This window comes from Mycobacterium sp. NGS54, assembly GCF_059812465.1.
This window is the reverse complement of sequence record NZ_JCALCS010000004.1, coordinates 283,127-393,146: the sequence shown is the minus strand read 5'-3', so window position 1 is coordinate 393,146 and position 110,020 is coordinate 283,127. Positions and strand designations below refer to the sequence as shown.

115 protein-coding genes and 3 pseudogenes (1 of these 118 only partly in view) are annotated in these 110,020 nt (G+C 67.1%); 65 read left to right on the top strand and 53 right to left on the bottom strand.

Features of this window, described 5'->3' with window-relative positions:
- Nucleotides 1–29 precede the first annotated feature (29 nt).
- A complete protein-coding gene (locus AC5Y5E_RS14345; RefSeq protein ID WP_499903636.1) occupies nucleotides 30–842 on the top strand; it encodes a class I SAM-dependent methyltransferase in 813 nt (270 codons plus the stop codon).
- Between the two features lie 3 nt (nucleotides 843–845).
- Here the strand turns inward: AC5Y5E_RS14345 and AC5Y5E_RS14340 are convergent, their stop codons facing one another.
- On the bottom strand, nucleotides 846–2,384 hold the full coding sequence (locus tag AC5Y5E_RS14340; protein ID WP_499903635.1) for an amidase: 1,539 nt from the start codon (nucleotides 2,382–2,384) through the stop codon (nucleotides 846–848).
- A gap of 147 nt (nucleotides 2,385–2,531) precedes the next feature.
- On the opposite strand from AC5Y5E_RS14340, the gene AC5Y5E_RS14335 reads away from it, so the two are divergent.
- The 4 genes from AC5Y5E_RS14335 to AC5Y5E_RS14320 are packed head-to-tail and all read left to right on the top strand — an operon-like array spanning nucleotide 2,532 to nucleotide 6,506.
- Nucleotides 2,532–4,109, top strand: coding sequence for a methylmalonyl-CoA mutase family protein (locus tag AC5Y5E_RS14335; protein ID WP_499903634.1), 1,578 nt, complete (start codon nucleotides 2,532–2,534; stop codon nucleotides 4,107–4,109).
- Complete coding sequence (locus AC5Y5E_RS14330; protein WP_499903633.1) at nucleotides 4,109–4,534, top strand: cobalamin-dependent protein; 426 nt, start codon at nucleotides 4,109–4,111, stop codon at nucleotides 4,532–4,534. The genes AC5Y5E_RS14335 and AC5Y5E_RS14330 overlap by 1 nt, the downstream gene beginning before the upstream one ends.
- Nucleotides 4,519–5,475, top strand: coding sequence for an LLM class F420-dependent oxidoreductase (locus tag AC5Y5E_RS14325; protein ID WP_499903632.1), 957 nt, complete (start codon nucleotides 4,519–4,521; stop codon nucleotides 5,473–5,475). The genes AC5Y5E_RS14330 and AC5Y5E_RS14325 overlap by 16 nt, the downstream gene beginning before the upstream one ends.
- Before the next feature lie 50 nt (nucleotides 5,476–5,525).
- A complete protein-coding gene (locus tag AC5Y5E_RS14320) occupies nucleotides 5,526–6,506 on the top strand; it encodes a CaiB/BaiF CoA transferase family protein (RefSeq protein ID WP_499903935.1) in 981 nt (326 codons plus the stop codon).
- A 64-nt stretch (nucleotides 6,507–6,570) separates the two neighbouring features.
- Here the strand turns inward: AC5Y5E_RS14320 and AC5Y5E_RS14315 are convergent, their stop codons facing one another.
- A complete protein-coding gene (locus AC5Y5E_RS14315; RefSeq protein ID WP_499903631.1) occupies nucleotides 6,571–6,885 on the bottom strand; it encodes a hypothetical protein in 315 nt (104 codons plus the stop codon).
- A 20-nt stretch (nucleotides 6,886–6,905) separates the two neighbouring features.
- Nucleotides 6,906–7,247 carry a 2Fe-2S iron-sulfur cluster-binding protein gene (locus AC5Y5E_RS14310; protein WP_499903934.1) on the bottom strand — a complete coding sequence of 114 codons (342 nt, stop codon included), beginning with the start codon at nucleotides 7,245–7,247 and terminating at the stop codon, nucleotides 6,906–6,908.
- 105 nt (nucleotides 7,248–7,352) lie between these two features.
- Here AC5Y5E_RS14310 and AC5Y5E_RS14305 point away from each other — a divergent pair, with 105 nt between their 5' ends.
- The 4 genes from AC5Y5E_RS14305 to AC5Y5E_RS14290 are packed head-to-tail and all read left to right on the top strand — an operon-like array spanning nucleotide 7,353 to nucleotide 11,482.
- Nucleotides 7,353–8,756, top strand: a complete 1,404-nt coding sequence (locus tag AC5Y5E_RS14305; protein WP_499903630.1) for a class I adenylate-forming enzyme family protein — start codon at nucleotides 7,353–7,355, stop codon at nucleotides 8,754–8,756.
- Entirely contained in the window at nucleotides 8,734–9,639 is a 906-nt protein-coding gene (locus AC5Y5E_RS14300; RefSeq protein WP_499903629.1) for an acyl-CoA dehydrogenase family protein, read from the top strand. The genes AC5Y5E_RS14305 and AC5Y5E_RS14300 overlap by 23 nt, the downstream gene beginning before the upstream one ends.
- Nucleotides 9,626–10,714, top strand: coding sequence for an acyl-CoA dehydrogenase family protein (locus tag AC5Y5E_RS14295; protein ID WP_499903628.1), 1,089 nt, complete (start codon nucleotides 9,626–9,628; stop codon nucleotides 10,712–10,714). Before AC5Y5E_RS14300 ends, AC5Y5E_RS14295 begins: the two co-directional genes overlap by 14 nt.
- Nucleotides 10,715–11,482 (top strand): enoyl-CoA hydratase/isomerase family protein, encoded by a 768-nt coding sequence (locus AC5Y5E_RS14290; protein ID WP_499903627.1) that lies wholly within the window; start codon nucleotides 10,715–10,717, stop codon nucleotides 11,480–11,482.
- A 6-nt stretch (nucleotides 11,483–11,488) separates the two neighbouring features.
- Here the strand turns inward: AC5Y5E_RS14290 and AC5Y5E_RS14285 are convergent, their stop codons facing one another.
- Together AC5Y5E_RS14285 and AC5Y5E_RS14280 are read right to left on the bottom strand one after the other, a co-directional pair.
- Nucleotides 11,489–12,367 (bottom strand): proline iminopeptidase-family hydrolase, encoded by an 879-nt coding sequence (locus AC5Y5E_RS14285; protein WP_499903626.1) that lies wholly within the window; start codon nucleotides 12,365–12,367, stop codon nucleotides 11,489–11,491.
- A 28-nt stretch (nucleotides 12,368–12,395) separates the two neighbouring features.
- Nucleotides 12,396–12,632 (bottom strand): hypothetical protein, encoded by a 237-nt coding sequence (locus AC5Y5E_RS14280; protein ID WP_499903625.1) that lies wholly within the window; start codon nucleotides 12,630–12,632, stop codon nucleotides 12,396–12,398.
- A 224-nt stretch (nucleotides 12,633–12,856) separates the two neighbouring features.
- Here AC5Y5E_RS14280 and AC5Y5E_RS14275 point away from each other — a divergent pair, with 224 nt between their 5' ends.
- Genes AC5Y5E_RS14275 through AC5Y5E_RS14265 form a run of 3 tightly spaced genes read left to right on the top strand, consistent with a single transcriptional unit; the run spans nucleotide 12,857 to nucleotide 15,312 of the window.
- Nucleotides 12,857–13,996 (top strand): thiolase family protein, encoded by a 1,140-nt coding sequence (locus AC5Y5E_RS14275; RefSeq protein WP_499903624.1) that lies wholly within the window; start codon nucleotides 12,857–12,859, stop codon nucleotides 13,994–13,996.
- A 7-nt stretch (nucleotides 13,997–14,003) separates the two neighbouring features.
- Nucleotides 14,004–14,891, top strand: a complete 888-nt coding sequence (meaB, locus tag AC5Y5E_RS14270) for a methylmalonyl Co-A mutase-associated GTPase MeaB (protein ID WP_499903623.1) — start codon at nucleotides 14,004–14,006, stop codon at nucleotides 14,889–14,891.
- A gap of 46 nt (nucleotides 14,892–14,937) precedes the next feature.
- Complete coding sequence (locus AC5Y5E_RS14265) at nucleotides 14,938–15,312, top strand: nuclear transport factor 2 family protein (RefSeq protein WP_499903622.1); 375 nt, start codon at nucleotides 14,938–14,940, stop codon at nucleotides 15,310–15,312.
- On the opposite strand, the gene AC5Y5E_RS14260 is transcribed toward AC5Y5E_RS14265, so the two are convergent.
- The 6 genes and pseudogenes from AC5Y5E_RS14260 to AC5Y5E_RS14235 all read right to left on the bottom strand — a co-directional run bounded on the left by AC5Y5E_RS14260 (nucleotide 15,309) and on the right by AC5Y5E_RS14235 (nucleotide 20,685).
- Entirely contained in the window at nucleotides 15,309–16,058 is a 750-nt protein-coding gene (locus tag AC5Y5E_RS14260; RefSeq protein ID WP_499903621.1) for a class I SAM-dependent methyltransferase, read from the bottom strand. The two genes, AC5Y5E_RS14265 and AC5Y5E_RS14260, sit on opposite strands and share 4 nt — an antisense overlap.
- 51 nt (nucleotides 16,059–16,109) lie before the next feature.
- Nucleotides 16,110–17,090, bottom strand: coding sequence for a threonine ammonia-lyase (locus AC5Y5E_RS14255; protein WP_499903620.1), 981 nt, complete (start codon nucleotides 17,088–17,090; stop codon nucleotides 16,110–16,112).
- Between the two features lie 95 nt (nucleotides 17,091–17,185).
- Nucleotides 17,186–17,345 (bottom strand): annotated as a pseudogene (locus AC5Y5E_RS14250) (IS256 family transposase); the annotation flags it as partial.
- A 55-nt stretch (nucleotides 17,346–17,400) separates the two neighbouring features.
- Nucleotides 17,401–18,357 carry a dipeptidase gene (locus AC5Y5E_RS14245; protein WP_499903619.1) on the bottom strand — a complete coding sequence of 319 codons (957 nt, stop codon included), beginning with the start codon at nucleotides 18,355–18,357 and terminating at the stop codon, nucleotides 17,401–17,403.
- 4 nt (nucleotides 18,358–18,361) lie between these two features.
- Nucleotides 18,362–19,993: an FAD-dependent oxidoreductase gene (locus AC5Y5E_RS14240; RefSeq protein ID WP_499903618.1), complete on the bottom strand. Its 1,632-nt coding sequence runs from the start codon at nucleotides 19,991–19,993 to the stop codon at nucleotides 18,362–18,364.
- 26 nt (nucleotides 19,994–20,019) lie between these two features.
- On the bottom strand, nucleotides 20,020–20,685 hold the full coding sequence (locus AC5Y5E_RS14235) for an IclR family transcriptional regulator (protein ID WP_499903617.1): 666 nt from the start codon (nucleotides 20,683–20,685) through the stop codon (nucleotides 20,020–20,022).
- A gap of 126 nt (nucleotides 20,686–20,811) precedes the next feature.
- On the opposite strand from AC5Y5E_RS14235, the gene AC5Y5E_RS14230 reads away from it, so the two are divergent.
- The 8 genes from AC5Y5E_RS14230 to AC5Y5E_RS14195 are packed head-to-tail and all read left to right on the top strand — an operon-like array spanning nucleotide 20,812 to nucleotide 29,979.
- A complete protein-coding gene (locus tag AC5Y5E_RS14230; protein ID WP_499903616.1) occupies nucleotides 20,812–21,675 on the top strand; it encodes an alpha/beta fold hydrolase in 864 nt (287 codons plus the stop codon).
- A complete protein-coding gene (locus tag AC5Y5E_RS14225) occupies nucleotides 21,675–23,381 on the top strand; it encodes a bifunctional 3-(3-hydroxy-phenyl)propionate/3-hydroxycinnamic acid hydroxylase (RefSeq protein WP_499903615.1) in 1,707 nt (568 codons plus the stop codon). The genes AC5Y5E_RS14230 and AC5Y5E_RS14225 overlap by 1 nt, the downstream gene beginning before the upstream one ends.
- Complete coding sequence (locus AC5Y5E_RS14220) at nucleotides 23,329–24,246, top strand: 3-carboxyethylcatechol 2,3-dioxygenase (RefSeq protein WP_499903614.1); 918 nt, start codon at nucleotides 23,329–23,331, stop codon at nucleotides 24,244–24,246. The genes AC5Y5E_RS14225 and AC5Y5E_RS14220 overlap by 53 nt, the downstream gene beginning before the upstream one ends.
- On the top strand, nucleotides 24,243–25,979 hold the full coding sequence (locus tag AC5Y5E_RS14215; protein WP_499903613.1) for an FAD-binding protein: 1,737 nt from the start codon (nucleotides 24,243–24,245) through the stop codon (nucleotides 25,977–25,979). Before AC5Y5E_RS14220 ends, AC5Y5E_RS14215 begins: the two co-directional genes overlap by 4 nt.
- Before the next feature lie 20 nt (nucleotides 25,980–25,999).
- On the top strand, nucleotides 26,000–27,304 hold the full coding sequence (locus AC5Y5E_RS14210; protein WP_499903612.1) for an LLM class flavin-dependent oxidoreductase: 1,305 nt from the start codon (nucleotides 26,000–26,002) through the stop codon (nucleotides 27,302–27,304).
- Between the two features lie 20 nt (nucleotides 27,305–27,324).
- Nucleotides 27,325–28,152: a coniferyl-alcohol dehydrogenase gene (locus AC5Y5E_RS14205; protein WP_499903611.1), complete on the top strand. Its 828-nt coding sequence runs from the start codon at nucleotides 27,325–27,327 to the stop codon at nucleotides 28,150–28,152.
- A complete protein-coding gene (locus AC5Y5E_RS14200; RefSeq protein WP_499903610.1) occupies nucleotides 28,140–29,129 on the top strand; it encodes a cyclase family protein in 990 nt (329 codons plus the stop codon). The genes AC5Y5E_RS14205 and AC5Y5E_RS14200 overlap by 13 nt, the downstream gene beginning before the upstream one ends.
- A gap of 13 nt (nucleotides 29,130–29,142) precedes the next feature.
- Nucleotides 29,143–29,979, top strand: coding sequence for an alpha/beta fold hydrolase (locus AC5Y5E_RS14195; RefSeq protein ID WP_499903609.1), 837 nt, complete (start codon nucleotides 29,143–29,145; stop codon nucleotides 29,977–29,979).
- On the opposite strand, the gene AC5Y5E_RS14190 is transcribed toward AC5Y5E_RS14195, so the two are convergent.
- The 4 genes from AC5Y5E_RS14190 to AC5Y5E_RS14175 all read right to left on the bottom strand — a co-directional run bounded on the left by AC5Y5E_RS14190 (nucleotide 29,967) and on the right by AC5Y5E_RS14175 (nucleotide 34,078).
- Complete coding sequence (locus tag AC5Y5E_RS14190) at nucleotides 29,967–31,571, bottom strand: multicopper oxidase family protein (protein WP_499903608.1); 1,605 nt, start codon at nucleotides 31,569–31,571, stop codon at nucleotides 29,967–29,969. The genes AC5Y5E_RS14195 and AC5Y5E_RS14190 overlap by 13 nt on opposite strands.
- Before the next feature lie 89 nt (nucleotides 31,572–31,660).
- Nucleotides 31,661–32,524: an ABC transporter substrate-binding protein gene (locus tag AC5Y5E_RS14185; protein ID WP_499903607.1), complete on the bottom strand. Its 864-nt coding sequence runs from the start codon at nucleotides 32,522–32,524 to the stop codon at nucleotides 31,661–31,663.
- A gap of 6 nt (nucleotides 32,525–32,530) precedes the next feature.
- Nucleotides 32,531–33,274: an SDR family NAD(P)-dependent oxidoreductase gene (locus tag AC5Y5E_RS14180; RefSeq protein WP_499903606.1), complete on the bottom strand. Its 744-nt coding sequence runs from the start codon at nucleotides 33,272–33,274 to the stop codon at nucleotides 32,531–32,533.
- Nucleotides 33,275–33,313: 39 nt separating this feature from the next.
- Nucleotides 33,314–34,078 carry an SDR family oxidoreductase gene (locus AC5Y5E_RS14175; protein ID WP_499903605.1) on the bottom strand — a complete coding sequence of 255 codons (765 nt, stop codon included), beginning with the start codon at nucleotides 34,076–34,078 and terminating at the stop codon, nucleotides 33,314–33,316.
- Nucleotides 34,079–34,215: 137 nt separating this feature from the next.
- On the opposite strand from AC5Y5E_RS14175, the gene AC5Y5E_RS14170 reads away from it, so the two are divergent.
- The 9 genes from AC5Y5E_RS14170 to AC5Y5E_RS14130 all read left to right on the top strand — a co-directional run bounded on the left by AC5Y5E_RS14170 (nucleotide 34,216) and on the right by AC5Y5E_RS14130 (nucleotide 43,732).
- Complete coding sequence (locus tag AC5Y5E_RS14170) at nucleotides 34,216–35,025, top strand: SDR family NAD(P)-dependent oxidoreductase (RefSeq protein ID WP_499903604.1); 810 nt, start codon at nucleotides 34,216–34,218, stop codon at nucleotides 35,023–35,025.
- Between the two features lie 62 nt (nucleotides 35,026–35,087).
- A complete protein-coding gene (locus tag AC5Y5E_RS14165; RefSeq protein WP_499903603.1) occupies nucleotides 35,088–35,753 on the top strand; it encodes a TetR/AcrR family transcriptional regulator in 666 nt (221 codons plus the stop codon).
- 10 nt (nucleotides 35,754–35,763) lie between these two features.
- Nucleotides 35,764–35,958, top strand: coding sequence for a ferredoxin (locus tag AC5Y5E_RS14160; protein WP_499903602.1), 195 nt, complete (start codon nucleotides 35,764–35,766; stop codon nucleotides 35,956–35,958).
- A 1-nt stretch (nucleotide 35,959) separates the two neighbouring features.
- Nucleotides 35,960–37,213 carry a cytochrome P450 gene (locus tag AC5Y5E_RS14155; RefSeq protein WP_499903601.1) on the top strand — a complete coding sequence of 418 codons (1,254 nt, stop codon included), beginning with the start codon at nucleotides 35,960–35,962 and terminating at the stop codon, nucleotides 37,211–37,213.
- Nucleotides 37,214–37,373: 160 nt separating this feature from the next.
- The gene (locus AC5Y5E_RS14150) at nucleotides 37,374–38,435 is read left to right on the top strand and encodes an amidohydrolase family protein (protein WP_499903933.1); all 1,062 of its coding nucleotides are present in this window, start codon (nucleotides 37,374–37,376) and stop codon (nucleotides 38,433–38,435) included.
- Nucleotides 38,435–39,676, top strand: coding sequence for a M24 family metallopeptidase (locus AC5Y5E_RS14145; RefSeq protein ID WP_499903600.1), 1,242 nt, complete (start codon nucleotides 38,435–38,437; stop codon nucleotides 39,674–39,676). The genes AC5Y5E_RS14150 and AC5Y5E_RS14145 overlap by 1 nt, the downstream gene beginning before the upstream one ends.
- Entirely contained in the window at nucleotides 39,666–40,784 is a 1,119-nt protein-coding gene (locus tag AC5Y5E_RS14140) for a M24 family metallopeptidase (protein WP_499903599.1), read from the top strand. The genes AC5Y5E_RS14145 and AC5Y5E_RS14140 overlap by 11 nt, the downstream gene beginning before the upstream one ends.
- Nucleotides 40,781–43,210, top strand: coding sequence for a CaiB/BaiF CoA transferase family protein (locus AC5Y5E_RS14135; protein WP_499903598.1), 2,430 nt, complete (start codon nucleotides 40,781–40,783; stop codon nucleotides 43,208–43,210). Before AC5Y5E_RS14140 ends, AC5Y5E_RS14135 begins: the two co-directional genes overlap by 4 nt.
- Nucleotides 43,211–43,261: 51 nt before the next feature.
- The gene (locus AC5Y5E_RS14130) at nucleotides 43,262–43,732 is read left to right on the top strand and encodes a hypothetical protein (protein WP_499903597.1); all 471 of its coding nucleotides are present in this window, start codon (nucleotides 43,262–43,264) and stop codon (nucleotides 43,730–43,732) included.
- On the opposite strand, the gene AC5Y5E_RS14125 is transcribed toward AC5Y5E_RS14130, so the two are convergent.
- From AC5Y5E_RS14125 to AC5Y5E_RS14115, 3 genes are all read right to left on the bottom strand, one after another.
- Nucleotides 43,665–44,501: an SDR family NAD(P)-dependent oxidoreductase gene (locus AC5Y5E_RS14125; RefSeq protein ID WP_499903596.1), complete on the bottom strand. Its 837-nt coding sequence runs from the start codon at nucleotides 44,499–44,501 to the stop codon at nucleotides 43,665–43,667. The two genes, AC5Y5E_RS14130 and AC5Y5E_RS14125, sit on opposite strands and share 68 nt — an antisense overlap.
- A gap of 11 nt (nucleotides 44,502–44,512) precedes the next feature.
- The gene (locus AC5Y5E_RS14120; protein WP_499903595.1) at nucleotides 44,513–45,364 is read right to left on the bottom strand and encodes a mycofactocin-coupled SDR family oxidoreductase; all 852 of its coding nucleotides are present in this window, start codon (nucleotides 45,362–45,364) and stop codon (nucleotides 44,513–44,515) included.
- Between the two features lie 169 nt (nucleotides 45,365–45,533).
- Nucleotides 45,534–46,184, bottom strand: a complete 651-nt coding sequence (locus AC5Y5E_RS14115) for a TetR/AcrR family transcriptional regulator (RefSeq protein WP_499903594.1) — start codon at nucleotides 46,182–46,184, stop codon at nucleotides 45,534–45,536.
- Nucleotides 46,185–46,402: 218 nt separating this feature from the next.
- Here AC5Y5E_RS14115 and AC5Y5E_RS14110 point away from each other — a divergent pair.
- Together AC5Y5E_RS14110 and AC5Y5E_RS14105 are read left to right on the top strand one after the other, a co-directional pair.
- Nucleotides 46,403–47,056: pseudogene (locus AC5Y5E_RS14110) on the top strand (acyl-CoA dehydrogenase family protein); the annotation flags it as partial.
- Nucleotides 47,054–47,578 (top strand): acyl-CoA dehydrogenase family protein, encoded by a 525-nt coding sequence (locus AC5Y5E_RS14105; RefSeq protein ID WP_499903932.1) that lies wholly within the window; start codon nucleotides 47,054–47,056, stop codon nucleotides 47,576–47,578. The pseudogene AC5Y5E_RS14110 and the gene AC5Y5E_RS14105, both read left to right, overlap by 3 nt.
- Here the strand turns inward: AC5Y5E_RS14105 and AC5Y5E_RS14100 are convergent.
- Genes AC5Y5E_RS14100 through AC5Y5E_RS14065 form a run of 8 tightly spaced genes read right to left on the bottom strand, consistent with a single transcriptional unit; the run spans nucleotide 47,575 to nucleotide 53,524 of the window.
- Nucleotides 47,575–47,838 carry a DUF4190 domain-containing protein gene (locus AC5Y5E_RS14100; RefSeq protein ID WP_499903593.1) on the bottom strand — a complete coding sequence of 88 codons (264 nt, stop codon included), beginning with the start codon at nucleotides 47,836–47,838 and terminating at the stop codon, nucleotides 47,575–47,577. The two genes, AC5Y5E_RS14105 and AC5Y5E_RS14100, sit on opposite strands and share 4 nt — an antisense overlap.
- A gap of 56 nt (nucleotides 47,839–47,894) precedes the next feature.
- The gene (locus tag AC5Y5E_RS14095; protein ID WP_499903931.1) at nucleotides 47,895–48,641 is read right to left on the bottom strand and encodes an acyl-CoA dehydrogenase family protein; all 747 of its coding nucleotides are present in this window, start codon (nucleotides 48,639–48,641) and stop codon (nucleotides 47,895–47,897) included.
- 51 nt (nucleotides 48,642–48,692) lie between these two features.
- A complete protein-coding gene (locus AC5Y5E_RS14090) occupies nucleotides 48,693–49,781 on the bottom strand; it encodes an acyl-CoA dehydrogenase family protein (protein ID WP_499903592.1) in 1,089 nt (362 codons plus the stop codon).
- On the bottom strand, nucleotides 49,778–50,200 hold the full coding sequence (locus AC5Y5E_RS14085) for a nuclear transport factor 2 family protein (RefSeq protein ID WP_499903591.1): 423 nt from the start codon (nucleotides 50,198–50,200) through the stop codon (nucleotides 49,778–49,780). Before AC5Y5E_RS14085 ends, AC5Y5E_RS14090 begins: the two co-directional genes overlap by 4 nt.
- Nucleotides 50,184–51,398, bottom strand: coding sequence for a metal-dependent hydrolase family protein (locus AC5Y5E_RS14080; protein ID WP_499903590.1), 1,215 nt, complete (start codon nucleotides 51,396–51,398; stop codon nucleotides 50,184–50,186). The genes AC5Y5E_RS14085 and AC5Y5E_RS14080 overlap by 17 nt, the downstream gene beginning before the upstream one ends.
- A gap of 3 nt (nucleotides 51,399–51,401) precedes the next feature.
- Complete coding sequence (locus AC5Y5E_RS14075; RefSeq protein WP_499903589.1) at nucleotides 51,402–51,725, bottom strand: hypothetical protein; 324 nt, start codon at nucleotides 51,723–51,725, stop codon at nucleotides 51,402–51,404.
- On the bottom strand, nucleotides 51,709–52,986 hold the full coding sequence (locus AC5Y5E_RS14070; RefSeq protein WP_499903588.1) for an aromatic ring-hydroxylating oxygenase subunit alpha: 1,278 nt from the start codon (nucleotides 52,984–52,986) through the stop codon (nucleotides 51,709–51,711). The genes AC5Y5E_RS14075 and AC5Y5E_RS14070 overlap by 17 nt, the downstream gene beginning before the upstream one ends.
- Before the next feature lie 4 nt (nucleotides 52,987–52,990).
- On the bottom strand, nucleotides 52,991–53,524 hold the full coding sequence (locus tag AC5Y5E_RS14065; protein ID WP_499903587.1) for a carboxymuconolactone decarboxylase family protein: 534 nt from the start codon (nucleotides 53,522–53,524) through the stop codon (nucleotides 52,991–52,993).
- Nucleotides 53,525–53,805: 281 nt separating this feature from the next.
- On the opposite strand from AC5Y5E_RS14065, the gene AC5Y5E_RS14060 reads away from it, so the two are divergent.
- From AC5Y5E_RS14060 to AC5Y5E_RS14025, 8 genes are all read left to right on the top strand, one after another.
- Nucleotides 53,806–55,104, top strand: a complete 1,299-nt coding sequence (locus AC5Y5E_RS14060) for an amidohydrolase family protein (protein ID WP_499903586.1) — start codon at nucleotides 53,806–53,808, stop codon at nucleotides 55,102–55,104.
- A 129-nt stretch (nucleotides 55,105–55,233) separates the two neighbouring features.
- Nucleotides 55,234–56,400, top strand: a complete 1,167-nt coding sequence (locus AC5Y5E_RS14055) for an acyl-CoA dehydrogenase family protein (RefSeq protein ID WP_499903930.1) — start codon at nucleotides 55,234–55,236, stop codon at nucleotides 56,398–56,400.
- 50 nt (nucleotides 56,401–56,450) lie between these two features.
- Complete coding sequence (locus AC5Y5E_RS14050) at nucleotides 56,451–57,596, top strand: thiolase family protein (protein WP_499903585.1); 1,146 nt, start codon at nucleotides 56,451–56,453, stop codon at nucleotides 57,594–57,596.
- Between the two features lie 102 nt (nucleotides 57,597–57,698).
- A complete protein-coding gene (locus AC5Y5E_RS14045) occupies nucleotides 57,699–58,313 on the top strand; it encodes a TetR/AcrR family transcriptional regulator (protein WP_499903584.1) in 615 nt (204 codons plus the stop codon).
- Nucleotides 58,310–58,837, top strand: coding sequence for a hypothetical protein (locus AC5Y5E_RS14040; protein ID WP_499903583.1), 528 nt, complete (start codon nucleotides 58,310–58,312; stop codon nucleotides 58,835–58,837). The genes AC5Y5E_RS14045 and AC5Y5E_RS14040 overlap by 4 nt, the downstream gene beginning before the upstream one ends.
- 122 nt (nucleotides 58,838–58,959) lie before the next feature.
- Entirely contained in the window at nucleotides 58,960–60,222 is a 1,263-nt protein-coding gene (locus AC5Y5E_RS14035) for a cytochrome P450 (protein ID WP_499903929.1), read from the top strand.
- Entirely contained in the window at nucleotides 60,219–60,425 is a 207-nt protein-coding gene (locus AC5Y5E_RS14030) for a ferredoxin (protein WP_499903582.1), read from the top strand. Before AC5Y5E_RS14035 ends, AC5Y5E_RS14030 begins: the two co-directional genes overlap by 4 nt.
- A 43-nt stretch (nucleotides 60,426–60,468) precedes the next feature.
- Complete coding sequence (locus AC5Y5E_RS14025) at nucleotides 60,469–60,705, top strand: DUF1330 domain-containing protein (protein WP_499903928.1); 237 nt, start codon at nucleotides 60,469–60,471, stop codon at nucleotides 60,703–60,705.
- On the opposite strand, the gene AC5Y5E_RS14020 is transcribed toward AC5Y5E_RS14025, so the two are convergent.
- The 8 genes from AC5Y5E_RS14020 to AC5Y5E_RS13985 all read right to left on the bottom strand — a co-directional run bounded on the left by AC5Y5E_RS14020 (nucleotide 60,702) and on the right by AC5Y5E_RS13985 (nucleotide 67,956).
- Entirely contained in the window at nucleotides 60,702–60,902 is a 201-nt protein-coding gene (locus AC5Y5E_RS14020; RefSeq protein ID WP_324673871.1) for a ferredoxin, read from the bottom strand. The genes AC5Y5E_RS14025 and AC5Y5E_RS14020 overlap by 4 nt on opposite strands.
- 11 nt (nucleotides 60,903–60,913) lie before the next feature.
- Nucleotides 60,914–62,119, bottom strand: a complete 1,206-nt coding sequence (locus AC5Y5E_RS14015; protein ID WP_499903581.1) for a cytochrome P450 — start codon at nucleotides 62,117–62,119, stop codon at nucleotides 60,914–60,916.
- 104 nt (nucleotides 62,120–62,223) lie between these two features.
- Nucleotides 62,224–63,024 carry an NAD(P)-dependent oxidoreductase gene (locus tag AC5Y5E_RS14010; protein ID WP_499903580.1) on the bottom strand — a complete coding sequence of 267 codons (801 nt, stop codon included), beginning with the start codon at nucleotides 63,022–63,024 and terminating at the stop codon, nucleotides 62,224–62,226.
- Nucleotides 63,021–63,836, bottom strand: a complete 816-nt coding sequence (locus AC5Y5E_RS14005; RefSeq protein WP_499903579.1) for an NAD(P)-dependent oxidoreductase — start codon at nucleotides 63,834–63,836, stop codon at nucleotides 63,021–63,023. Before AC5Y5E_RS14005 ends, AC5Y5E_RS14010 begins: the two co-directional genes overlap by 4 nt.
- Nucleotides 63,833–64,720: an alpha/beta hydrolase gene (locus tag AC5Y5E_RS14000; protein WP_499903578.1), complete on the bottom strand. Its 888-nt coding sequence runs from the start codon at nucleotides 64,718–64,720 to the stop codon at nucleotides 63,833–63,835. Before AC5Y5E_RS14000 ends, AC5Y5E_RS14005 begins: the two co-directional genes overlap by 4 nt.
- 7 nt (nucleotides 64,721–64,727) lie before the next feature.
- Nucleotides 64,728–66,359 carry a thiolase C-terminal domain-containing protein gene (locus tag AC5Y5E_RS13995; RefSeq protein ID WP_499903927.1) on the bottom strand — a complete coding sequence of 544 codons (1,632 nt, stop codon included), beginning with the start codon at nucleotides 66,357–66,359 and terminating at the stop codon, nucleotides 64,728–64,730.
- 11 nt (nucleotides 66,360–66,370) lie between these two features.
- Nucleotides 66,371–66,667: a ferredoxin gene (locus tag AC5Y5E_RS13990; RefSeq protein ID WP_499882861.1), complete on the bottom strand. Its 297-nt coding sequence runs from the start codon at nucleotides 66,665–66,667 to the stop codon at nucleotides 66,371–66,373.
- Between the two features lie 8 nt (nucleotides 66,668–66,675).
- Complete coding sequence (locus tag AC5Y5E_RS13985) at nucleotides 66,676–67,956, bottom strand: NADH-ubiquinone oxidoreductase-F iron-sulfur binding region domain-containing protein (RefSeq protein ID WP_499903577.1); 1,281 nt, start codon at nucleotides 67,954–67,956, stop codon at nucleotides 66,676–66,678.
- Nucleotides 67,957–67,987: 31 nt separating this feature from the next.
- On the opposite strand from AC5Y5E_RS13985, the gene AC5Y5E_RS13980 reads away from it, so the two are divergent.
- Complete coding sequence (locus AC5Y5E_RS13980) at nucleotides 67,988–68,461, top strand: hypothetical protein (protein WP_499903576.1); 474 nt, start codon at nucleotides 67,988–67,990, stop codon at nucleotides 68,459–68,461.
- A gap of 5 nt (nucleotides 68,462–68,466) precedes the next feature.
- Here the strand turns inward: AC5Y5E_RS13980 and AC5Y5E_RS13975 are convergent, their stop codons facing one another.
- Genes AC5Y5E_RS13975 through AC5Y5E_RS13960 form a run of 4 tightly spaced genes read right to left on the bottom strand, consistent with a single transcriptional unit; the run spans nucleotide 68,467 to nucleotide 72,039 of the window.
- Nucleotides 68,467–69,333 (bottom strand): alpha/beta fold hydrolase, encoded by an 867-nt coding sequence (locus tag AC5Y5E_RS13975; RefSeq protein ID WP_499903575.1) that lies wholly within the window; start codon nucleotides 69,331–69,333, stop codon nucleotides 68,467–68,469.
- Nucleotides 69,334–69,349: 16 nt separating this feature from the next.
- Entirely contained in the window at nucleotides 69,350–69,763 is a 414-nt protein-coding gene (locus AC5Y5E_RS13970) for a Rieske (2Fe-2S) protein (RefSeq protein WP_499903574.1), read from the bottom strand.
- A 1-nt stretch (nucleotide 69,764) separates the two neighbouring features.
- On the bottom strand, nucleotides 69,765–70,910 hold the full coding sequence (locus AC5Y5E_RS13965) for an amidohydrolase family protein (protein WP_499903573.1): 1,146 nt from the start codon (nucleotides 70,908–70,910) through the stop codon (nucleotides 69,765–69,767).
- A 37-nt stretch (nucleotides 70,911–70,947) separates the two neighbouring features.
- Nucleotides 70,948–72,039 (bottom strand): amidohydrolase family protein, encoded by a 1,092-nt coding sequence (locus AC5Y5E_RS13960; protein ID WP_499903572.1) that lies wholly within the window; start codon nucleotides 72,037–72,039, stop codon nucleotides 70,948–70,950.
- 266 nt (nucleotides 72,040–72,305) lie between these two features.
- Between AC5Y5E_RS13960 and AC5Y5E_RS13955 the strand changes: the two genes are divergently transcribed.
- Complete coding sequence (locus tag AC5Y5E_RS13955) at nucleotides 72,306–72,965, top strand: hypothetical protein (protein ID WP_499903571.1); 660 nt, start codon at nucleotides 72,306–72,308, stop codon at nucleotides 72,963–72,965.
- On the opposite strand, the gene AC5Y5E_RS13950 is transcribed toward AC5Y5E_RS13955, so the two are convergent.
- Complete coding sequence (locus AC5Y5E_RS13950) at nucleotides 72,962–73,864, bottom strand: NAD(P)-dependent oxidoreductase (RefSeq protein ID WP_499903570.1); 903 nt, start codon at nucleotides 73,862–73,864, stop codon at nucleotides 72,962–72,964. The genes AC5Y5E_RS13955 and AC5Y5E_RS13950 overlap by 4 nt on opposite strands.
- Nucleotides 73,865–73,873: 9 nt before the next feature.
- Nucleotides 73,874–74,254, bottom strand: coding sequence for a carboxymuconolactone decarboxylase family protein (locus AC5Y5E_RS13945; RefSeq protein WP_499903569.1), 381 nt, complete (start codon nucleotides 74,252–74,254; stop codon nucleotides 73,874–73,876).
- 68 nt (nucleotides 74,255–74,322) lie between these two features.
- Here AC5Y5E_RS13945 and AC5Y5E_RS13940 point away from each other — a divergent pair, with 68 nt between their 5' ends.
- The 3 genes from AC5Y5E_RS13940 to AC5Y5E_RS13930 all read left to right on the top strand — a co-directional run bounded on the left by AC5Y5E_RS13940 (nucleotide 74,323) and on the right by AC5Y5E_RS13930 (nucleotide 77,227).
- Nucleotides 74,323–74,973: a nitroreductase family protein gene (locus AC5Y5E_RS13940; RefSeq protein ID WP_499903568.1), complete on the top strand. Its 651-nt coding sequence runs from the start codon at nucleotides 74,323–74,325 to the stop codon at nucleotides 74,971–74,973.
- A 96-nt stretch (nucleotides 74,974–75,069) separates the two neighbouring features.
- Nucleotides 75,070–76,068 carry an acyl-CoA dehydrogenase family protein gene (locus tag AC5Y5E_RS13935; RefSeq protein WP_499903567.1) on the top strand — a complete coding sequence of 333 codons (999 nt, stop codon included), beginning with the start codon at nucleotides 75,070–75,072 and terminating at the stop codon, nucleotides 76,066–76,068.
- Entirely contained in the window at nucleotides 76,052–77,227 is a 1,176-nt protein-coding gene (locus AC5Y5E_RS13930; RefSeq protein WP_499903566.1) for an acyl-CoA dehydrogenase family protein, read from the top strand. Before AC5Y5E_RS13935 ends, AC5Y5E_RS13930 begins: the two co-directional genes overlap by 17 nt.
- Nucleotides 77,228–77,278: 51 nt before the next feature.
- Here AC5Y5E_RS13930 and AC5Y5E_RS13925 read toward each other — a convergent pair.
- The 5 genes and pseudogenes from AC5Y5E_RS13925 to AC5Y5E_RS13905 form a co-directional block, all read right to left on the bottom strand.
- Nucleotides 77,279–78,655, bottom strand: a pseudogene (locus AC5Y5E_RS13925) (alpha/beta hydrolase); the annotation flags it as partial.
- 143 nt (nucleotides 78,656–78,798) lie between these two features.
- Nucleotides 78,799–80,055, bottom strand: coding sequence for a cytochrome P450 (locus tag AC5Y5E_RS13920; RefSeq protein ID WP_499903926.1), 1,257 nt, complete (start codon nucleotides 80,053–80,055; stop codon nucleotides 78,799–78,801).
- Between the two features lie 134 nt (nucleotides 80,056–80,189).
- A complete protein-coding gene (locus AC5Y5E_RS13915) occupies nucleotides 80,190–80,390 on the bottom strand; it encodes a ferredoxin (protein WP_499903565.1) in 201 nt (66 codons plus the stop codon).
- Nucleotides 80,391–80,405: 15 nt separating this feature from the next.
- On the bottom strand, nucleotides 80,406–81,281 hold the full coding sequence (locus tag AC5Y5E_RS13910; protein WP_499903564.1) for a mycofactocin-coupled SDR family oxidoreductase: 876 nt from the start codon (nucleotides 81,279–81,281) through the stop codon (nucleotides 80,406–80,408).
- A gap of 23 nt (nucleotides 81,282–81,304) precedes the next feature.
- Entirely contained in the window at nucleotides 81,305–82,006 is a 702-nt protein-coding gene (locus AC5Y5E_RS13905) for an SDR family NAD(P)-dependent oxidoreductase (protein WP_499903563.1), read from the bottom strand.
- A gap of 281 nt (nucleotides 82,007–82,287) precedes the next feature.
- Here AC5Y5E_RS13905 and AC5Y5E_RS13900 point away from each other — a divergent pair, with 281 nt between their 5' ends.
- From AC5Y5E_RS13900 to AC5Y5E_RS13855, 10 genes are all read left to right on the top strand, one after another.
- Nucleotides 82,288–83,805 carry an aldehyde dehydrogenase family protein gene (locus AC5Y5E_RS13900; protein ID WP_499903562.1) on the top strand — a complete coding sequence of 506 codons (1,518 nt, stop codon included), beginning with the start codon at nucleotides 82,288–82,290 and terminating at the stop codon, nucleotides 83,803–83,805.
- A complete protein-coding gene (locus AC5Y5E_RS13895) occupies nucleotides 83,802–85,007 on the top strand; it encodes a CaiB/BaiF CoA transferase family protein (RefSeq protein ID WP_499903561.1) in 1,206 nt (401 codons plus the stop codon). Before AC5Y5E_RS13900 ends, AC5Y5E_RS13895 begins: the two co-directional genes overlap by 4 nt.
- Nucleotides 85,008–85,368: 361 nt before the next feature.
- Nucleotides 85,369–86,187: an MlaE family ABC transporter permease gene (locus tag AC5Y5E_RS13890; protein ID WP_067011023.1), complete on the top strand. Its 819-nt coding sequence runs from the start codon at nucleotides 85,369–85,371 to the stop codon at nucleotides 86,185–86,187.
- Between the two features lie 22 nt (nucleotides 86,188–86,209).
- Nucleotides 86,210–87,055 carry an MlaE family ABC transporter permease gene (locus tag AC5Y5E_RS13885; RefSeq protein ID WP_067011277.1) on the top strand — a complete coding sequence of 282 codons (846 nt, stop codon included), beginning with the start codon at nucleotides 86,210–86,212 and terminating at the stop codon, nucleotides 87,053–87,055.
- Nucleotides 87,056–87,074: 19 nt separating this feature from the next.
- Nucleotides 87,075–88,352, top strand: a complete 1,278-nt coding sequence (locus tag AC5Y5E_RS13880; protein ID WP_499903560.1) for an MCE family protein — start codon at nucleotides 87,075–87,077, stop codon at nucleotides 88,350–88,352.
- Nucleotides 88,349–89,389 carry an MCE family protein gene (locus tag AC5Y5E_RS13875; RefSeq protein ID WP_499903559.1) on the top strand — a complete coding sequence of 347 codons (1,041 nt, stop codon included), beginning with the start codon at nucleotides 88,349–88,351 and terminating at the stop codon, nucleotides 89,387–89,389. The genes AC5Y5E_RS13880 and AC5Y5E_RS13875 overlap by 4 nt, the downstream gene beginning before the upstream one ends.
- A complete protein-coding gene (locus AC5Y5E_RS13870) occupies nucleotides 89,382–90,464 on the top strand; it encodes an MCE family protein (RefSeq protein ID WP_499903558.1) in 1,083 nt (360 codons plus the stop codon). The genes AC5Y5E_RS13875 and AC5Y5E_RS13870 overlap by 8 nt, the downstream gene beginning before the upstream one ends.
- Nucleotides 90,461–91,903 carry an MCE family protein gene (locus tag AC5Y5E_RS13865; RefSeq protein WP_499903557.1) on the top strand — a complete coding sequence of 481 codons (1,443 nt, stop codon included), beginning with the start codon at nucleotides 90,461–90,463 and terminating at the stop codon, nucleotides 91,901–91,903. Before AC5Y5E_RS13870 ends, AC5Y5E_RS13865 begins: the two co-directional genes overlap by 4 nt.
- Complete coding sequence (locus tag AC5Y5E_RS13860) at nucleotides 91,900–93,333, top strand: MCE family protein (protein ID WP_499903556.1); 1,434 nt, start codon at nucleotides 91,900–91,902, stop codon at nucleotides 93,331–93,333. The genes AC5Y5E_RS13865 and AC5Y5E_RS13860 overlap by 4 nt, the downstream gene beginning before the upstream one ends.
- Nucleotides 93,334–95,004, top strand: coding sequence for an MCE family protein (locus AC5Y5E_RS13855; protein WP_499903555.1), 1,671 nt, complete (start codon nucleotides 93,334–93,336; stop codon nucleotides 95,002–95,004).
- Between the two features lie 33 nt (nucleotides 95,005–95,037).
- On the opposite strand, the gene AC5Y5E_RS13850 is transcribed toward AC5Y5E_RS13855, so the two are convergent.
- From AC5Y5E_RS13850 to AC5Y5E_RS13840, 3 genes are all read right to left on the bottom strand, one after another.
- Complete coding sequence (locus tag AC5Y5E_RS13850) at nucleotides 95,038–95,544, bottom strand: Rv2253/PknI dimerization domain-containing protein (protein WP_499903554.1); 507 nt, start codon at nucleotides 95,542–95,544, stop codon at nucleotides 95,038–95,040.
- Between the two features lie 117 nt (nucleotides 95,545–95,661).
- A complete protein-coding gene (locus AC5Y5E_RS13845; protein ID WP_499903553.1) occupies nucleotides 95,662–96,237 on the bottom strand; it encodes a twin-arginine translocation pathway signal in 576 nt (191 codons plus the stop codon).
- A complete protein-coding gene (locus AC5Y5E_RS13840; RefSeq protein WP_499903552.1) occupies nucleotides 96,234–96,932 on the bottom strand; it encodes an Rv1363c family protein in 699 nt (232 codons plus the stop codon). Before AC5Y5E_RS13840 ends, AC5Y5E_RS13845 begins: the two co-directional genes overlap by 4 nt.
- Before the next feature lie 216 nt (nucleotides 96,933–97,148).
- On the opposite strand from AC5Y5E_RS13840, the gene AC5Y5E_RS13835 reads away from it, so the two are divergent.
- Nucleotides 97,149–97,541 carry a hypothetical protein gene (locus AC5Y5E_RS13835; RefSeq protein WP_499882937.1) on the top strand — a complete coding sequence of 131 codons (393 nt, stop codon included), beginning with the start codon at nucleotides 97,149–97,151 and terminating at the stop codon, nucleotides 97,539–97,541.
- Nucleotides 97,542–97,557: 16 nt separating this feature from the next.
- On the opposite strand, the gene AC5Y5E_RS13830 is transcribed toward AC5Y5E_RS13835, so the two are convergent.
- Nucleotides 97,558–97,833, bottom strand: a complete 276-nt coding sequence (locus AC5Y5E_RS13830; RefSeq protein ID WP_499903551.1) for an Mtp family mycobacterial-type pilin — start codon at nucleotides 97,831–97,833, stop codon at nucleotides 97,558–97,560.
- Nucleotides 97,834–97,894: 61 nt separating this feature from the next.
- Nucleotides 97,895–98,476 carry a TetR/AcrR family transcriptional regulator gene (locus tag AC5Y5E_RS13825; protein WP_499903550.1) on the bottom strand — a complete coding sequence of 194 codons (582 nt, stop codon included), beginning with the start codon at nucleotides 98,474–98,476 and terminating at the stop codon, nucleotides 97,895–97,897.
- A gap of 106 nt (nucleotides 98,477–98,582) precedes the next feature.
- Here AC5Y5E_RS13825 and AC5Y5E_RS13820 point away from each other — a divergent pair, with 106 nt between their 5' ends.
- The 5 genes from AC5Y5E_RS13820 (at nucleotide 98,583) to AC5Y5E_RS13800 (ending at nucleotide 102,950) form a co-directional block, all read left to right on the top strand.
- Nucleotides 98,583–99,368 carry a hypothetical protein gene (locus tag AC5Y5E_RS13820; RefSeq protein WP_499903549.1) on the top strand — a complete coding sequence of 262 codons (786 nt, stop codon included), beginning with the start codon at nucleotides 98,583–98,585 and terminating at the stop codon, nucleotides 99,366–99,368.
- Entirely contained in the window at nucleotides 99,365–100,183 is an 819-nt protein-coding gene (locus AC5Y5E_RS13815) for a hypothetical protein (RefSeq protein WP_499903548.1), read from the top strand. The genes AC5Y5E_RS13820 and AC5Y5E_RS13815 overlap by 4 nt, the downstream gene beginning before the upstream one ends.
- Nucleotides 100,180–100,752: a cytochrome c oxidase subunit 3 family protein gene (locus AC5Y5E_RS13810; protein WP_499903547.1), complete on the top strand. Its 573-nt coding sequence runs from the start codon at nucleotides 100,180–100,182 to the stop codon at nucleotides 100,750–100,752. The genes AC5Y5E_RS13815 and AC5Y5E_RS13810 overlap by 4 nt, the downstream gene beginning before the upstream one ends.
- Nucleotides 100,752–101,039, top strand: a complete 288-nt coding sequence (locus tag AC5Y5E_RS13805) for a cytochrome C oxidase subunit IV family protein (RefSeq protein ID WP_499903925.1) — start codon at nucleotides 100,752–100,754, stop codon at nucleotides 101,037–101,039. Before AC5Y5E_RS13810 ends, AC5Y5E_RS13805 begins: the two co-directional genes overlap by 1 nt.
- A 171-nt stretch (nucleotides 101,040–101,210) precedes the next feature.
- Nucleotides 101,211–102,950 (top strand): PE domain-containing protein, encoded by a 1,740-nt coding sequence (locus AC5Y5E_RS13800; protein WP_499903546.1) that lies wholly within the window; start codon nucleotides 101,211–101,213, stop codon nucleotides 102,948–102,950.
- Here the strand turns inward: AC5Y5E_RS13800 and AC5Y5E_RS13795 are convergent.
- Nucleotides 102,947–104,224 (bottom strand): cytochrome P450, encoded by a 1,278-nt coding sequence (locus tag AC5Y5E_RS13795; RefSeq protein ID WP_499903545.1) that lies wholly within the window; start codon nucleotides 104,222–104,224, stop codon nucleotides 102,947–102,949. The genes AC5Y5E_RS13800 and AC5Y5E_RS13795 overlap by 4 nt on opposite strands.
- 190 nt (nucleotides 104,225–104,414) lie before the next feature.
- On the opposite strand from AC5Y5E_RS13795, the gene AC5Y5E_RS13790 reads away from it, so the two are divergent.
- Complete coding sequence (locus AC5Y5E_RS13790) at nucleotides 104,415–105,128, top strand: TetR/AcrR family transcriptional regulator (protein WP_499903544.1); 714 nt, start codon at nucleotides 104,415–104,417, stop codon at nucleotides 105,126–105,128.
- Here AC5Y5E_RS13790 and AC5Y5E_RS13785 read toward each other — a convergent pair.
- Nucleotides 105,044–105,472 carry an Rv2576c family protein gene (locus AC5Y5E_RS13785; protein ID WP_499903543.1) on the bottom strand — a complete coding sequence of 143 codons (429 nt, stop codon included), beginning with the start codon at nucleotides 105,470–105,472 and terminating at the stop codon, nucleotides 105,044–105,046. The two genes, AC5Y5E_RS13790 and AC5Y5E_RS13785, sit on opposite strands and share 85 nt — an antisense overlap.
- On the bottom strand, nucleotides 105,469–106,227 hold the full coding sequence (locus AC5Y5E_RS13780) for an enoyl-CoA hydratase/isomerase family protein (RefSeq protein WP_499903542.1): 759 nt from the start codon (nucleotides 106,225–106,227) through the stop codon (nucleotides 105,469–105,471). The genes AC5Y5E_RS13785 and AC5Y5E_RS13780 overlap by 4 nt, the downstream gene beginning before the upstream one ends.
- Before the next feature lie 118 nt (nucleotides 106,228–106,345).
- Here AC5Y5E_RS13780 and AC5Y5E_RS13775 point away from each other — a divergent pair, with 118 nt between their 5' ends.
- The 4 genes from AC5Y5E_RS13775 to AC5Y5E_RS13760 all read left to right on the top strand — a co-directional run.
- A complete protein-coding gene (locus AC5Y5E_RS13775) occupies nucleotides 106,346–106,768 on the top strand; it encodes a lipoprotein LpqH (protein WP_499903541.1) in 423 nt (140 codons plus the stop codon).
- A gap of 89 nt (nucleotides 106,769–106,857) precedes the next feature.
- A complete protein-coding gene (locus AC5Y5E_RS13770) occupies nucleotides 106,858–108,048 on the top strand; it encodes an amidohydrolase family protein (protein WP_499903540.1) in 1,191 nt (396 codons plus the stop codon).
- A gap of 31 nt (nucleotides 108,049–108,079) precedes the next feature.
- Nucleotides 108,080–109,582 carry a FadD3 family acyl-CoA ligase gene (locus tag AC5Y5E_RS13765; protein ID WP_499903539.1) on the top strand — a complete coding sequence of 501 codons (1,503 nt, stop codon included), beginning with the start codon at nucleotides 108,080–108,082 and terminating at the stop codon, nucleotides 109,580–109,582.
- Nucleotides 109,583–109,934: 352 nt separating this feature from the next.
- Nucleotides 109,935–110,020, top strand: partial view of an Rv1363c family protein gene (locus tag AC5Y5E_RS13760; protein WP_499903538.1) — the start only. It continues 787 nt past the right edge of the window; 86 of the gene's 873 nt are visible here — the first part of the coding sequence; it begins with the start codon at nucleotides 109,935–109,937; its stop codon lies off the right edge, out of view.

Genomic DNA, 110,020 nt, shown 5'->3' with positions numbered 1-110,020 from the left:
ATGTGGTCCGGACCGGTTAGGCTTTGCGCATGGACGACGAACCCCGGGCCCGCTACACGCACGGGCATCACGAGTCGGTGCTGCGGAGCCATCGGCGACGCACCGCGGAAGACTCGGCCGCGTACCTGCTGCCTCACCTGAGGCCGGCGTTGACCGTGCTGGACATCGGATGCGGCCCCGGCACGATCACCGCCGACCTCGCCGAGCGGGTTGCCCCCGCAGCGGTGGTGGCCGTCGATCAGGTCGTCGACGTCCTGGACGTGGCCCGCGCCGAAATCGAGGGGCGCGGCCTGTCGAACGTCACGTTCGCGACGGCGGACGTGCACAACCTCGACTTTCCCGACGACGCGTTCGACGTCGTGCACGCCCATCAGGTGTTGCAGCACGTCGCCGATCCGGTGCGGGCGCTGCGGGAGATGCGGCGAGTGTGCCGGCCGGGTGGAATCGTCGCGGCGCGGGACGCCGACTACGCCGGCTTCATCTGGTTCCCGCAGCTTCCCGAGCTGGATTTGTGGCTCGATCTCTATCGAAAGGCGCACCGCGCCAACGGCAGCGAACCCGACGCCGGCCGGCGCCTGCTGTCGTGGGCGCTTCAGGCCGGCTTCGACGACGTCACGCCGTCGGGCAGCGTCTGGTGCTACGCGACCGCCGACACCCGCGACTGGTGGGGCGGGATGTGGGCCGACCGGATCATGCACTCGGACGTGGGTCGGGAATTGCTGGCGTCGGGTCTGGCCACCGCAGCGCAGCTCGAGGAGATCTCCGCTGCGTGGCGGGCCTGGGCCGCGGCCCCGGATGGCTGGCTGTCGATGCCGCACGGCGAAATCCTCTGCCGCGCATAACCTTTACGCTGTCGGGTTCGGGGCCGCGGGGAAACCCCCGTAAAGAGATTCGAAGGCATCGGCGACCTTCAGGACCGTGGCGTCGTCAAATGGCTTGCCCACGATCATCATCCCAACGGGCAGGCCATCGAGCAGGCCGGCGGGTACCGAGATCGCCGGATGGCCGGTGATGTCGATGGGTGCGGTGTTTGTTGCCTTACCGACCATGCGTTCGAGCAGTGCGAGTTCTTGCGGGCTGCCGGCCGGGAGGCGGTTGGCGGTGGCGGGCACGGTCGGCATGAGCAGTACGTCGTATTGCGTGAGCGCCGCGTCGTAGGCGGCGCGCAGCTGCGGCACCAGGTTGCGTGCTTTGGCGTAGCTGGCGCCGCCGAGCACTTTCAAGCCAAAGTGGCCGCATAGTGCCGTCGCCTTGATGATGCTGGAGAGCTCGTCGGCCTTGACGACTCGCTGTCTTGCGAAGTGCGCGATGAGTTCTGGGTCGTACAGGCCGCCGGCGCCGAGCCCATAGCCATTGCCATCCAACATCTGATAGCTAGCGCCGTCGGTAAAGAGGACGGCGAACAGATGTAGGGCGTGGCGGTGCCACGGCACACTGATTTCGGCTACGGTGCAACCGATCTCGGTGAACCGCTCGGCCGCCGACCGGATCAGGTCGTCCGCTTCGGGTAGCGAGCCGGGTTGCCCGAAGCCTTCGGTGACAACGCCCACTCGCATGCCGGCCACGTCGCCGGTGAGGGCTGCCCGATAGTCGACCGCGGCGATCTCGGACGGCTGGCGCGGGTCTTGGCCGTCGGGTCCGGCGAGCACGGTGAGCAGCAGCGCGGCGTCAGCGACGGTCCGCGTCATCGGGCCGAGGTGATCCATCGTCCGCTCGATCGGGAAAGCTCCCGTGTAGGGGATCAGCCCGTGCGTTGGCTTGTGTCCGACAATGCCGCACAGCGACGCCGGGATCCGGATCGATCCGCCCTGGTCGCCGCCGAGCGCCAGCTCGACCTCACCGGCGGCGACCAATGCGCCGCTGCCGCTGGATGACCCTCCGGTTTCGCGCGTGGTGTCCCATGGGTTGCGTACCGGGCCGGAGGCCGAGGTAAAGCTGGACCCGGACGCGCATAGATCCTCACAGACGCTCTTGCCGACGATCGTCGCTCCGGCGGCAAGCAGCCGCTCGACGACGGTCGCATCGCGGCTGGGGACAAAGCCCTCCACCGCGCGTGATCCATTCATCATCGGAATGCCGGCCACCGCGATGTTGTCTTTGATCGCCACGGCCCGGCTGCTCAGCGGCCCTTCGGCGCCAGTGGCAATTTCGGTGGTGACATACCAGGCGCCGAGGGGGTTGTCGCCGGGTTCCGGGAACCGATAGGCCCGGTCCGGAACTGTCGGGCGTGCGAGCTCGTCGTACAGCTCGTCGATCACGTCATAAGACCTCAACGTGTGGCGCACAACCTCCAGGTAGCTACGTTGGGCGTCGGCGTCGAGATGGAAGCCGAAGTGATTGGCCGCGGCTTCGATGTCCGCTGCCGATGGTCTGGAAACGGTCATGTCGACCTCCGTCGTCTCGGCCCTTGCGACCAGGAGCTTAGGGCGCGGCCGTCAACCACGGCCGCAACCCGCCCGAATTGAAGTTATTTGCCCAGGTCAGCCGTGTGGTATTGGCATTCTCTTTTTTTGCAAGTACGTTATTCATCGATGGATAATACGGCCCACACTCCGTCTGGCATCCCGCTGCAGCCCGTCTACGGGCCGGCGGACGTGACCGCGGAGCCTCCGCAGCCGGGGGAGTTCCCCTTCACCCGGGGCAACTTCGCGTCCGGCTATCGCGGCAAGCTCTGGACCTTCCGGCAATACTCGGGATTCGGCACCGCCGAGGAATCCAATCGCCGTTACCGCTACCTGCTCGAGCAGGGCGGGACCGGGCTGTCCGTGGCGCTCGACCTGCCCACCCAGTGCGGCTACGACTCCGACGACCCCGAGTTCGGCGAGGAGGTCGGCCGGGTCGGCGTCGCCGTGGACACCCTGGCCGACTTCGAGATCCTGTTCGACGGCATCCCGCTGGACAAGCTCAGCACGAGCATGACCATCAACGGAACGGCGGCGATCCTGTTGGCGTTCTACGTCGCCGCCGCCGAGAAGAAGGGGATACCGCGGGCGAAGCTCACCGGGACCATCCAGAACGACATCCTCAAGGAGTACGCGTCGCGCGGAACCTGGATCTGGCCGCCGGAGCCGTCGCTGCGGCTGATCGCCGACACCATCGAGTTCTGCGCGGCCGAGGTCCCCAGGTTCAACGCGATCTCGGTGGCCGGCGCGCATTTCCGCGACGCCGGGGCAAACGCCGTGCAGGAGATGGCGTTCACCCTGGCCGACGGCGTGACCTACTGCGACACGGTGGTGCAGCGCGGTCGCATGACGATCGACCAGTTCGCGCCGCAGATCTCGTTCTTCTTCTACACCCACGGCGACTTCTTCGAGGAGATCGCCAAATACCGTGCGGGACGGCGTCGTTGGGCGACGATCGTGCGGGAGCGCTACGGGGCGACGACGGACAAGGCGGCGATGTTCCGCTTCGGCTGCGTCTGCGGTGGCGCGTCGCTGTACGCGCCGCAGGCCCACAACAACATCGTCCGGGTGGCCTACGAGGCGATGGCCGCGGTGCTGGGCGGTGTCCAGTCGATGTTCACCGCGGCCTGGGATGAGCCCTTCGCCCTGCCCACCGAGGAAACCACCACGCTGGCGTTGCGCACCCAGCAGATCCTGGCCCACGAAACGGGAGTCGCCAGCGTCGCGGATCCGCTGGGCGGTTCATACTTCGTCGAGGCGCTCACCGACGCCACCGAGGCGCGCATCGTCGAGATCATGTCCGACCTCGAGCGGCACGGCGGAATGGTCCAGGCGATCGAGGACGGTTACCTGCAGGGCCTGATCGCCGACGAGGCCTTCAAGATGCATCAGGACGTCGAATCCGGCACCCGCCCGGTCGTGGGGGTGAACCGGTTCGTGACCGAGGAGCCGGAACACGACGTCGTCACCTACGAGCTCGACGCCGAAGGACGTGATCTGCAGCTCAAACGGCTGTCCAAGGTGAAGGCCGAAAGGGATTCGGCCGCAGTAACATCCAGCCTGACGGCCCTGTCGCAGGCCGCCGCGGGGACCGACAACCTCATGCACAAGCTGATCGACTGCGCCAACGCCTACTGCACCGTCGGGGAGATGGTCTCCGCGCTCAAAGCGGTGTGGGGCGAATTCCAGCAACCGGTGGTGTTCTGATGGCCGCGCGGATTCTGGTTGCCAAGCCCGGCCTCGATGGGCACGACCGCGGCGCGAAGATCGTCGCCCGCACGCTGCGCGACGCCGGATTCGAGGTCATCTACACCGGCATTCGTCAGCGCATCGAGGACATCGCGTCGATCGCCGTCCAGGAAGACGTCGCCGTGGTTGGCCTGAGCATCCTGTCCGGTGCGCATCTGGCGCTCACCGCGCGCACTGTCGAGGCGCTGCGCGCCGCGGACGCCGCCGACATCGCCGTCGTCGTCGGGGGAACCATCCCGCACGCCGACGTGCCCAAACTGCTATCTGCCGGAGCCGCAGCGGTATTCCCGACCGGGACGGCGCTCGACGTGCTGGTGCGCGAGATCCGCGCGCTGACCGGAACCCCCGAACCCGTTGTGGAGGAACAGTGCGCGTCGGAGTGATGATCGGGGCCGAGCGTGGCGATATGGCCCGCAAGGTGGAAAAACTGGTCTCGGATATCGAATGGGCCGAATCCGCCGGGCTGGACACCGCGTGGATGCCGCAGGTGCCCAACGACTTCGACTGCCTGACCATGGTGTCGCTGATGGCCGCGCACAGTTCCCGCATCGAGCTCGGCACCGCGGTGGTGCCGTTGCAGGCCCAGCATCCGATTGCCCTTGCCCGCCAGGCGCTCTCGACGCATGCGGTGGCCGGGGGACGGTTGGCGTTGGGTGTCGGGCCGTCGCACCACTGGATCATTCGGGACATGCTCGGGTTGCCGTACGAGAAGCCGGCCGCGTACACCCGCGACTACCTGCAGGTGCTCAACGCCGCCGTCGCCGGCCCCGGACCGGTCGATGTCGAGAACGATTCGTTCACGGTGCACAACCCGACGGCGATCGGTGCCGACACCCCGATGCCGGTGCTGGTCGCCGCGCTGGGGCCGGTGATGCTGCAGATTGCCGGCGAACTCGCCGACGGCACCGTGCTGTGGATGGCCGACGAGCGCGCCATCGGCGAGCACATCGCGCCGAAGATCACCAAGGCCGCCGCGGATGCCGGTCGGCCGGCGCCGCGTATCGTCGCGGGCATCCCCGTATGCCTTTGTGCGCCTGGACAAGTCGACGAGGCCAAGCAGCGGGCCAACCGCATCCTCGGCGAGGCCGAGGTGTCGCCCAACTACCAGCGCCTGCTCGATCGTGGCGACGCCCGCGACGTCGGCGATCTGTGCGCGGCGGGCGATTCGGAGGCGATCCTGGCCCGGATGCGCCGCTTCGCCGACGCCGGGGTGACCGACCTGTCGGTGCGCCTGCTGCCCATCGGCGACAACCGGGACGAACTCGTCGCCTCCAAGCGGCGCACACGGGAGATGCTGGCCTCGCTCGCGGCGGAGTTGCGTTGACGGACAGCGCCGGGCCCCTGGCGGGGATACGCATCCTCGAGGTCGGCACCATGCTGGCCGGTCCGTACGCGACCATGCTGCTGGCCGACCTCGGCGCCGAAGTCATCAAGATCGAGCCGCGCGGCGGGGAGATCTCCCGCGGTGTCGGGGCCAGCTACTTCGCCAGCATCAATCGCAACAAGTCCAGCGTCTGCCTCGACCTGAATTCCGATGCGGGACAGCAACGGCTTGGCGAGCTGGTCGCCGAGTCGCACGCCCTGCTGGTGAACCTCAAGCCGTCGGCCATCCGGCGCCTCGGGCTCACCTACGACGCGCTACGTCGGCACAACGAGCGGATCGTCTGTGTCGCGATCACCGGGTTCGGCCTCAACGGCGGCGACGATCCGGCCTTCGACTACGTGGTGCAGGCGGGCGTCGGCATCGCCGCGCTGACCGGCGACCCGGATGGCCCTCCGACGCTGCCCGGCTACTCGTCGGCCGACAACTCCACCGGAATGTGTGCCGCGTTAGGACTTTTGGCCAAGATCATCTCCGGCACCGGGGGGCAGGTGGACGTGTCGCTGCGCGACGTGATGCTGTCGCAGCTCAACTACCACGCCTCCGCCTACCTCAACAACGGCGTCGAGCCCCAGCGCCGGCCCCACGGGGCGCATTCGTATTACGTTCCGGCGCAGCTATTTCCGACCGCCGACGGATATCTCGCACTGTTCATCACACACGACGGCTTCTGGAAATCCTTCGCCACGGAAGCGGGCATCGGTGGATTCGAGACCATGGCCGAGCGGGTGGCCCGGCGGGATGAAGTACTCGGCGTCGTCACGTCGATGCTTGCCACCGACACCGCCGCCGGCTGGGAGCGGCGGCTTCGTCCGCTGGGGGTTCCGGCCGCCGCCGTCAGGACGCTGTCCGAGGCACTCAAAGCGACGCCGGAAGTGGTTGTGACGGCAGGCGATTTCCGGCTGGTCGGCAGCCCGATCCATGTTTCGGGCTACGAACCCGACTACCGGCCACCCCCGGAGCTGGCTGACTAAGCCGCCGAACGTCGAGTCGTTGCGCCAAATCGCTAGATTTCACCCAACAAGTCGACGTTCACCGTCAGGGCCCGCACTCGACGGTCGTTTCCAGCAGCCGCGGGACCGGTGCCGGGTCCAACTGCAGGGCATCGGACATGTGCAGCTGACCCGCGTTGGCAATCATGTTGTCCAAGATGGCCTGCAGGTCGTCGCCCTCGAGTTCGTAGATGGCGACATACGGGCCCTGCCCGTCAACCGGCCGCAGCCGGCGTGCCCCGACGATTCCGTCGAGCGCCAAAAGCTCAGGCAGATGAACCTTGTCGTACCAGGTGTTGTACTCCTGCTCGCGATCGGGCGAGCTCGGCCGGCTCTCGACATACATGATGCCCTTGGCCATCGCGACCGCCTCTCTGGTGACTACTCGTAGCGCACCGTGACCGAATCCGTGTCGGGTACGCCCTGGCACGTCAGAATGTAGCCCTCGGCGATTTCGTCCTCTTCCAGAGCGTCGTTGGCCCGCATGGTCGCGTGGCCCTCGATGAGCCGTGCCATGCACGTGCCGCAGTTGCCCGCCTCGCAACTGAACGGGGGTTCCAGGCCCGCCCGCCGTGCGCTTTCCAACAAGGTTTCGCCGGGGACCAGCGGGACCGACACCTTCTTGCGGTCGAGGTGAATCGTCACCGTGCCGGGCTCGGCGCCGTTGTTCGGTGCGGGATCTGTCACCCGTGGAGTCTCCTCGATGATCGTGGTGACCGTCACCATGACCGCCCCCTCCCACATTTGCATTCTTCAGTATAGAGAATACTATTCTCACAGAGCGATAGGGTCTTCTCAAGCCATTGGACAGCTGGAAGGAACGGGGACGTGACCGAACCGCCAGCGCTCGTGTTCGAGGAACGGCGATTGAGCCTGCCTCAGCTCGACGCGATGGCCGCCGGGCTGGCCGCGACGCTGACGAAAAGGGGTCTAATCGCAGGTCAGCGCGTCGCGGTCATGGCGTCCAACCGTCCGGAATTCGTAGCCGTCGTGCTGGCAATCTGGCGGCTGGGTGCCAGCGCGGTCCTCATCAGCCCCGCGTGGCGGCGCGACGAAGTGGACCACGCGCTGGGGATCACCGGCCCGGCGCACGCCGTCGGCGACCACCCGGTGCTGGCCGGCCTGATGCCGATGCTGCACCTGGACGAGCCGGCCCCGACGGGGGAGCCGCCGGCCGGGTCGCCGCCGCCGCACGCCGACGCGGTGCTGGTGTTCAGTTCCGGGACCACCGGTCTGCCGAAGGCCGTGCGCCACACCCACGCGGGTTTGGGGGAGGCCGTGGGGCACTGGCGCGCGGCGCTGCAGCTGACGCGACGCGACCGGATTCAGGTCGCCACACCGCCGTCACACATCCTCGGCCTGCTCAACATCCTCACCGCGCTGCGGACCGGCGCCCGGATGCGGCTGCATCCGCGATTCGACGTCGACCGGATGCTGCAGACGATCGAAGAGGACCGCATCACAGTCGAGATGGCCGTCGCTCCCATCGCGCTGGCCATCGCGTCGCACCGCCGGCTGGAAACCTACGACCTGTCGTCGCTTCGCTTCATCATGTGGGGAGCGACGCCGGTCAGCCCCAGCGTCGCGGAGACCGTGACCCGGAGGACCGGCGTCGGTTGGGTCCCCGCCTACGGCACCACGGAATTGCCCGTGATCGCGTGTAATCCGTTGCAGGGGGCGCGACTTGACTCGGTCGGGCGTCCGGTTCCGGGGGTAAAGCTGCGGATCGTCTCGTTGGAGACCGGCCAGCCCGTCGGCCCGGGCGAGGTCGGCGAGATCCAGGCGCGGTCGACATCGTTGATGGCCGGCTACCTGCCCGCCGTGGCGACCGCCGAGGCGATCCGCGACGGCTGGTATCGCACGGGGGACGTCGGCTGGCTCGACGGCGCCGGTTGGCTGCGGATCACAGACCGCCTCAAAGAGATGATCAAGGTGCGCGGCTTTCAGGTCGCGCCAGCCGAGATCGAGACGGTGTTACACGGCCATCCGGCCGTCAGAGACTGCGCGGTGTTCGGCGTTCCCGACGGCATCAACGGCGAGGCGATCGTCGCAGCCGTCGCCGCGTGCGCGCCCGTCGACCCATCCGACCTCACCGCCCGGGTGGACGAGAAGCTAGCGTCCTACAAACACCTGAGCCGCATCGTGTTCGTGGACGATATTCCGCGCCTGCCCTCGGGCAAGGTGCTGCGCCGAGTGCTGAAGGAGTCTTATGGATGTACGTCTGACAGCTGAACAGCAGCAGCTCCGCGACGCCGCCGCCAAACTGGCCGACGATCTCGGGCCCGGAGCGGTCCAGGATCTCGACGACCCGAGCCGAATCGCGCGGCTGGACAAGCAGATTGAGACGACCGGGTGGCGGTCCCTGCGCTCCGACGGCGCCTCCGGCGTCGAAGTGGCCATCGTCGCCGAGGAATTCGGGCGCCGATTGGTCGACGCACCGTTCCTCGGTCCCGTGCTGGCCGACGACCTGGCGCGCCACGTCGGTGCCGAAAGCTTGGGCTCGACCGTCGCGGTGGACGACCGGGTGATCGACGCCCGGGGTGCGCGGCGCGCCCTGTCCCTGTCCGGCACCGCGGTCCTGGCCGCCGACGTGGCGGCCACCCGCGCCGGCACCGACCTGACCCGTGCCGAGGCAGACGCCGCGGGATCACCGACGACGCTGGGTGAGGTGTCGTCCGACGTGGCCGGGCGATGGCTGGCGCTCGCGCTGGTCACCACCTCCGCGGACCTGGTCGGCATCGCGCGGGGCGCGCACGCGGTGGCGTGTGATTACGCCAAAATTCGCGAACAGTACGGCAAAACGATCGGGTCCTACCAGGCGATCGCACACCTGCTGGCCGAAAGCCTGGCGTTGATCGAAGGTTCGGTGAGCGTGTTGCGCCACGCCGCGTGGGCGGTGGACGAACTCACGCCGGTCGAGGCCATCCGGGCCGCGCAGGTGGCCAAGGTCTACTGCGCGCGCGCCACCCGCACCGTCTGCGAGACCGCGGTGCAGGTGCACGGCGGCATCGGCAACACTTGGGAATGCATCGCCCATGTCTACCTGCGCCGCGCGCTGGCATCGATCGAACTGTGGCCCGTCACGTGTAAGGAGATCGATTTTGGACTTTCGTGATTCGCCCGACGAGGCCGCCTTCCGCGAGCGCCTGCGGTCGTGGCTTGCGTTGCACGCCAAGGAATATTCCGGCTCCGGCGACGAGTACTGGGAGCGCATGGCCGACTGGCACCGGGCCCTCTACGACAACGGCTTCTTCGGCTTGTCCTGGCCCCGCGACTACGGCGGCCAGGAATTGGCACCCGTCTACGACGTCATCGTCGACGAGGAGCTGGTGCGCGCGGGCGCGCCGCCCCGCCCCAGCGTCGGCTACCTGGTTTTCGGCATCGGTCGCCACGGAAGCGACGAGCTGCGGAAGCGCTTTCTGCCCGGCATCATCAACGGCACCGAGCGCTGGTGTCAGGGTTTCTCCGAGCCCGGCGCCGGCTCAGATCTGGCATCGCTGACCACCACCGCCACCCTCGACGGCGACGCCTATGTGGTGCATGGGCACAAGATTTGGACCAGCTACTCCGATGTGGCGGACTGGTGTCTGCTGTTGGCCCGCACCGACCCCGACGCCAAACGCCACCGCGGCCTGTCGGCGTTCGTGCTCAACATGAAACAGCCTGGCGTGCAACAGCGCCCGTTGCGGATGATGAACGGCGTCACCAACGAATTCGGGCAGGTGTTCTTCGACGGTGCCACGGTGCCCGCGGATCGGATGGTGGGTGCCCCCGGTGAGGGCTGGGCCGTCGCCATGACCGTCGTCGGGCACGAGCGCGAACCCTCCACGCTCGGCTACGCGGCCCGGTACGGCAAGCTGGTCCGAAACATGCTCGCGCGGAACGCAGGCCCGGTTCCCGAAGAGCTCGCGTGGGCGGCGGTCGAGTCGGAGATGCTGACGCACCACGTCCGGCGGCGGCTATCCGAGCAGCTGGATGGGGTCTCGCACGGCCCGGAAGGATCGCTGGACAAGCTGCTGATGACCTGGGTCGAGCAATCGGTGGGGCACGCCGCGCTGGCGGTCGCCGGCACCCGCGATGCGGACCTGCTCAGCGCCTATCTCTACAGTCGCGCCCAGAGCGTGATGGGCGGAACGTCACAGATACAGAAGAACATCATCGCCTCGCGAATCCTGGGATTGGGAGTCTGAATGTACGACATGCCGAGCGAAATCGACGTCCGCGCCGACGGGGCGTTGCGGATCGTCACCCTGAACCGTCCGGACGAACTCAACGCGGTCAACGACAACCTGCACGTCGGACTCGCGCGGCTGTGGCAGCGAATGACCGACGATCCGGGGGCCCGCGCGGCGGTGCTGACCGGCAGCGGCAAGGCGTTTTCGGCCGGCGGGGATTTCGCGTATCTGCAGGAACTGTCCCAAGACGCCGACCTGCGCGCCAAGACCATCCGGGACGGACGCGAGATCGTGCTGGGGATGGCGCGTTGCCGAATTCCCGTGGTGGCGGCCGTCAACGGGCCGGCCGTCGGGCTCGGCTGCAGCCTGGTCGCGCTGAGCGACATCGTCTACATCGCCGAACACGCCTTCCTCGCCGACCCGCACGTCCAGGTGGGCCTGGTGGCCGCCGACGGCGGACCGCTGACGTGGCCGCTGCACATCAGCCTGCTGCTGGCCAAGGAGTACGCGCTGACCGGCACCCGCATCAGCGCGCAGCGCGCCGTCGAACTGGGCCTGGCCAACCACGTGGCGGCCGACCCCGTCGCCGAGGCAATCGCCTGCGCCAAAAAGATTTTGGAGCTGCCACAGCAGGCGGTCGAGAGCACCAAGCGGGTCCTCAACATTCACTTGGAGCGCGCGGTTCTGGCCAGCCTGGATTATGCGCTTTCGGCCGAGCACCAGTCGTTCACCACCGAGGATTTCCGGTCGATCGTCGCCAAGCTGAACGCCGGCAAGAACTGACCGCGATCAGTCGTGTAGCCGCAGGAAGTCGCGCATGACTTGGTCGAACCGGTCGGGCTCCTCGATGAACGGCATGTGCGCGCTCGACTCGAACAGCTCGAACCGCGAACCCGGTATGCGCCGGTGCATTTCCCATGCGTGTTCCGGCACGCACTCGTCGTACCTGCCCGCGACGACCAGCGTCGGCAACGAGATCTCGGGCAAACGGTCGAACACGTCCCAGTTCCGGATGGTCCCGACGATGTGAAAGTCGCTGGGGCCGAACATCGTCTCGAAGATCTCGGTTCCCATGGTCCGGAACGCGTCCTCGAGTTCGCCGGGCCAGGGACGCACGCGGCACAGGTAGGTTTCGTTCCAGGTGCGGATGGCGGCCTGGTATTCGGCGGCGTAGGTGGTGCCGGCCGCTTCGTGACGGTCGATGGCGGATTGAGTTGACGGGTCCAGCTCGGATTTCAAGCGCGCAACCATCTTCGAGAACTCGGGTATCGACGCGATGCTGTTGGAGATGGTCAGGCTGGCCGCCCCGGATGTCACATCGAGCGCGTACTGCTGCGCCAGCATTCCGCCCCAGGAGTTGCCGAAGATGTGAAAGTGGGTTAGCCCCAGTCCCCTTACCACGGCATCCATCTCGGCGACCGAACGCTCCATCGTCCAAAGACCGGGGTCGGATGGACGTTCGGAATTCCCGCAACCCAGCTGATCCCAGAAGACGACTTCCCGCTCGTCGGCCAACCGCTCCAGCGAGCGTAGGTAGCTGTGCGGCAAGCCGGGTCCACCGTGAACGACGAGCAGCGGGCGGCCCGCGCCGCCACCGACCCGCTTGAACCACACGCTGCCGCCTGGGACCGTGATCGTTCCATCGCGCAAAGTCGTGTCACCGGCCATGCCCGCAGTGTAGGAAGCTTTCGCGCAGCTACATCAGCCGCCGCCAGAATTCGCCGTTGTCCGCGTCTTCCCGGGAGATGCGCGCGGTCACCGCGTCTTTGGGCCGAACCGAACCGGTGGCCGCCGAGTCATTGCGCTGACCGATGGCGAAGCCAACGGCGACGGCGATGCCGGTGAGGACGACGGCCCACAATATCGCCATCGACGGAAAGTGGGCGAGCGTATTGCACCAACCCCAGCCGCTGCCGCCATTCCACATCGTCATTGCGTCGCCTCCCTAAGATTTTCACCAGCTGCCCGCAATATACCCATACGGGGTATGTGGATCAAGGCGCCGCGACGCTCTGGCGGGATCTCGGCTGGTCCGACCGCACCAACTAGCCGCCACCCGGTTTGTTGCAACTCCGACTCTCAGAATGAGAGAATAAGGTTCTCGCTAATGTGCGGGGCCTCCCGTCCGCACTGCACTTGCCGAATTGGAGAAGACCTGTGCCCGAAGCCGTCATCGTCTCCGCACTGCGGACCCCCATCGGCACCGCCCGCAAGGGGACGCTGCGCGACACCAGCGCGTTCGACCTCGCGCACCACGTGGTCAGCGAAGCCGCGAAAGAGCTGGACCCGGCCCACGTCGACGACGTGATCCTCGGCGAAGGCCTCTACGGTGGCGGCGTGGTCGCGCGCCACGCGGCCATCACGGCGGGCCTGCCCCAGGTGCCGGGCCTGGCCAACAACCGGCACTGCGCGGCGGGTCAGGCGGCGGTGCAGAGCGCGGCGGCGAGTGTGCGAGCCGGGATGGACCAGCTCGTCATCGCCGGCGGCGTGAACTCGGCGTCGACCTCCCCGCGGTCGCGAATGCAGGTCGACGGGGAATGGGTCGACTGGTTCCCGCCGACCCACCCGGACCGGCCCGACGCACCGAACATGGACATGTCGATCACCGTCGGCTGGAACGCCGCGGTCAGGGCGGGCGTGGGCCGCGAGGAGATGGACGCGTGGGCGCTGCGGTCGCACCGCAACGCCATCGCGGCGATCGACGAGGGGCGCTTCAAGGAGGAGATCGTCCCGATCGAGACGCCGCACGGGCTGTTCTCGGTCGACGAGCACCCGCGCCGCGACACCACCATGGAGAAACTGGCGGCGCTCAAGCCGCTGCATCCGGAGATCGAGGGCTTCTCGATCACCGCCGGGAACGCCTGCGGCGCCAACGACGGTGCGGCCGTGCTGACCATCGCGAGCGACACCCTCGGTTTGCCCGCGCTGGCCACCGTGCGGTCCTGGGCGTCCGTCGGCGTCGATCCGGCCATCACCGGTTTGGCGCCCGTCGATGCCATACCGAAAGCGCTTGCCCGCACGGGGCTTTCGATCTCGGATGTGGATCTGTTCGAAATCAACGAGGCCTTCGCGGCGATGTGCGTGGCCACCATCAAGCTGCTCGACGTGGACCCCGACAAGGTCAACGTCAGCGGCAGCGGCTGCTCGCTCGGACACCCGGTTGCCGCAACAGGGGCCCGGATGCTGGTCACGCTGGTGCACGAATTGCGCCGCCGCGGTGGCGGAATAGCGGTGGCGGCCATGTGTGCGGGCGGCGGAATGGGTTCCGCGACGGTCATCGAGGTCGCTGCGCCATAATGCGCACATGACGATCGCCGACCTGATCGCGGGAGCGCGCAACGGATCTCCGCGCGCGGCGGGTCGGCTGCTCAGCCTCGTCGAAGGCGACCGCCGGGACGAGGTGCTGGCGAGCATCGGGCCCGCGACCGCGCTCAAGGTCCGCGTCATCGGCATCACCGGACCACCGGGTGCCGGCAAGTCGACGACCGTCGGCGCCCTGGTCGGGGCCTACCGCGAACGGGGGAGCCGGGTGGCCGTGCTCGCCGTGGACCCGTCGTCGCCGTTCAGCGGCGGCGCGCTGCTGGGCGACCGGATCCGAATGACCGCGCATATCAACGACTCCGACGTCCTGATTCGCTCGGTGGCGACCCGCGGTCACGTCGGCGGGCTGGCCGCCGCGGTTCCGGCGGCCATCCGGCTGCTGGGCGCCATCGGGTACGACGTGGTGTTGCTGGAGACTGTGGGTGTGGGGCAGTCGGAGATCGAAATCGCCGCCGTCGCCGACCCGACCATCGTCATCCTCAATCCGGGGGCGGGGGATGCGGTGCAGGCGGCCAAGGCCGGCGTGCTCGAAGTCGCCGACATCGTGGCGGTCAACAAGGCCGACCGCGAGGGCGCCCAACAGACCGTGCGGGACCTGCGCGCCGAGACGAACGCCCCGATCGTCAGCCTCGTCGCCGCCCGGGGCGAGGGCGTCGCCGATCTGGTGGTCGCCATCGAAGATCACCACCGCAGCGATAGCCGGGAGCGCCGGTTGGCGCGGGCCCGGGCGCAGATCCTGTCGATGGCGCAAACGCGGCTGCGGTCCGAGCCGGGTCTCGACCGGCTGGCCGAGGCGGTGGTCGACGGCCACGACGATCCGTACACGGCGGCCGAAAAGCTACTTTCTTCCCCGACCGAACCGGGCGACTGACGACCACCCTCTTGCTTTGCTCGGTGTCGCTGTGTTGCATGAATGCATGACACGTTCCGCCGATGAGCTGGTAACCGAATTCTGCAAACGCTGGGCGTCCCCGCAGCCGGACGAGCTGGCCGCGTACTTCACCGAAGACGCCGTCTACCACAACATCCCGATGGATCCGGTGCGCGGCCGCGAGGCGATCAAGGAATTCATAGCGGGGTTTCTCGCGGCGTTCGATGGCATCGACTTCAACGTGCACCGGCAGGTCAGCGACGGCACTTGGGTGATGAACGAGCGCACGGACGTGATGCGGCGCAAGGACGGCGGGACGTTTCCCTTGCCGGTGATGGGCGTCTTCGAGGTGCAGGACGACCGGATCGTCGCGTGGCGCGATTACTTCGACATGGCCGCCATCGCCAGTGCGTTCGGCTAGGCGTACGAATGATCGCTGATGAGTAGGCGGTAGCCGGCGTCAAGCTGCTGTTGTTCGAGCAGGGCAGAATGCCGGCGATACCAATGTCCTGAGCGCAGGTCGCCTGCGAGCCGGGTTAATCCATCTGCGAGGTCGGCGTCATCTGCATAGGCCAGCATCGACATACCCGCGCGTACGGAGGGGTCAAGGTAGGCCTCGGGGCGTCGCCAGTAGGCGGCGCCAAACCCGTCCGTACAGTCGTGTGGCACCGGGACCGTCTGTACGTGCGCCCCTCCCAACAGTTCGACAAGTTGGTCGACAGGCACACATAGTTCCTCGCTGATTCGAGCGGCCGCGGGCAAGTATTCGCCAAATAACCAGAAGCCGCGGGTTACCGTTTGGTCCCACGTGAAAATCACTGTCCGGTGTCGGGTGACCCGACGCAACTCGTTGATCCCGGCGGCGACGTCGCTCCAGTGATGCACGGTCAAGATTGCCATCGTCGCGTCAACACACTTGTCGCGCAACGGCAAAGCCTCTGCGGCGGCCTGTACACACGGGGCCGATCCCGGTCGGCGTTGGGCGATCATCACCCTGCTGGGTTCGACAGCGGCGACGGTCTGAGCCGGTTCGTAAGAGCCGGCGCCGGCCCCGACGTCCACTACGGTGCCCATCGTGGAGAGCGCGGCGTGAATCTGGGAAGCGATGCGCGGGTCGGGTCGGCGCGTCGTGGTGTATCCAACGCCGATCCGATCGTAGGCATCCATCGATTCAGGATGACCGACGCTGGATCGACTTCGCCAGCGACCGAGCAATTGTCACGACCTGTGGACGGTGGTCCCGCCGACCCAGCGCCGGTAGTTGTCTGGGTTGACGTTGCTGCCGCACACGATTGTGACGATGTGTTGGCCGGCAAAGCGGCCACGGTCTTCGAGGACCGCGGCGACACCGAGCGCGGCCGACGGTTCCACAACAAGGCCAGCGCCCTCGAGAAGCACCCGCATACCGGCCATGATCGATGCCTCCTGCACCAAGACGGCGTCGTCGGCGACTAGCAGGAGGTCGTTCAGAACGGCCGGAATTGGACACCGCCCGACGACAGCGTCGGCGATGGTGTCAGTCGATTCGGTGTTAACGACACTCCCCTGGCGCCACGAAAGTGTCATTGCCCCTGCACCGGCAGGCTGAATGCAGATCACCTCCACCTCGGGCGCGAATGCCTTCAGCACATGCCCGACACCGGTGGCCAGCGCTCCACCGCCCAGAGCGATCAGTACGGCGTCGAACGACGATGCAGCATCCACCAGTTCCAGGCCAATGGTCGCCGCGCCCTCACAGGTTTCGATATCCAAGCTGTCTTCGAGCAGCCGGATGCCCTCATGCCGCGCGATGGCTGCCGCTCGGGCACGCGCCATCTCGTGATCGCCGTCCACTAACTCCAACCTGGCGCCCAGCGCGCGCATGCGATCGAGCTTGACCGCGGGGGAAAACCGAGATGCAACGACCGTGACGTCGAGACCCCTTGCGCCACCAGACCAAGCCAGGGCCTGGCCGAGGTTGCCCCCGCTGGCACACACCACGGCGGTCGAACCATTGTCGGCGAGCAGACTCGCGACGACCTCTGCGCCGCGGGCCTTGAAGCTACGCACCGGGTTCGCCGTTTCAAGCTTGATGCTCACCGCGCACCCAAGGTCGGGCTCCAGCGCCTCGCAGCGATACAGCGGGGTGTCCAGGAAAACCGGGTCAATTACCCGGCGGGCGGCAAGAATCCGAGCTGTGTCGAGGCGCGTCCCTTCCACGACACAGCAGCGTAGCGCTGCCTGCGCAGCTCATCTGTAGGTCGGGTGTTTTCACGCGACCTCCTCGGTTCCTGCTGATTGCCCTGCCCTCGCGGCGGGGGTTCGACGAGCCTGCCTTTATATGGGAAGGCGGCACCGGCCCGGACGAGAGCAACCAAGTTGGGGGCGTAGACTTTGCGCCGCGAGCTTGAGCAGCGTCATGAGCTTGTAGGCCATAGCAATCCCAGCAGCTCGTGATCCCGGACCCTTGGTCAGCAATCCACCGCAGACTCGCCGGGAGCAGTGTCAAAACTGTCGTGGGATCGGCTGGCTAGGCGCGCCAGACCTGCTGGGCAACTCGATAGAAGTTCCCGCCGAGGACGGCGTCGATGTCGCGAATGCCCCATCCCTGCCGGCGAAGGTGGTCGCCGAGCTCAAGGAAGGTCTCGGGCGGCATCCACTGGATCGCTCCCCAGCGGGTGTAGCTGTCGTCGAACAGATGCGGGTTGCGCACCACCTCATCGATGAAATCGGCAAAATCGAACGAGAAGTCGGTGCTGACGCCGACATGGTCGATGCCGACGAGCTCGACCGCATACTCGAGGTGTCGTGTCATCGCCTCGAGGGTGGGGGTGTTGGGCCCGAGAAAAATGCCAACGCCGGTGATCCCGATGACGCCGCCGGTGGCAGCGCATGCCCGGGCCTGATCGTCGGTGACGTTGCGCGGATGATCCCAGACCGCGCGCATGCAGGAGTGGCTGTAAATGACTGGGCCCGTTGATACTTCGCACATATCCAGGCCCGTGCGGGCGCTGCAATGCGATCCGTCCGGAACGACGCCGACTTCGTTCATCACGGAGAGAAGGGAACGGCCCCACGCGCTGAGCCCGCCGTCCGCAGCGTCCAGGCAGCCGCTGCCGGCGCGATTGGCATGGTTGTAGGTGGGCAACAGCGTGCGCACACCGAGATTCATCAACGCCGCCAGGTTGTCGAGGTCACCATCGAGGGGAGCGGAATCTTCCAGGTCGAAGGCGACCGCGATCCGACCGGCACCGGTAATCGCCTCGACCTCGGCGACATTGGCCGCCAAATCCATGCCCGGGTGGGCATCGACCGCGGCGCGATAGTGCCGCAGCAGCGCCACCGAGTCTTGGAAGGTGTGCGGCGCATAGCCTGCGTTGACCGACAGGAACGCGCCGCCGCTGCGCCGGTACCGCGTCAGCGGCTCCACTTCGGTGTCGGCCTGCAACGGCAGGCAGGTGTGCTGGTCCCACAGGAGCGACGTCATCGAGCTACTCAAGGTCGACGGATTTCCCGGTGGCGGCCGCGTGGCCCGCACGGTAACCGAAAACCATTGCCGGGCCGATTGTTCCGCCCGCCCCGCCATAGGCACGTCCGGTAACGCCGCCCATGGCGTTGCCGGCGGCGAACAGGCCCGGTATCGGGTCACCGCCGACGTGCAGGACGCGCGCGTCGGCGTCGGTGCGCGGGCCGCCCTTGGTCCCCATCGCTCCGATGGACACCGGCACGGCGTAGTACGGCGCGGTGTCGATCGGGCCGAGGGTCTTGCCGGCGAGCGTGGTGGCGCTGTCGTCGCCCCAATAGCCGTCGTACGCGCTGGAACCGCGTCCGAAGTCCGGATCCGCGCCCGCGGCGACATGGCGGTTCCAGTCCTCGATGGTGCGGCTGAGGCCGTCGGCGTCGATGCCGGTCTTCGCGGCCAGTTCGGCGAGGTCTGCCGATTCGCAGAACCAGTCCGGGACCGCTTGCCCCGGCGCGATACCCAGGAACCCATACCGCTGCAGGTGGACCGAGTCGAACACCATCCACCCGCGATCGTTGACGTATCCCGCTCGGGGGTCGAGGTACTGGAACGCGCCGGCCATCGAGTTGTAGTCGGATGCTTCGTTGACGAACCGGCGCCCGGCCGAGTTGACGATGATGCTCCTCGGGCGGGTGCGTTCCAGCCGGACGCTGCGGCTTCGCGGCTTTCCCTCGATGGTGTCGCCCGGGATCTGCACGACGGGCACCCACCAGGCTTCGCCCATGTTGGCCAGATCCGCCCCCTGCGACATCGCCATGCGCAGCCCGTCGCCGGTGTTGTACGGCGGCGAGACGGCGCCGTGCATGGGGCCGCGCAGAAACGCTTGTGTCAGCACCGGATCCCATTCGAAGCCGCCCGTCCCCAGGATGACTCCGCGGCGGGCGCGCACGCGGATGGTCCGCCCCGGCAGGGCGACTCGGACTCCGATGATCTCCCCGGCATCGGCGATGAGCTGCTCGGCGCGGGCGTCGACGTGGATCGTCGCGCCGGCCTCCAGCACGCCGCCCAGAAGGCCGGCGATCAGTGCGGCACCGGCGACGCACAGGTTGCCGGGTTGTTCGTCGGCCGCCGCATCCAGGCGCGCCGCGTGCAAGCGGGCCAGGGTCTCGGCGTCAAAACCCACATTGGAGAAATCGATCGGGAACGCCGTGATCCGAGTGCCCCACTCGCCCAATCGGTTCAGGTCGAACGGAGCAGGGATGTGCGATCGGCCACCGCCGGGCTGCCCTCCGGGCAGCTCGGGCCGGTAGTCGGGAAAGCCGGTGGCAATCTCGAAGCGCAGCTTGCTGTTCGCCTCGACAAAGTCGAGCATCCCCGGGCCGGTCCGCACGAACGTCTCGACCAGGGCGTCATCCATCGCGCCAAGGGACTGCGCGCGCAGGTAGCGCAACGCGTCCGCCACGGTCAATTCCCCATCAGGAGAACGGTTATGGGCGGGAATCCACACGACGCCGCCGGACACGGCGGTGGTGCCGCCAACCGTGGAGGCCTTCTCGAACACCTCCACGGACGCGCCGGCCACCGCCGCCGTCAGCGCCGCGGTGAGTCCGGCGCCTCCGCTGCCGAGCACGGCGACATCGACTTCACGGTCCCATGACATGGATGGTTGTCCCTTCAGCTCCGTGGCTAGCTCAACAGCTCCGCCAACTGCTTTGCGGCGGTGATGACCGCGTCTTTGCCGCGCATCACCACATCCTCACGGTGCGAGATGAGGTTGATGCAGGTCGGCGGCGACGGCGGCGGGCGGTTGACCGGGACGGCCAAACCGTATGTGTTCGGTTCGATTTCGCCGTAAGTGATCACCCAGCCGCACTCCCGAGTCTTGGTCACCAGCTCTCGCTCGCCCGGGCGCGGTGGCATGTTCGCGAGCAAGGCGATTCCCGCGGCACCGCGGTCCAGCGGATATCGACTGCCCTCGTGGAAGGACAGTTGGTAAGCGACATGACTGGGGACGATCACCGCGATCGCCACCTGCTGGTCGCCCTCGGCGATGAGCAGCGATACCGTGGTGCTCAGGTCGTCGGCGAGCGCGCGCAGGATCGGCAGGCTGACCTGACGCACGTTGCGGTCGAACGACGCACCGAGCACCGCCAGGCCGGCCGCCGGGCGGTAGCGCCCGTCCTCGCCTTTGGCCACCAACCGAAACTCGGTGAGCGTGGAAAGCAGTCGATAGGCGATCGTGCGGTGCACCCCGAGTTGGTCGGCCAGTTGCTGCACGGTCAGCCCGTTCGGCGAATCGGCCACCATGTGCAGCGCCGTGAGCCCCCTGGCCAGCGTCTGGGAGCCCGTCATGACCTTGACATACCCCCATCCGAGAGCGAAGCTCTATAGATAACGCACATCAGTGTGCGATATTAGCACACGACGTAGGCCAAAGACGAGAACAATATTTCCGACCCAGCTGGCGTGAGAGGGACCGTGGCGGAATTCGAGAGCATATGGAGCGATCTCCAGGGTGTCGCGTTTTCGCAGGGCTACCTCCATGCCGGCGGAGTGCGCACCCGCTACCTGCGCGCCGGCGATTCCGGCAAGCCGGTGCTGATGTTCCTGCACGGATCCGGTGGCCACGCGGAGGCCTACGTCCGCAACCTGGCGGCGCACGCCGAGCACTTCTGGACCTGGTCCATCGACATGCTGGGCCACGGTTATACCGACAAACCGGGCTACCCGCTGGAGGTCGTCCACTACGTCGACCACCTGCTGGAGGTGCTGCGCGCCATCGGGGTCGACCGCGCCAGCGTGAGCGGTGAATCGCTGGGGGGCTGGGTCGCCGCGCGAGCCGCCATCGACCACCCCGACGCGGTGGACCGACTGGTCCTCAACACCGCCGGCGGCTCCCAGGCCGATCCGGAGGTGATGCAGCGGATCATCACGCTGTCCATGGCCGCCGCTGAGAACCCGACCTGGGAAACGGTCCAAGCGCGGATCAAATGGCTGATGGCCGACAAGTCCAAGGATTACGACGACCTGGTCGCCAGCCGCCAACGGGTATACCGCCAACCGGGATTCGTCGACGCCATGCGCGACATCATGGCCCTGCAGGATCCCGAGATCCGCGCCCGCAACATCATCGGACCGGACGAATACGGTTCGATCACCGCGCCCACGCTGGTGCTGTGGACCAGTGACGATCCGACCGCCGACGTGACCGAGGGCCGCCGCATCGCGTCGATGATTCCCAACGCGCGCTTCGAGCTGATGCCCGGCTGCGGTCACTGGCCGCAGTATGAGGACGCCAAGACCTTCAACCGCCTACATCTCGACTTCCTGCTGGGCCGCTGATGGCGGCTGTCGAGCGGGACGCACCGGGGGTCGATGTCGAGGTTCTCGTCGTCGGCGCCGGCCCGGTGGGGCTGACACTCGCCAATATCCTTGGCCTGCAAGGCGTCCGCACGCTGGTGGTCGACGAACGGGACACGCTCATCGACTATCCGCGCGGGGTCGGGCTGGACGACGAGGGGCTGCGCACGTTCCAGTCGATCGGGCTGGTCGACCGCATCCTGCCGCACACCGTCCCCAACCAGATCCTTCGCTTCGTCGACGCCAAGCGCCGCGTCCTCGCCGAAATGGCCCCTCCCGACGCCCGTTTCGGCTGGCCGAAGCGCAACGGCTTCGTGCAGCCGCTCGTCGACGCGGAATTGTTACGCGGACTGGACCGGTTCGACCACGTCGAGGTGCGGTGGGAGCGGCCGATGACGGCTTGTCGGCAAGACGGCGACGCGGTCACCGTCGAGCTGGGTGGCGACGCATCCCCGGTGCGGGCCCGCTACGTCGTCGGCTGCGACGGCGGCCGCAGCATGACCCGGCGCATGATGGGCGTGTCATTCGACGGGACGACCTCCTCGACACGATGGCTGGTGGTCGACGTCGCCAACGATCCGCTCGGCCACCCGAACAGCGAGGTGGGCGCCGACCCGGAACGCCCGTACGCCTCGATCTCGATCGCGCACGGAATTCGCCGCTTCGAGTTCATGATTCACGGCGACGAATCCGATGACCAGGCCGAGGATCCGGCCTTCCTGCGCCGGATGCTGTCGCGGATGGTGCCGTACCCCGACCAAGTCGACGTGATCCGGCGCCGCGTCTACACCCATCACTCGCGGATCGCGGGCGCGTTCCGTTCGGGCCGGCTGCTGCTGGCCGGGGACGCCGCGCACCTGATGCCGGTGTGGCAGGGGCAGGGCTACAACAGCGGGATCCGGGACGCGTTCAATCTGGGCTGGAAGCTTGCCGCGGTGGTGCGCGGGCTGGCGGACGACAGGTTGCTGGACACCTACGACATCGAGCGCCGCAAGCACGCGCGGGCGATGATCGACCTGTCCACCATGGTCGGCCGCGCCATCTCCCCGACCAATCGCCGGGTGGCCGGTGTGCGCGATGTCCTGGTGCGGTCGGCGTCAATCGTGCCTTCGCTCAAGCGGTATGTGCTCGAAATGCGGTTCAAGCCGATGCCGCGTTACGACCAGGGGGCCGTCGTGCACACGGACCCCGGCCGCGCCGACTCGCCGGTCGGCACCCTGTTCATCCAGCCCCGGGTCGACACCCGTACCAAGCAGGATGTCTTGCTGGACGACGTGCTGGGCGACTGGCTGGCCGTGGTGTGCTGGAACAACAACCCGCGCAAGATCCTCGGCGACGTGGCGTTCGAAAGCTGGAAAGCCCTGGGCGCCAGATTCTTTGCGCTGCGCCCGGCGACCCAGCTGCACTGGGAAGGCCACGACGATCCCGATGTCGTGATCGTCGGGGACCGCAACGGCGGACTGAAGGCGTGGTTCGACACCCACCAGGAATCGGTGCTGTTTCTGCGGCCCGATCGGTGCATCGCCGGTGCGTGCATCGCTCAGCGCGCACCGGAACTGAGCGCCCGCCTTTTCGAGGCGCTCGCCCTCAAGCCGGAGGGGGGTGATTTGCCAAGTGGCACTGGCTCTGTGCTGTATGTCGCACAGCCCGCTGCTGAATCTTCCGGGGCCGTCGCGGGACCTGCTTGACGACATCGAAACCGCGATCGCCCAGGCGCGCGAGTTTGTGCGGGCCTACCGGCCCGACCTCGTGGTGACATTTTCCCCGGACCATTTCAACGGGTTCTTCTACAAGGTGATGCCGCCGTTCTGCATCGGCACGAGTGCCAACGGCGTGGGGGACTACGGTACCCACGCCGGGCCGCTGGACGTCCCGGAAGACCTTGCCAACGAATGCGCCGAAGCGGTTCTGGGCGCCGGGGTCGACGTGGCAGTGTCGGTCAGCATGGACGTCGATCACGGCACCGTCCAGCCGCTGGAGAAGCTCTTCGGCCACGCCACCGCGCGACCCGTGATACCGATCTTCCTCAACGCGGTCGCCGCGCCGCTCGGGCCGTTGCACCGGTGCCGGGCGCTGGGTACCGCGGTGGGCAACTACCTGGCCACCCTGGACAAGCGGGTCCTGCTGCTGGGATCCGGGGGACTTTCCCACAGCCCCCCGGTGCCGACGCTGGCCACCGCGCCCGCGCCGGTGCGCGAGCGGATCGTGCATGGCCGGCCGATGACGCCGGAGCAGCGACAGGCCCGGCAGCTCGCCGTGATCGACGCGGCCAAATGCTTCGCGGCCGGTGCGGGTGGGCTGCAACCACTCAACCCGGCGTGGGACCACCGATTCCTCGAGATCCTGGACAGCGGAAGGCTTTCCGATCTCGATCAGTGGTCCAACTCGTTCGTGGCCCACGAGGGGGGCAGCTCCGCGCAAGAGATCAGAACGTGGGTCGCGGCGTTTGCGGCCCTGGAGGCCGCCGGGCCGTACCGGACGACGCTGCAGTACTACAAACCGGCTCCCGAGCTGATCGCCGGTTTCGCCATCCGGACGGCGGTGCCGAAATGACGTCCTCGTTCTCGGGCACCGCCGGCGTCTTCGACCACATCGTCGACGTGCTCGTCGTCGGCTCCGGGGGCGGCGGCATGACGGCGGCGCTGACCGCGCACGCGTCCGGGCTGGACGCCCTGGTGGTGGAGAAGTCCTCGCACTTCGGAGGTTCGACCGCCCTTTCGGGCGGGGGTATCTGGGTTCCCGGTGCGCCGGCGCAGCGCAGGGAGGGCTACGCGCCGTCGCCCGAAGGGGTCGTCGAGTACCTGCGGCAGATCACCGACGGGCTGGTCGACGAAGCGCGAATACGCCAGTACGTCGATTCGGCGCCGCGGATGCTCGAGTTCCTCGAGAACCTCTCGAGCTGGTTCGAATTCGTCTGGAAGCCTGGCTATGCCGATTACTACCCGGAGCTGCCCGGCGGCTCCGAGTTGGGCAGCACCATCAATGTGCCCCCCATCGACCTGCGCAAGCTGGGGCCCGACGAGCAGACGCTGCTGCAGCCGTTGGCGCTCGCCCCCAAGGGAATCTGGCTGGGTCCCAAGGAGCTACGGACCTTCTACCGGATCCGGCAGTCATGGGCCGGCAAGGGCGTGGTGTTGAAGCTGATCGCGCGGATGGTCAGGGCCAGGGTTTTCGGCGAGCGGATGGCGGCGATCGGACAGTCACTGGCCGCCCGGCTCAGGCTGGCCATGCGGGAACGCGGGATCCCACTGTGGCTGGACTCGCCGCTGGTGGAATTGCTCACCGACGCGCGCGGCGCGGTGACCGGGGCGGTGGTGGAGCGCAACGGCGCCGCCCAGCGGGTCGGTGCGCGACGGGGGGTCATCCTGGCCTCCGGCGGCTTCGACCACGACCTCGCCTGGCGCAAAGAACAACTGCCGGTCATCGAGCAGGATTGGAGCTTCGGCAACCCCGCCGCGATGGGCGACGGCATCCGAGCGGGCGAGAAGGTCGGCGCCGCAACCGAACTGCTGGACGAGGCATGGTGGTTCCCGGCGATCCAGTGGCCCGACGGGCGGATGCAGTTCATGCTCAACGAACGCATGATGCCCGCGCAATTCATCGTCAACGGCGACGGGAAGCGATTCATCAACGAGGCGGCGCCCTACATGGACTTCGGCCACGCCATGATCGACGGCCAGAAGTCCGGGGTGACCCACATCCCGTGCTGGCTCATCACCGATCACCGGTCGTTCAATCGCTATGTCGTCGGTGGCCATCTCCCGATACCGAAAATTCCCGGCGCGCCGGTACCCACCGGCCGCAAGGTTCCCGCCGCCTGGCTGGAATCGGGCGTAGTCAAAGCGGCTACGACGTGGGACGAAATGGCCGCCAAGATAGGAGTGCCGGCACATCAACTTTCCGAAACCGCAAGCCGCTTCAACGAACTCGCGCGCCAGGGGCACGACGACGATTTCAACCGCGGCGACAGCGTCTACGACAACTACTACGGCGATCCGACCTTGCCCAACCCGAACCTGTATCCGCTGGGCAAGCCGCCGTACTACGCATTCCGGATCGTCCTGGGTGACCTGGGCACTTCTGGTGGCCTGCGCGTCGACGAACACGCCCGCGTGCTGCGGCCCGACGGCACCGTGGTGCCGGGGCTCTACGCGGTCGGCAACACGTCGGCGCCGGTGATGGGCCGCAGCTATGCCGGCGCCGGGGCGACCATCGGCCCGGCGATGACGTTCGGCTACGTGGCCGCCAAACACCTTGCGGCCCAACCTGGCAAACAGACCCCTTAAACCCATATGGGAGGTAATCGATGAAAATTTCGCTGTTCTACGAGTTCGCCCTGCCGCGACCGTGGGCCCCGGACGACGAACACGTCCTGTTGCAGGACTGCCTCGACGAGGTGGAGGCCGCCGACAAGGCCGGGTTCTCGACCGTCTGGCTAACCGAGCATCACTTCCTCGAGGAGTACTGCCATTCCACCGCGCCGGAGATCTTCCTGGCCGCGGCCAGCCAGCGGACCAAGAACATCCGGCTCGGGTTCGGGATCATGCACCTGCTGCCCGCGGTCAATCACCCTGCGCGAGTCGCCGAACGCATCGCCACCATCGACCTCCTCTCCAACGGGCGCGTGGAGTTCGGCACCGGGGAAGGTTCCTCCGTCGGCGAACTCGGCGGATTCGACGTCGATCCCGCCGACAAGCGCGCACAGTGGGAGGAGGCCCTCGAGGTCTCGATCCGATGCATGATCGAGGAGCCGTTCACCGGTTTCAAGGGCGATCAAATCCAAATGCCGCCGCGCAACGTCATTCCCAAGCCGCTGCAAAAGCCGCACCCGCCGGTCTGGGTGGCCTGCACGCGGCCGGCGAGCGTGCAGATGGCCGCCCAAAAATGCATCGGGGCACTGAGCTTCGCGTACACCGGTCCCGGGCCGCTGACCGACCGGGTCAACGGCTACTACAAGGAGTTCGAGGAGAACGGCGTGCCCATCACGCCGCAGATCAACCCGAACATCCTGGCCATCGGTGGGGACCTTTCCATGATGGTCGCCAAGACCGAAGAGGAGGCCCTGCAGCGGCTGGGGCAGGGCGGCGGATTCTTTTCGTTCGGGATCATGCACTACTACCTGACCGGGATGCACGTCCCCGGCCGCACCGGAGTGTGGAAGCGGTATCTCGAGGAGGTCGAGAAGGACCCGACGCTGGCCTACGGCCCGGGACGGGGCGCCATCGGATCCCCGGCCACCGTGCGCGAATTCCTGCGCGGCTACGAGGAGAGCGGCGTCGACGAGATCATCCTGCTGCTCAACCCGCGCAGCCACGAGGGCACGATGGAATCGATTGAGCTGATGGGCAAAGAGGTGTTGCCGGAGTTCATCGAGCGTGACCAGAAGGCCGTGGCTGACAAGGCCAAGCGGCTTGCACCGGTCATCGAGAAGGTCGAGGCGCGCCGGCCGAAGTCGACCGCACCGCTGTTCGACGAAACCTACGCCTTCGGTGGCCTGCCCACCGGCCGCGACAAGTTCACCGCCAGCGAGATCCCCGAGGCCATGGCGGAGATCAACGAGGGCCGCGTGCAGGCGGCGCGGCGCGCCAAGGAGCAAGAGAACGGCAAGTGACGCCGGAAGCTGATTGAGCCGTGGGACGCATCGACGATCTGTGGCGCTACGACGGCCGCCGCGCCGTGGTGACCGGTTGCGCTTCGGGCATCGGCGAACACGTGGTGCGCCAGCTCAGCGAACTCGGGGCCGACGTCGTCGGGCTGGACCAGCGCCGTCCGGCCCTCGCGCTCAACGAGTTTCACGACCTGGACCTCGCCGATCCGGCCTCCATCGAGAGGGCGGCGGCCGCCGTCGAGGGGCCGGTCGACGCGCTGTTCAACGTGGCCGGCGTCTCGTCCGGGATCGGCAACCCCAAGCTGGTCGTCACCATCAACTTCCTCGGGCTGCGGCAGCTCACCGAGGCGCTGATCGACCAGATGCCCGCGGGGTCGTCGATTGTCAGCGTCTCGTCACTGGCCGCGGCGGCGTACCGCGACCACGTGCACGCGGTGGCGCCGCTGCTGAACACGGCGACGATGTCCGAAGGCATCGACTGGTGTGACGCGCACCCCGACGCGCTCGCCGGCGGGGGCTACCAACTGTCCAAAGAGGCGATCATCCTTTACACGATGCGAAACGCCGCACCCCTTGGCGCGCGCGGCATCCGCATCAACTGCACCGGGCCCGGCGTCACCGAAACCCCGATCCTCGACCAGCTGCGCACGGCGTACGGGCAGGGCTTCTTGGACGACATTCCCAAGCCATTGGGGCGCGTTTCGGAGCCGGCCGAACAAGCCGCGGTCCTATTGTTTTTGAATACCCGCGCGGCCAGCTACGTTACCGGCCAGGTGTTGTGGGTCGACGGCGGGAACGTGGGCGCGGCGATCGCCCGTGAGCTCGAGGAAGGAGCGCCGTGGCCAACCTAACCGACTTCCGGCGAGTCGCGCGCGACGTCTCCAACTGGGGACGGTGGGGAGCCGACGACGAGCTGGGCACGTTGAACTTCATCACCGCGGAGAAGGTCGCGCAGGCCGCGAGACTGGTCCGGCACGGCAAGGTGTTCCCACTTGGCGTCGACTTCGGTGCGTCAGGCCCGCAGGGTGCCTTCGGATTCCGGCACAATCCCATGCTTGTGATGACGGTGGACGGTGGGGATGTCAACACGCTGGCTCAGTACGGCCCCGGGTGGGCGCAAAACCCGACGGCGAAGCAGATCGGTGGCTATTTCGTCGACAGTCTGTTCCGCTTTAACGAAGACATGATCATCATGCCGTTGCAGGCGGCCACCCAGTGGGATGCGCTGTCGCACGTCTACTACGAGGACAAGCTCTACAACGGCTTCGCGGCCAGCTCGGTGACCAGCCTCGGGGCCTACCACTGCAGCATCGACAAGGTTGATGTCAAGGGCATCACCTCGCGTGGCGTGCTGCTCGACCTTGTTCGCCACCGAAAGGCGGAAGTCTTTCTTGAGCAAGGGAATCCGATAACTCCCGAGGAATTGGACGACGTCGTCCGCGCGCAGGGCGTCACGATCGAGTGCGGCGATATAGTGCTGATCCGGACCGGCTGGTGGACGAGGTTCGCGCAGACCGGCAACAAGACGGAACCCTTCTCCGGGCTGGACTGGCGCTGCGCGTCGTGGCTGCACGACCACGAGGTCGCCGCGGTCGCCTCCGACAACCTCCAGGTCGAAGATTTGGTATCGGGTGTCGAGGGGGTATTTCTGCCGTTGCATCTGCTTTGCCTGCGCGACATGGGCATGATGTTCGGCGAGTACTGGGACCTCACCGCGCTGGCGGACGACTGCGCGGCTGACGGTGTGTACGAGTTCCAGCTCGTCGCGCCGCCTCTGAGAGTCGTTGGCGCCGTGGGCTCCCCGGTGAACCCGATCGCGATCAAGTAGAGAAGGCGAGCGATTGGAGATGCACCGCAAGACCCTGCTCGTCGACGGCCTGCTCACCAGCTATCTGGTGGCGGGCGAAGGCGACCCGGTGGTGCTGCTGCACGGCGGTGAGTTCGGCGCCAGCGCAGAACTCGGCTGGGAACGCAACATCGCCGCCCTGGCCACGCAATACCGCGTGCTGGCCCCGGACCAGCTCGGGTTCGGGCAATCGGCGAAGGTCATCGACTTCGTCGAGGGGCGCCGGATGCGGATTCGGCACGTGGCGCGATTCTGCGAGGAACTCGGCGTCGGCTCCGCGCACTTCGTCGGCAACTCGATGGGCGCCATCAACCTGCTCACCGACGCCACCTCGGACGCGCCGCTGCTGCCGGTCCGCAGCCTGGTCATCATCTGCGGGGGAGGCGAGATCCAGCAGAACCGGCATTTCGATGCGCTGCAACAGTACGACGCGACGCTGCCGGCGATGCGGCGCATCGTTGAGGCGCTGTTCCACGACCCCGGCTACCCGGCGGACGAGGACTACGTCCGGCGGCGTTACGAATCGAGCACCATCCCCGGCGCATGGGAGGCGGTGGCGGCGGCCCGATTTCGTCGCCCCGACGCCGCGCCCTCCTCGACCCCGACGAGCACGCGCGCCTACGAGCGCATCAACGTGCCGACGCTCGTCATCGAGGGGGGCGACGACAAACTCCTCCCGTCCGGCTGGGCCGACCAGATCACCAAGCAGATCGACGGTGGCCGCGCGGTGGTGGTGGCCAAGGCCGGTCACTGCCCGCAGATCGAGCAGCCGTCGGCGGTCAACGAGTTGCTGCTGGAGTTTCTTGCCGCCATCGGCAGTCAGACGACATAGTTCATGAGGGTCTGCATCCCGGCCACCTGGTGATAGTTGTTGTGGCAGTGCATGACCCATGTGCCGGGGTTGTCGGCGATCAGCACGGCGTCCAGCTTCTGCCCGGGCAGCACGATCACGGTGTCCTTCCGTGCACCGGCGCTGCCGTCGGAATTAACCATCTGAAAAGTGTGACCGTGCAGGTGAATTGGGTGATACATCATCGTGGTGTTGTTGAATGAGAGGGTCGGTCGTTGACCCTGCCGAACCTGCAGCGGACGGGTCTTGCCGTACGGCTCGCCGTTGATCGTCCAGTTGTACTGCATCATGTTGCCGCCCAAGACCACCGGCAGGTTAAGCCCCGGTTCGGCCCGACCCAGGTTGGCGGGCGACGTTGCGGTGAACATCCCGACGGTGCCCACCAGCTTGTCGAGTTCGGCCGGTTGGAATCGCGGGTCGGGAGGGCTGCCGGTGCCGGTGGTGAGCAGGGCCCGTGCCAGGGCGTTCTTCCCTTCCGCGAGTGCGACCAGCGGGAAGACGCCGTCGCCGGCCGTCACGACCACGTCGTACCGTTCGGCCATGCCGATGAGCAGAGCATCGACCTGCTTGGGCACCACGGGATAGCCATCGGTATGCGTGACCGTCATCGAATGGCCGGACAGCGCGACACGGAACGCGGTGTCTGCGCCGGAGTTGATGAGACGGATCCTGATGCGCTGCCCCGGCTTCGCGCTGAACGACGTGGGCGCCGCCGGGATTCGGCCGTTGATCAGGTAGTAAGGGTAACCGATGTCTCCGGCGTCGCCGCCGAGTAGATCGCTCTTACTGCCGCCGTTGTCGGACATGCCAGGCATCTCTGGCATGCCGGACGTCTGCGTCATCGACGTTGTTGACGTGGTGGGAAACGTCGCGGTCGTCAACGTCGTCGGGGTCGTCGGCGTGTTCGAGCGGCTCGGCTTGTCAGGACTGGTGAGCTCGCTGTAGAGCTGCTGCGGGCTCTTCCCGACGCCATCCGTCCAATCATCAAGGACAACAACCCATTCGGCGTCGTAGGCACCCTCCGTCGGATCGTCGATGATGAGCGGCAAATAAAGACCCAGGTCGTCTTCGAGGCCCACATGCGGATGGGCCCAGTAGGTGCCCGGATCCGGGACGGAGAACCGGTAGGTAAAGTCCTGGCCGGCATTGATGTTCGGAGTGGCGGGCTCGGCGCCGTCCATGTCGTTGCGCAGCCTGATGCCGTGCCAATGCACCGACGTCGGATGGTCTAGCTTGTTCGAGACTTTGATGACCAGTTCGTCCCCGACGTTGGCCCGGATCAGCGGGCCCGGGATGTTGTTGCCGTAGGCGAAGGTACGGGCGATCGGCCCGCCGAGATCGATCTCGGCCTGCTGGGGAGTCAGGCTCGCGGTGACGGTGTGACCGCTGTGCGGCCGCGCCTTCTCGGCGGCGGCGATGGCGGCGGCCAGTTGCGCTGCGGCGCCCGATGCCTGGGAGTTGGAATGGCTGCAGCCCGCCAGCGCGAGGCCGCCCGCAATGCCGGCCGCCACGAAACCGCGCCTACTGAGGCGCGCAGTGTCGAAGGGGAACCCGCTTGTGGGCGGCACGGGCATTGAGCGCTCCTCGTCTCGGGTCGAATCGCCCCTGACGACTTATACCGTGCTCGGCCGTTGGCCGGAACGCAAGTCCGGCTCGTGCGCCCTCAGACGGTCCGGTAGATCCGCTCCGCCGATATCGAGGCGACACCGAGTTCGGCCGCGACGGCGTCGACCGCGCGCCGGGCGATGTCGAGGTCCGCCCGGCCGTCGGCGGTGAAGTGCGGACCGATGTAGCGCTCGTAGTGGCGTTGCGCCTCATCGCGCGTCAGCCGGTTCAGGAACGAGGCTAGGTAATCGATGGCTAGCTCGGGTCGGTCGGCCATGGTCCGCAGCGCGCGTTGATTGGCCCGCACCACCGCCTGCACCGCCGGGCTGTCGGGCTGGAGGCGGCTTGCGTCCACCGCCACTCCGACGGTGGGGATCTCGAAAAAGTCACCGACCCACGCCAGCGTGTGGAAGCCCTCCTCCTCGGCGACCTGCTCCGGCGCAAGCGTGCTGCCGACGTAGGCGGCGTCGATGGACCTGTCGCGCAGCCGCCGCAGATCCATCTGGTAGTCACCCGGGGATCGCACCACACACTCAAGATCGCGATCGGGGTCGAGACCGTGCTGGCGCAACACGATTCGCGCGAAACACCCCGGTGCGGTGTGCGGGGCGTGTACGGCGAGCCGGCGCCCGCGAAGGTCCGCCATGGCGGAGACGCCGGGGCCGCCGAGAAACCAGAACAACGGGCGGTGGGTGTTCACGCTCAGCACCGCCCATTCGATGCCATGGGTCAACCGCGACAGGACGGCACGGCCGAGGCCGATCGTCGCGCAGGAGCGCAGACGCTCTGTATCCCAGTTGATTCCGTCCCGCACGGCGACGTGGACGCCTTCGTCGTGGAAGTAACCCTCCTGGTCGGCGATGTAGGCGACCAGTTCTTCGTGGAGGCCGCGCCCGACGTAGGCCAGGTCGATCGTGTCCATGGCCGGTCAGTCCATCGCAAGGCCGCCGTTGACCGGCAGATAGTGCCCGGTGGTGAAACCGGAATCCTCACTCGCCAAGAACGCGATCGTGTGGGCCACCTCGTCGGGGGTGACGAGCCGTCCCATCGGTGCGGCCTCACCGAGCTGATCCATCCGCTCCGACGAAAGTTGCCCGGTCACCCTCGTTCCGCTGACGGTGGCCGGCGCCACCAGGTTCGCGGTGATCCCGTGCGGCGCCAGCTCGAGCGCGACGTAGCGGACGAACTGGTCCAGGGCGGCCTTGGCCGTGCCCAGCGCGATCATCCCGTCGCGCGGACGCCGCGAGAGCCCGGTACTGAGAAAGATCAGCCTGCCGTACCCGCGGGAAATCATGCCCGGCACAACGGCTTTCGTCAGCGAATAAGCGGCGTGCAGCTCGTTGTCCAGCTTGCCGCCGAGCTGCTCCCAAGTGAGGTCGGCGAACGAGGTGACGACGAACGGGATCAACGCGTTGTGCACCAGCACGTCCACCCCGCCCCAGCGCCTCGCGATCTCGTCGGCCATGCCCGAGACGTCACCGGGTGCGGTGACATCGGCCCGGATCGCCACGGCCTCGCCGCCCGCCGACGCGATGCCGGCGACCACCTCCTCGGCCTCCGAGGCGCTGGAGTGGTAGTTGACTCCCACCCGAAAACCGCGTGCGGCAAGGACCCGTGCCGTCGCCGCACCGATGCCGCGGCTGGCACCGGTGATCAATGCGACCCGTGGCATCGGCGTCGATCTCCCCTCCCGCTCCCCCGCGTTGGCCTGCTAGGCGCCCGCGGAGGTGTGCGAGGCCTTCCAGTCGCTGAAGCGGGTGGGGTAGATCGTCGGGTCTTCGCCGTCGATGGGAACGATGCTCTGGTCGTCGAGCACCGCACCGTAGTAGGGCGCCGTGGGGTCGGTGACGACCTGACGGGCGTCGCCGTCCGCGGCCAGGCTGGCGCGGGCGAAGTCGTCCATGCCGAGCTTTTCGGGGCCGGCGATATTGGTGATGCCGTTGGTCGGTTCGCCGATCGCAGCCTGGGTGACGGCCGTGGCGACGTCCTTGGCGGCGATGGGCTGGAACGCCGCATGCGGCAGGCGAATGGTGTCGCCGTCGGCCGCCGAATCGGCGATCCCGCTGACGAATTCGAAGAACTGCGTCGCCCGCACGATCGAATACGGGGCTCCCGATTCCTCGATCACCTTCTCCTGGGCGACCTTGGCGCGCATGTAGCCGCTGTCCTGGGTGCGGTCGGCGCCCACGATCGAGAGCGCGACGTGGTGCCGCACACCGGCGTCGCGCTCCGCGGCCAGGAGGTTACGGCTCGAGGTGGTGAAGAAGTGCAACACCGCGTCGTCTTCCCAGGATGGCGAGTTGGCCACGTCCACCACCGTGTCCACGCCCGCCACGGCTTCGGCGACGCCCTCGCCGGTGACGGAGTCGACGCCCGAGCTCGGCGAGGCCGCAATCGCCTCGTGTCCCAGCTCGGTGAGGTTGGCGATCACCTGCGAGCCGATGAGTCCCGTGCCGCCGATAACCAAGACCTTCATATCCGATCCCTCCCGAGGTAGCCGATGAAGTGGCCAACTCAGCATTCCACTTCCGCTCGGACCCGGATAGGCGCCGTTGTCCCTGCCCTTAAATCAACTGCTTGACTTAACGCGGCTCACGCCGATTAACTCGTCGTGTGGTCAACGATCTGGCGGGCAAGGTAGCCGTCGTCACCGGTGGGGCATCGGGCATCGGCCGCGGCACGGTGGAGAAGTTTGTCGCCGAGGGCGCGCGGGTGGTCATCGCCGACGTCGACGCCGACCGGGGCGCGGCGCTGGCGACGGCGCTGGGACCCGACGCGTTCTTCCAGCGCACGGACGTCTCGGACCCCGAAGAGGTCGGGGCGCTGGTGGCGGCGGCCGTCGATAGGTTCGGCGGCCTGCACGTCATGGTGAACAACGCCGGCGTCTCGGGCACCATGCACCGCCGGTTTCTCGAGGACGACCTGGCCGACTTCCACCGGATCATGGCGGTCAACGTGCTGGGTGTGATGGCGGGCACCCGAGATGCCGCCCGGCACATGGCCGCCCACGGTGGGGGATCGATCATCAACATGACGTCGATCGGTGGAATCCAGGCCGGCGGCGGCGTGATGACCTACCGGGCCTCCAAGGCGGCGGTCATCCAGTTCACCAAGTCCGCGGCAATCGAGTTGGCCTACTACGAGGTTCGGGTCAACGCCATCGCGCCGGGCAACATCCCCACGCCGCTGTTGAAGACGTCGAGGGTGGACATGGAGCCCGCGGAACTCGAGCGCTTCGAGGCCGGGATCCGTGAGACGATGCGGGCCGACCGGCCGCTGAAGCGCGAGGGGACGCCCGACGACATCGCGGAGGCGGCGCTGTACTTCGCCAGCGACCGGTCGCGCTACGTCACCGGAACCGTGCTGCCGGTCGACGGCGGGACGGTCGCGGGCAAGGTCATCCGGTCCAAGCGCAGAGAATGACCCGGGTCGTGACTTTAAATCAAGCGCTTGACTTAAAGTAAGGAGCGGGGTTGACTAGCGGAATGACGACCGCAGGCAGGACCGTTCGCACCGAGCGGGCCAGCTCGACACAGGAGGCGATCCTGGCGGCGGCCGAGCGGCTATACGCCGAGCACGGCATGTTCGCCGTGTCGAACCGCCAGGTCAGCGAGGCTGCCGGCCAGGGCAACAACGCCGCGGTGGGCTACCACTTCGGTACCAAGGCCGACCTGGTGCGCGCCATCGAGCGGAAGCATCGCGGGCCCGTCGAGGAGCTGCGCGAACGGATGGTGGCCGAGCTGCTGGAGTCGCGCAGTTCCATCGAAATGCGGGACTGGGTCGCCTGCCTGGTGCGCCCACTCACCGACCACCTCGCGGAGCTCGGGAACCCCACCTGGTATGCGCGCTTCGCGGCGCAGGCGATGACGGACCCGGCCTACTACAACATCATCGTCAAGGGGGCGCTCAGCTCGCCGTCGCTGGTCCAGGTCGTCGACGGGATCAACGGTTGCCTGCCCGACCTGCCGGCCGAGGTTCGGTTCGAGCGCAACATCATGGCCCGCAATTTGTTGATGCACACCTGCGCCGATCGCGAGCGGGCGCTGGCGGCGGGTTCCACGATGCACCAATCGTCTTGGCGCGCTGCTGCATCCGGCCTCATCGACGCGATCGTGGGCCTGTGGCTGGCGCCCGTGACGCCGGACGAATAGGGGTCGGCGGATGAAAGTGACAGTCGACCAGAACGCCTGCGCGTCGTCGGGCAACTGCGTCATGAACGCGCCCGGGGTGTTCGACCAGCGCGACGACGACGGGGTCGTCGTGTTGCTCAATCCGAATCCGTCGGCCGAGCAGGCCGAGGGCGCACGCCGTGCGGCCGCGGCGTGCCCCGCACTGGCCATCCACATCGAGGAATGAAATGTCGGACACCTTGACGAGCGTGAAAACCGAGACGGATCAACAGATCCCGGAATACCCGATGGCCCGCGACGCCGGCTGCCCCTTCGCGCCGCCTCCGGACGTGATGGCGCTCGCCGAGGCCAAGCCGCTGTCCAGGGTCCGGATTTGGGACGGCAGCACGCCGTGGCTCATCACGGGATACGACCAGGTGCGGGAACTGTTTTCCGACTCCCGGGTCAGCGTCGACGACCGCACGCCCGGGTTTCCGCACTGGAACGCGGGCATGTTGTCCACCGTGCACAAGCGCCCGCGGTCGGTCTTCACCTCCGACGGCGAGGAACACACCCGCTTCCGGCGGATGCTGTCGAAGCCGTTCACGTTCAAGCGGGTTGAGGGGTTGCGGCCGAGCATCCAGCAGATCACCGACGACCACATCGACGCGATGCTCGCCGGACCGCAGCCCGCGGACCTGGTTACCGCGTTGGCGCTGCCGGTCCCGTCGCTGGTGATCAGCGAGCTGCTCGGCGTGCCCTACGAAGACGCCGAGATGTTCCAGCACCACGCCAACGTCGGGCTTGCGCGCTACGCGACGGGGGAGGACACCGTCAAGGGCGCGATGAACCTCAACAAATACCTTGCGCAGCTCGTCGAGGCCCGGATGGCGAAGCCTCCAAAAGAATCAGAAGACGCGGTGTCCGACCTGGCCGAGCGCGTCAACGCCGGGGAACTCAGCGTCAAAGAGGCCGCCCAGCTGGCCACCGGACTGCTGATCGCGGGCCACGAGACCACGGCGAATATGGTCGGGCTGGGCGTGCTTGCCCTGCTGCAGAATCCAGACCAGTTGGCCGTCATCCGCGATGCCGAGGACCCCAAGATCGTCGCGAACGCGGTCGAGGAACTGTTGCGTTACCTGAGCATCATCCAGAACGGACAGCGCCGCGTGGCCCTCGAAGACATCAACATCGCCGGTGAGGTCATCCGGGCCGGCGAGGGCATCATCATCGACCTTGCCCCGGCCAACTGGGATGCACGGGCGTTCACCGAGCCGGATCGGCTGTACCTGCACCGGTCGGGGGCGGATCGCAATGTCGCGTTCGGCTACGGCAGGCACCAGTGCGTCGGGCAACAGCTCGCCCGCGCGGAGCTGCAGATCATCTACCGCACGTTGTTCCGCCGCGCCCCGACGCTGGAATTGGGCATCCCGTTCGAGGAGGTGCCGTTCAAACACGACCGGCTCGCCTACGGCGTCTACGAATTGCCGGTGACCTGGTGAACCGGCCCGATTACTCCCAAAAATGCCTATCCCGAATGGAGGGTCAACGATGACGACTCAAACAAGCGCACCTTCGCTCTACCCGCCGGGAGGCTTTGGCGCACCGAAGGATCGCCGCGGGCACGCCAGCGGCAGCAATGTGGGGCTGCCCGAGGGGACGGTGGTTTTTTCCGCCGACAACCACATCTCGCTGGCCGCCGACATCTTCTACGAGCGCTTCCCGGAGGAGTTCAAGGACAAGGCGCCGCGGATCTGGTACGAGGACGGCGCTTATCAGGTCGGGCGCAAGGGGCAGTCGTTTCTGCCGGGTGACTTCAGCGCGGTGCTGATGCAGTACGACGACCTGCCCGGGGCCGCGAGCAACAACATCGAGGCCCGCATCCAGGAGCTGCACGACGACGGCGTCGACAAGGAACTGGCCTTCCCCAACGCGGTGCTCGCACTCTTCCACTACCCCGACAAGAAGCTTCGCGAACTCACGTTCCGCATCTACAACGAGCACATCGCGGAGCTCCAGGAGCGCTCGAACGGCCACTTTTACGGCGCCGGGCTGATCAACTGGTGGGATCCGCAAGGCGCCCGGCGCACACTGGATGAGCTGAAATCGCTGGGGCTCAAGACGTTTCTGATGCCGCTCAACCCCGGTAAGGACGACGACGGCAACCCCATCGACTACTCGAGCACGTCGATGGATGCCGTCTGGGACGAGATCGAGGCCGCCGGCCTGCCGATCACCCACCACATCGGGGAGACGCCGCCGAAGAGCCCGACCGAGTTCAACAGCGTCGTCGTCGGGATGATGATCAATATCGACGGATTCCGGGAAACGTTCGCCAAGTACATCTTCGGCGGCATTCTCGACCGGCACCCGGCGCTGCGCCTCGGCTGGTTCGAGGGCGGGATCTCCTGGGTGCCATGGGCGCTGCAAGATGCCGAGCACCTGGTGGCGTCCTATCAGCACATGTTCAACCGGCCACTGGAACACGACGTGCGCTACTACTGGGACAACCACATGAGCGCGTCGTTCATGGTCGACCCGCTGGGTCTGCAGCTGATCGACAAGATCGGCGTGGACAAGGTGATGTGGTCCAGCGATTACCCGCACAACGAAAGCACCTACGGTTACTCGGAGAAATCACTGGCCGCCGTCGTCGACGCGGTCGGACCGGAGAGCGCGGCGCGAATCGTCAGCGGCAACGTGACCGAGTTCCTGGGTTTGTAATGACGACGTTGGCACAATCGGGCGCCAGCCTGGTGATTCCCGAAACACCCGACCTGACCCGGATGCGCCGCGAGACGGGAACGCGTCTGCGCTCGGCGATGGCCGACCGCGGTGTCGACACGATGATCCTGCTGGGCAACAGCGCGGTGGTGTACGCCACCGGGACCAGTTGGCCACTGGGTGACGCGGGGTTGTCCTACGTCGAGCGGCCGGTGGCCGTGGTGCTCGCGGACGACGAATGGCCGCACCTGTTCCTGCCGTTCCGTGCGGGCGCCGCGCACGAGTCGGAGCTGCCGGTCGATCATCTGCACGGGCCGGTCTACCTCGAATTCGACGAAGGCGTGAGCGATTTCGCCCGCCGACTGGCCGACCTGATCCCGGCCGGGGCGGTGATCGCGGTGGACGAGTGCACGGGTGCGATGTCGCGAGCCGCGAAGTCGTTGTTCCCCAACGGCGGTCCCGCCGATGCGGCCGCCGTCGTCAGCGCGGCCAAGGTCGTCAAGACCCCCGACGAACTGGCCTGCATCCGCACCGCCGTGCGGATCACCGATGATGCGATGGTCGACGTGGTCAAGGCCCTCGCCCCCGGCGTCCGCCAGATCGACCTGTCGGCAAGCTTTTTGCGGCGGGCCTTCGAATTGGGCGCCATGGCCAGCATGCTGGAGCCGATCTGGCAGGTGATGCCGCCCAGCAAGGCCGAAGGGGTCTGGACGACGCATGGCGACTTGGCGCTGCCGCTGCTGAGCACCGAGCGCGAACTCGCCGAGGGCGACGTCCTGTGGACCGACGTCAGCATCACCTACCACGGTTACTGCTCGGACTTCGGCCGCACCTGGATCGTGGGCCGGGAACCGACACCGCGCCAGCAGGCGCAGTTCGACAGGTGGCAGAACATCATGACCGCCGTCGAGGCCGTGGCCCGCGCCGGCGCCACCGCCGGTGATCTGGGCAGGGCTGCCATCGCGGCCAACGACGGCACCCGGCCCTGGCTGCCGCACTTCTACCTCGGGCACGGGATCGGCGTCAACGCGGCCGAAATGCCGATGATCGGAACGGATCTCGGCCAGGAGTTCGACGACAACTTCGTCCTGCGGTCGGGAATGGTGCTGGTGCTCGAGCCGGTGGTCTGGGAGGACGGCACCGGCGGCTACCGCAGCGAAGAAGTCGTGGTGATAACCGAGCAAGGCTCGACTCGATTGACCGACTACCCCTACGCCCCGTATGGCTCCCATGTCCGTTGAAGTCTGCCCCGACGCACGGGCGCTGCGAGCTGGCCGCCGTCAGCGCGCGCTGGACCAGATGGCGGCCCACGACCTCGACGTGCTGGTCCTGGGGCGTCAGGCCAACACCCGCTACGTCACCGGCACCCCGCAGCTGTGGGTCGCCGGTACCCGGCCGTTCGGCCCGTCCTGCGTGCTGGTGCGGGCGACCGGCGCCATTCACCTGCTCAGCACTTGGGATGAAGGCGTCCCGGAGGACATTCCCCACGAGAACCTGTACGGCATCTCGTGGAACCCGGCCACGACCATGTCGGTGCTGCGACGCATCGACGGTGCGGCCACGGCGCGCCGCGTCGGAACCGACGCGCTCTCACCGGCTTTCGCGCAGCTGCTGCCCACCGCCTTTCCCAACGCGGAGCTGGTCGACGGCGAGCGCGCGATGCGCGCCGCCCGGCGCGTCAAGACCGCCGAAGAGGTCGTCGCGCTGCGGGAGGCGTGCGCGGTGGCCGAGTCGGGCCTAGCCGCCGCGGTGGCCGAACTGCACCCCGGCGTGCGCGAACAAACCCTGGCCGGCGTCATGCTGGAGGCCATGGCGGCCGGCGGCGTGAGCACGCCGTCCAACCAGGAATTCGCGTGGATCACGTCGCCCGACCACCCGTGGCGGCGGGTCACCGGTGACGGCCGCGTCAATGACGGTGATCTGGTGGCGTTTTCGGCCGGCGTGCTCGCCGGTGGCTACATTGGCGAGGTCGGGCGCACCTGGCCGGCGGGCGAGGTCCGTGGCGCCCCCGCCTTGTATCGGCGCTGGGACGATCTGTGGGACAGGCTGCTCGCCGCGTGCCGGCCCGGCGCCGCGGCCGGTGACCTGCTGGCGGCGTACGAGGCCGCCGGGGAACCCGCGCCGCCGATGCCGGTGGCCCGCGGCCTGGGCATGGGCTTCGACCCGCCGGTGGTGTCGAAGCACCTGCCGCGCACCGCGGCCGACGAGCGGCTCGAGCCGGGGATGGTTTTGGCGGTGACGGGCTACGTGTGGGAGCAGGGCGTCGGGGCGGTGTTCGGGCGGGAGGCGGTGTTGATCACCGCCGACGGCCCCGAGGTGCTGACCTCGAGCCCGTCATGGCGGGCATGAGTGAGCGACCGCGGGTCGATGCGCCCTTGGCCGGCTGCACCGTGGTCGACCTTTCCACCGGAATAGCGGGCGCCTACTGCACCAAGCTGCTCGCCGACGGCGGCGCCGATGTCATCAAAGTCGAACCGCCAGAAGGTGATCCGCTGCGCCGGTGGTCGGCCTCGGGCGCTCCCCTCCCTGCCGATGCCGACGGCGCGCTATTCGGCTTCCTGTCCGGTGCCAAGCACAGCGTGGTCGCCGATCCCGCGGTTGACGACGACATCGACCTGGTCACGCGGTTACTGGCCACGGCGGACGCGGTGGTGTGGTCCCGGGGCTCGCGGGTGGCCGAACATCCGCGCTTCGCGCCGGACGCGACCCATCAGGCACACCCGCACTTGACCGTCACCTCGATCACGCCGTTCGGCCTGCGGGGCGCCTGGAAAGACCGGGCGGCAACCGAATTCACCCTGCAGGCATGGTCGGGCGGGATCGTCGGGCTGGGCCGCGGGTTGCCCGAACGGGCACCCGCCTTCGTCGGCGGGCAGGTCGGTGAGTATATGGCCGGCGCCTACGCGAGCGCTGCCACCCTGGCGTCGCGGTTGCGCCGCGACGGCTCGGCGGGGCCCGGTGAAATCATCGACCTGTCGATGCTGGAGACCCAGATCCTGTGCCTGACTTACTATCCGGTGACCTACTTCGAGATGCTCGGCCGGCCCTGGCGAGACGCCAGACGCCTCACGGTGCCGGGTGTGGCCCGGGCGAAGGACGGTCTGGTCGACCTCGGCTGTGGGACCGCGCAACAGTGGTTTGACCTGTGCGCGATGGTCGGTCACCCGGAGTGGATCGATGAACAGTCGCCGCTGACCATCACGGAGCAGGCCAACATCCATGCCCAAGACATCTACGCCTGGGTCGAGGCCAACCTGGTCGACGAGATCCGCGAACTCGCGACGGCCTTCCGGATCCCCAACGCGCCGGTCGCCAACGGCGCCAACATCGAGTCATTGGAACACTTCGTCGAACGAGGCTCCTTCGTGCGCAACCCGCGCGGCGACTTTCACCAGCCGAACCACCCCTACCGGATGCGGCCCGCGAGGCTACGGCCGCCCGCGGCGGCGCCGCGGCTGGGCGAGCACACGGCGCGCCACCGGGCCGCGACGCTGACCCCGCGGCCCGCCCCGGCACCCTCCGGATCGCCGAAACCCTTGCCGTTCAAGGGGCTTCGGGTATTGGACCTCACAACCTTCTGGGCTGGGCCCTGCTGCACCCACTTCCTGGCCATGCTCGGCGCCGAAGTCATCCACGTCGAGTCCGCCCGCCGGCCGGACGGCACCCGGCTCATCGCCGGAATACCCAGCACCGAGAGGCAGTGGTGGGACAAGTCGCCGATCTTCGCGGCCCTGAACACCAATAAGAAGGGCCTGGCGTTGGACCTGCAGCGTCCACGCGGGCGGGAGGTCCTGCTGCGGCTCATCGCGACGTGCAACGTGATCGTCGAAAATTTCACCCCCCGGGTGCTCGACCAGATCGGCCTGGATTTCGCGGCGGTTCAAGCGGTCCGGGCCGGCGCGGTGATGCTGCGCATGCCCGGGTTCGGGCTCGACGGGCCGTGGCGCGACAACCCGGCGTTCGCCTACGCCATCGAATCGGCTTCCGGGCTGAGTTGGCTGACCGGCTACCCGGACCGCCCGCCGTACGAGCCGTATTCGATCGGCGACCCCAACGCCGGCGTCCATGCCCTCAACGCCCTGCTGCTGGCGCTGGAGCACAGACGCCGCACCGGGAACGGGGTGCTGGTCGAGGCGTCGATGGTCGACGCGGCGCTGAACATCGCGGCCGAGCAGGTCATCGAGTACACCGCGTACGGGGCGCTGCTGCAGCGCGCCGGCAACCGCGGACCGGGCGCGGCGCCCCAGAACCTCTACCGCAGCGCCGACATCGACGAATTCGGCCGGCCCGACTGCTGGGTCGCTATCGCGGTGCAAACCGACGATCAGTGGCAAAAGCTGTGCGACGCGCTCGGATCACCCTCCTGGGCAACCGATCCCAGGCTGTCGACCGAGGCCGGGCGGCGCGCCGAGGAGGATCTGATCGACGAGCGGCTGGCCGCGTGGTGTGAGAACCGCCGCCGCGACGACATCGTCGCCACGCTTTGGGACGCCGGCGTGCCGGTGGCCAAGGTGATGCAACCCCACCGCCAGACGGAGTTGCAGCAACTGGCCTCTCGCGGCTTCTTCGAAGAGGTCGACGACCCGCTGAACGGCCGGGCCAAGCTCAGCACCGTGCCCATGAAATTCTCCGGCGGGCCCGGGCGCTTCCACACGACTCCCGCGCCGACCCTGGGGCAACACAACCATGAGGTGCTCACCGCGCTGGGCCTGAGCCCAGCGGAGATCGCCGACCTGGAGGCCGAGGGAACCATCGCCAGCGCACCGGCGATGTAGGCCAGGCCCCGCCGTCGTCACACTTTCGGCAGCTGCGGAGTCTGAAGTGGTATGAACGCACTACTTCACCGAAGCGTATTGGTTCTCTTGGGCGCCGGCGGCGCGGTAACGGGCGGGTGGGCCTACGCGGCGCCGCGCCACTGGTACGACAACTTTCCCGGTTTCGGCATGACCTGGCTGCCGCAACTCGGCCCGTTCAACGAGCACTTCGTCAAGGACGTCGGGGCGATGTTTCTGGCACTGGCGGCGCTGAGCGCCGTGACGTTCGTCCTGGTCGCCAACCAGACCCTCGTCAGGGTCACGGCGGTCACCTGGCTCGTCTTCAACACGCTGCACTGCGCCTATCACCTGTCGATGCTGCAGATGTACAACACCCGGGACGCGACGCTGAACGGAATTCTGTTGCCGCTGCTCGTGTTGGCGGCCGCGGCGCTGTTCGGCCCGGTGCGAACCCCTAGTGGGCCCAGCCCTCGGCGGCCTGCTCGTCAAAAGTGCGATCAATGCGGTCGAATCGACGCTTGACCGAGGCGCGCGCCGCCTCGTGCGGCAGGACGTACAGGCGGTTCGCCAGGATCGCGTCGGCGGTCAGCCGCGCCACGTCGTCGACGCCAAGGGTTTGGTCCTGCGCCGGCAGCGGCCCGAGGGAACCCGTCACGTCGGGCGTCGACGCCAGCCCGTAATCCGCGCCGCGGATCCGTTCCGAGTTGGAGACCAGCTTGGTTTCGACCACCATCGGGCACAGCACCGAAACGCCGATGCCGTTGTCCCTGACCTCGCGGGCCAGCGTCTCCGCCAGGGCCACGACGCCGTACTTGGCCACGCCGTACGCCCCGAGGCCCGCGTTGGGAACTAGCCCGGCGAACGACGCGGTGAACGCGATGTGGCCACCGGTGCCCTGCTCGAGCAGTCTCGGCAGGAACGCCTCGACGGCGTGGATCGACCCCCACAGGTCGATATCGATCACCCACCGCCAGTCTTCGTGCGTCATTTGCGCGATCGGGCCCGCGACCACGATGCCGGCGTTGCTGAACAGCATGTCCACCTGGCCGAGCAGGCGAAACGCTTCGTCCGCGAGGTGAACCATCTCCTCGAGATGCCGCACGTCGCACGTCACGCCGTGGGCGTCGAACCCCTCGCCACGCAAGTGCACGACGGCCTGTTCCAGTGTGGGCTGGTCGACGTCGGCGAGTACGAGCCGGGCCCCGCGGCGGGCAAACTCGGCTGCGGTGGCCAGCCCGATGCCACTCGCCCCGCCGGTGACAACGGCGCCGCGTCCCTCGAATCCGTCCATGGGACGGAACGCTACTTAAGGCAGCTACCCGCGTCGATGGGCAGGGTCACGCCGGTGACGTAGCGGGACTCGTCGGAGGCGAAGAACAGCACCGCATTGCTGATGTCGATGGGGTCGACCCACGGGATCGGCAGCGTGTGGAACATCTGGCAGATCGGCGCCATGTCGTCGGGACCCGGGTTTTCCAGGTCCGGCCGGAACATCCGCCACGTCCCCTCGTTCATGATCATCGCTGTGCTCACGTGGGTCGGGTGCACCGAATTGACCCGAATCATGTGCTGCCCCAACTCGACTCCGAAGGCGCGCATCAGCCCCACCACGCCGTGTTTGGCGGCGACATAGTGCCCGGTGTGCGGGTACGCCTTGAGCCCCCCGACCGAGCTGGTCAGGACGATCGATCCGCCGCGTCCGCCGGCCAGGATGTGCGGGACGCCGGCCTTCACCGTTTTCCACACCCCGGACAGGTTGACGTCGATCATTTCCGTCCAGTCCTCTTCGCTGGTTTTGTCCAGCGTTTCACCGCCATTGCCGATGCCCGCGTTGGCGACGATGATGTCCAGCCGGCCCAGCTGCTCCACACCGCTGTCGACGGCGGCCTTCAGCGCGGCGTAGTCGCGCACGTCGACCTCGGCCGTGACGATCCGGCGGTTGTGCCCCTTGACGAGGTCGGCCGTCTCCGCCAGGTCCTCTGGCGTCGACGCCGGGATCGCCGAGCCCTCGACCAGGCCCTCGCGGATCGGCTTGCAGATGTCGACCGCGATGATGTCGGCGCCCTCCTGCGCCAACCGCACCGCGTGGCTGCGGCCCTGACCGCGCGCCGCCCCGGTGATGAAGGCGACTTTGCCCTCGACACGTCCTGTCATGGCTATTACCTCATTTCCTCAATGGCTCAGCGGACAGCCGACTCGTCATCACCCCGGCGGCGCATGTCAACGCCGGATCCATTTCGGCTACTTCTCGTTCTAGATATTAGAGAACATCATTCTCCACTGGCAATGCCGTGCGCTATTTGCTCGCTTCGCTACAGGTTTGCTAGCCGACGAATCCGCGTGAGCAGAAGTCCCAGACCTCGTCGGCCGTGATGGGGTGGATCGTCGCGTCGTCGGAGCCGCCACTGGATTGTGCGATGAACATCACGGTCTGCATGGTCATCGCGGCCACCCGCTTCGGGTTGATGTCGGCGCGCAGCTTGCCGGCGTCGGCGGCGGCCTCCATGAGCTCGGTGAGCAACGCCAGCAGCGGGGCGTGCGCGACCTTGACCTCGGCAGGGTGCGTGACCAGCAAACGGGGCGCGAAGTCGGTGAACAATGGCCGTTGGGCCGTTGGATCGGGACGTGACGACTCGTACAGCAGCTCGACGGCGACCTTGAGGCGCTCCAGCGCGTCGGTGTGGCTCTCCGTGGCCGCGCGGATCTGATCGGCGGATCGGCTCAGTGCGTCTTCGAAGAGGGCGAGCAAGAGCTCGTGCTTGCCGTCGAACTGCAGGTAGAAGCTCCGCAACGACTGGCGGGAGCGATCCACGACCTCCTGGACGGTAAAGTCGGTGCTGCCCTTTTCGATAATGATCGCCTGTGCCGCGTCGAGGAACCGCTGAACGCGCTGTGCCGCGCGCAATTTCGCGGTCTTGATCGACCGCTCGACCGCGCGCTGCTTCCAGGCCGGCTCTTCGCTCGGGCTTGTCACGGTCGGCTCAGCCGATTGCCGCGTGGGGAGAACATGATTGGACTCTACCGGAGAACGCCGTGCCATCGGTGCGCTCGACCCCCTATGGACGCCGTGTCGGAGATTGTAACTTTCTCACGACGAGAATACTATTCTCTTACACGTGTGTATGGAAGCTTAATCGCTAGAGCGAATCGCGCCGTCGCCGAGAATCCGCAAACCGTCTTCGCAGGAGTGCTGTGCAACTGACCTTCGATGCCGACGTCGAGGCGTTCCGCGCCGAGTTCGTGGCTTTCCTTGACGACCATCTTCCTGCCGAGGCGGAGACTCTTGAGCGACCGCAATCGAGTTCGCACATCCCGGAGTGGGCGCGGCGCTGGCAACGGCTGCTCTTCGACAGCGGGTGGCTGGTGCCCGGCAATCCGCCGGAATTCGGTGGCCGCAACGCGACTCTCTTGCAGCAATACGTGTACATGGAGGAACTGGGACGCCGGCGCATCTATCGAAGCTTCAATCCGCAGGGCGTCGGCATCATCGCCGCGTCCCTGCTGACGTTTGGCACACCGGAGCAGAAGCGGCGATGGGCGGTGCCGATCCTGCGGGCGGAGATCACCGCGTCGTTGGGAATGAGCGAACCGGGCGCGGGTTCGGACCTCGCCTCGCTGAAAACGCGGGCGGGGCGCGACGGCGACCACTTCGTGGTCAACGGCCAGAAGGTGTGGACGTCGGGGGCCCACGACGCCGACGTGCTGCTGACGTTCGTGCGCACCGACCCGGACAAGCCGAAACACAAGGGCATCAGCGCGTTGATGATCCCGACCGATACCCCGGGTGTGGTGCGACGCCCGTTCGCGTCGATGTGCGACGGCGATGAAATCGACTTCAACGAAGTGTTTTTCACCGACGCGCGGGTACCGGCCGAAAATCTGATCGGTCCGCTCGACGAGGGCTGGAGGGTGGCAACCGGTTCGCTGGGCCACGAACGGATCATGTTGTGGACGGGCTACGTCGACCTGTTGCACGGCCTGACCGCCGATTTCAGCCCGTCCGGACCGCTCGAGCGGGACCGCTACGCCACCCTGGTGATGGATTCCTACGCGCTTCGGCTGCTGGGGTCGGCGGCCCTGGCGTGCGCCGCCCGCGGGGAAGAGGACGTGCCCGCCCAGTCGGTGCTCAAGCTGCTCGGTTCGGAGGCCCTGCAACGCGCCTCCGAGGACGTGCTGAACGCCGCGGGCGCCGGGGGCCTCGCGTACCATGCGGCGACCGCCCCGTTCGCCCCGCTGAACCTGGACAGCCACTACCGCAGCCGGTTCGACCGCTACGCGCGCAGCTTCGCCGCGACCATCGCCGGCGGCACGTCCGAAATCCAGCGGAACATCATCGCCGAACGGGTGCTCGGCCTGCCGCGCAACTAGCGGGCGTCCAACCAGGCGTAGTAGCCGATCGCCACGAGCCCGGCCGCGATCGAAACGGCCCCTAACACCATGCCCGCCATCGCAATTCGGGGGTTGTTCGCCTCGCCGCGCTGCACTCGTCTGCGGGCGACGTCGCCGGTTATCACCGCCGCGATGCCGAAGGGCACCCCGATCAGCAGCCAGCAGGTGAGGAGCGAGACGATGCCCACGAGCAGCGAGGCGACGCCCACCTCGTTTCGGGGTCCGTCGGGCTGGTTCATCGCGTCCCATCCTCGTGGTTGCGAGACGAGTGTACGCGCAGAAATTCGCTGGCCCGTTACAGCTGCGCCAGCCGTGGCGCGAAGCCCTTGGTTCGCAACGTCGTTCCGGCTTCACGGGTCAATTCCCGTGCGCTGCCCAGCAGCCCGTCCAAGACCAGCGACCGCTTGACGTGACGGTGCAGCTGGTGCTCGGCGGTGAAGCCGATGCCGCCCAGCACCTGCTGGCAATGGCGCGCGGCGGTGAGCGCCGCCTGGCCCGCCGCGGCCTTGGCCAGCAGGGAAGCCAGGCCGTCGGCGTCGTCCGCCTGCGCGGCGGCGTTCAGGGTCGCCTCGGCGCCCTCGATCGCGACGAGCGTTTCGGCCAGCCGGTGCCGGACCGCCTGGAACGAGCTGATGCGCCGCCCGAACTGAACACGGTCGAGGGCGTGCTGGCGCGCCAGCGACAGCATCGCCCGGCCGCTGCCGACCAGCCACCAGCCCACCGCCCGCCGCCCCTCGGCCAGCGGCACCGGATCCCCCTCTGACACAAGGTGTATCGGCAGCCCGCCCATCGTCGGGGTAGTGCGGTCGTCACGCTCCCACACCACCCATGAACCCCCGGCGAACGGCAGGGGTACGGTTTCGCCGTCTTCGCGTCCGGCCGCGCGCAACACCACATCGTTGAGCACCGGGGCGTGCGCGCCGGTCTCGCCGAGCAGCCGGAACACCAAAGCCATTGCCACGCCAGGTATTTCATCGAGCATGTCGCGCCAGCCGAGATCGGACAGCGCGACGTCCAGCTTGGCCCCGCTCGCGGCGGTCATGGTGGTGCGCAGCGAGTCGGCCAGCAGCTGCAGCGCCTCGGAGTCCACGATTCACTCCTTCCCGAGGTCGAGCAGCCGGCGGGCGATGATGTTGCGCTGGATCTCGGCGGTGCCGCCGTAGATGGTGGCCGCGCGCGAGTACAGGTACTCCGAGCGCCACGGCGTGTCATCGAGTTCCAGCGTCCCGGGCAACAGATCACGGACGGTGTCGTAGAGCCGTTGCTCGGCGGTGGCCAGCAGCACCTTGTCGATGGAGGTGTCCGGTCCCAATCGTGCGCCGTCGCGCAACCGGTGCTGGGTGTCTCGGGATCGGCAGCGCAGCGTGTGCAGCGCCAGATAGGCCGAGCCCAGGGCGGATTCGTCGGGTTCCCGCGCTTCGGCGAGGAGTTCGTCGAAGCGCGAGTAGAGGTAGGCGATTCGCTGCCAGAAGCAGGCGGAGCGCTCGTAGGGCAGCAGGTCCATCGCGAGTTGCCAGCCGTCCCCGGGTTGGCCGAGCATGCGGCTCGCCGGGATCACCACGTCGTCGTAGTAGACCTCGCAGAATTCGTCGACCCCGTGCATCGTGCGTAGCGGCCGGATGGTGATGCCCGGTGTGTCGAGGTCGACGAAGAAGGCGGTGATTCCGTCGTGACCCGGCGCGGTGCGGGTGAGCACGATGCAGCGCGTCGAGAACTGCGCGAAGCTGGTCCAGACCTTTTGGCCGTTGACGATCCAGTCGTCGCCCTGGGGCGTTGCGCGGGTGGTCAGCGACGCGAGGTCGCTGCCGGATCCCGGCTCCGAAAAGCCCTGGCACCAGTGCTCGCGGCCGCTGAGCAGCCGCGGCACCATTTCCGCCGCGAGTTCGGCGGGCGCGTAATCGATCATCGTGGGCGCCAGCACCTCGAGCATCGAGTAGGGACCGGGCTCGGCCAGCCGGCGGCCCACCACCTCCTCGCCGACGATCGCGCGCAGGACGGCGGGGCCACCCAGGCCGCCGACTTCGACCGGCCAGCCGTAGCGCATCCAATCGGCGTCATACAACGCGCGGCTGACGCGCGCGAATTGCTCCATATGGCCCTGCAGCGAGTGATCGGGCCCCGGGGTCAGATCGTTGTCTTCGAGCCACGCACACAGGCCCGCCCGGAACTCCTCTACATTCACGGCTGCGGACGGCCGACTGCGTGCGGGCGCCCCGAGTCGTGCACGCCGCTGCGACGGATGAACGTCATCGCCCGTGTCTTCAGCCGCCATCCGTCGGCCGTGCGGGCGTAGGTGTCGCGGTAGTAGCCGATCCGCATGTCATGGGTGGCGTGGTCGATGAAGCACAGCGGCTGGGTGCCGCTGGCGGAATCGCCGTCGATGTCTTCTATCAAGGCAGTTCCGGTGAGGAACAGCCCCTTTGGGGCCGCCGCGACCAGCTCGGGAAACCTGTCCAACTGGTACGTGGAGCCGAAGGCGCTGTAGGTTCCGTCGGGCGTGAAGACGCCGATGAGCCCGTCGATATCCTCCTGCGTGATGGTGACCGCGTAGCGGGCGAGCAGCTGCTGAATCTCGACCAGGTCGTCAGTTCTGGTTGGCATAGACCTTGCCGCCTTTCATGACGAAGCTGACGTGCTGGGTAACGGTGATGTCTTCCAACGGGTTTCCCGGCACCGCGATGATGTCGGCGAGCTGGCCCTCCGCCAGCCGGCCCCGGTCGGTCGAGTTGATCAGCTCGGCCGCGGTCACCGTGGCCGCGCGCAGCACCGCCAGCGGCGGCAGGCCCCATTCCACCAGGGTGACGAGCTCGTCGGCGTTTTTCCCGTGCGGTATCGCGGGGGCGTCGGTGCCGACGGCGATCTTCACACCGGCCTTGTGGGCGGCCAGGATCGAGGTGCGCGATTTCGGGAACATCTCCGCGGCCTTGGCCTGCAGCTCGGGCGGGGCGTGCGAGACGTCCATTCCCTCGGCCAGACGCCGGGTGGACACCAGGAACGTGCCATGCTCGACCATGGTCGCGATCGCCTCGTCGTCGATCAGGAAGCCGTGCTCGATGCAGTCGATGCCGGCCGCGACGGCATGCTTGACCGCATCCGCCCCGTGCGTGTGCGCGGCGACCCGCAGCCCGCGCCGGTGCGCCTCGTCGACGATCGCGCAAAGTTCCTCGTCCGAATAATGTTGCGCCCCAGGCGGTCCCGTCAGCGACATCACCCCGCCCGAGCAGCAGACCTTGATCAGCTCGGCGCCGTGTTTGATCTGGTAGCGCACCGCCTTACGGATTTCGTCGATCCCATTGGCGATGCCCTCTTCGACCGTCAGATCCAGCACGTGGGGCGCGAACGCGGCGAACATCGTCGGATCCAGATGGCCGCCGGTCGGGGTGATGGCGTGGCCGGCCGGCACCACTCTGGGCCCCTCGATCCAGCCCGCGTCGATGGCCTTGCCCAGGGCGACGTCGAGCAGGTAACCGCCGGTCTTGACGAACAACCCGAGGTTTCGCACGGTGGTGAAGCCGGCGCGCAATGTGCGGCGGGCATTGCCGACCGCGCGCAGCACCCGCGTCGGCGGGTCGTCCTGAACCTGGGACAGCCCGGGTTTTTCCCCGCGCCCGCCCATCAGGAGGTTGACCTCCATGTCCATCAGGCCGGGCAACAGGATCCGGTCGCCGAGGTCGATGAGCTCACCCTCGGGCTCACCGCCCACACCCGCGATCCGGTCGCCCTCGATCCGAACGACGCCGGGGGACACGATCTCACCGGCGTCGACGTCAAGCAGCCCGGCGGCCTTGAGCGTCAACACCGGTTAGATCACCGGTTCCCGGATGCACTCCACCCACGCCGCGCCGCTGTCGGGCACCCGCGGTTGTTTCCACGCCTCGATCGGGAACGACACCATGACGAGTGACTGCATGATGTGCATCAGCGTACGGGCGTCCTCGGGCAGATCGTCCAGCGGGAACTTGTCGCAGTAGGCGATGGCGTCGTTCAGGCGGGGGAACGCCGCGTCGTAGAAGGCCTGCATCTCGGCCATGGTCGAGGCCAGCCGCTTGGCGTAGCGCTCGGGTTCGGTCGCCAGGTCCCAATCCAAATATGGCTCCAGGTCGGCGAAGTCAGTGGGCAGCGCCATTGTGGGCGTACTCCTTTACGTAATCGCCGGTGGTCTTGTGCAAGTGGCGGATCAGGACCTCCTGATCGCACAGCAGGAATTCTTTGACGGCCCGGGTGCCGATCATGGTCTGAGTCGCTTCCAGCGTGTTGGCGTCCTGCAGCGCGTATTCCTTGAACGTCACCGCGGCCAACTCCTGGGCCAATCGCTCCCGCGCGTTGCGCGGCGGAACGAAATACAGCGTGCATTCGAAGATGTGCTTGTCCACCGCGGTCGGCCAGTAGTGGTAGGTCAGGAACCAGCCCGGCTCCCAGATCAGCAGCATGAAGTTCGGATAGAACAGCCACGAGTCGATGCCCCACTGCGGCACCCGCTTCACATTGACGCCCGGCGGCAGCTCGAGGTTCTCGATGATCTCCGGCTTGTCCCATGGGCCGAACAAACCGCTGCGCAACACCTGGTCCATCGGTTTGACCATGGACATGTCGGAGGGGGGCGCCTGACCACCCCAGGTCGACTGCAGGCTGTGCGGCCCGGCCACCTCGTAGTGCAGCGCCTCGTATCCGTACTTCTGGATCTTGGCGGCTTCCTCCTTGGTGTACTGCCCCTGATGCAGGATCGGCGCGTGATAGAACTCGACGAACGCGTCGATGAACAGCTTCCAGTTGCTGCCGACCTCGGCCCGGTAGGAGTAGGTCTCCGTCATCTCGCCAAACGGATAGCCCTCGATGCTCTTGGCCAGCGGACCGAGGTAGTCGGTGAGCGGCGAGGCGTTGTTGTCGAAGTTGATGAAGATGAAGCCTTCCCACACCTCGCAGCGCACGGGAGCCAGGCCGTATTGGCTCTTGTCGAGGTCGAAGAACTCGTCCTCCTGCTGGACGAAGGTCAGCTCGCCGTCCAGGCTGTAGCGCCAGGCGTGGTACTTGCAGGTGAACTGCCGGCACGTGCCCGACGTTTCCTCCTGCGGAAAGTCGTTCCACACCAGCTTGTTTCCGCGATGGCGGCAGACGTTGTGAAAAGCCTTGACGGACCCGTCCTTGGTCTTGACGACGATCACCGACATGCCCTTGCCGGCCGACGGCAGCTCCTTGGTGAAGTAACTACCAGTGCGCGGCAGGCGATTGACCCGGCCGACGTTGAGCCACTGCTTTTTAAAGACTGCGTCGCGCTCGGCCTCGAAGAACTTCGGGTCGATCGAGTCGGTGTAGTCGACCGGGGCGGTCCCGAGTTCGGGGTAGTTCTCTGTCCAGCTGCCGGCAGCTGGTTTCGGAAAGTGGGGCAAGGTTCTAACCTTTCTCGTTCTCGGGCCGAACGCCAAAAGTGTTGATGGCCATCGCGAGCGCGATGTAGCCGCCGACGGTGAAGACGAAATCCATTCGCTGACGCTCGTCAAGCCGTTCGCCGAGAGTGGCCCATGTCTGATCCGAGACGTTTGACTTCTCGTCGAGTTCGTCGACGGCGGCGAACACGGCGCGATCGAACTCGTCGTCCACCTGGCCGGTTTTGGCGGCCGCGATCTCGGTGTCGGTGAGTCCCGCTTCCTTTGCGATGTCCACGTGGTGTGACCACTCGTAGGCGCAGTCACGCCGGTGGGCGACCCGAAGGATCGCTTGCTCGCGGACGCGCGCGGGCAGGGAGGAGGCCATGAGCAGATACCCGCCGAACCGCAGATACGCGCGGGCCAGCTTCGGGTGGCGCGCGAGCGTCGACATGAGCGTGCCGGCATCCCGCGGATTACGCCGTTCCGGGGGCAGCATGCCGGACAGTGACTGCTCGACAGCGTCGTCCCACTCGTCCGCGGGCAGCGGCGGCAGGCGCATCCGTGCGTCTCCTCTCGGCGTTCTCTCTGGTAACTCTCGATCCAGGAGAATCAGATTCTCATTTCCAACCAATAGAGTTGCATGATTCGGTCGGTTGGTCAATGCCGACGGCCGGGATCCGTGCTGGCCGGGCCCGCGACGTTCGCTGGATGTTGATTCTCGCTGCGCGAGAAGATAGTTTTCAAATTAGTGATCTTGGCGCCGGGCGATCATTCGCCGATGCTGTGCGGGAGCGGCGCGTCCGAATCGCTCAGCTGGATCAGACTTGGAGAGGACTGGCCATGAACAAAGAAGACATGATCCTGATCAGCGTTGACGACCACACCGTCGAGCCGCCGGAGATGTTCAAGAACCACCTGGCGAAGAAGTACATCGACGACGCGCCCCGGTTGGTCCACAACCCCGACGGCTCCGACATGTGGAAGTTCCGCGACACGGTCATCCCGAACGTGGCGCTCAACGCGGTCGCCGGCAGGCCCAAGGAGGAGTACGGCATCGAGCCAACCGGGCTCGATGAAATCCGGCCGGGTTGTTACAACGTCGACGAACGCATCAAGGACATGAACGCCGGTGGCATCCTGGCCTCGATCTGCTTCCCGTCGTTCCCCGGTTTCGCCGGGCGGCTGTTCGCCACCGAGGACCACGACTTCTCGATCTCGCTGGTACAGGCGTACAACGACTGGCACATCGACGAGTGGTGCGGGGCGTACCCCGCGCGGTTCATCCCGATGGCGATCCCGGTGATCTGGGACGCCGAGGCGTGCGCCGCCGAGGTGCGCCGGGTGTCGAAGAAGGGCGTGCACGCGCTGACCTTCACCGAGAACCCGGCCGCGATGGGCTACCCCAGCTTCCACGACGAATACTGGAACCCGCTGTGGAAGGCATTGTGCGACACCAACACCGTGATGAACGTGCACATCGGGTCTTCGGGCCGGCTCGCGATCACGGCGCCTGACGCGCCCATGGACGTGATGATCACGCTGCAGCCGATGAACATCGTGCAGGCCGCGGCGGATCTGTTGTGGTCGCGGCCGATCAAGGAGTATCCCGACCTGAAGATCGCGCTGTCCGAGGGCGGCACCGGGTGGATCCCCTACTTCCTGGAGCGGGCCGACCGCACGTTCGAAATGCATTCCGCGTGGACCCACCAGAACTTCGGCGGCAAGCTGCCCAGCGACGTCTTCCGCGAGCACTTCCTGACGTGCTTCATCAGTGACAAGGTGGGCGTCGCGCTGCGCAACATGATCGGCATCGACAACATCGCCTGGGAGGCCGACTACCCGCACAGCGACTCGATGTGGCCGGGCGCGCCCGAAGAACTGTGGGACGTGTTGTCCCTCAACAGCGTTCCCGACGACGAGATCAACAAGATGGCCTACGAGAACGCCATGCGCTGGTACTCGTTCGACCCGTTCACTCACATTTCGCGCGAACAGGCGACCGTCGGCGCACTGCGCAAGGCCGCCGAGGGGCACGACGTGTCAATCAAAGCGAAGGGCCACGACAAGGACTCCCGGGGCGGCTCGTCCTTCGCGGAGTTTGCGGCCAACGCGAAAGCCCTTACCGGCAACACGGACTGACGCATCACCGGAGTGCTCAGTGCGCCGGTGCCCGGCGAGCAGACGCAAAATCGCATAGTTCGGGCGCCAAACGTGCGATTTTGCGTCTGCTCGCGCTGATAAGGAGATCTACCAGTGCCCGGCGCAGGAATGAACTTCGAGCTGACCGATGACCAGGAGCTGATCCGCCGGTCGGTCGCCGAGCTGGCCCGCAAGTTCGACGACCAGTACTGGATGGAAAAGGACCAGGCGCACGAGTTTCCGGCCGAGTTCTACAAGGCCATAGCCGACGGCGGCTGGCTCGGCATGACGATTCCGACCGAGTACGGCGGGCACGGCCTGGGGATCACCGAAGCCACCATCCTGCTCGAAGAGGTCGCCAAGTCCGGCGGCGCGATGAACGCGGCCAGCTCGATTCACCTGTCGATCTTCGGCATGCAACCGGTGGTGGTGCACGGCTCCGAGGAACTCAAGGCGCGCACGCTGCCCCAGGTCGCGACCGGCGAGGTGCACGTCTGCTTCGGGGTCACCGAACCCGGTGCGGGGCTGGACACGTCGCGCATCACCACCTTCGCCAAACGCGACGGCGACCGCTACATCGTCAACGGCCGCAAGGTATGGATCTCGAAAGCCATGGAGTCCGACAAGATCCTGCTGCTGACCCGGACCCAAAGCTATGACGAGGTCGCCAAGAAGACCGACGGCATGACGCTGTTCATCACCGATCTCGATCGCAGCCGGGTCGACATCCGCCCCATCCGCAAGATGGGCCGCAACGCCGTCAGCTCCAACGAGCTGTTCATCGACAACCTCGAAGTGCCCGTCGAGGATCGAATCGGCGAGGAGGGCAAGGGTTTCCAGTACATCCTGGACGGCCTGAACCCCGAACGGATGCTGATCGCCGCCGAAGCGCTCGGCATCGGGCGGGTGGCGCTGGACAAGGCGGTGAAGTACGGCAACGAGCGTGAGGTCTTCGGCCGGCCCATCGGCATGAACCAGGGCCTGCAGTTCCCGCTCGCCGACTCGCTGGCCCGCCTCGATGCGGCCGAGCTGATGCTGCGCAAGGCGACCTGGCTCTACGACAACGGCAAACCCTGTGGGCGCGAAGCCAATACCGCCAAATACCTGTGCGCGGACGCCGGCTTCACCGCCGCGGACCGGGCGTTGCAGACCCACGGCGGCATGGGCTACGCGGAGGAGTACCACATCACGCGCTACTTCCGCGAGGCCCGGCTGATGAAGATCGCGCCGGTCAGCCAGGAGATGATTTTGAATTTCCTGGGAGCCAACGTCCTGAAACTGCCGAGGAGCTATTAGGCCTAACGTCGGCGATCATGGAACATCTGGCGGAGGAAAACGGAGTGAAGATGCGTGAAACAGTCATCGTCGAGGCGGTGCGGACGGCGGTAGGAAAGCGCAATGGCGGGTTGGCCGGCGTGCATCCCGCGGACCTGTCCGCGGTCGTGCTCAACGAGGTGCTGGACCGCGCGGGCGTGGGCCCGGAGATCGTCGACGACGTGATCTGGGGATGCGTGTCCCAGGTCGGCGACCAGTCCAGCAACATCGGGCGCTACGCCGTCCTGGCCGCCGGCTGGCCGGAAACCATCCCCGGGACCACGGTCAACCGCGCGTGTGGCTCCAGCCAGCAGGCGCTCGATTTCGCCGTGCAGGCGGTGATGTCGGGTCAGCAGGACGTAGTCGTGGCCGGCGGCGTGGAGGTGATGAGCCGCGTTCCGCTCGGTGCGGCCCGGGCATCGGGGATGCCCTACGGCCCGAAAGTCCTTGAGCGCTATGACGATTTCTCGTTCAACCAGGGCCTGTCGGCGGAGATGATCGCCAAGAAGTGGGGGTTTTCCCGCGGCCAGCTCGACGAGTACTCGGTCCGGTCGCACGAGCTGGCGGCCGCCGCCCAGGACGCTGGGGCCTTCACCGATCAGATCGTTCCGGTGTTCACCGATGACGGGACCGTCGTCGCCGACGAGGGGGTGCGCCGGGGCACCACCGCGGAGAAACTGGCCGGGCTCAAGCCCGCGTTCGTAGACGACGGCGTGATCCATGCGGGCAATTCCTCGCAGATCTCCGACGGGGCGGCGGCGCTGCTGGTGACCACGTCCGAGATGGCCGTCGAGTTGGGTTTGACGCCGCTGCTGCGCTACCGGGCCGGCACCGTCACCGGGGCGGATCCGGTGCTCATGCTGACCGGCCCCATCCCGGCGACCGAGAAGGTGCTGACCAAGGCCGGCGTCTCGCTGGCGGACGTGGGGGTCTTCGAAGTCAACGAGGCGTTCGCGCCCGTCCCGCTGGCGTGGCTCGCGGAAACCGGGGCGGACCGCGATCGCCTGAACCCGCTCGGCGGCGCCATCGCGCTGGGGCACCCGCTGGGCGCCTCCGGCGCGGTGCTGATGACGCGCATGGCCCACCACATGCGGGACAACGGCATCCGATACGGCCTGCAGACGATGTGCGAGGGCGGCGGCACGGCCAACGCCACCCTGGTCGAGCTGGTCTCTTAACGCCACCGCAAACGGCGCCCGACGCGACGCTTGTCACAGCCGGCAAACCAACCTACTGTGTGTTCAGTAGGTTGTTGCACTCGCTAGTCCAGAGGGAGCCCGGTGCCCGTCGCACGGCGATACGACACGCTTCTTGCCAAAGGTGAGGACCGCAAGCAGCGGATTCTCGACGTCGCACAACGCCTGCTCACGCGCAACGGCTGGCGCAACACCACGCTCGCCCAGATCGCCGGCGAGGCCGGGGTCACCCCCGCGGGCCTGCTGCACCACTTCGAATCCAAGGAGCAGCTGCTGCACGCGGTGCTCGACGCACGTGACGCCGATGACGACTCCCACGCCGACCGGTCCGGCGACCTGATGGTTGAGATCGCGCGGGTCGCCGACCGCTTCACGCGGGCACCCGACATGGTCGGCACGTTCACCGTGCTGCTGATCGAAAACATCGATCCCGGGGCCCCGCTGCACGACCGCATGCTGTCCCGGCAGCGCCAAGCCATCGACATCGTCGCCGAACTAATCAGGCGGGGTCAGGCCGACGGCCGGTATCGCACTGACATCGACCCGGCCGTCAAGGCGGTGGAAATCCTCGCCTTCGTCCACGGAATGGAAACAATATGGTTGCTCGACCCTTCGATACCGCTGACCGACGCGTTCAAGCAGTACGCGGAGGCGCTGGCCCGGGACTTCGCGCCGTCGACGACCAACGACAAGACATGAGGTACCGCCTCGACGTCGTCGCCAGCAGCGTCGCCGACGTGGTGCGGTTCGCCGGCGGCTGGCTCTTCGACCGCGCGATGGCGGGCTGGGACGTGACCGTGCTGCTGACCGACCTCGCCGACTGCCCCGACCGCCGGCCGCTGCAGATCATCGGCGCCCGGACGCTCGACCTCGAGGACGCGCTGGCCGCGGTGGAATCCCGGCCCCACCCCCAAGCGCTGGCGGCCGCGGCGGACCTGTTCGGATGCGACTCCCGAGTGCGCCAAGGCGTACTGCAGGCCCTCGACCACGGCGTCACCGAGGTCACGCTGTGGGGTGAGCGCTGGCCGGCCGAGCTGGACGACAGCGTTGGCCTGGTACAACACCGGCTGAGCATGGCGGCAAAGATCTTCAAGGGCCAGGCGCTCGCGGCGGCGTTGAACGGCGACGGCGTGCCGCACGGCTCGATCGGCTGCCTCGAAACGTTCCGCAGCGGGCTGCTGGCGTGGCCCTCGGTGGCCGCCGACCTTGTCCCGGCCGGCTAGCCACCGCTTCCAACGTCGTTTGACGACGCCCGGACCGTGTGGAAATGTAATGCTCATCTCTGAGAGGCTCATTCTCACTGCTGAGATTCGAACGGAGCAACACGGTGAACGACTTCACCAAGATGGACTTCTTCCGCGGCAAAGAGCTCATCGCGGACCCGTACCCGTACTACGAGGCGCTGCGGCAGCAGTGCCCGGTCACTAGGGAACCCCACCACGGCGTAACCATGGTGACCGGCTGGGAAGAAGCCTGCGCCGTGCTCAACGACGCCGAGACCTGGTCCTCCTGCACGTCGGTGACCGGTCCGTTTCCCGGCTTCCCCGTGCCCCTGGATGGCCTCGGCGACACCGATATCACCGAGCTGATCGAGCAGCACCGCGACGAGCTGCCGTTCAGCGACCAGCTGCCCACGCTGGATCCGCCGACCCACACCAACCACCGCTCGCTGCTGATGCGGCTGATCACCCCGAAGCGCCTCAAGGAGAACGAGGACGCGATGTGGGCGCTCGCCGACCAGGCGCTCGACGATTTCCTGGCACCCGGCCGCGGCGACTGGATCAAGGGCTTCGCCGGCCCGTTCACGCTGCTGGTGATCGCCGACCTACTGGGTGTGCCGATGGAGGACCGCGACAAGTTCGTCAAGGGCATCGCCGAGCATGCGGGTGGCGGCGTCGGGGGCACCGGCAAGGAGTCGCTGGCGCACAGTCCGCTGGAATTCCTTTACGGCCTGTTCTCCGACTACGTCCGCGACCGTCGTCGCGAGCCCCGCGACGACGTACTGACCGGCCTCGCGACCGCCACCTTCCCCGACGGCTCGATTCCCGACGTCGAAGACGTCGCCCGCGTCGCCAGCAACGTCTTCTCGGCGGGCCAGGAGACCACCGTGCGGCTGCTCGGCGCCGCGCTGCAGACAATCGGGGAGCGCCCCGACATCCAGGCGCAGCTGCGCAGGGACCGCAGCCTGATCCCCAACTTCATCGAAGAGTCGCTTCGCCACGAAAGCCCGGTCAAGGGAGACTTCCGGCTGAACCGGGTGCGCGTCAACGTCGGCGGCGTCGACCTGCCGGCGGGCACCACCGTGATGATCGTGCAGGCGGCCGCCAACCGCGATCCGCGCCGGTTCGAGGACCCGACGACATTCGATCCGGCCCGCAAGAACGCCCGCCAGCACATCTCGTTCGGGCGGGGGATCCACAGCTGCCCCGGCGCGCCGCTGGCGCGCGCCGAGACCCGGGTGGCGATCGAGCGGCTGCTCGACCGGACATCCGACATCAGGATCGACGAGAGCCTGCACGGTCCGGCGAATGACCGCCGCTACCAATACGTTCCGACCTACATCCTGCGCGGCCTGACCGAACTGCACCTGGAGTTCACGCCGGCATGAGAGTCTCGGTCGACGACCAGCGCTGTCGCGGTCACGGCGTGTGCGTCACGCTGTGCCCCGAGGTGTTCAACCTGACCGACGACGGTTACGCGGAGTCGATAACATCCGAGGTCCCAACGGAATTCGAGGCCGCCACCCGAGAGGCCATCGACTGCTGCCCCGAGCAGGCGATCAGCGAGACGCAGGGAGATTCCAGTGGCTAAGGGATACGTGATCCTCACTGAGGCCATCAAGGATCCGGAGGGGATGAAGGCCTACGGCAGGGCCGCGGGGGAGGCGATGGGTGGGGTCAACGTTTTGGCGGTGGACACCGCTCCCAAGGTCGTCGAGGGCACCTGGCACGGCGACCAGACCGTCGTGCTGGAATTCGAGTCGGTGGACGCGGCCCGCGCGTGGTACGAGTCCGAGGCCTACCAAAAGGCCGCGAAACTGCGCCAATCGGCGGCCGACTGCAACGCGGTCATCGTCGCCGGGTTCGGCTAGCCTTCCACGATCGAGATCGCCTGCCGGGGGCATTGACGGACGGCCTCGCGCACGTCCGATTCGATCTCCGGGGTGACTTCCTCCTGCAACACGGTCAGCATGTCGTCGTCGCCGAGGTGGAAGACCTCGGGATTGATGCCCATGCAGACGCCGTTGCTTTCGCAAAGCCCCCAGTCGACTTCGATTTTCTTCGTCATTGGGATTCCCCTTACCGAAGGATCTTCACGGGTACATTCTTCCACCCGGCGACATTCTGCATGTGCACCCGTTTGCACCCGGCCCAGTCCACCTCGTAGCGCGGCATGAAGTCGAGCAGCCGCTCCAGCGCGAGCCTGCTTTCCAGGCGGGCCAGCGCCGCACCAAGGCAGCTGTGGATTCCGTATCCGAGACCGAGATGTTGCGCCTCGGTCTGGTCGCGCTCGATGTCGAAGGTGTCGGCCTCGGTGAAGGCCTCCGGGTCGCGGTTCGCGGCTGCGCCGCAAAGGAACACGGGCTTGCCCGCCGGGATCACGCCGCTGCTGACGTGCGCCTCCTTGAGGGTGTAGCGGACGTTGTATTGGACCGGCCCCTCGTAGCGCAGTAGCTCTTCCACCGCTCCGGGAATCTTGCTGCGGTCGTTCTGCAGCTTCTGCCACTGGTCGGGGTGATTGGCGAAGATCACCGCGGCGTTGCCGAGCAGCTTGGTGACGGTCTCGGCGCCCGCGCCGCCCAAAAGGGTCGCGAAGCCGGTGATCTCGATGTCGTCGAGCTTGCGGGGCTGACCGTCCTCGCCGGGGATCTCGGCCGCGATCAGCCGGCTGATCATGTCATCCTGCGGTTCCGCGCGGCGCTCCTGGATGAGGCCGAAGTAGTACATCGCGGTATCGATGTTCGCCTGCATCCCGGCTTCGCTGATCTCGATCTGCCCGGGTTCGTGATGCAGGCTGGTGTCGATCCAGTGGCGCACCTGTTGGCGGTATTCCTCTGGAACGCCGGCCATCCGGGTGATGACTTCCACCGGGAACGGTCCGGAGAAGTCCTGCACGACGTCGAAATTGTCGGGGTCCGCGGCGCCCAGGTACTTCTCGATCACCTCGGTGATGGTTTCGACCTGCGACTGAATGGCCCGCGGGGTGAACGCCTTGTTGAGCAGGCTGCGCATGTGGCGGTGCTCCGGCGGGTCCATGAAGATGATCGACTTCTGCTCGGGGGAGATCCCTTTCCGCACCATCGCCAGGTCGCAGCCGCGCGCCGAGGAATACGTCTCGAAGTCCTTGAATGCGGCGGCGACGTCTTCGTGGCGGGTCAGCGCGTAGAAGTCCTCTTTTTCGTCGTAGTACAGCGGCGCGTCCTCGCGCATCCGTCGATAGATGTCGAACGGATTGTTGAAGAACTCCTCGGAGAACGGATCGAAGACGACCTTGGGCTTGGTCACTGCATGCTCCTCATCGCGGGCTGAACCGTTACAGCGGATTGCCTCACTGTAACGCTAACGGTAGCGGTTTCGTGACGCACCGAAAAGACCAAAACACCACCATGTCAGAACTTCCCGCCGACCTCGACGGCATTGATGACCTGGTCCAGGGCTCCCAGGTCGCCACCCAGTTCCGCGGCGATGCCACGCACCACCGCCACGTCCTTGGCGACGAATTCGCCCGCTACCTCGACGAACGAACCGACGGAGCCCCGGGCGGCGACGATGTCCAGCACCCGGCTGGTGGCGCTGCCGTGGGGCAGGGCAGCCAGCAGCGCCGACTGCGGGACGCCCAGGCTCTCGCCCAGCCGGACGGCCTCCGCGAGCAGCCCGATATGGCCGGCGAACAGCGCGTTGTTGACCAGCTTCACCTTCTGGCCCGCGCCGATCGGCCCGACGTGCAGGACGGGGTCGCCGTAGCAGCCCAGCACCGTTCGCGCCCGGTCCACGGTGTCGGCGACGCCGCCGACGAAGAGGGTCAGCCCGCCGGCGGCGACGTCCTGCGGGCCGCCGCTGACCGGGGCGTCGAGCACCCCGATGTCACCGGCGCGGGCGGCGATGGCCTCGATCGTCTTCGGGCTTGCGGTGGTGTGCACCACCAGCGTGGAACCCGGCCGCATCGTTCGTAGCAGGGCTCCGTCCAGGCAGACCTGGCGCACCTGTTCGTCGGTGAACACGCAGACGACCACGACGTCGGCCCACAAACCGAGCTCGCCCGCGTCGCCCACGGCGTCGGCGCCGAGCCACGCGAGATCGCGGGCCTGTTCGTCCGTGCGCGCCAGCGCCCGGACGTCGTGGCCGGCATCGATGAGCCGGACCACCATGGGGCGCCCCATCCGGCCCGCGCCGATGAAGCCGACCTTCATCGGGGGTGCCCCATCAGGGACAGGGTGGCGTCCGCGGCGTCGAGCACGGCGCCCCCGGCGGCCGCGGCCCGCTCGGCGAGTTCGACGATCAACCGGACGTCCTTCTGCAGCAGCGTCCCCGCCAGCGGGGCCAGCCGGTCCAGGCCGCCGACCCCGCCAAGGGCGTTGAGCGCGAAGCTGTTTGCGCTGCCGCGCGAGACGACTTCGACGAGTCGGTCCGGGGCGACGCCGAGCTCGTTGGCCAGCGACAGGGTGGCGGCCGCCGTGCCGAGGTTGGCGGTGAACAGCAGGTTGTTGAGCAGCTTGGTGGTTTGCCCGGATCCCAGGTCGCCGAGGTGAACGACGGGGTTTGCGTAGGTTTCGAAGACCGGGCGGCAGCGCTCGACGACCTCGGTGTCGCCGCCGACCATCACCAGCAGGCGGCCCTCCGCCGCCGCCCCGCCACCGCCGCTCACCGGCGCGTCGATGGCCGAAACACCATGTATTTCGGCATTTTTCGCGAGCTCGCGGCAGGTGTCCGGATGCACCGTGCTGTGTATCGCGATGACGCTGCCCGGTGTCATCGCCGCCAGCAGCCCGTCCGCGCCGCCGGTGAGTTCCTCGATGTCGGCGTCGCCGACGACGCAGAGGCAGACCAGATCGCTCGCCGCGGCCAGCTCGGCCGGCGTCGCGGCGATCTCGGCCGGGGTGTCGGCGAACGGCTCCAGCGACGCGGGCCGGCGCGCCCACAACGTCGTCGCGTAGCCGCCCTCGACGATCCGGCGCGCCATGGGGCTGCCCTGACTGCCCAGCCCGATGAATCCGACTTTCATCCGGCCTCCAAATCGGATTCTTCTTCGGCCGAACCTGCGGCCACGCATTCCTCGACGAACGCAAGGACTTTCGCGTGATACTCGGGGGCGGTGTGGCCCAGGCTGATGTTGTGCCCGGCTCGCGGTTGTCTATGCACGTTGAACCGCGGTGCCCCGGAGAACAGCGCACTGATCTGGGTCACCGCCGCATCATCGGCCTGCCAGACCTTCTCGTGCTCGGCGATGCTGAAGTGCACCGGCACGCGAACGGCGGGCGCGAGCTCCGGAAAGGTTTGCCGGGCCCAGTCCGACACCATCTGGTCCTCATAGGCCGGTGCCGAGGGGGAAACCGTCGCGCCGCCAAGGACTTCGGGCGGATACAGCTCCGCGGGGCTCCACAGCAGGTCTCGCATGCCGGGCGGGCGGCGTTCACGGGTGGCGGTCTTCAGTATTTCCTTTGCCGCGGGGTGGTAGTGCCGACCGGTGCCGGCCAGTTCGATGCCGAGCAGCTCGGCGCCGCGCGCGTCGGCGGCCATCCGCATCGTCAGCTCGCACCCGCCGGAGTGGCCCCACACGAATACGCCTGCGCCACGCGGTCGTTCGCCGAGGATGCGATCCACCGCCCCGTAGGCGAGGTTGACCCGCTGCTCGCCGGAGGCCATCGCTTCGGGATATGGTGCGGAGCTGCCGTAGCCGGGCCGATCGAGGGCCACCACGGTGAACCCGGCCTCGGCGCCCGTTCGTAACAGCGAATATGACGGGTGGCCAGGGCAGTCGAAATACAGCGCGGTGGTGCCGCCACCGTGGATGGCCACGATCACGGCCTTGGGCTGCTCCGCTTCACAGACGATCGCCGACATGGGCACGCCGTCGACGATCACCAACCGGGGACGCGGCGCGCTCATGCTCGCCTCATTCCGGGGCCCGCAGTAGGAGAACCCCGCTGGGGGTGAGGCCACCGCTGCTGACCACGCCGACGCGGGCGTCGGCGACCTGCCGGTCCCCGGCCTCGCCACGCAGCTGGCTGATCGCCTCGTGCAGCAGGCCCATGCCGTGGGTGCGGCCGTGCGACAGTTGGCCGCCGTGTGTGTTGAGCGGCAGCAGCCCGTCGCGGGCAATGTTCTTGCCCCCGTCGAGGAATTCCTTCGCCTCGCCGATCCCGCAGAATCCCAGCGCTTCGATCCAGGACAGGCAGTTCATGGTGAACCCGTCGTACAGCTCGGCGACGTCGACATCGGTGGGCCGCAGCGAGGTGCGGGTCCACACGTGCGCGGCCTGGCCCAGCACCTGCGGCTCGTGGGTGAGAGTGCTTTGGTCCCAGTCGATTCGCTCGACGATCTGGGTGCCGACCGCCTCCACCAGGACGGGCGGCTTGGCCAGATCGCGGGCGGCGTCGACGGCGGAGACAATGACGGCGATCGCGGCGTCGCACGGCACGTCGCAGTCGTAGAGACCGAACGGTGTGGTGATGGGTCGCGCGTTCAGATAGTCGTCCATTGTCATCGGGGTTCGGTAGATGGCCGTCGGGTTGAGTTCGGCGTTGGCGCGCTGGTTCAGGGCGATCCAGCCCAGCGTCTCTTTCGTGGTGCCGTAACGGTGGAAGTGCCGCTGCGCGTTCATCGCCAGCGTGTGTGCGGCCGAGGTCGCGCCGAATGGCATCTGCCAACCCGACATCCGGCCCATCGAGGGCGCGATCTTGCCCTGCTTCATCAGCTCGCCGTGGGTGGCTTCCCACAGCGTCCGGAAGCACAGCACGTGACGCGCGAGCCCGCATGCGACGGCGAGCATCGCGGCGATCACCGAGCCGCCCGGGCCGAACGTCTCCATGGCGCCGTTGTGCCATGTCGGCCGGATGCCCAGCGCGGCCTCCAACGCGGTGACGCCGCCCTCCCCCATGCCAGCGACCGTCAACGCGCCGGGGTAGGTGGACAGGCCGTCGATGTCGGCATACGTCAGCCCGGCGTCGGCGATGGCCGCCTCGCACGCCTGCACGGTTAAAGCCAGCGGCGGCTGCATCAGCCGCCGCCCGATCGGCGACATGCCGATCCCGGTGAGCGCGACCTTGTCCTCGAACTTCTCCGCCGTCAGCATGGGCCGGACGCGTTCGCCGAAGCGCTCCGGCGCGATCTCGTCGGACGGCAGGGGAGCAGGCTCGGCATCGGGAACCGGCCGGAACAGCGGAAACCACACCTCCTCGACCTGATCGAAGACGACCTCCACCTGTTGACCGAGCTCGAGCCGATCCGGTTCGCACTCAACGATATTGGTTGTCAGCCGCACGCGCGGGTCCTCGGCGATGGCCACCTGGGCGACGACGTACAGGGCCGGCATCCCGGGCAGGCTGAACCGATGATTGACGGTGAACCCGGCGAGCGTCGCCCGGCCGGAGACGGCCCGGACACCGATGTCCCGGGATCGGCAGTAGCGGCAGACCGGCGCCGGCGGATGGATCAGCGAGTCGCAGGTCTTGCATTCCTGCAGCCGCAGCGTACCGTCGGCGCCCGACGTCCAGAAGAACTCGTTGTCCTGCGTGATCAGCGGCAGCGGGCGACCGGTCAACGCGTGAAACCCCACTCAGCTTCGTTCGCCTCGGTCTTGACGTGCGCGGCCGGGTCCTCGTCGGTGCTCGGTTGCGGCGGCACGTCATCCGGCCGGCGTTCGTCCATTTCCATGATGGCGTGCACGGGGCAGTCCATCAGGGCGCGCATGACCGCGTCCCGGTCGGCCTCGGGCACCGTGCCGTCCCCGATCAGGCACGCATAACCCCAGTCGTCGAGCGAAAAATATTCGGGCGCGTGCTTGGCGCAGATGCCGAAGCCGTCGCAGAGGGTGCGGTCCAGATGGATTCTCATGCCCCCGCTCACGCGTAGCTCACCGCCTCCACCTCGTAGGGGCGCCCGGCGCTGAACACGTTGGCGCGGCACGGTTCACAGGCGTTGTCGAGATGCTGCGCCACCGCCTGCGGAAACTGGTCGAGCATGCTGGCGGCCACATTGGTGGCGGCGTCCAGCGTGGCGCAGGCTCCGCGCCCGCGCAGCGTCACCGACCAGTGGCGCAGCCGGTCGAGGTCCTCGGGGGTGGCGGCGCCATCGCGGAGCGCGCCGGCGGCGGCGGCCATCGCGGCGGTGCCGTTGAAGCACGAACCGCATTGGCCGGCGTTTTCGCGATCGAAGTAGGCCAGCACGGACGCGGCGACGGCCACCGGGCAGTCGTCGGCGATCACCGCGATCGCTCCGCAGCCCAGTCCGCTGCCGAGGCCACGGAACGTCTCGTGGTCCAACGTGGTGTCCAGCACGCCGCGGTTGAGCAGCCCGGCGAAGTAGCCGCCCAGCAACGCGCCCTGCACGCGATCCGGCGAAACATTATGCAGGGCAAGCAGATCGGCGAACGGCAGGCCGTGCGGGACCTCGTAGAGGCCCGGTGGCCGGCCGCCGCCGGTCAGGGTCACCAGGAAGGTGCCGGGGGAGGACGGCGTGCCCAGCGAGCGGAATTCGCCGGAGCCGTGCCGCTGCAGGCAGGGCAGGTTGGCCAGGGTCTCCACGTTGCTCACCAGCGTGGGCAGCCCGTCGACACCCTGCTGAAATGGCCGCGGCGGCTTGTCCGTTGGCTTGACCGGCCCGCCGTTGATCGCGCGGGTGACCGCGGTCTCCTCCCCGGCGATGTATCCCGGTGCGACGTTCATCACCTCGATCGCGACGTCGCCGACCGCGTGCTCCGCGAGCGCGGCCTCCACGCTGCGGGCCGACTCCGCGTCCGACAGGTAGACATAGGCGCGGTCGGCGGCCACCATCGCCGCGGCCAGCCGCAGCCCGTCGAGGACCAGATGCGGCCGGTGCCGCAGCAGCCACCGATCCTTGATCGAGGCGGGTTCGCCCTCCTCGCCGTTGGCGACGACGACCGAGCCGCGCGCGGCGCGCCCGTTGTCACGCACCGCGCGCAGCTTCACCGCCATCGGAAAGGCCGCGCCGCCCCGGCCCTGCAGCCCGCTGCGTTCGACTTCGTCCAGCAGGCCGTCGGGGTCGGCGAGCGGACGATAGCCGCCCAGTTCGAGGTAGGCCGCGTGGTTTTCCCTCGTGGGCGCGGGCGGATCGCCCAGCAGCCGTGCCGGACAGCCTGGCCATGAGGTGACGGTGATATCCATCGACTAACTCCCCATCGTTAGTCTGGCGCACATGCGAACCGCGGTAGTGCGCGTCAACGTCGACCCTGCCGGTGTGCTCACGGCCGCACAGCTAGGACAGGGCATGACCGCACTCCTCGAGCTTGCCGGCGAGCGGGGCTTGGAAGTGGTCGAGAACAATCTGTCGGCCATGCCGGCCGGCCGCCGCGAGGTGGAGGTGCTCGTCGCCGGCGACGATGCCGACGCCGTCAAGCACGTCGGAGTTGAGCTGTGCACCAAAGCGTTTGGTACCGCGCCGGTGGCCGGCGTGGTCACGTTCATCAGCCGGGGAACCGACGACGACGCGCACGGCGTGCTGTCCGCGTTCGGGCTCGTCGGCGAGGTCGTCCGGACCCCCGGCGACGAGGGCTTCGACATCGTCTACGTGACCCTGCGCGAGGCCGACCTGGATCGCGTTCCGGAAAGCCGGATCCACACCGCCCTCGAGGCGTCGCTCAACTGCGAGGTTCACATTCGCACCGGGTAAACGCATCACGAGCCCAAGAATTCGAGGATCGCGGGGGCGGCCTGCACCCAGGTGTCGAACATGTTGAAGTGCGACACCCTGCCCGCCGCGCGGTCCTCGGACGCCCGCTCCCAGGCGTCCTCCGGCCAGGGCGGGTCGATCAGCTTGGAGCCCTTGATCAGGCAGCTGACCTCCAGCGACGTCCGTTTGGGGTGATCCATGTCGTTCTCGCCGCCGCGAATGATCAACGTGGGAACCTTGATTCGGTCGAACATCTCGTCCTCGACACCCGGGATGGTCTGGCCGGGCTTGGAGACGAACGCGTTCAGCCAACGCAGCATGACCTTGAGAAACTCGTCGGAGTCGAAGTCGAGGAACCGCTGCTTGTTGGCGGGGTTCTGCTCGATGCGTTCGCGCCATTCCTGCACCTTCACCACGCCGTCCATCCCGGTGCCGCGCACCGCGAGGATGCTCGGGATGATGTAGAACGAGCCCAGCACGAACGTGCCGTAGATGCCGCCGACGATGTTCCACACCACGAGCTTGGTGACCATCTCGGGGTAGAGCATCGTCGTCAGCATGGAATCCCTTGCGCCGCCTGAGCCCCCGGCGAGGATGCAGCGCTCGAAGCCCAGCCCCGTCACCAGCTTGTGCAACGTCTCCGCGCGCATGTGCGACTCGCTCTGCCCGTAGAACTGCACGTCCGAGGCCCCGCAGTTGGGTCGGTCCCACAGCAGCACCCGATAGCCCCCGGCGGCCAGCGCATCGGCCAGCGGGCGCAGGCCCTCGATCTCCTTGCTGAACCGCCCGCCCGGCGTCAAAGCAATGAGATCGCCTGTATCGCCGAGGATTTCGTAGACAACGTTTCCGCCATTCACCTCGATAGTCGACACAGATGCTCCCGTCGCGTCACGCCATCACCAGAACGTCGTTGCCGACGACTCGCACCGGATAGGTGCGGATGCTCCACTCCGGCTTGACCGCGGTGGTTCCGGTCGCCAGCTCGAAACCCCATTGGTGCCAGGGGCAGTAGATGAACTCCAGGTCGCGCACCATGACGGCGTCGCCGGCGGCGGTCTCGTCGACGATGGTGCGTCCGCGGGCGCGTCCCGAGCAAAGCGGACCGCCCTGGTGCGGGCAGTAATTCGCGATGGCGTAGAAGGCGCCGTTGACGTTGTAGACGCCGACGCCGTGCCGCCCTATCGGCACCAGTTTGTGGCTGCCGGGCGGGATTTCGTCCACGGTCGCCACGACGTGCTCGCGGCCCTGCGCGAGGCGGGGCTGGGGCGGCCTGGTGGTTGCCCCTTCTTGCTCAGACGCCAACTCAGTACACCCGGGTCTGGCCCTCGAGGACCGGGACGGTCTCCGGGAGGTGGTACGTCGCGATCCCGTTCTTGAACATCACCGCGTCGCGGGCCGCCTTGGGCAGGTGCTTGACCAACCAGCGGGGGTCGTCGAACGTCCAGTGCGGGTAGTCCGAGGAGAACAGCAGGATCTTGTCGCACTCCATCCACTCCAGGGCGCGGGTCAACTCGGTCTTGTCTTCCGGGTAGTCCAGCGGCTGGGTGGTGAACTTGATGTGCTCCTTGACGTAGTCCGACGGCTTGCGCTTGATGTCTACCCGCGACTTGCGGGCCTCGTAGAGCGCGTCCATCCGCCACATCAGCGGCAGGATCCAGGAAAACGCGTGCTCGACGAACACGATTCGCAGCGTCGGGAACCGGTCGAAGACGCCGTCGAAGATCAGGCTCATCACCTGGTTCGCGGCCAGCAGCGAGTAGGTCACCATGAAATCGTGGTTGTAGCTGGGCAGGCCGACCGGCGGCGTCGGCAGCATCTCGTAGTTGCTGCGCGACAGGTGACAGCTGACCGTGATGTCGTGCTTGGTGGCGGCCTCCCAGATCGGGTTGTACTTCGGATGGCCCCAGGACGGCCGCGGCTCGGCCTTGATCAGGATCTGCGCCATGTACGGGTGACCGGCCCACGTCTCGATCTCACGCGCCGCCCCGTCGGGGTCCTCGATCGCCGCGCAGATCGAACCGCGCCAGCGCTCGTGCCAGTTGTTGTGGCTGTCGAGCCAGTGGTTGGCCTGCCAGTGATTGAGGGCGGTCGAGAACGCCTGGTGCGCCTCGGCCAGGCGCGGCGTGCGCCCACCGGGTTCGAGGATCGCGATGTCCGAGCCGGCCTGCATGATCAGTTGCCGGAACGCCATGTCGGGGTCGCTGCAGGCGAACTCGCCGTCGGGCGGGAAGGTGTCGGCGCGCATCGCGAAGGTGTGCGCGTAGTCCGGAGCGTCGTAGTAGATGAGCTCGCCGACCTTGTGGTCGAGGAAGAACTTGCTGCGCCAGGGCTCGGGGATGTACTGGGTCAGCTCGCCGCGCCGGGGCACCGGGTGGATATCGGAGTCGACGCACCGGACGGCTATGCGCTCGGCGGCGGGAACCCGTTCGTGCAGGTGAGTCAGCGTCATCTCTGTCTCCTCAGTCTCCCTTGTCCTTATTCTGCGACTAGCCGGCTGCCAGGTCGACAGCAATGTCGATCCCGTACAAGTTGGCCGCGTTGCGCCAGCACAGCTTGTCGCGCTGTTCGGCGGACAGCGATGCCGGCAGCCCGCGGATGTCGTTGTTCTGCCAGTGCGGGTAGCTGGAGCCGAACATCACCATGTCTTCCTTGCCGGTGAAGCCGAACCACTCGCCCGCGAAGTCGCTGTCGGGCGGACCGTCGAGGCTGCCCTGCACGAAATACACGTGGCCGGGGATGTAGTCGCTGGGGATTCGCGGCGCCCAGGGCGTCTGTTCCAGGTGCGGCCGGCCGAAGGTGTCCATCCGCCAGATGAATGGCGTGAGGAAGTCCGCGGCGCCGTCTGCCCAGACGAACTTCAGATGCGGCAGGCGCTCGAACACACCCTCGGCGATCATGTTCATCAGGTGATAGAGGTAGTTCAGCGCCATGAAGCTGACGTACTGCTCGTAGGTCAGGGTGTGCCCGGACGGCGTCGGCGGAAAGCCGATGCCCTCGCCCGTTTCGATGTGCACGGCGACCGGTAGACCCGCGTCGGCGGCGGCCTCCCAGAGCGGCCAGAATTGGGGTTTGCCGTACAGCTCGCGGGATTGCAGCGGGACACCGATCTGGACCACCCGCGGGTGGGCGCGCCATTTTTCGATTTCGCGCAGGGCGCCGGCGATGTCGTCGGGATTCACCCGGATCGTGCCGCGGAAGCGTTCGCCGAATGCGGCGGAGTCCAGCCAGCGCGACACCATCATCTCGTTGTGGGCGGCGTGCAGCGCGGTGCCCAGGTGACGGTCGGGCATGATGCCGCGTCCCATCGGGTGCAGGATCGCGATGTCCACGCCGCGCCTCGAAAACAGTTCGTTGGCAACGAATTCCGGATCCGAACCGGGGTACTCGCGGTCGGGCCCCTCGGTGTTCGGCGCGTATTCGCCGCCCGGCGCGCCGTACCAGTCCATCTCGTAGTCGGGGAAACCGCGGCTCTTGAAGGGTTCGCGCAGGAACGAGCGCAGGTCCTTGTTGGACGGGAAGAAGATGTGCACGCTCGCGTCGATCAGCGGCGTGCGGGTTCCGTCAGCGTGTTCGATCACGTAAGCCGTCCCTCGGCTCGGGAAGCCAGAGTGAGCCCGATGAGGGCATCTGATAGATAAACTAACATTCTCGTCGGTCGCCAATCAACGGTGTTTCCGGTAAGCATTTCGGTTAATCATCGGCCCTGGTAGCCATCGGTATTGCGAGCAATCGGGTAAGTAGCGTTCTTGGATAACGATAATAGCATTCTCGCTCTTGTCGGTGGACCCTACCGGCGCACGCCAAACGCGGAAGCGGGCCGCCGGCGGACGGTACGATCCGTCGCGTGGTGAGGGCCGTGCACGCGTCCATGGTGCGCTGGACCGGCCTGCTATTCGTAATCGGAGCGGCGCTGTTCGCGCTCGGCGTCGTGCTCTCGCTGCTGCCCAAATCGCCGCCGCTGCTCTCGGCGCTGACCTATGCGATTGGGGCGGTGTTCTTCACCGCCGCCGCGGCGCTTCAGCTGATCCTCGCTCGCCGGGCGCTGCCGGAGGCCGAGCGGCACTCGCTCCCGTTGCGCGCGCGCACCACCGATTGGCTGGCCGCGGCAATCCAGTTGGTCGGGACGGTGCTGTTCAACATCAACACGGTGGACGCCGCGGTAACCATCGGCGCGCGCCCGGAGCTCATCGACGTCGACGTGTGGGTGCCCGACATCTTCGGTTCCGTCGCGTTCCTGGTCTCCTCGGCCATCGCGATCGTTCCCGAGGTTCGGGCCCGGCGGCACTCCCACGCTGCCAGCGCCTCGCAGCGGATCGCCTTCCTCAACTTCGCGGGGTCCGTGCTGTTTCTCGCCTCGGCCGCGGGCGCGCTGGTGTTGCGCTCGGGAGCCGACGTCAGCCTGGTGTGGGCCAACGTCGGCACCTTCTTCGGCGCCCTGTGCTTCCTCGTGGCGGCCTGGCTTTTCGGCTGGCCGCCCAACGGGATTCACGACCGGACCGGCTAGCGTGACGGCGGTCCCACCGGGCCCACGGTGACGCCGGCGGCCCGCTCGAACGGTTTGATCACCGACGTGAAATCGGAATCCGGGCCTTCCTCGATCGCGGCGGCCTCCCAGAGCCGGCCCACCGTTTCTGCGACGTCGGCCGGTGCGCCGAGCGCTTTCACCTCGTCGAGATACAGTCGCACGTCTTTGACCATCAGCCCGGTGGCGAAGCCGTAGTCGAAGGTGCGCGGGAGGATCGCGCGGGGAAACTTGTCGCGGCTCGCGCTCGTCGCACCCGAACCCGCGTTGAGCACCTCGATCATCACGCCCGGGTCAAGACCGGCCTTCACGCCCATCACGACGACCTCCGCCGTCGCGGCCAAAACGTTGGCCGCCAAGATGTTGTTGGCGAGCTTCATCGTTTGCGCCGAGCCGGGTTTCTCCCCGATGTAGTGCGGAAGACCGATCGCCTCGAGAGCGGTTCGTATGACTTCGAATTCGTCGCGCGGCCCGGAAACCATGAGCGCGAGCGAGCCCCGTTCGGCTCCGCCGACGCCGCCGCTGACCGGGCAGTCGATCGCGACGATGTTCCGCTGCGCCAGCAGATCGTGGACGCGCACGGCCGTTCGGCTACCGACGGTCGAGAAGTCGACATAGCGTTTGATGCGCGAACCCTCGATCACGCCCGCCGCACCGGTGGCCACCTCGACTGACGCGGCCGGCATCGGGAGGCTGGCCATGACCGTCTCGACCCGATCGGCGACCTCTTTCGACGACGACGCGGCGGACGCCCCGGCGGCGACGAGGCGCTCGAGCGCCGCGCCGTCGGTGTCGAAGGCGACGACGTCGTGGCCTTGCTGGATCAGGCGATGCGCCATGGGGAAACCCATGTTCCCCAGCCCGATGAACCCGACCTCCATCGCGAACCCCTAGGCCTCATCCACTTCGCCGAACGCCTCTCGTGCGATGCGAAAGCTGTCGACGGCGGCCGGCACGCCGGCGTAGATGGCGACCTGCAGAAAGATCTCGCGAATTTCGTCGCGCGTCACGCCGTTGGTCAGCGCCGCCTTGACATGCGTCCGTAATTCGTTGGGGCGGTTCAGGACCGAAATCATGGCCAGGTTGAGCATGCTGCGGGTCTTGAGGGCCAGTCCGTCGCGTCCCCAGATTGCGCCCCAGCAATACTCGGTGATGAGGTCTTGCAGTGGCCTGGTGAAGTCATCCGCGCCGGCCAACGCTTGGTTGACGTAGGCCTCGCCGAGCACGGCGGAGCGGATCTCGAGGCCCCGCTGGTACGTTTCGCCATCCACTGGTCTTCTCCTTAACGCGACGTGCTCCTGATAGACCTTGTGTAGCAGCCCAGCCCCGAGGAGACGCAATGACGGGTGCAAGCAACGACGTCTGGGAAGTCATGGCGACCGCCCGGACGATCCGGCGATTCACGGATGAGCCGGTCGACGATGCGACCCTGACGCGCTGCCTCGAGGCGGCGAGGTGGGCTCCGTCGGGCGCCAACGCGCAGGGCTGGCGGTTCGTCGTGCTGCGCTCGCCCGAGCAGCGGGCCGTGGTGGCCAGGGCGGCCGCCCACGCCCTGGAAGTGATCGAACCCGTCTACGGGATGAGCCGGCCCGCCGACGACGACACCAGCCGCCGTGCCCGCACGTACCGCGCCACGTACGAGTTGCACGATCGCGCGGGCGAATTCACGTCGGTCTTATTCGCGCAGCAGCGCTACCCGACCGCGTCCGAGCTGTTGCTGGGCGGCTCGATCTTCCCCGCCATGCAGAACTTCCTGCTGGCCGCGCGCGCCCAAGGTTTGGGGGCGTGCCTCACCAGCTGGGCTTCGTACGGTGGCGAGCGGCCGCTCCGCGAAGCCATCGGCATACCCGAGGACTGGTTGGTTGCCGGCCACGTCGTGGTCGGGTGGCCCAAGGGCAAGCACGGGACGCTGCGCCGTCGCCCGCTTTCGGAGTTCGTCAATCTCGACCGCTGGGACGAGCCGGCCGACCAGCTGCTGGGCGTCCTCTAGGGCGTTCGGACACCTCGTAGCCGCTTTCCGAGATTATTACTTCCGAGATAGAGAATGCTATTCTCGCGAAAGCGGTGACGACAGGAGGCGGCCCGGATGCTGTTGGAGTTCGATGCTGATCAGCGGCTGTGGCAGCAGACCGTCCGCGACGCCGTCGCCAAGCAGTGCCCGCCGTCGCTGGTGCGCAGCGTGGCCGAGGACGGCGTCGACCCGAGCCCGCTCTGGAAGTCCTACGTGGACCAGGGCTGGACGGAGCTGAACGACTCCGAGAGCACGGTGGAACTGGCCATCGTGCTCGAGGAGCTGGGGCGCGCGACCGATCCCACCCCGTTTCTCGCCACGATGAGCCAATTCGCACCGCTGGTCGCGGATCGGTTCGACCCGCACGAGGCCGGAACCGCCGTGTACGGCGGCGTGTGGGCGCACCGCGACGCTGACGGGTGGGTGCTGGACGGCACCGCACGTCACGTCCTCGACGGCGATCGCGTCGACCGGTTGGCGGTGGTGACCGACGCCGGGGTGTTCGTCGTCGCGGCCAACCAGGTGTCCGCCCGTCGCTCGGCGGTGTTCGACCCGGTCCTGCACGTCGCCGACCTGTCGTTCGGCGAAGTCCGGGTGCCCGACAGCGCCCGGCTGGCCATCGACGCGGAACGCGCCGAGCACGTCGCGCTGACGGGCATGGCGATCACCATGGTGGGCGCGTGCCAACGCATCCTCGACCTCGTCCTCGACCACGTCCGCGGCCGGCGGCAATTCGGTGTGCCGATCGGCTCGTTCCAGGCCGTCCAGCACAAGGCGGCCGACATGCACATCGCGGTGGAACGCGCACGGGCGCTGGCCTACTTCGCCGCGCTGACCATCGCCGCCGACGACCCCCGGCGCCGGCTGGCGGCCGCGATGGCCAAGGCCTCGGCGGGGGAATGCCAGTCGCTCGTATTCCGGCACGGCTTACAGCTTTTCGGGGCGATGGGCTTCACCTGGGAGAACGACCTGCAGTTCGCGCTGAAGCGGGCCAAGGCGGGTGAGCTGATGCTCGGCGGCGCCGCGCAACACCGCGCGCGGATCGCAGAGGAATACCGTGCAGCTGACTTTTGATCCCGACGTCGAGGCGTTCCGGGCGGAATTTGCGGCGTTTCTCGACGAAAACCTGCCCGACGCAGCCGAAACGCTCGAGCGCCCGCGCTCGGTGTCGCACATGCCGCAGTGGGCGCGCCGTTGGCAGCGGCTGCTTTTCGACAACGGCTGGCTGCTGCCGAGCCAGCCACCGGAATTCGGCGGTCGCAACGCGACGGTCATTCAGCAGTTCGTCTACCTGGAGGAACTCAGCCGTCGCCGGATCTATCACAGTTTCAACCCGCAGGGCGTGAATATCGTTGGGGCGTCGCTGTTGTCGTTCGGCAACGACGAGCAGAAGCGGCGCTGGGCGGTGCCGATCCTGCGCGCGGAGATCACCGCCTCGCTGGGGATGAGCGAACCCAGCGCGGGCTCCGACCTGGCGTCGTTGCGCACCCGCGCGGTGCTCGACGGCGATCATTTCGTGGTCAACGGGCAGAAGGTGTGGACGTCCGGGGCCCACGACGCCGACGTCTTGCTGACGTTCGTGCGCACCAATCCAGATGCGTCCAAGCACAAGGGAATCAGCGTGCTGATCATCCCCACCGACACCCCGGGCCTGGTGCGCCGGCCGTTCCCGTCGATCTGCGGAGCCGACGATCTGGATTTCAACGAGGTGTTCTTCACCGACGTGCGGGTGCCGGCGGAGAACCTGGTCGGTGAGCTCGACGGGGGCTGGCGGGTGGCCAACGGGTCGCTGGGGCACGAACGCACGATGATGTGGCTGGGTTTCGCCGACCGGCTCGACAACATGATCGACGACTTTCGCCCCAGCACCGAAGTCGAGCGCGACCAGTACGCCAGCACGATCATGGACAAGCAGGCACTGCGCTTGTTGGGTTCGGTTGCGCTGGCGCGCGCTTCGCGCGGCGAAGACGACGTGGCCGCGATCTCGGTGCTCAAGCTGCTCGGGTCCGAGGCGGAGCTGCGCGGCATGGAGCTCGCGTTGACGTCCGCGGGATCCGACGGGCTGATCCATCCCGGGCAGACCGGCCCGTACGCGCACATGAACCTGGACCACTATTTCGCCAGCTGGTTCGAGCGTTATGCCCGAAGCTTTTCCGGCACCATCGCTGGGGGCACCTCGGAGATCCAGCGCAACATCATCGCGCAGCGAGTGCTCGGCCTGCCCCGCGGCTAGGGTATGTCCGCCGAACGTGCGGCGGGCCTCACGCTGGCCGGGCGTCGGGTGCGCCGTGCCGGGCAACGGAATCCGGGGCACGTCCGGAGTCCCCAGCCGGCCGGCCAGCCATGGCAACGCGGTGGCGAAGACGGTGCCGGCGGTCGGCCAGTCGTGCCGCCCCGGCTGGGCGACCACGGCGCAGTCGATCCCATTCGCCCGGCCGAGGGCACACAGGGACGCCGCGGCCGCGGCCTGGTTACCCGGATCGGTCGAGGCAACGCGGCCGGCGACGGCCATCGCGGTGCTGTCGACAACGGTGATGCCTCGATGCGGCGCCGGAGCCCCGCCCGACGTGATCGCGAACCACCCGGACACCCCGTTGTAGCGGCCGTGGCGGCCGATCACCGTGGTCGGGTCGAATGCCGCCCACGCGTCGGCATTTCCGCCGAATAACCTGGCGATGGTCTGCGCCTTGCTTCCCGTGTTGGGGGTCAGGTCGCCCTCGATGTCGACGAAGGTGCTGAACAGCGTGGGGTGCATGACGGTCAGATCCACCGCACAGGTCCCGCCCATCGAGAAGCCCACGACGCCCCAGCGCGACGGGTCGGGGCTGACCCCGAAATTCGCGACCATGTACGGCACGACGTCTTTGGTGAGGTGGTCGGCCGCGTTGCCGCGGCTTCCGTTGACGCATTCGGTGTCGTTGTCGAACGCGCCGCCCGGGTCGACGAACACCAGCACCGGCGCGTTGCCGTCGTGCGCGGCCGCGAAGGCGTCGATGGTGTCCACCGCGTTGCCGGCGCGCACCCAGTCGGCGGGGGTGTTGATCATGCCGCCGATCATCATCACCGTCGGCAGCTGCGGCGGCGGAGAGCTCGCGAACCATGCCGGCGGCAGGTACACGAGTTCCTCGCGGTGCTTGAAGTGCGAAGCGTCGGAGGGGATCTGCACTGGCACCACGCGACCGCGGGACGGCTTGGTGCCCTTCGCCGCCATCGCGGTGACGGTGGCCTTGTCGGTCTGGCCGGGCAGCGGAGCCGAGGTGAACTGATCCCACGCGCTCTGCACCGTCTGCACATACCCGACCCACTGGTTGAGCACGAGCAGCGAGCAGAGCGCACAAAGCGGCAGGCACACGAGCGATACGACACGCCGCCACCAGCGCGCACCGCGCCAGCCCAGGATCAGGACGGCCGCGGCCGTCCCGGCAAGCGCGATCCACACATACAGCGCGCCCGGCGCCGGGTCGGTCGCGACACCGCCGATGTACCAGTACGCCCCGGCGCCGGCCACGCCGCCCACGACGGCGGCCAGCGGCAGCCACAGCACGACCCAACGGCGCGATCGCCGCCCGACGGCCAGCCCCAGCGCGATCGCGGTGGCGGCGTCGACCGTGATCGGCACCCAGCCGTGCATCAACGAGATGTGGTTACTCAGGAGCTGCATCGTTATTCCTCCTCCCGGCGGCCAGTGATCGGCGCTGTGAGAGAAGGATCAAATGTCGGCCTCTACGAAGCCTCTACGAATTCTTGGAGCCGCGGCCCCAACGCTGGGAGTCTGCCCGCGAGAGGGAACGGCGTCAGGCCCACCTAGTCGATGACGGCGGCGTCCTTGCGCTCGGTGATCGGCCGGGCCAGCTCTTGCTCGTCGCAGACGCGTTGCAGTTTTTCCAGCGTCTCGTCCAGGCCGGCGCCGACCCTGCTGCCGGGGGTGAAGGTCGCCGGCAGTTTCCGCATCCCCTGGATGACGCCGATGGTCTCGTAGTGGACGGTTCCCTCGGGGTCGCACGCGTAGTCGGGCATCCGGTCGAGCACCGCGGTCAACATGGACTTGAACACCGTGCGCGCCACGTTCGATCCGGCGCAGCGGTGCACGCCCAGCCCAAAGCTGAAGTGCCGGTTGCCTTTGCGATCGAGGATGATCTGGTCCGGGTCCTGGAACACCGAGGGGTCGCGGTTGGCCATGGCCCACGAAATCCAAAGCCGCTCGCCCTCTTTGAAGGTGGTGCCGTCGAGCTCGACGTCGTCGGAGAAGGTCCGGCCGTCGCCGGGGGCGGGGGTGAAGTACCGCAAGAACTCTTCGGTCGCGGCATCGAGCAACGTGTCGCGTTGCTTGCTGAGCAGCTCGCGCTGCTCGGGATTCTGCGAAAGCCATTCCAGCGAATGGGCGGTCAGCGCCGTGGTGGTGTCGAAGCCGCCACCGATGATCAGCCCGAGATTGCCGATGATCTCCAGATCCGGCGCGGGCTCACCGTCGATCCGCATTTCGAGCAGGGCATTGACCAGGCCGGGCCGCGGATTCTCCCGAATCTCGATCATGTTGTTGATCAGGTCGATCCCCATCTGCCGGTGCATCTCGGTGACCCGTTGGATGTCCGGGGAATGCTCCGGGGTGTACACCGCGGCGTGGGTCGGCTCGCTGTACATCCGCCAGTTCCTCAGCGGGATGCCCATCATCGCCAGCGTCAGCACCGCCGGCACGATGTTCGCCAGGTCGTCGACGAAGTCGATGCGGCCTTCCTCGATCTTGTCGTCGAGGCAGGCGCGCGTCACGTCGTCGATGAACGGCTCCCAGCGTTTGACCGCGGCCGGCGACAGGTAGGGATTCAGCACGGCCCGGTAGGTTTTGTGCTCGGGGTTGTCCATCTCGAGGATGCCGCCCCGGATGCCGTTGATGCGGCTGGCCGTTGGGATCGAAATGCCTTTGTAGCCACGGCGTTCGTTGTTCACGTCGTGATCGTTGGAGACCGCCGGGCAGCGAGCGAGCTCGAAGACCTCGTGGCTGCCGGCCGCCACCCAGTGCCCGCCGTAGGTGTCGCTCCAGGCCATCGGGCACCGGGCGTGCATCTCCTCGGTGACGTCCTTGAACCGCGCCCGGTAATCCGCGGAGTGCCGATCGAAGTGATACCGGTTCCGCTTACGGTCGCTGTCGCTGACTTTGTCATCAACGCTGTCGTCGACGCTCAAGACACTGTCTCCCTTTACGTTTCATCCGTGAGGACGATGGCCTGCTCGGGGCAGGAGTGGGCGGCTTCGCGGACCTGGTCCTCCTTGTCGGCCGGCACCACCTCGTCGATCGCCGACGAACTGCCGTCGATGTCGCTGAGCTGGAACGAATCCGGCGCGATCATCGCGCAAAGGGTGTGGCCCTGGCAGCGTTCCGGATCAACCCAGACCTTCACGGTGTCTCCTTGGGCTCAATTGTCGTAGTCATACCACTTGAGGTAGCCGCCGGCATCGACGCGCAATTGCACGCCGGTGACGTAGCGGGCCTCGTCGGAGGCCAACCACAGGACGGCGTTGCTGATGTCCTCGGGTTCGACGTAGGGAATGTTCATCGCCTGCTGCACGCCGAAGACCGGCTCGGCGTCGGCGCGGGTCGGGTGTTCGAGGTCCGGCCGGAACGAGCGGTACATCGGCTCGCTCTGCAGCATCGGGGTGTTGGTGTTGGTCGGATGGATCACGTTGGCGCGAATCCCCAACGGCGCCAGCTCGGTTGCCAGGTCGTGGACGTAATGCGACAGCGCCCGCTTGGAGTGGATGTAGGCCATGCCGCCCGGGTCGGTGCCGGGGTTGTCCTTCTTGGCCGTGTCCATCAGCGCGGCGGTGGATCCGGTGGCCACGATCGAGGCGCCCTGGCCCAGATGCGGCAGCGCGACCTGGATGGCGTTGATGGTGCCGATCAGATTGGTGTTGATGACGTCGCACCACGCCTGCAGGGGCGGCCGGCCCTTCATGCCGGCGACGCCGGCCTGCGCCACCACGATGTCGAGCCGGCCGAACTCGGCAACGCCGCGCTCCAGGGCCGCGCTCAGTTGCCCGGCATCGCGCACGTCGGCCTGCGCGATCACGGCGCCCTGGCCGGTCTTCTCGATGAGCCGGGCGGTCTCCTCGAGGTCCTCGGGCGCCGCCATGGGGTAGCCGATGGTGTCGACGTCACGGCACAGGTCGACGGCGATGATGTCGGCGCCCTCCTTGGCCAGCCGCACCGCATGACTGCGGCCCTGCCCGCGCGCCGCGCCGGTGACGAAGGCGACCTTTCCCGCAACGCGCCCTGGTGCGCCGTCTCCCACACTCTCTCCTTTTGTGTCGATGCTCAGGTGTTCCGGCCGCCGTTGACGCCCAAGATCTGACCGGTGATGTAGCCGGCCTCCTCGGAGATCAGGAAGGCACACGCCGCGGCGATGTCTTCCGGCCTGCCCATCCGGCGCACCGGGGTCCGGGCGATGGTCGCCTCGATGTCGCCGAGGTGTCCCTTTTGTTCCGCGGCGCGCAGCATCGGGGTGTCGATAAACCCCGGCGGCACGGCGTTCACGGTGATGCCGTTGGGCCCGTACTCGAGTGCCAGCGACTTGGTGAGGCCGTTGACCGCCGACTTGGCCGCCACGTAGTGGCTCATGTAGGGCGCCCCGGAATGGGTGCTCGACGACGAGATGTTGACGATCCGTCCCCACCCGGCCTCGACCATGTCGGGCAGCACCGCCTGGGTCACGTGGAAGACGCCGTTGAGGTTGACGTCGACCACCCGCCGCCACTCCTCGAAGGTGATGTTGGCGAAGCGCTTGAAGGCGTCCAGGCCAGCGGCGTTGACCAGGACCGTCACCGGCCCCAGCTGGGCGCGGATGTCCGCCAGCGCGGCATCCACCTGCGGCCGGTCGGTGACGTCGGCGGTGAAGGCGAAATCGGCTTCCGACGGCCGCAGGTCAATCGTGGCGACATCGAGACCGTCGGCGCGCAGGCGTTGCGCGACCGCTTGACCGATGCCGGACCCGCCACCGGTGACCACCGCGGTCTTCACGTCGAGACCTCGTCTCCAAACGCGGGCGTCTCAGTCACAAAGAATCTCCCTTACAATTATGAGAACCTTACTCTCGCAGCGAAGCGGCGTGCAACATGATCGCGAAACCCCGCACGGCCTGCGCCGAGAGGCCCGCCACCGCGACACATGCGCAATAACGCCGCTGGTCGGCGGCCCGGTCTCATTCCTGAGACTTTCTTGAATTATCGAGACCCGAATGTAAGATTCGCCGGGGAAGAGAATGAAATTTTCGTGACCGCCACCACATGATGGAGTAGGGGATGCCAGTGCAGGACACGGCAGAGACCACCGCGACGACGATCGCGGATGCCGCGCCCGAGTCACAGGTCGACCGCCGACTGCTGATTGACGGCCGGCTCGTCACCGCCGACAAGACGTTCCCCTCGATCAACCCCGCCACCGGTGCCGTCATCGGGCACGCGCCGGATGCCGGCGTCGAGCAGGCCGACGCGGCGATCGCGGCGGCCCGGCACGCGTTCGACACGACCAGCTGGTCGACCGACGTCGAGTTGCGGATCCGCTGCCTCGACCAGTTGCATGCGGCGCTGGTCGAGCACGCCGACGAGCTGCGCGAGCTGACCATCGCCGAGGTCGGCGCGACCCGGGCGCTCACCCACGGCGCCCAGCTCGACGACCCGATCAAGATCGTGCGCTTCTACGCCGACCTGCTGCGCACCTACCAGTTCTCCGAAGACCTCGGCGAGATCGAATCGCGGGGCATGCTTCATCACCGCTGGGTGGAGAAGGAAGCCGCCGGGGTGGTGGCGGCCATCATCGCCTACAACTATCCGAACCAGCTCGCGCTCGCCAAGCTGGCCCCGGCGCTGGCCGCCGGATGCACCGTGGTGCTCAAGGGGGCGCCGGACACCCCGCTCGTCACGCTGGCGCTCGGCGAGTTGATCGCCAACCACACCGACATCCCGGCCGGCGTGGTGAACGTCCTTACTTCGTCGGACGCGGCCGTCGGGGTCGCGCTGACCACCAGCCCCGACGTCGACGTCGTCACCTTCACCGGATCCACCCCGGTCGGGCGCAAGATCATGGCCGCCGCGAGCGAGACCGTCAAACGCGTCTTTTTGGAGCTGGGCGGCAAGTCGGCCGTGATAATGCTCGACGACGCCGACTTCGCGAACGCGAGCTTGTTCGCGGCGTTCAGCATGGTCACCCACGCCGGGCAGGGCTGCGCGCTCACGTCCCGGCTGTTGGTGCCCAAGTCGCACCACGACGAGATCGTCGAGCTGATCGCCCAGAACTTCGCCAAGGTGCGCCACGGCGACCCCGCCGATCCGAAGACGCTCATGGGCCCGCTCATCAACGAGCGCCAGCGCGACAAGGTCGACGGCATGGTCCAGCGGGCCGTCGCCGCGGGCGCGACCCTGGTCACCGGCGGCAAACGGTTGGACCCCGGCTACTTCTATGCGCCCACGCTGCTCACCAACGTCGACCCCGACAGCGAGATCGCCCAGGACGAGGTCTTCGGGCCGGTGCTGGTGGTCATCGCATTCGACGACGACGACGACGCGGTGCGCATCGCCAACAACTCGGTCTACGGACTGGCCGGCGCCGTCTTCAGCCGCGACCAGGACCGCGCGCTGGCGGTGGCGCGCCGGATCCGCACCGGATCGTTCTCCATCAACGGCGGCAACTACTTCGCCGCCGACAGCCCGTTCGGGGGCTTCAAGCAGTCCGGTGTCGGCCGCGAGATGGGGGTCGCCGGGATGGAGGAGTTCTTGGAGGGCAAGACTTTTGCGGTTCCCGTTGTGGGGACGCCCGCATGAGGCCGCTGGAGGGCATCCGCGTCCTGGAGGTCGCCATGTACGGGTTCGTCCCGTCGGCGGGCGCCGTGCTCGCCGAGTGGGGCGCCGACGTGGTCAAGGTCGAGCACGCCGTGACGGGCGACCCGCAACGCGGGCTCAGGCAGACCGGCATGCTGCGCGTCGAGGGCGACCCGAACCCCAACATCGAACACGCCAACCGTGGCAAGCGCAGCATCGGACTCGACATGTCGGTGCCCGAGGGCAAAGAGGTGCTCTACGAGCTGGCCCGCCGGGCCGATGTGTTCTTGACCAGTTTTCTTCCCGCTCACCGGAAGAAGTTCGGCATCGACGTCGAGGACATTCGTACGGTCAACCCGAAAATCGTCTACGCCCGCGGGAGCGCACTCGGTCCGCGCGGCCCCGAGTCAGAAAAGGGCGGCTACGACATGACCGCGTTCTGGTGCAGGGCCGGAACCGCCGCGACCATCACCCCAGCGGGAATGCCCGGCATGATCGCGCCCCCCGGGCCGGCATACGGCGACACCATCTCCGGCACCAACCTCGCCGGCGGCATCGCGGCGGCGCTGCTCAAACGCGAACGCACCGGCGAACCGTCGGTCGTCGACGTGTCGCTGCTGGGCAGTGGCTTCTGGGCGATGGGGCACACGGTCGCGCTGACGAAGCATCTCGGACAGCGGATGGAAGCGCCGCCGCCCGGTGTGCACGGCGCGCCGAACAATCCGTTGGTGGGGCTCTACACCACCTCCGACGGCCGCTACATCTCCTTCGTCATGATGCAGCCCACCAAGTTCTGGGCCGACGTTTGCCGGCACGTCGAGCTGCCGGAGCTGGCCGACGATCCCCGATTCGCCACCGTCGAGAAGATCGCCGCCAACACCCCGGATGCCGTCGAGATCTTGACCAAGGTGATCGCAACCCGCACTCTTGCCGAGTGGAGCGAACGCTTTGCCACGCTTGCCGGTCCATGGGCGCCCGTGCAGGACACCTTGCAGGCGGTCGACGACGCCCAAATCCGGGCCAACGAGTACCTGGTTCGCGCAGGCGAACTCGACCTGGTCGCCAACCCGGTCCAGTTCGATGTCACGGCGCCGCACACCGGCCCGGCGCCGGGATTCGCCGAGCAGACCGAAGAAATCCTGATGGAAATCGGACTCGATTGGGACCGCATCATCGAACTCAAGACGGCCGGCGCCGTCACTTGAGTGCTACAGGAACCGGAGCTGTGGGAAATGTTTGAGGCGAACGCCGCTTTTCATCCGATGAGCTGTCCGATAACGGTTTTGGATTTTCCATTCCCACTGGACACCGCATGAGTCATAATCGCCGGACGCTTCAAGACACGGGCCCCTCGTTTTGGAGCGCCAACTCACGCGACAGAACGGAGGAGTGGCGTGAGGGTGGTAGTGGCTGTCGCGCCGGAGCGAATGCCGGAATACGGCTGTCCGCTACACATTTCGACTGTCGAAGCTCGCGTTTGTGGCCGTCGGTCCCGCCAAATCTACCGCGTCTCGTTCAGCGGAACAAGACCATCGGTCTCGAAAATGTTGGAAGGAATTGACGCCGATGGCGATTAAGCGAGCGGGCCCGGAGCGATGGACCGGCGGCATTTCGCTCGGCCGGGGCTCCAAGCCGATGGAGGCCGTCGGTGGCTTGTTCGCGATGTCCGCCGACGCGATCAAGTTCGTGTTCCGCCGGCCCTTCCAGTGGCGCGAGTTCTTGGAGCAGTCGTGGTTCGTCGCGCGCGTAGCGCTCGCTCCCACACTGCTGGTGGCCATCCCGTTCACCGTCCTGGTCAGCTTCACGCTGAACATCCTGCTGCGCGAACTGGGCGCCGCGGACCTGTCCGGGGCCGGTGCGGCCTTCGGTGCGGTGACCCAGGTCGGCCCGCTGGTCACGGTGTTGATCGTGGCGGGCGCCGGTTCCACCGCGATGTGCGCCGACCTGGGATCGCGAACGATCCGAGAAGAGATCGACGCGATGGAGGTGCTGGGCATCAACCCGGTTCAGCGCCTGGTGACGCCCCGCATGCTGGCCGCGGGTCTGGTGGCGCTGCTGCTGAACAGCCTGGTGGTCATCATCGGCATCGTGGGCGGCTACGTGTTCTCGGTGTTCGTCCAAGACGTCAATCCCGGGGCGTTCGCCGCCGGCATCACCCTGCTGACCGGCGTGCCCGAGGTGGTCATTTCCTGTGTCAAGGCAGCGCTTTTCGGCCTGATCGCGGGATTGGTTGCGTGCTACCGGGGACTGACCGTCTCCGGTGGGGGCGCCAAAGCGGTCGGCAACGCCGTCAACGAGACCGTGGTGTACGCGTTCATGTCGCTGTTCGTCGTGAATGTGGTTGTCACCGCTATCGGTATCCGCATGTCGGCCAAGGGCCACTGAGGAGGTGTAGGGGCAAACCGTGATGACGCTGAGAGCCACCTACCCGCGCCTGACGCGGCAGCTCGAAAAGCCGGTCGGCACCCTGAGCCGGATCGGCGATCACACGCTGTTCTACGGAAAGGCGCTTGCCGGCGTCCCCTTCGCGGTCCGCCACTACCGGCGGGAAGTCATCCGCCTGATCGCCGAAATCAGCATGGGCGCAGGCACGTTGGCCATGATCGGCGGCACGCTGGTGATCGTCGGCTTCCTGACGCTGGCCGCGGGCGGCACGCTGGCCGTCCAAGGCTATAGCTCACTGGGCAACATCGGCATCGAGGCCCTGACCGGATTCTTGGCTGCCTTCATCAACGTTCGCATCGCGGCGCCGATCGTCGCCGGGATCGGTCTGGCGGCCACCTTCGGCGCGGGCGTGACCGCGCAGCTGGGTGCCATGCGGATCAACGAAGAGATCGATGCGCTGGAATCCATGGCGATTCGGCCGGTTTCGTATCTGGTCAGCACCAGGATCGCGGCCGGAATGATGGCGATCACGCCGCTGTACTCCATCGCCGTGATCCTGTCGTTCTTCGCCAGCCAATTCACCACCGTGGTCCTCTTCGGCCAGTCGGGCGGGCTGTATCAGCACTACTTCTCGACGTTCCTCAATCCGATCGACTTGTTGTGGTCGTTTCTGCAGGCCGTCCTGATGGCGATCACAATCTTGTTGATCCACACCTATTTCGGCTACTTTGCTTCGGGCGGACCGGCCGGTGTCGGCGTCGCGACCGGTAACGCGGTGCGAACCTCGTTGATCGTGGTCGTGTCGGTCACGCTGCTCGTCTCGCTGTCCATCTACGGCACCAACGGCAACTTCAACCTGTCGGGCTAGGGAAGGCGGTGAAAGGACAGTGACGCGTGACTTCGGGCCGGGCCCCATTCACCGGTCCGAAACCACCAGTGCCGCACGGCCCGTCGCGGCATCGCCCGGGCGCCACTTCGGCGCCCAGTCGTACGCACGCCCCCTGGCGGGGCTGGCGACCATCGTCCTCATCGGCCTGGTCTTCGCCGCCGCGGTGGGCCTGTTTCGGGGTGACTTCACCACGAGCGTGCCCGTCACCGTCGTCTCGCCGCGCGCCGGCCTGGTGATGAACCCGGATGCCAAGGTGAAGATGCGTGGCGTCGAGGTGGGCAAGGTCGACTCAATCGACGTGCGGCCCAACGGCGAAGCCGTCCTGCACCTCGCGATGCAGCCGTCGCAGATGCACCTCATCCCGGCCAATGTGCTGGTCGACATCGCGTCGACGACGGTGTTCGGCGCGAAGTTCATCGAGCTGGTGCCGCCCGCCGAGCCGTCGCCGCAGTCGCTGCGCGCGGGTCAGGTGCTCGAGGGCAAGCACGTCACCGTCGAAATCAACACGGTGTTCCAGCAACTCACGTCGCTGCTCTCGACGATCGATCCCGCCAAACTCAACGAAACCCTCGGCGCCCTCGCGTCCGCGGTCAACGGCCGCGGCCACAAGATCGGCCAGATGCTGCGCGACCTGGATTCCTTCCTGGCCACCCAGGAGCCCAGCCTGCCCGCGCTGAGCCACGACCTCGAGGCCCTGCCCGCGGTGAGCGACGCCTACGCCGACGCGGCGCCCCACCTGCTCGCCACGGCCGACAACGCCGTCCGGATCAGCAAGTCGATCGTCGACGAGCAACAAAATCTGGACGCCTTCCTGATCAGCGCGATCGGCTTGGCGGACATGGGCAATGACGTGGTGGGCGGCAACCGCCAAGCGCTGACCGACGACCTGCACCTGCTGGCGCCGACCACCGATCTGCTCAACCAGTACCACCAGGCGCTGTACTGCGGCATCGCCGGGTCGCTGGGCAACCTGCACGCGCCGGACCTGCCCGAGCCGATGGTCAAGGTGACCGTCGTCCTCGGCCTCGGCGCCGAGCGTTACCGCTACCCGTCCAACCTGCCCAAGGTCGCGGCGACCGGTGGGCCCCAATGTCGGAACCTCCCGGTGGTGCCCTTCGACGTGGCGCCGCCGTTCCTGGTGACCGACAACGGCTCCAACCCCACGCAGTACGGCAATCAGCAACTGCTGCTCAACTCCGATGCGCTCAAGCAGCTGCTGTACGGGCCACTCGACGGACCACCCCGCAACACCATGCAGATCGGGATGCCCGGATGACCGGCTCGCGCGGGATGATCCTCAAGTTCGGGGCGTTCGCCACCGTGATGGTCGTGCTGACCGTGTTCTTGTTCTTCATCTTCGGGCAGTACACCACCGGGTCCACGAATGGGTATTCGGCGCTCTTCACCGAAGTGTCGCGGCTGAAGCCCGGAGAAACCGTGCGGGTCGCCGGCATTCGGGTGGGGACGGTCAACAGCGTCAACCTGCGCGCCGACAAGAAGGTCCTGGTGAAGTTCGACGCCGACCGCAGCGTGGTGCTGACCACCGGCACCCGCGCGGTGGTTCGCTACCTGAACCTGGTCGGTGATCGCTACCTCGAGCTGACCGACGGCCCGGGATCCACCAAGGTGCTGCCGGCCGGGGCGGAGATCCCGCTCGATCGGACCGCGCCGGCCCTCGACATCGACCTACTGCTGGGCGGGCTGAAACCCGTTACCCAGGGCCTCAATCCGCAAGACGTCAACGCGCTGAGCGCGGCGCTCATCCAGGTCTTCCAGGGCGAGGGCGGAACCCTGCAGTCGCTGCTGTCGAAGACGTCGTCGTTCTCAAACACGTTGGCCGACAACAACCAGACGGTGCAGGAGCTGATCGACAACCTCAACGCCGTGGTGGCCACCGTCGACAAGGACGGCACCAAGTTCTCCAGCGCCATCGACCGGCTGGAGAAACTGGTCAGCGGATTCGACCAGGACCGTGACACCATCGGCACCGCGATAACCGCCCTGGACAACGGGACCGCATCGATCGCGGATCTGCTCACCCGCGCCCGCCCGCCGTTGGCCGCGACGGTGGACCAGGCGAATCGGCTGGCCCCGCTGCTCGACCAGGACAAGAACCTCATCGACACCTCGCTGCACAAGCTGCCGCACAACTACCGCAAACTGCTCAGGCTCGGTGCGTACGGCGCCTGGTTCCCCTATTACCTGTGCGGCCTCGCGCTGCGGGTGTCCGACTTGCAGTACCGGACGGTGGAAGTGGGCATCAAGCACCAGACCACCGGGCGGTGCGCGGAGCCGAAGGACCCCGATGAATAAGTACCGCGGAGCGGGCCTCATCAAGGCCGGATTCATCGGCGCCGTCCTCATCGCCCTGGTCATCGCCGTCGGGCTGAACCCCGATCAGCTGGTACAGCGGGCCACCACGGTCCGTTACCAGGCGCTGTTCGCCGACGCCGGCGGCCTCGCGCTGGGCAACGACGTGACGATCTCGGGAATCAAGGTCGGCAGCGTGACGGGCATGGCGCTGCAGCACGGCGACGTCTTGGTGACGTTCACCGCCAAGGGGAACATCCTGCTCGGCTCGGCCAGCACCGCGCACATCAAGACCGGATCGCTGCTGGGCCAACGGGTGCTCACGGTCGACTCCGCGGGCAGCGGCAATCTGAAACCGATGGCCGTCATCCCGGTGTCGCGCACCTCCTCGCCGTACTCGCTGTCCGAGGCCGTCAGCGACCTGACGACCGACCTGCAGGGAACCAACACCGAGTCGCTCAACCAGTCCCTCGACACCCTGTCGACGACCCTGAATCAGGTTGCGCCGCAACTGGGTCCGGCGTTCGACGGGGTCAGCCGGCTTTCGCAGACCCTGAACGCCCGCAACCAGACGCTCGGGCAGCTGCTCAAGGGCGCCGCCGACGTCACAGGCGTCCTCGGGCAACGCAGCCAGCAGCTCAACACGCTGATCCTCAACGCCAATGACCTGCTGTCGACGCTGGTGGCGCGGCGACAGGCGATCGTGCGGCTGCTCGCCAGTACGTCCGCGGTGGCCAGGCAGCTGTCCGGCGTGGTGCATGACAACGAAGCGAAGCTGGCGCCGACGCTGGAGAAGCTCAACTCGGTGACGGCGATGCTGGAAAAGAACCGTGACAATCTCGCCCAGGCGCTGCCCGGTCTGGCGAAGTACGAGCTGACGCAGGGGGAGACCGTCTCGAGCGGCTACTACTACAACCCGTTCATCCCCAACCTGTTCCAGCTGGAGTTCTTCCAGTGGTTGTTCGACTATGCCTTCGGGTTCCGCGCCTACGGCGCGCCCGGTCAGCCGCCGGACACCGCCGGGCCGCGCGCGTTCTTCCCGTTCCCGTTCAACCAGGACCCGGGGGGGCGGCCATGACGGGGCTTCGGGCGATTCCGCGCAACAAGCTCAAGGTGGGACTCGCGATCGCGCTGGCGGCGCTCGTCGTTGTCGGCGCGGCAATCGCCATCCGTAACACCTTCTTTCGCCCGACGACGATCACCGCCTACTTCCCCACCGCCACCGCGATCTATCCGGGCGACGACGTGCGGGTGTCCGGCATGAAGGTCGGCACCATCTCGTCCATTCAGCCGCAGGGGACCCGGGCGAAGCTGGTGATGCACGTCGACCGCAACGTGCCCATCCCGGCGGACGCCAAAGCGGTGATCGTCGCCCAGAACCTGGTGGCGGCGCGCTATGTGCAACTCACGCCGGCCTACCGGTCGAGTGGTCCCACCATGCACGACGGCGGGGTGATACCCATCGAGCGAACGGCGGTGCCCGTCGAGTGGGACCAGGTCAAAGAGCAATTGATGCGTCTGGCAACGGAATTGGGCCCCAACAGCAAGGTGTCCACCCCGTCGGTGGCGCGGTTCATCGACAGCGCCGCCGACGCGCTGGGCGGCGGCAACGGCGAGAAGCTGCGTCAGACGCTGGCGCAACTGTCCGGGGTCGCCCGGGTCTTCGCCGAAGGCAGCGGCAACCTGGTCGACATCATCAAGAACCTGCAGGCGTTCGTCGGGGCACTTCGTGACAGCAACGTCCAGATCGTGCAGTTCGACAACCGGCTGGCCACGCTGACCAGCGTGCTCGACGACAACAAGTCCGACTTGGATGCGGCGCTGACGGACCTCGCGAACGCGGTCGGCGAGGTGCAGCGGTTCATCGCCGGCAGTCGTGACGCGACCTCCGAACAGATTTCGCGGTTGGCCGACCTGACGCAGATACTCGTCGACCACCAGATGTCGCTGAAAAACGTGCTGCACATCTCGCCGACCGCGCTCGCAAACGCCTACAACGCCTACGACCCGGACTCCGGCAACATCCGCGGCGGGGTCGGCCTGCAGAACTTCTCCAACCCGACGTATGCCTGGTGTGCGGGCATCGGGGCCATCGAGAACGTCACCGCCGTCGAGACGGGCAAGCTGTGCGGTTTGTACCTGAGCCCGGCGCTGAAGGTGTTCAACCCGAACTTTCTCGTCAACTTCAACTACCTGCCGATTCCGGTCAACCCGATCCTGGCTCCCTCGTTCGCCCCGGAAAACGTTATCTACAGCGAGGACCGGCTGAAGCCCGGCGGGGAGGGCCCCAGGCCCGGCCCGCCGCTGATGCCGCCAGCCGTTTCCGCGTACACCGGGCTGCCGGGCGACCCCGTCGGTCCGCCGGGGTCGGTGCCGATGGGGCGCATCCCCGGCGCCGCGATGCCGGAGCCCCCGCCGGGCGAACCGCCGCCCGTCCCGCCGCCGGCCGCACCCCCGCCGGCCGCCCCGGCGAACGTTCAGGACATGCTGCTGCCGGGTGAAGGAGCGCAACCATGACCGCCCGGTTCGCGATACGGCGCGCGCTCGGCCTCGCCTGCTGCGTCATGCTCGCCGTGAGCGGATGCGCGTTCAACGGACTGAATTCACTGCCGCTGCCGGGCGCGGTGGGACGAGGTCCGGGCGCCACCACCTACCACGTGGAACTCGCCAACGTCGTTACGATGGAACCGAATTCGCCGGTAATGATCGACGACGTCATCGTCGGCAGCATCAGCAAGATGACGGTGCGGGGCTGGCACGCCGACGTCGAAATCTCGGTGCAGCCGGGCACCGTGATCCCCGCCAACGCGGTGGCCAGCGTCGGCCAGACCAGCCTGCTGGGTTCCATGCATCTGGCGCTGAATCCGCCGCTGGGCCAGCCCGCGACCGGACGGCTGCAACCGGGCGCCACGATCCCGCTGAACCGGTCGACTACCTATCCGTCGACCGAACAGACGCTGTCGTCGCTGTCGGTCGTGCTCAACGCCGGCGGGCTGGGCCAGTTCGGCGACATCATCCACAACTTCAACGCTGCCCTGTCGGGAAACGAAGGCGCCGTTCGCGATCTGCTGGAGCGCCTCGACCGGTTCGTGGGCACCCTCGACCAGCAGCGCGACAACCTCGTCGCGTCGATCCACGCCCTCAACCGCCTGTCGGGCACCTTCGCCGCCCAACGCGACGTGATCACCCAGGCGCTGAACAAGATTCCGCCCGCACTGGACGTGCTGATCAAGGAGCGCCCGCGCATCACGACCGCGCTGAACAAGCTCGGCACGTTCAGCAACACCGCGACCAGACTCGTCAACGACGCGGGCGATGACCTGGTGAAGAACCTGACGAATCTCGCGCCGGCACTCGGTGCGCTCGCCGACATCGGTCCGGATCTGGACGCCGCGCTCGCGTACGCGCCGACGTTCCCGTGGACGCAGGGCATCATCGACCGGTACATCCGCGGCGACTATCTCAACGGGTATTTCATCATCGATCTGACCAACGCCGGGCTCCGCAAGGGCATCCTGCGCGGCACCCACTGGGAACGGATCGGCGCCGAAGCCGTGCCCGGGCCCGCGGATCCGGAATACCTCCAATTCCGTTACGGCGCACCGCCCGGCGCGCCCGGGGCGCTCACCAAACCCGGGCCGACTGGCGAACCGGCACCGTTCGGGCCACCGCCGCCCTGGGGCCGGCCGCTGCCGGGACCGCCGCCGTCCGCTGCGCCGGGGCCGGTGAACCAACAGTCGGCGGACGCGCCGCCACCCGCCCCGCCGCCGCCGCCGGTGTCGCCGTTGATCGCGGGCCTGACGTGGCTTGGCCCCGATGCGCAGAAGTCGCCGGCAGCGACGTTGCCCGGACCGCCGCCGGCGGGGGCTTCGGCGCCGGCCGACCAGGGTGCCCCGGTGCCCGGCGCGACGCCGACCACAAGCCAGCCGACGGACGGGGGCTCGTAGATGCTGACCCGGTTTGTCCGAATCCAGTTGGCGATCTTCACGATCGTCGGGATCGCCGGTGTGGTCATCATGGCGTTGTGGTACATCCAGGCGCCGACCCTGCTCGGCATCGGCAAGATGACGGTCACGCTGAAACTGCCGGCCACCGGCGGCCTCTACCGCTTCAGCAACGTGACCTACCGAGGGGTGCAGATCGGCAAGGTGACCGCGGTGGGGCTGACCCCCGACGGCGCCAAAGCCACGCTGTCCCTTGATACTTCGCCGAAGATCCCGGCCGACCTGAAGGCGGAGGTGCTGAGCATCTCCGCGGTGGGCGAGTATTACGTCGATCTGCGCCCCCGCAACGACTCACCGCCCTACCTCCACGACGGCTCGGTCATCGCGATGAACGACACGACGATCCCGCAGCCGATCGGCCCCGTGCTGGACCAATCCAGCAAGTTGATCAACAGCATCCCCAAGGGCAAGCTCGGTCAATTGCTCGACGAGTCATTCAAGGCATTCAATGGCGCCGGTTACGATTTCGGATCGCTGTTCGACAGTTCGTCGCGGCTCTCGGGTGACCTCAACGGCGTCGCCGACCAAACCAGGAACCTGACCGAGGACACCGGGCCCTTCCTGGACGCGCAGGCGCAAACCGCCGATTCGATCCGGACGTGGGCGCGCAGCCTCGCCGGATTCAGCGGTCAGCTGGCGAAAAACGACCCGGAATTCCGCACCCTGCTGCAGCAGGGGCCCGGGGCCCTCAACGAGGCCTCCCGGCTGCTCGACCAAATCAAGCCGACGCTGCCGGTGCTGCTGGCGAACCTCACCACGATCGGCCAGATCGGCGTGACCTATCACGCCTCAATCGAGCAGCTCTTGGTTTTGTTGCCGCCGTTCACCGCGGCGATCCAGTCGTTCGTCGGAACGAAGTCGCCGACCGGATTGGCCACGGGCGCATTCAATCTCATCATCAGTGACCCGCCCGCGTGCACGGTCGGCTTCCTGCCGCCGAGCCAATGGCGTTCCGCGGCCGACACCCGCACCATCGACACGCCGGACGGGCTGTACTGCAAACTGCCCCAGGATTCACCCATCGCGGTGCGCGGCGCCCGAAACTATCCCTGCATGGGACAGCCCGGGAAACGCGCGCCGACCGTCGAAATCTGTGAGAGCGACAAGCCTTTCCAGCCGCTGGCGATGAGGCAGCACGTCTTCGGCACGTACCCGCTGGACCCGAATCTCATCGCGCAGGGCATCCCGCCCGACGACCGCATGAACTGGTACCGCGACCGAATCTTCGGGCCGGTGGAGGGAACGCCGCTGCCGCCGGGCGCGGTTCCGCGGGGAACGCCGCCGGGTTCGGCGTTGCCGCCGCCCGCGGCGCCGCTCAGCCCGTTGGCGCAAATGGGCGATGTGTCACCCATAGCGCCGATCGATGTCCCCGCCGCCCCCGCGGGGTCGCCGGCGCCCGCAGCGGCGAGCGCGCCGCCAGCAGGGCCGTCGGCGGCGCCAAGTGCGTTCGGGCACAACGAGACTCAGGCCGGTCCATCGGTGGCGATCGCCCAGTACAACCCGCACAACGGCACCTACGTGACCCCCGACGGCCAGGTCTACCGCCAGTCGGACCTCGCCGCGCCCACGACGCCGAAGGCGCCGAAAACGTGGAAGGACATGTTCGCCACCTGATGGCCGCGCAGGGCCATTGTCAGGTGAACTGGGTCAGCTTATTTTGTCCAGCCTGAACGGCTGGTCGATGTACAGCGGCTTGTTGGTGCCGCAGGCGCCGCTGGGGCCGGACGTCTGTTCCCGTCCGGCCAGCACCGGCGACCCAAGCACGTTCTCGCCGGTCTCCGGGTTGGCGGGATAGAAATGGATGACGTCGTGGCCGACGTATGAGGTGCCGTCGGGACACGTTGTCCAATTGGGAATGTCGCGTTTGACGAACCAGGTTTTCCCTTCGTTCATGAATATCGGCGCGGTCCAGCCCTGGTCGCTCACGACCGTGCCGTCGCACCGGTAGGCGGTGGAGCACGACGTCGTGATGGTCCAGGTGCTGCGCACCACCGGCTCCTGGTGGAGCACCTCGTTGGTGCGGGCCCAGTCGCCGACTACGGTGGCGGTGTACGTCCCGTTGATGGCCGGGTCATAGGCCCACGCCGACGGGGCCGCGCCGACTCCGCCGACGACACCGACGGCCACCACTGTTGCGCTAACCGCCATATTCATCGGACGCATCATGTGCTCCTTGACGCGCTAAAGACCGCCATTTCCAAGCGAATCGAATTCACAGACTAACACCGCCCCCGCATGTCGCGGAATGGTTTACTTCGAAACCCGTAGCGCTCATAGGACATCGAATTTGTCGATGAGCCATGAACCTCTGACCTTTTCCATCGCCACCTTCAGGCTGCTCGACGTCACCACCGGTTCCGGCTTCGCCTTGCTCGTGGTCTTCTGTTTGATGAAGACCAGCACCACAGCCGAATTCGGACTCAGTTCCGACACGGCGGCCTTGACCACGCTGGCGGTCGTCGTGACTTGGCCGCGCTGTGCCGACGGCCCCACGACCTGGTCGGCGAACCGTTGGTAGTAAGCCAGATAATCCTCGGTGAGGCGGGATTTGGCGTTGGCGAAATCGCGGTCAAGAGTTTCGGGGGAGTAGGACAGCAACGCAACCGCGCCTTCGCTGGCCGCCTTGATGACCTGGTGCGCCGTGGCTCGGTCGGTCTGCAGATCCGGACGGTAGTCGAAGTAGAAAATTCGGCCTGCGTTGCCGAGGGCTGCAATCAGCAGCAGCGTCAACAGAATTGGACGCCAGCGCGCCAGGCAACGCCGCGTCCAGCGCCCGACCGCGGCGGTTCGGCGGGCGCGCGCCGGCTCCTCGGTCGCCTCTTGATGCGCCGCGCTGTCGACCGTCACGGCACGAACTCGAGTCGAGAGATCTTCAGCTGCCCGGCGTCGCGTTCGACGGTGACGACGATCCGCATCGGGCGCGTTTCCGGCTTGGCCGCACCGGGTTTGGTGATCTCGGATTTCGCCGCGATCAGGACGATCGCCGAATCCTGGCTCATGGACTCCACGGCTGCGGCTTGCACCGTGCCCTTGGAAACGACCTTGGACTGCTCGACCGCCTTTACGGCGTCCTCACCGCCCATCAGGATGCTGAGTTTGAATGTCCCGGTGGTGTCGTCGACGAAACGCTGCAGATCTTCTCGCGCCTTGGCCGGATCGATCGTCATCATCGTCACGATGGCGTCGCGGGCGGCCGCGGCGAATTCCGAGCTGCGATTCCTTTGCTGCACAACGCCGCGGTGATGCCAAACCAGGTACCCACTGCCAGCCAGCGAGGCGCAGCTGACCACAACCGCCGCGACCGCGGCCATGGCCTTCCGGCTCGGGCGACGGGGACGCAGCCGGCGCCACCGCGACGGTGACCCGGTCGCTTCGGCGCTCGCGGCCCCGGTGTTCTGTTCGCTCGGCGCCGCCTCGGCCTGCTCACGCAACCGCAGCGCGCGGGCGCGGGCGGCCGCGGCGCGGGCCTCCGCCTCCGCCACGTCTGTGGCGTCAGCAATCTCCGCGGCCAAAATTGACGGTGACGCGGATAGGGCACCCATTCGTCGATTTTCGGCGACGGTCGCCCCAGCGGGAAGCTTGCGCCGAGGCACTGGATCACCTCCTCGTCCGCGCCTACAGGAGAGCCACATTATCACTGCCAGGTAGGCGGGCCGGCGACGGAGACAGCGGCATTAGGCGCGCCATCTTCTCCAAGCGAGAGAATTCTATTCCCAGCGGTGGGCGAAGTAATTTAAAGTAATCCCGTGCGATTCATAATGGCAACGCTCGCCGTGTTGCTCGGCCTCGGTGGCTTGGCCGCGCCGCAAGCCGCCGCCGCGCCGGTTAATTGCGATTACCCGGATTGCACGCCCGGCATCATGCCGCACCGGGTGCTGGGTGCGCCGTGCGACAACACCACGTACTACGTGTTCGGCACCGCCGATTACTACGTGTCGTTCGCGACGCAGCCGGGGCGCCTGATGTTCTGCGGCTCGCCGAGGCGCTACGAGCCCCGCTGGTTCCGGTCGCCCCCGATGGCCGGCGTGAAGGACGAGGGCTCGTCGTGCGTCGATTTCCCGGAGTACTACGTCGCGCAGGCGCCGGACGGCCTGTTCCTCGTCTGCAACGCGCATGACGGAACACAGGTTTGGGAGCGCGGCGACACCTAAGTCGATTCGGCGCGATTCACGGCCGGGTGTTCGGGATCTCCGGCCAGTCCTGGAAGGGGCTGGGGCCCCAGTAGTCGAAGTTGTGGACCGTGCCGTCCATGTCCCGGTGGTGCGCGTCGTGGCAGGTGGTCGGCTCCCACTGGGGTCCCCACGCGGGATCGAACATCTGGCCCGGGCACCAGTGATAGCCCACGAACGGCCACGGCGGGTTGTCGGCGTGAGCGACCGTCGCGGTGCCCAGGCCGGCGGTGACCATGATCGCCGCGGCGGCGAGACGCGCGACTTTGCTCATGGAAGAACCGTACCCGAGCGACCGCCCAATCGGACCAAGAAATTCGGTGGAGGCGTCGCGATCAATCGGCCGCGTCGATCAGCCGGCGGGTGATGCGGCCCAGCTGGGAGCGCAGGGTGTCGTCATCAATGTCGGCCACCAGGGGCGACACCACCCCGACCGCGATCGCGCCCGACAGCACGGCCGCCGACACCCGCGCATCCTCGGCCGCGTCGCCGAGCAGCACACCGTAGAGCCGTTGGATGAATTGCTGGAAGGGTTCGTGCTCGCCCAGCAGTCGCACGACGACGGGGTCGAATTGCAGGGTGCTTGCGGCGCCGCGACGTTCGACGGCGACGTCGATCACCCGGTCGAGCAGCACCTCCCGTGCGGTGGACCGGTGATCGTGTGCCTCGGCCGCCTCCAAGGCCTCCTCGAGGCCGCCGAGTTCGCGCTCGGTCAACGCGATGACGATCTGCTCCTTGGTCCTGAACTGGTGGTAGACGGCGGCTTTCGTGACCCCGATGGCGTCGGCGATCATCTGCAGCGAGGTTCCGCCGACACCGTGCTCGGCGATCAACTGCAGCGCGGCATCGAGGATTCGGGTCTGCGCGGCGCTGCGCGTGATGAAGCGGAACCGGCTCCGGGTTGGCGGGGAAAGCACACCGGAAGCGTAGCCGATCGGCTATTGACCCGAGGGTAGCCGATCGGCTAGTTTCGCTGACTAACGGGGTTACGCATCCACGCCGTCCCAGCGAAGGAGCTAGGCGATGTCCGACGTCGGCGACAACGACGCACAAGTCCGCCGATCCTCGCGAACCGCCTTGCGCCGTACCGACGGTGAGCTGATCCTGCTGTGGACGTTGCCGGCGACGGTGATCATCTGGATCGCCTGCTTCTTCCTGTTTCCTGGGTTCAAACCGCCGATGTCACCAAGCATGTCGGCCGAGCAGGTGGCCGCGTTCTATCGCGATCCCGCGCACCTGCCGCAGATCCGCTACAGCATGATCGTGTTCAACTGGTTCGGTGTGGGCCTCATCCCGATTCTGATCTTGCTTGTGATGCAAGTCCGCAGGATGGCCCACCGCACGCCCATCTTCTCGTACGCGTTGCTCGGATGCGTGGCCGGCGGCCCCACCCTCTTCCTCATCGCGAATATCTGCTGGCTGGTGGCCGCCTTCCGGCCGGAGCGAAATCCGGAGCTGACTCAGATGTTCAACGATCTGGCGTGGATCGCATTCACCACCGAGGTGCCCTATCTGATCGCCCAATGTGTGATCCTTGCCTTCGCAATATATTTCGACGACCCATCACGCCCGGTGTTTCCGCGCTGGGTGGCACATTTCAACCTTCTCGTGGCGGCCGCGTTCGTGCCGGCGGCGTTTGTCGGCCTGGCGTTGTCGGGTCCCCTGGCGTGGAACGGGACGCTGTCGTTCTGGTTGAAGAACACCGCCGTTGCGGTATGGATTGTTGTGACGGGTGTCGTTCTGGCCCAAGCGATTCGTCGGGAACGCGGCGATGAACGCCGGCGTGATCCAGGCCGGGTCACTGCATGAGGTCGGCGATCACGCCGACGGTGTCGCCGCGGGATGAGCCGGGGCCGCCGCCGGCGGGTCCTTTGCCTCACCGCATCGCCTGGCATTTCCGACACAACCCCAAGCGTGAGCTGTGGTTGGCGTGGTGGACACTCGTCGTCTTCTACAGCCTCTACGGTGTGGTGTTCTTTGTGATCACCCACACCCAGCCTCCGCCAAGCCCCGCCTGGGACACTCAGAGGGTCGTGCGGTGGTTCCACGACAACCATTTTGGGATACTTGTCGGCTTCGCCATCGTCTTCACGATCACCGGAATGACCGCGATCATCAACGCCTTGATCGCCTACTCGATGCGCCGCATGTCGGTCAGCCGTGCCTTTGGCTACGTCTATCTAGTGTTGTATTCACTCAGTGCGGTACCCGGGATGCTGGTGCTGTGTGTAGCGCTGACGGCGGGAGCCCTCCGGCGGGACCGCAATCCGGAATTAATCGTCTGGACCTACGACTTTGCTTTCCTGTCGTTCACGGGCACTATGGGGGTGTTCATGATCGGTTCGCTCGTGTGGATGCTCGCGATTCTGATCGACAGGAACCGGGTTTTTCCCAAGTGGTTCGGCTACCTGAACCTGTGCAACGCGCTCACCGAGGTCGTGGTGTCGCCAGCGTGGATCTTCCGACGCGGCGTCCTGGCGTGGAACGGCCAGATTGCCTGGTGGCTGGACGTGGTCGTGTTTGGCCTATACACGGGAGTCTTCATCTTCCTGCTCAGGCGGATGATCCAACGTGAGGACTTCGGTAGCGGGCCGCTGCCTGACCTCGCGAAGGCGTCGCAATGATCGCGCCGACAGACAAGCCCGCCAGATTCGTGCCCGGCCAGCCCGACATGTGGGCCTTCGTATTGTTCGAGACCCTGGTTTTCACAGGCTATTTCGGCTTCTACCTGTTCTACCGCGCCCGAAGCCCCGAGCTCTTCCTGCACTCCCAGGCGCAGCTGGACCTACGGATCGGGGTGTTCAACACGCTCGTCCTGCTGCTGAGCTCGTGGTCGGTGGCGCGGTGTGTTCAGTCGTCCCGCGCCGGCGCCTACCGAGCGGCGCTGCGGGACGCCTTCATCACGGCCGCATTCGCCGCAGTGTTCTTGTGTTTCAAGGTGTTCGAGTGGGCGCGGTTGGTCCGCGCGGGAAATGGGTTGGACAGCAACGACTTTTTCACCTACTACTTCTTCCTCACCGGAATCCACTTCGTGCACCTGCTGATCGGCTTCGTCGTGCTCGGCGTCATCGTCTACCAACTCCGGAGTCCGGCGAGGCGGTCCCAGGAGCTCGTCGAAACCTGCGCCACGTACTGGCACACCGTCGACTTCCTCTGGGTGCTCATCTTCGCATTGCTTTACGTGGTGAGGTGATCGACATCAAATTCAACAAGAGGCTGTTGGTCGTCTGGCTCGTGCTGGCCTCGCTGACCCTCGCTTACCTATGGATAGATCATTCGCTGGACGGGTCGCTGAGGGCCAGCGCGGTGGTCACGTCGAGCGTGATCGTGATCGCACTCGTCAAGGTGCGCATCATCTTTCGGGAGTTCATGGAGGTGCGTCAGGCTCCCGCCCTGCTGTGCCGACTCACGGACGCCTGGGTCGTGCTGATGGCCGTCGCACTGCTCGGCTGCTATTTCATCGGCAGGACACTCGCTTAGTTTTTGCCGACGCAATTGTCAATACGCTGGACGCGAACGCGCGTATTGTCATCGAGATATACGTCTTGCATAACGGTTGAATAACGGTTATCCGGCGACGCCTTTGGCGTTTTATCCGCGCTCAATAGCATCTGCCAGATCTCGTAATACGCCGACAAAGCGGGTGGCGCCATGACGTTTCTCATTGCCGCACCGGCGACGGTGGCCTCGGCGGCCGCGGAGCTGGCCGGCATCGGTTCGACACTTACCGCGGCCCATACGCTCGCGGCCGCCGGAACCACCGCGTTGCTGCCCGCCGCCGGCGACGAGGTGTCGGCCGCGATCGCGTCGCTGTTCTCCGGCTACGCCCGGGCGTATCAGTCGCTGAACGCCCAGGCGGCGGCCTTCAACCGGTGGTTCGTGCAGGCGCTGAACGGCGCCGGCAATGCGTATGCGGCCGCCGAGGCGGCCAACGCATCGCCCTTGCAGGCGCTGGAGGCAGACGTGCTGGGTGTGATCAACGCGCCCACCAACGCGATGCTGGGTCGCCCGCTGATCGGCGACGGCGCCGACGGGGCACCTGGGGAGAACGGCGGCCCCGGTGGGCTCCTCGCCGGCAACGGTGGCAACGGCGGCTCCGGCCTTCCCGGCAAGCCGGGCGGCCGAGGCGGCGATGCCGGCCTGTTTGGCAACGGCGGCCGGGGCGGCGCCGGCGGGGCAGGCACGGTCGGGGCCGGGGGTTCCCCGGGCATCAACGGAGGCAACGGCGGCACCGGCGGCGGCGGCGGTAGCGGCGGCCTGCTGTACGGCAATGGCGGCATGGGCGGTAACGGGGGTAACGGCGGCGACGGGGCCGTCGGGGGCACCGGTGGCGCGGGCGGGGCCGGCGGTTCGGCGACGTTCGGCAGCCCGGGCGCCAACGGGAGCAAGGGCCACGACGGCACCAGCCTCGGCGGCGGCACCGGCGGCACGGGTTCGGGCGTCTACTCGCCCTATGTCGACATCACGCTGTGGCCCGGCCCCAACGGATACGACTTTGCGACGGCCGCCCACAACGGAGTCAAGAACGCCACGCTCGCCTTCATAAACGCCGACCCGAGCGGTAACGCATCCTGGGGCGGCTATTCGGCGTACGACGTGACGGGCGGCTCCCAGAGCGCTTTCATCGACAACCAGATCGCCAACATGAAAGCCGCAGGCATCAACGGGACCATCTCCTTCGGCGGCGCGTTCGGCACCGACCTCTCCGCCGTCAACGGTCAGACCCCCACCGCACTGGCGCAGCAGTACGCGACGATCGTGAACACCTACAAGATCTACAACCTCGACTTCGACGTCGAAGGTGCATTGCAGGGCAACACTCAAGCGATGAACACGCAGTCGAAGGCCATCGCCATCCTGCAGCAGCAAGAGGCGGCCAACGGCACGCCGGTGACGGTCTCGTACACCCTTCCGGTGCTGCCCACGGGCCTGGTCGCGGGGCAGGGCGGCGGGCTGAGCGTCCTGCAGATCGCCGCGACCAATGGCGTGGACGTCTCCCGCGTGAACATCATGGCCATGGACTACGGCAACGGGTTCGACCAGCCCGGAAACCCCGGCATGGGCGCGTACGCGATCGACGCCGCGACGGCCACCCATGGCCAGTTGATGACGCTCTACCCGTCGATGACCAGCCAGCAGGCGTGGCACATGCTCGGGGTGACGCCGCTGATCGGAATCAACGACGACCCCAGCGAAATCTTCGGCCTCGCCGACGCCCAGCAGCTGACTGCCTTCGCCCAGCAGAACAACATCGGCGAGCTGTCCATGTGGGAACTGCCCCGCGACATCACGGGCACGTTGGGCGCCGTCGATGCCGTCGACGGCAGCGGAATCGCGCAGACCCCGTTCGAGTTCTCGGGAATCTTCGAGCAGATCGACGGCGGGCCTTAGCCGTTCGGCGTGAAGGTGAGGTGGAGTTCGCTGAGCCCCCGCAGGATGTACGTCGGCTCGTAGGTGTAGCGACGATCGCCGGCGGGGCCGTGCTTGGCCTCGCTGATCTTGATGTCGCTCATCCGGTCCAGGATGCGCTCGATGGAGACCCGGCCCTCCACCCGGGCGAGCGGGCCGCCCGGACACGAGTGCACGCCGCGCGCGAACGCCATGTGCTCGCGAACATTCTTGCGGCGCAGATCGAACTCGTGCGGCTTGTCGAACCGGCGCGGGTCGCGGTTGGCGGCGCCCGGCAACACCATCACGACGGTGCCGGCGGGGATGTCCACGCCGCCGACCGTGGTAGCCCGGCGCGCCAGCCGCGAGTCGCTCTTGACGGGGCTGTCCATCCGCAGCGATTCCTCGATGAACCCGGGGATGAGGCTGCGGTCGTCGCGCAACTCCTGCTGAATGTCGGGCCGCTCGCCGATCACCTGCAGCGCGGCGCTGAGCAGCTTGGCCGTGGTTTCCTGGCCGGCGGCGAAAAGGAAGGTGGCGGAACGCACTACCTCGATGACCTCGGGGGTTGACCCGTCGGGGTACTTCGCCGTCGCGAGCGAGGTCAGGACGTCGTTGCGCGGCTCGCGGCGCCGGTCCTCGATGTAGGCGCAGAACTTCTCGTCGAGCCACTGCAGCGGGTTGATGCCGACCGACTCGTGGTCCAGGGCGCCCACCCGCGCATCAGGACGGTCGGCACCCAGGATGACGCGGAACTCCTTGTGGTCCTCCTCGGGAACGCCGAGCAGGTCGGCGATCACCAAGGTGGCGAAGGGCTTTGAGTACTCGCTGATGAATTCGCACTCGCCGTTGGTCAGGAACTCGTCGAGCTGACGGTCGGCGAGGCGCCACATGAACTCTTCGTTCTGCTTCAGCCGGCTCGGGGTCAGCAGCTTGCTCAGCACCGAGCGAGCGCGGGTGTGGTCCGGTGGATCCATCGTCACCATGTGCTCGAACATCGGGAAGTAACTGCGGTGCTGGTCGATCTGGGGGCTGATGTCGTCGCCCTCCGGCTGGAACGGCAGCGGCGGGAACGGCCCGCCGAGCGCGACGATGTTCGAGAACGTGTCGGGGTCCTTGTAGACCTCGGTGGCCTCCTCGTAGCCGGTGACGGCGACGACCCCGTGGTGCGGCAGCCGCAGCACGGGGTTCTGACTGCGCAGGTAGTCGAAGTAGGGGTGCGGATCGGGCACCAGCGATTGATCGGTGAAGAAGTCGATCGTGTCGAAGCTGCTCATAGGACTGCGTCTCCCTGGGCTGGTCTACCGGTGAGGTTCGGCGGCAAGCGGCACCGCCGCCCAATTCCGAAAGCCAAAAATGTGCTGAGCACCTGCTTAGCATGGCGGTATTGTCAGGGTCAAGGTCGCAACGCGGTGCCGCGATACGATCCGTGTGGTCGGCACCAATGAAGAAATACGGAGCAGGGATATGACTTCGGCCCGCAGGATCGGAGCGCCGGACGCGAAGAATCGCGCCCTGCTGCTCGACGCGGCCGAGCGGCTGATGGTCGAGGAAGGCTACGCCGCGGTGACGTCGCGCCGCCTGGCGAGCAAGGCGGGCTTGAAGCCACAGCTGGTGCACTACTACTTCCGCACCATGGACGAGCTGTTCCTCGAGGTCTTCCGGCGCCGCGCCGAGGAGGGTCTTCAGGTGCAAGCTCGCGCCCTGGACTGCCCTCAGCCGTTGTGGGCGCTGTGGCGATTCGGCACCGATCCCGCATTCACCCGCATCTCAATGGAGTTCATGGCGCTGGCCAATCACCGCAAGGAGATGCGAGCCGAAATCGCGTACTACGCCGAACGTTTCCGCGAAGAACAGCGCCAGGCCGTGGCGGCCGCGCTGCAGCGCTACGGCGCGGAAGGCCAGTGGGACGGCGGCGACGTGCCGCCGGTGGTTTGGACCGTCCTGATGACCAGCCTGTCGCGGTTTTTGGTGCTCGAGCAGGCGGTCGGCATTTCCGGCGGTCACGCCGAAACCTTGGATTTGGTCGAAAGTTATCTACGCCGGCTGGAAGGCGAGCCGCAGCCCATCGCGGGGATACCGCAAAGCTGGATGGTTCACCAGGTCCGCAACGAGCAGAGCGCGCCCTTGGGGCCGATGTTGGAGACCACGACCTTCCCGTCCACCGACAGGTCGCACTGAACACCGCCCTGTGCCACCGGTTCACGACCGGTCGTGGCCGTGACCATCGCCCACTGATCCGGGTTCAACAGGTTCACCGGCTGAACCCACGGCTTACCCGGCGCGACGTCGGCGTGCACCTGCGGGGTGAACGCGTAGTTGTTGTGGCTGTAGTCGGAGAAGAGCGTCGGGTCCTGATCCTGGTAGAAGATATCGACGTAGGCCGGAACCTTGGCCGAGACGATGTACACGACCTGATGCCAGACGGGGTCGGCGTGGGCCGGCCCGGCGCCCACCAGCAGCCCCGCCGGCGCCAGCAACATCGCCGATCCGACGCCCAACAGTCTCTTCGCGGTGCTGATCATGTCGCTCCTTCGGCTGCCGGGCGCGGACTGGCGGTGCGGTTCATCACCCGCTCTGCGGCCTGCCAGTGGGCGTCGGCAACCCACAGCCGTGCAAAGGATGCTATCGCTTCGTCCGGGGAAACGCCGCTGATTACCCGCTTTATCTCGGCCGCCGGGTGGCGCGCCAGCGACGTGGCGATCGATCGCCAGCCCTCGTCGAAGGAGGCACGCGGAAACACCAGATCCACCAAGCCGATCCGCTCCGCCTCGGCGGCGTCGAGGGCGGTTCCGGTGCCCGCCAACAGCAACGCCTTGCTCTTTCCGACAATCGCAGCCAGTCGCTCGGCCCCGCCCCAGGCCGGCATGATCTCCAACGCCACCTGATTGAAAGCGATCTTGATGTCGTCGGCGGCGACCCGGATGTCGGCCGCCACGGCGACTTCGGCGCCGCCGCCGAAGGCGTGGCCGTTCAGGGCGGCGACGACCGGGGCGGGGAACGCCGCGAGCTGATCGCAAATGGACCGCATCCGTTTCGCCATCGCGGCGGCGTCTTCTTCGGTCCGAAGCGCGCTCAGCTCCTTGAGATCACCGCCCGAGACGAACGCCCGGTCGCCGGCACCCTTGATGACCAGCGTTCGCGCGCCCGCAGCGGCATCGATCGCCTTCTCCAGCTGCTCCATGGTGTCCGGCGCGATGGCGTTGCGCGCGTGGGGGCGATCGATGGTGAGCACCGCAAGCCCGTCTTCCAGACCGGGGTTGTACTCCAGGTCCACCATGTGGTCATCGCTCCAATAAAGGGACAGCCGAAACGCCGATATTGGCATTCTCTTTCGGGGAGAATAACATCATCGCAGCAGGTCCCAGAAGTTCGTCAGCCAGGATCGAGGTGGCCCAGTGCGTAACCGAATCGTGGCCGTTGCCGCCGTCGCGCTCGCCGTCGCCGCCCTCGGCGCCTGCAGCCCCAAGGCGCAAACGCAGCTTTCCAGCACCGCCTCGGTGACCGTCAACGGGACCGACGCGAAGATCAACGTCGTCAAGTGCAGCCAGCTGGAGTGGTACCGGACGATCGACATCGGCGGCGACTTCGCCGGGGCGAAGGTCGTCATCGACCAACGAGCGCAGCCACTCACGGCCCAATCGGTGCGCATCCAGAATCTGGGTGGATTCACCGGCATGTACTCGAAGGACGACGGCGGCAACGCCGACATGAGCTTGAGCGGCGATAAGTTCACGATCACGGGTACGGCCAACGGCTATAAGAGCGACAAGCCAACCGAGCCGGCTTCCGCCACGTTCAAGATCGTCGCCACCTGCTGATCGCGCCCGACCGACCCCATGGGCGGGGGCACGTTGCGCGCGGGCGCCCGAAGAGAATAGTATTCTCGCAAATTGCGAAGGAGGATCTCATGGGCCAGTTGTCACACCGGGAGGACGTCCCGTTTCCGATCTTTGACGCGGACAACCATCTGTACGAGCCGCCGGAGGCGCTGACCAAATACCTGCCCAAGGCGTACAAGGACTACGTCCAGTACGTGCAGGTCAATGGGCGGACGAAGATCGCTATCCGCGGCCACATCAGCAACTACATCCCCAACCCGACCTTCGAGGTCGTCGCCCGGCCGGGTGCTTGGGAGGAGTACTTCAAGTACGGCAACCCGGAAGGCAAAACCAAGCGCGAGCTGTTCGGCGAGCCGATGCGTGCGATCCCGGCGTTCTTCGAACCCGGCCCGCGTCTGGAGAAGATGAACGAGCTGGGTCTGGACCGCACTCTGATGTTCCCGACGCTGGCCAGCCTGCTCGAGGAGCGGCTGCGGGACGACCCGGTCGCCATCCACGTCCTGGTCCACGCGCTCAATGAATGGCTGGATGACGTCTGGGGCTTCAACTACCAGAACCGCATCTTCACCACCCCGGTCATCACCCTGCCGATCGTGGAGAAGGCGATCGAGGAACTGGAATGGGCGGTCAAGCGCGGTGCCCGCTGCATTCTGGTGCGCCCGGCTCCGGTCCCCGGGTTCCGCGGCCCCCGGTCGTTCGCGCTACCCGAGTTCGACCCGTTCTGGGAGCGGGTCGTCGAGCACGACGTGCTGGTGGGCATGCACTCCAGCGACAGCGGCTACTCCCGGTACACCTCCGAGTGGGACGGCGCCGAACAGGAGATGCTGCCGTTCCAGACCAACGCGATGGGCATCCTCAACGAGTGGCGGCCGATCCAGGACGCGGTGGGCTCGTGGGTGATCCACGGCGCGCTCTACCGCCACCCGAAGCTGAAGGTCGCGATCGTCGAGGCCGGTTCGAAGTGGATGACCCCGCTGTTGGACGGCTTGACCGAGGTCTTCCGCAAGGCCCCGGAGGCGTTCCCGAGCGACCCCGTCGAGATGGTCAAGAACCGCATCCACGTCAGCCCGTTCTTCGAGGACGGCATCGACGACCTGATCAACCTCGTCGGCGTGGAACAGGTGCTGTACGGCTCCGACTGGCCGCACCCCGAGGGGCTGGCGGAGCCGACGTTCTACGTCAACGCGCTGTCGCACCTATCGGTCGACGACCAGGCAAAGATCATGGGCGGCAACCTCGGCCGGCTTGTCACCGTGTGACGCACCGGCAAACCCCGGCCGGGCGGTGACGATGCAGAGCGCGAAGCGCGATGAGGTGGGGGCACCTCCCGCTCGCGGGGGAGAGCCGGCCAATCGGATCTGGGGCACCATCCCCGAGATGGTTTTGAGCGCGGCGGACCGCTTCGGCGACGCGGAAGCGGTTGTCGACGGTCCGCTGCGCTTGACGTTCAACGATATCGTCGCGCGAATCCGTTGCGCCGCAGGCGCCTTCGCGAGCCTCGGCGTCGACAAGGGTGATCGGGTCGCGATCTGGGCGCCCAACTCGGCAGAGTGGATCATCGCGGCTTTCGGGCTGCTCACCGCGGGTGGCGTGCTGGTACCGGTCAACACCCGGTTCAAGGCCGACGAAGCCGGCGACATCATCACCCGCAGCGGCGTCAAGGCCGTCTTGGTGCAGAAGGGGTTTCTCGGCCAGGACTACGCCGCGCCCGCGGGGACTCCCGTCATCGACCTGAAGTCCGACTTTCTTTCCAGCGGTTCCCCTTTCGAGCGGGCGGTGAGCGGCACCGATATCTCGGACATCATTTTCACCTCGGGCACCACCGGCCGCCCGAAGGGCGCGATGATGAATCATCGCCAAACGCTGCGCATGTACGAGGAATGGGCGACGCTCGCGGATCTGCGCCGGGGCGACCGCTACCTGCAGATCAACCCGTACTTTCACACGTTCGGCCTGAAGGCGGGACTGATCACGTCCTTCCTGCGCGGGGCGACGATGCTGCCGGTCGCGGTCTTCGACGTCGACACGGTGGTGGATCTCATTGGGCGGGAACGCATCACGATGCTGCCCGGCCCGCCGACGCTGTACCACTCGCTGCTGACGGTGCAAGACAAGTCGAAGCTGTCGACGCTGCGGGCCGGCGTGACCGGTGCCGCCGACATCCCCGTCGAGCTGGTTCGTCGCATCCACGACGAATTGCCGTTCCAGACGCTGATGACCGGGTACGGGCTCACCGAGGCCGGCAACGTCACGCTGTCCCTGCCCGGCGACTCCTTCGAGGACGTGGCCACCACCGCGGGCGTGCCCTGCGCGGGTGTCGAGGTGCGCATCGCCGACGACGGCGAGGTGCTGGTTCGCGGCTACGGCGTCATGCAGGGCTACCTCGACGATCCCGTCGCCACGGCGGAGGCGATCGATGCCGACGGCTGGCTGCACACCGGAGACCTGGGCAGCTTTACCGACGGGTCCGGCCGGCTCCGGATCGTCGGGCGCAAGAAGGACATGTTCATCGTCGGCGGATTCAACGCGTATCCGGCCGAGATCGAAGGCTTCCTGATGGACCACCCGGCCGTCGCCCAGGCGGCTGTGATCGGCGTTCCCGACGAGCGGCTCGGACAGGTGGGCAAGGCGTTCGTGGTCTGTAAAGACCGCGAAGACGCGCTCAGCGCAGAAGAATTGATCGGTTGGTGCCGCGAACGCATGGCGGGCTTCAAGGTGCCCCGCTCCGTGCAGTTCCTGGAGGCGCTGCCCCTCAACGCCACCGGCAAGGTGGTCAAGGACTTGCTGCACTAGCCGGGCCGGTCCGCACCGTATGCTCGATAAGAGAACCGTATTTCCACAGCTTGTTATGCGTTTGTACAGCGACGGCACGACGGGGCGGGCGGTCCTCTCAGGTGAGGGTGATAACGTGGCTCTCCCGGTCGTCGTGACATTCGCGGCGGAAGAATATCGGCGCAGATGCTCGCCGCTAATGCGCATCCCGAGTAGGGTGGCCCAACGGCGACGACGCCCCCGCTGGGACGCCGTGGCCCGTCGGCGAGCGGTAGAGGAGTTTGGCATTGAGTCACGAGCAGCCTCGTTCTCGGGCTGGTGAGCGGTGAGTGGCGGCACTCGCCAGAATGCCGCTGACACGAAATCGGTTCCGGTGAACGAGGACGAAACCCCAAGCACCGCCGCCGAAATCCGGGCGCTGGCCGAACAGGCCGAGGCGGAAGCCCAAGAGGCGGAAGC

Bases quoted from the DNA above. Each gene is read 5' to 3' on its own strand.
- AC5Y5E_RS14345 (WP_499903636.1), top strand. From the start codon at position 30: ATGGACGACGAACCCCGGGCCCGCTACACGCACGGGCATCACGAGTCG.
- AC5Y5E_RS14340 (WP_499903635.1), bottom strand. From the start codon at position 2,384: ATGACCGTTTCCAGACCATCGGCAGCGGACATCGAAGCCGCGGCCAAT.
- AC5Y5E_RS14335 (WP_499903634.1), top strand. From the start codon at position 2,532: ATGGATAATACGGCCCACACTCCGTCTGGCATCCCGCTGCAGCCCGTC.
- AC5Y5E_RS14330 (WP_499903633.1), top strand. From the start codon at position 4,109: ATGGCCGCGCGGATTCTGGTTGCCAAGCCCGGCCTCGATGGGCACGAC.
- AC5Y5E_RS14320 (WP_499903935.1), top strand. From the start codon at position 5,526: ATGCTGGCCGGTCCGTACGCGACCATGCTGCTGGCCGACCTCGGCGCC.
- AC5Y5E_RS14315 (WP_499903631.1), bottom strand. From the start codon at position 6,885: ATGGCCAAGGGCATCATGTATGTCGAGAGCCGGCCGAGCTCGCCCGAT.
- AC5Y5E_RS14300 (WP_499903629.1), top strand. From the start codon at position 8,734: ATGGATGTACGTCTGACAGCTGAACAGCAGCAGCTCCGCGACGCCGCC.
- AC5Y5E_RS14290 (WP_499903627.1), top strand. From the start codon at position 10,715: ATGTACGACATGCCGAGCGAAATCGACGTCCGCGCCGACGGGGCGTTG.
- AC5Y5E_RS14285 (WP_499903626.1), bottom strand. From the start codon at position 12,367: ATGGCCGGTGACACGACTTTGCGCGATGGAACGATCACGGTCCCAGGC.
- AC5Y5E_RS14280 (WP_499903625.1), bottom strand. From the start codon at position 12,632: ATGACGATGTGGAATGGCGGCAGCGGCTGGGGTTGGTGCAATACGCTC.
- meaB (WP_499903623.1), top strand. From the start codon at position 14,004: ATGACGATCGCCGACCTGATCGCGGGAGCGCGCAACGGATCTCCGCGC.
- AC5Y5E_RS14265 (WP_499903622.1), top strand. From the start codon at position 14,938: ATGACACGTTCCGCCGATGAGCTGGTAACCGAATTCTGCAAACGCTGG.
- AC5Y5E_RS14260 (WP_499903621.1), bottom strand. From the start codon at position 16,058: ATGGATGCCTACGATCGGATCGGCGTTGGATACACCACGACGCGCCGA.
- AC5Y5E_RS14245 (WP_499903619.1), bottom strand. From the start codon at position 18,357: ATGACGTCGCTCCTGTGGGACCAGCACACCTGCCTGCCGTTGCAGGCC.
- AC5Y5E_RS14240 (WP_499903618.1), bottom strand. From the start codon at position 19,993: ATGTCATGGGACCGTGAAGTCGATGTCGCCGTGCTCGGCAGCGGAGGC.
- AC5Y5E_RS14235 (WP_499903617.1), bottom strand. From the start codon at position 20,685: ATGACGGGCTCCCAGACGCTGGCCAGGGGGCTCACGGCGCTGCACATG.
- AC5Y5E_RS14225 (WP_499903615.1), top strand. From the start codon at position 21,675: ATGGCGGCTGTCGAGCGGGACGCACCGGGGGTCGATGTCGAGGTTCTC.
- AC5Y5E_RS14220 (WP_499903614.1), top strand. From the start codon at position 23,329: ATGTCGCACAGCCCGCTGCTGAATCTTCCGGGGCCGTCGCGGGACCTG.
- AC5Y5E_RS14215 (WP_499903613.1), top strand. From the start codon at position 24,243: ATGACGTCCTCGTTCTCGGGCACCGCCGGCGTCTTCGACCACATCGTC.
- AC5Y5E_RS14210 (WP_499903612.1), top strand. From the start codon at position 26,000: ATGAAAATTTCGCTGTTCTACGAGTTCGCCCTGCCGCGACCGTGGGCC.
- AC5Y5E_RS14190 (WP_499903608.1), bottom strand. From the start codon at position 31,571: ATGCCCGTGCCGCCCACAAGCGGGTTCCCCTTCGACACTGCGCGCCTC.
- AC5Y5E_RS14185 (WP_499903607.1), bottom strand. From the start codon at position 32,524: ATGGACACGATCGACCTGGCCTACGTCGGGCGCGGCCTCCACGAAGAA.
- AC5Y5E_RS14180 (WP_499903606.1), bottom strand. From the start codon at position 33,274: ATGCCACGGGTCGCATTGATCACCGGTGCCAGCCGCGGCATCGGTGCG.
- AC5Y5E_RS14175 (WP_499903605.1), bottom strand. From the start codon at position 34,078: ATGAAGGTCTTGGTTATCGGCGGCACGGGACTCATCGGCTCGCAGGTG.
- AC5Y5E_RS14165 (WP_499903603.1), top strand. From the start codon at position 35,088: ATGACGACCGCAGGCAGGACCGTTCGCACCGAGCGGGCCAGCTCGACA.
- AC5Y5E_RS14160 (WP_499903602.1), top strand. From the start codon at position 35,764: ATGAAAGTGACAGTCGACCAGAACGCCTGCGCGTCGTCGGGCAACTGC.
- AC5Y5E_RS14155 (WP_499903601.1), top strand. From the start codon at position 35,960: ATGTCGGACACCTTGACGAGCGTGAAAACCGAGACGGATCAACAGATC.
- AC5Y5E_RS14145 (WP_499903600.1), top strand. From the start codon at position 38,435: ATGACGACGTTGGCACAATCGGGCGCCAGCCTGGTGATTCCCGAAACA.
- AC5Y5E_RS14140 (WP_499903599.1), top strand. From the start codon at position 39,666: ATGTCCGTTGAAGTCTGCCCCGACGCACGGGCGCTGCGAGCTGGCCGC.
- AC5Y5E_RS14135 (WP_499903598.1), top strand. From the start codon at position 40,781: ATGAGTGAGCGACCGCGGGTCGATGCGCCCTTGGCCGGCTGCACCGTG.
- AC5Y5E_RS14130 (WP_499903597.1), top strand. From the start codon at position 43,262: ATGAACGCACTACTTCACCGAAGCGTATTGGTTCTCTTGGGCGCCGGC.
- AC5Y5E_RS14125 (WP_499903596.1), bottom strand. From the start codon at position 44,501: ATGGACGGATTCGAGGGACGCGGCGCCGTTGTCACCGGCGGGGCGAGT.
- AC5Y5E_RS14120 (WP_499903595.1), bottom strand. From the start codon at position 45,364: ATGACAGGACGTGTCGAGGGCAAAGTCGCCTTCATCACCGGGGCGGCG.
- AC5Y5E_RS14100 (WP_499903593.1), bottom strand. From the start codon at position 47,838: ATGAACCAGCCCGACGGACCCCGAAACGAGGTGGGCGTCGCCTCGCTG.
- AC5Y5E_RS14095 (WP_499903931.1), bottom strand. From the start codon at position 48,641: ATGACCGCCGCGAGCGGGGCCAAGCTGGACGTCGCGCTGTCCGATCTC.
- AC5Y5E_RS14085 (WP_499903591.1), bottom strand. From the start codon at position 50,200: ATGCCAACCAGAACTGACGACCTGGTCGAGATTCAGCAGCTGCTCGCC.
- AC5Y5E_RS14075 (WP_499903589.1), bottom strand. From the start codon at position 51,725: ATGGCGCTGCCCACTGACTTCGCCGACCTGGAGCCATATTTGGATTGG.
- AC5Y5E_RS14065 (WP_499903587.1), bottom strand. From the start codon at position 53,524: ATGCGCCTGCCGCCGCTGCCCGCGGACGAGTGGGACGACGCTGTCGAG.
- AC5Y5E_RS14060 (WP_499903586.1), top strand. From the start codon at position 53,806: ATGAACAAAGAAGACATGATCCTGATCAGCGTTGACGACCACACCGTC.
- AC5Y5E_RS14055 (WP_499903930.1), top strand. From the start codon at position 55,234: ATGAACTTCGAGCTGACCGATGACCAGGAGCTGATCCGCCGGTCGGTC.
- AC5Y5E_RS14050 (WP_499903585.1), top strand. From the start codon at position 56,451: ATGCGTGAAACAGTCATCGTCGAGGCGGTGCGGACGGCGGTAGGAAAG.
- AC5Y5E_RS14040 (WP_499903583.1), top strand. From the start codon at position 58,310: ATGAGGTACCGCCTCGACGTCGTCGCCAGCAGCGTCGCCGACGTGGTG.
- AC5Y5E_RS14035 (WP_499903929.1), top strand. From the start codon at position 58,960: ATGGACTTCTTCCGCGGCAAAGAGCTCATCGCGGACCCGTACCCGTAC.
- AC5Y5E_RS14030 (WP_499903582.1), top strand. From the start codon at position 60,219: ATGAGAGTCTCGGTCGACGACCAGCGCTGTCGCGGTCACGGCGTGTGC.
- AC5Y5E_RS14025 (WP_499903928.1), top strand. From the start codon at position 60,469: ATGAAGGCCTACGGCAGGGCCGCGGGGGAGGCGATGGGTGGGGTCAAC.
- AC5Y5E_RS14020 (WP_324673871.1), bottom strand. From the start codon at position 60,902: ATGACGAAGAAAATCGAAGTCGACTGGGGGCTTTGCGAAAGCAACGGC.
- AC5Y5E_RS14010 (WP_499903580.1), bottom strand. From the start codon at position 63,024: ATGAAGGTCGGCTTCATCGGCGCGGGCCGGATGGGGCGCCCCATGGTG.
- AC5Y5E_RS14005 (WP_499903579.1), bottom strand. From the start codon at position 63,836: ATGAAAGTCGGATTCATCGGGCTGGGCAGTCAGGGCAGCCCCATGGCG.
- AC5Y5E_RS14000 (WP_499903578.1), bottom strand. From the start codon at position 64,720: ATGAGCGCGCCGCGTCCCCGGTTGGTGATCGTCGACGGCGTGCCCATG.
- AC5Y5E_RS13990 (WP_499882861.1), bottom strand. From the start codon at position 66,667: ATGAGAATCCATCTGGACCGCACCCTCTGCGACGGCTTCGGCATCTGC.
- AC5Y5E_RS13985 (WP_499903577.1), bottom strand. From the start codon at position 67,956: ATGGATATCACCGTCACCTCATGGCCAGGCTGTCCGGCACGGCTGCTG.
- AC5Y5E_RS13980 (WP_499903576.1), top strand. From the start codon at position 67,988: ATGCGAACCGCGGTAGTGCGCGTCAACGTCGACCCTGCCGGTGTGCTC.
- AC5Y5E_RS13965 (WP_499903573.1), bottom strand. From the start codon at position 70,910: ATGACGCTGACTCACCTGCACGAACGGGTTCCCGCCGCCGAGCGCATA.
- AC5Y5E_RS13950 (WP_499903570.1), bottom strand. From the start codon at position 73,864: ATGGAGGTCGGGTTCATCGGGCTGGGGAACATGGGTTTCCCCATGGCG.
- AC5Y5E_RS13940 (WP_499903568.1), top strand. From the start codon at position 74,323: ATGACGGGTGCAAGCAACGACGTCTGGGAAGTCATGGCGACCGCCCGG.
- AC5Y5E_RS13935 (WP_499903567.1), top strand. From the start codon at position 75,070: ATGCTGTTGGAGTTCGATGCTGATCAGCGGCTGTGGCAGCAGACCGTC.
- AC5Y5E_RS13920 (WP_499903926.1), bottom strand. From the start codon at position 80,055: ATGCACGCCCGGTGCCCGATGGCCTGGAGCGACACCTACGGCGGGCAC.
- AC5Y5E_RS13900 (WP_499903562.1), top strand. From the start codon at position 82,288: ATGCCAGTGCAGGACACGGCAGAGACCACCGCGACGACGATCGCGGAT.
- AC5Y5E_RS13895 (WP_499903561.1), top strand. From the start codon at position 83,802: ATGAGGCCGCTGGAGGGCATCCGCGTCCTGGAGGTCGCCATGTACGGG.
- AC5Y5E_RS13890 (WP_067011023.1), top strand. From the start codon at position 85,369: ATGGCGATTAAGCGAGCGGGCCCGGAGCGATGGACCGGCGGCATTTCG.
- AC5Y5E_RS13885 (WP_067011277.1), top strand. From the start codon at position 86,210: ATGACGCTGAGAGCCACCTACCCGCGCCTGACGCGGCAGCTCGAAAAG.
- AC5Y5E_RS13875 (WP_499903559.1), top strand. From the start codon at position 88,349: ATGACCGGCTCGCGCGGGATGATCCTCAAGTTCGGGGCGTTCGCCACC.
- AC5Y5E_RS13870 (WP_499903558.1), top strand. From the start codon at position 89,382: ATGAATAAGTACCGCGGAGCGGGCCTCATCAAGGCCGGATTCATCGGC.
- AC5Y5E_RS13865 (WP_499903557.1), top strand. From the start codon at position 90,461: ATGACGGGGCTTCGGGCGATTCCGCGCAACAAGCTCAAGGTGGGACTC.
- AC5Y5E_RS13860 (WP_499903556.1), top strand. From the start codon at position 91,900: ATGACCGCCCGGTTCGCGATACGGCGCGCGCTCGGCCTCGCCTGCTGC.
- AC5Y5E_RS13855 (WP_499903555.1), top strand. From the start codon at position 93,334: ATGCTGACCCGGTTTGTCCGAATCCAGTTGGCGATCTTCACGATCGTC.
- AC5Y5E_RS13850 (WP_499903554.1), bottom strand. From the start codon at position 95,544: ATGAATATGGCGGTTAGCGCAACAGTGGTGGCCGTCGGTGTCGTCGGC.
- AC5Y5E_RS13840 (WP_499903552.1), bottom strand. From the start codon at position 96,932: ATGGGTGCCCTATCCGCGTCACCGTCAATTTTGGCCGCGGAGATTGCT.
- AC5Y5E_RS13835 (WP_499882937.1), top strand. From the start codon at position 97,149: ATGGCAACGCTCGCCGTGTTGCTCGGCCTCGGTGGCTTGGCCGCGCCG.
- AC5Y5E_RS13830 (WP_499903551.1), bottom strand. From the start codon at position 97,833: ATGAGCAAAGTCGCGCGTCTCGCCGCCGCGGCGATCATGGTCACCGCC.
- AC5Y5E_RS13820 (WP_499903549.1), top strand. From the start codon at position 98,583: ATGTCCGACGTCGGCGACAACGACGCACAAGTCCGCCGATCCTCGCGA.
- AC5Y5E_RS13815 (WP_499903548.1), top strand. From the start codon at position 99,365: ATGAGGTCGGCGATCACGCCGACGGTGTCGCCGCGGGATGAGCCGGGG.
- AC5Y5E_RS13810 (WP_499903547.1), top strand. From the start codon at position 100,180: ATGATCGCGCCGACAGACAAGCCCGCCAGATTCGTGCCCGGCCAGCCC.
- AC5Y5E_RS13800 (WP_499903546.1), top strand. From the start codon at position 101,211: ATGACGTTTCTCATTGCCGCACCGGCGACGGTGGCCTCGGCGGCCGCG.
- AC5Y5E_RS13795 (WP_499903545.1), bottom strand. From the start codon at position 104,224: ATGAGCAGCTTCGACACGATCGACTTCTTCACCGATCAATCGCTGGTG.
- AC5Y5E_RS13790 (WP_499903544.1), top strand. From the start codon at position 104,415: ATGACTTCGGCCCGCAGGATCGGAGCGCCGGACGCGAAGAATCGCGCC.
- AC5Y5E_RS13785 (WP_499903543.1), bottom strand. From the start codon at position 105,472: ATGATCAGCACCGCGAAGAGACTGTTGGGCGTCGGATCGGCGATGTTG.
- AC5Y5E_RS13780 (WP_499903542.1), bottom strand. From the start codon at position 106,227: ATGGTGGACCTGGAGTACAACCCCGGTCTGGAAGACGGGCTTGCGGTG.
- AC5Y5E_RS13770 (WP_499903540.1), top strand. From the start codon at position 106,858: ATGGGCCAGTTGTCACACCGGGAGGACGTCCCGTTTCCGATCTTTGAC.
- AC5Y5E_RS13765 (WP_499903539.1), top strand. From the start codon at position 108,080: ATGCAGAGCGCGAAGCGCGATGAGGTGGGGGCACCTCCCGCTCGCGGG.